Source organism: Kribbella sp. CA-294648 (assembly GCF_050943845.1).
Taxonomy (GTDB): Bacteria; Actinomycetota; Actinomycetes; order Propionibacteriales; family Kribbellaceae; genus Kribbella.
The window spans coordinates 2,767,509-2,879,416 of record NZ_CP191981.1 but is presented as its reverse complement, the minus strand read 5'-3'; the positions used below and the strand labels follow the sequence as shown (position 1 = coordinate 2,879,416).

Sequence of the window (111,908 nt, the reverse complement as noted above, 5' to 3'; positions counted from 1 at the left end):
AGCAGTGTTGCAGGGCACCACCAAGTACTCGGCATTGCTTTCGAAGAGGTCGCCGAGGACGAGCTCGACGCGGCGTCCCTGGACTTCTACGACCACCTGTTCCTGCGCTGCCATTCGGGCCTCCCGTGCGCAGGTTAGTGGTTCTTGGTCAGGTGAGGTGGGACATGAGGAGGTGGTTGACCAAGTCGGGGTGGGAGTAGGTCACGAGGTGGGCGGCGCCTTCGATGAACTCCAGGTGGGCGCCTGGGATCTGGGCGGAGAGTTCGACCACGGTTTCGGGTGGGACGGACTGGTCTGAGTCGGTGGTCACGAGGAGTACGGGCGCGGTGATGTCTCCCAGCGCCGGGCGGAGGTCCATGGCTCCGAGGGCTTCGCAGCAGGACGCGTAGCCCTCGTCCGAGGTGGCGAGCAGCTGCTGCCGGATGACGTCGACCTCCGCGGCATGCGCAGCGGCGTACTCGGGGAGGAACCAACGGCTCAGCGTCGGCTCGGTGATCGCCTTGGTGCCCTCGGCGCGGACCTGCGCGGCCCTGTCGGTCCACATCTGCGCACCAGCGGCCGGGTACGCCGGCGGGCACAGCAGCGCGAACCGGTGGAAGCGGTCCGGCGCGTTCTCGGCCAGCCACAGCCCGACCGAACCGCCGATCGAGATCCCGGCGTACGACGCCTTCTCCACCAGCAGTTCGTTGAGCAGCTCGACGACGTCCCCGCCGAGATCCTCGATCGCGTACGGGCCGTCCGGCGCCTCCGAGTCGCCGTGGCCGCGATGGTCGAACGCGATCACCCGGAACCGGGAAGCCAGCGTTTCCAGCTGCGGTGCCCACATCGCGTGCGTCGTACCGAGTGACGAGCCGAGCAGCAGCACGGGCGCGTCCTCGGGACCGGTCGCCTGGTAGTTGAGTCGCATGTCCCTACCTTACGAAGCATCGCCCTCCGGCGGGGCGACGTACTGCGCGAGTCCGTGACCGAGTGACCAGTCGATCGAGTGGTTCTCCGTCACGGTGATGAACACATTCCGCGGCTCGGTCCCGGCGTACTCCTGCGCAAGCTCCGCCGTACGCCGGTACAGGGCCTGTTTCTGCTCGGACGTGCGGCCGGCGCGCATCGTGATCGCGATGAGCACGATGCCGTCGTCGCGAGGGATGCCGAAGTAGTCGTCGTAGCGAAGCGTGCTGGTGGTGCCGTCGTGGCCGGTCAGGACCTGGAACCAGTCGTCCGGCGGGATGCCGATGGTTTCGACCATCGCGTCGCGGACGGCTCGGCCGAGGGCGTCGAGCTGGTCGGGCGTGGTGGCCGAGTTCATGACATCGATGCGGACGAACGGCATTCCAGGGTTCTCCTCTTCTGTCTCTTTGTACCTACTAGTATGCGCAGTCCGGCACTAGCGAGTTGAGGAGCTGCTTGATGATGGACGGCGTACCCGGGCTGACCTCGGTGGCCGAACTGGCGGAAGTGGTGCGGAGCGGGTTTGTCGAGAGCCGGCACTTCGGGCTGGCGGTGGCGCTGGATCCCGACGGCAAGCAGGTATTCGCGGCGGGCGAGGTGGAGGCCGTCGTACTGCCGCGGTCGACCGCCAAGCCGTTGCAGGCGGTGGGATGTCTCGAGGCCGGTGCCGACGTCGACGCCGAGGAGGCCGCGATCGCGGCCGGGAGTCATACCGGTGAGGATCGGCATGTCGCGGTGGTAGACCGGATCCTGGCGTCGGCCGGACTCGAGCGCGATGCTCTGCGCTGCCCGCCGGACCGGCCGGAGGACGAGCCGACCCGGTTCCGGTTGATTGCCGAGGGCATCGAACCGGACAGGGTCCGGATGAACTGCTCGGGCAAGCATGCCGCGATGCTCAAGGCAACTGTTGCCCAAGGCCAAGACCCGGCTCGCTATCTCGACGCGGGCTCCCCGGTCCAGCAGACGATCGCGGCCGCGGTCGAGCGGCTGACCGAATCCTCGACCGGCATCGTGACCGTCGACGGCTGCGGCGCTCCCCTGCTCGGCATGCCGCTGTCCGGCCTCGCGCGCGCCTTCAGCCACCTCGCCACAGCACCAGCCGGTACTGCGGCCGGCCGGGTGGCGCGTGCCATGCGCGAGCACCCGGAACTCGTTGGTGGCAAGGGGCATCAGAACAGCGAGGTCATGCGGCTACTCCCCGGTGTGGTCGCCAAGGGCGGCGCGGAAGGCGTGATCGCGATGGCGACTCCGGACGGTCACGCTGTCGCGGTGAAGGTCATCGACGGCAACCCACGAGCCACCACCGCGCTGGCCCTCACGCTGCTGCAGAAGTGCGGCCTCGACGTCAGCCCCGCCAGAGCCCTGATCGAGCTGCCGGTCCTCGGCGGCGGCCGTTCCGTGGGAGAGATCCGTCCAACGATCTAGCGCTTTGCCCGGTCCTAGAAACGTTTAAGGCCCTACACAGGCCACGGCGACCCTCTTATCATTAGTTGGGAGCGCTCCCAGACTTCCGGGCACCCACGAAGGCAGCCCGCCCCATGGCTTCGAGAGGACGGTCTCCGATGAGACGTAATTGCAGCTTCCCCGGCGGTGAGGAGGGATTACCGTGAGGCTCTTCCGCAACACTGCGCTGGCGTGCGCACTGGCCGGCGTCACCGGCGCGCTCCTGGTGGCGCTGCCGGCACCGGCGGCCCACGCCCACGGTGCCTTCACCTTTCCTGGCAGCCGGACCTACCTGTGCTACGTCGACGGCAAGGAAGGCGGTAACGGCGGCGACCTCAAGCCGACCAACCCAGCGTGTGCGGACGCCTGGAACACCGGCGACCGCTATCCGTTCTGGAACTGGTTCGGCAACCTGATCAGCAACGCCGGCGGCCGGCACCGCGAGATCATCCCGGACGGCAACCTGTGCGGGCCCGACGCGCGGTTCGCCAAGTTACGGGCCGCGCGGTCGGACTGGCCGACCACCACCATCCGGCCCGGTGCGACGATCACCATCCGCTACAACGCGTGGGCGCCACATCCGGGCACCTGGACGCAGTACATCACCAGGGACGGCTGGGACATCAACCAGCCGTTGCGCTGGTCGGACCTGGAACCGGCGCCGTGGAACCAGGTGACCAACCCGCCCCTGAACGGCAACGGCCCGTACGGTCCGGAATGGACCTGGCCGGCCACGCTGCCGGCGAACAAGACCGGACGCCACATCATCTATTCCATCTGGCAGCGCAGCGACAGTCCGGAGGCGTTCTACCAGTGCGCGGACGTCAACCTGACCACCGATGCGGGCGAGCCCACGCCGACTCCGACGCCGACGCCAACGCCTCCCCCGCCGCCGACCACCTGTTCGGTGACCTACTCCACGCCGAGCCAGTGGAACAACGGCTTCACGGCCAGCGTGCGGGTGACCAACACCGGCCAGAACCCGGTCAATGGCTGGACCGTGCGGTGGACCTGGCCCAGCGGCCAACGAGTGGTGGGCGAAGGATGGGACGCCACCGTGGTGAACAACGGCGCCACCGGGGCGATCGCCTCCAATGCCTCCTGGAACTCGGTCATCAAACCGGGCGAGTCGGTGACGTTCGGTTTCAACGGCTCGCACACCGGCACGAATCCGCCACCGACCGACCTGGTCGCCTGCAAGCCCGCAGCACCAGCCGAGGCGGCGAAAGCACCGGCCGGCCGCAGCGACGGGGTCCTGATGCAGATCCTGGCCAGCTTCCAGGCATTCGGGGATCTCCGGCACGACCACTCGAAGCACCATGACCACTCGAAGCACCACGGAAAGTAGCAGCCACTCACACGCACCACGGTGATCTCGCTGTCGCTCATGATCCGTCCGATCCGCTCCGGCGGACCGGACGGATTCAAACTCGCGGATAGCGGCGGGACTGACTCGCCTAGCGCCAGGGGCCGGCTCGCCTAGCGGTAGAGGGCCAACGCTCCGGTCAGGGAGTCGACTGCTCGGCGGGGGCCGTGGATGGCCAGGGCCGTGTAGACGAGGTCTTCGGCCTTGGTCCCGCTCATCGTCGCCAGGTACTCCGCGTAGGTCCTCGCTCGTTGTGCGACCTGGTTGATGTCGTGGACCACGACACCTTCACGGGCCGCCGCGGCTTCGCGAAGCTCGACCAGTCGCGCCGCGTCGGCCTTCAGTACCGGGATCGGGTGGACACAGATCCCGGGATGCGCGTGCCCCGAGCCGTCCCGCGAGTCCTCGCCGACCATGTCCGGGAGCTCCGCGCCGAGTCCGACGCCGACCAGGGCGGCCGCATTGAGCGCCACTCCGACGGGTGCGTCCGGATCAATGATGACAACTACCTTGTTCGCCTCCACAGCGAGAACGCTAGCCGCCTGGACGGATCCCAGACTCTCCTACCGAACGATGTTCGGCAGATCTGCCAAACTGACCCGCATGGACGAACTTGATACGGCGCTCCTGCGGATGCTGCAGAACGACGCCCGCCGCACCAACCGGGAGATGGCCGCCGAACTCGGCATCGCCCCGTCCACCTGCCTGGAACGCGTCCGTGGACTCCGCGAGCGCGGTGTGATCAGCGGCTTCCACGCCGAGGTGGATCTGGCGGCGATCGATCGCTCCACCCAGGCGATCATCTCGATCAAGCTCCGGCCGCAGGCGATGGCGGTGGCGACCACGTTCCAGTCGTACGTCCAGGGCCTGCCGGAGACGCTGGCGATGTTCATGGTCTCCGGCGGCTCGGACTTCCTGGCGCACGTCGCGGTTCGCGACACCCAGGCACTGCGCGACTTCGTCCTCGGCCTGGCCAAACGCCAGGAGATCGCCGACATCCGCAGCTCGGTCGTCTTCGAACACCACCGCCGCACCACAGTCCTGCCCCTCCCATCCCGCTGACCCCGCCCGCGACGCTCTCCGGCGGGCGTGGGTTCAGCCGCCGGGCTTCTCGAGGACGATGCGGGCCTTCTCGACGGCTGCTTCGGTGGCGCTGTCGAGTTCACCCGGCTGGCCGGCCAGGATGGCGACCGTGAGGGCGACGTCGCCGAGGCCGCTCACCGCGGTGGCGAACTCGAGGCCTTTCTTCGGCCCACTGACCCCGGTCAGCTTGAAGGCGAACGGGGTATCGCCGAACTCCGGCGCCTGGAGCTCAACCACTTCCATCGAGGTGGAGCCCTGACCGTTGAAGCGCAGATTGACCTTCTTGCACGAGGCAACGGCTTCCCGGTACGACGTCAGCAGCTTGCCGACCGCCTTCGAGGTGTTCATCGAGTCGAGCCCGAAGTCGAGGTACGGGCCTTCCTGGCCGCCCGCGAACGCACTGTTCGCATTGACCTTGGAGTCCGGAGCCTCGTCGGCGTTCAGGTACTTCACCAGCGTCTTGCACTTGCTCGTCGGCGCCGAGAACACCAGGGTGTGCTCGTCGTTGTCCGTGGTGAAGCCGCTCGGCAGGTCCTTCAGGTCGAGCAGTGCCTTGGTCAGTTCGGCCTTCGTGCGCTTGACCGGTCCGGTCTCGGTCGGCGTCTCGGTCGGCGTACTGTCCGTCGGGGTCGCGACCACCGAAGGTGTCGACGAGGGCCTGGCTGAACTGTCCGGATTGTCCCCACCGCAGGCGGTCAGCGACAGCGAGACGGCGGCAGCGAGGACGAGCGGGAACGACGACGCGAGCTTCATGACCCATCCAGAACCGTCGAGAGCGCAGGGAAGCTGAAGCGTACCCCGTAGGGCGTACCTGGCACTTCCCTGCGTGCTGCGCGGCACTCGGCACGGCACCTCCTCGCGACTGCAGGGAATTGCCAGGCACGCCCTGCCCTACACCTGGTGGGATCGCAGGTGGATGTTCTGCAGGAGGCCGACCGCGAGCAGGCCGGCGAACATCGACGAGCCGCCGTAGGAGACGAACGGCAGCGGCAGGCCGGTGACCGGCATGATGCCCAGTGTCATCCCGATGTTCTCGAAGGCCTGGAAGGCGAACCAGCAGACCACGCCGGTGGCGATCAGCCGGCCGAACGCGTCCCGGGCGTTCACCGCGATCCGCAGCCCGCGCCACAGGATCAGCACGAACAGGCAGATGATGGCGCCGGCCCCGATCAGGCCGAGCTCCTCCCCCGCGACGGTGAAGACGAAGTCGGTGTGCTGCTCGGGGACGAACGCGTTCTGAGTCTGCGAGCCGTGGAACAGGCCTTGCCCGAAGACGCCGCCGTTGCCGATCGCGATCCGGGCCTGGTTCACGTTGTAGCCGATGCCCTGCGGGTCCTGGGACGGGTCGGCGAAGGCCGTGAACCGGGCGAGCTGGTACTGCTTCAGCACGTTGAACTGGATCGCGAGCACCGCGATCACGGTCGCCGCGGTGACGATGCCGAGCATCCACCGCTTCGGTACGCCGGACACCGCGATGATGCCGAAGACGATCGAGCCGAGCACCATCACGGTGCCGAGGTCGGGTTGCAGCATCACCAGCATCACCGGGATCGCGGCCACCGCGATGGCCTGTGCGATGTCGATCGTGCGCGCCTCGCGATGGTTCGTCTCGCCCTTCTCCGCGATCAGCAGCGCCATCCCGACGATCACCGCGAGCTTGGCGAACTCACTCGGCTGGATCGACATCCACGGCAGCTGGATCCAGGACCGTGAACCGTTGATCGACGCGCCCACGCCGGGCACCAGGACGAGGATCAGCCCGACCACCGACGCGGCATACAGGACGGGGGTGAGGATGCGGACGCGGCGGTGATCGGTGACGGCGGCGAGCACCGCGAGGACCAGCCCGATCGCGAAGTTGAGCGCGTGCCGGACCAGGAACGCGTACTGGTTGCCGTCGGTCAGGGAAGTGCGCTGGTGCGTCGCTGACCAGATCAGTAGTGCGCCGATGGCCGAGAGGGCCAGCACCCCGATGACCAGCACCCAGTCGACCTGCCAGAGCGTTGAGCGCCGGTCAGCTCGGGGCCGGGACTGCCGGATCGGCGTGAGCAGACTCATCGCGCGGCCTGCTTGGCGGGCGGAACCACCGGCGGCTTGATGTTGTAGAGCGTCTCGTAGATGTGGCGGACCGCAGTACCGGAGGCGCCCGAGCCGGTCCCGGCTTGGCTGATCATCATCACGACGGAGTAGCGGTCCGTGTAGGTGGCCATCCAGGAGGTGGTCTGCTTGCCGTAGACCTCGGCCGTCCCGGTCTTGGCCCGGATCGGAACCTGGTCGAGCGGGAAGCCGGTGAACTTCCAGGCCGCCGTACCGGTCTTGGCAGTCTGTGCCAGTGACCTGTCGATGAGGCGCAGCGTCGAGGCCGGCACCGGAAGCCTGGACGCGAGCTTCGACGGGACCGGCCGGACCTTGCCGTTGGGACCGATCCACGCCTTCGCCACCCGCGGCTCCCAGAGCTTGCCGCCGTTCGCCAGCGCCGCGTAGACCGTGGCGATCTGCAGCGGCGTGACAGTGGTGTCGCCTTGGCCGATGGAGAAGTTGACCGCGTCACCGGCGCGGTAGCGGTAGCCGTCGACGCAGAACTCGCGGGAGAACTGCTTCAGGAACGGTGAGGTGCCGGCCGGCGGATTGTCGGCGAGCTTGCAGTAGTAGTCCTTCTGCGCGTCGTAGTACTCCTTCTTCCACTTCCGGTCGGCGATCCGGCCGGACACCTCGCCGGGCAGGTCGATCCCGGTCGGCTTGCCGAGGCCGAAGCTCTGCGCCATCTGGACCAGCGGGTCGGTCGCGTCGAGGTCGCCGGAGTTGCCCCCCGCCTTCAGCCACAGGGCGTAGGCGATCCGGTAGAAGAACGTGTCGCACGACAGCGCGAGGGCCTGGTCGAAGCCGATCATCCCGTAGGAAGCCGACTCGTAGTTCTTGAACCGGCGGTCGCCGACCTCGAAGAACGACGAACAGTCCAGCCGGCTCTTCGGCCCGTAGCCGTTGGCCAGCGCGGCCGCGGTGGTGATCACCTTGAAGGTCGAAGCGGGTGCCAACTGACCCTGCAACGCCCGCGAGACCAGCGGCGTCCCGGCCTTGGTCGAGTAGAGCGCGTCGAGCTCGCGTTGCGAGATGCCACCGACCCAGACGCCCGGGTCGTAGTTGGGGTAGCTCGCCATCGCGACGATCTGGCCGGTCTTGGTGTCCATCACGACGGCCGCGCCGGAGTCGGCGACGTACTTCTTCTTGGTGATCTTGTCGTACTGCTTGCGCGCCGTCATGATCGCGCCGCGCAACTCGGCCTCGACCTTGGCCTGGACGCGGGCGTCGATGCTGGTCATCAGGGTCGAGCCCGGCACCGGCGCGGTCTGCTTCTCGATCCCGGTGGTGTAGCCGACCGCGTCGACGATGACGTTCTTGACGCCCGGCGTCCCGCGCAGCAACTGGTCGTAGGTCCGCTCGACGCCGGCCCGGCCGACCAGGTCCGAGCGGTGCGGCACGGAGTCCTGCCCGGCCTTGTCGAGATCGTCCAGCTCGCCGGTGGTGATCGGCGAGAGGTAGCCGAGGATGTGCGCCGCGTTCATCTTGAACGGCGCCGGGTAGGCGCGCAGGGTCGCCGACTCGGCCGCGACACCGGGGAAGTCCTCGCGGCGTTCCATCACCTCGATCGCGACCTGCGCGCTGACGTCCTTCGCGACCGGGATCGGCTGGTACGGCGTACCGTTCCAGCAGGCCGGCGGTTTGGAGGCACCGGGCTCGCCGCAGAGCATGGTCCGCGCGGCCAGGTCCTTGGGTTTCTGGCCCAGCACCTTCGCCAGCCTGGCCAGCACTGCCTGCTGCTCACCGTCCGGCAGTTTCGCGAGCACCGAGCGGTCCACGGTGATGACCAGCGACACCCGGTTGCCGACCAGCGTCCGCCCGGCCGCATCCACGATCGTGCCGCGTGGTGCCGGGACGAGCACCTCGCGGGTGTGGTTCTCCGTGGCGGCCTGGGAGTAGTCGTCGGACGACATCACCTGCATGTACCAGAGTCGCGCGAGCAGGGTGAACATCAGCGAGAAGACGAGCACCTGGATCACGAACAGGCGCAACCGCGGTTTCAGCGGCGCCGGGTTGAAGCTGTCGAAACTCATGACAGCACCCGTCGCCGCTCGCGCGCCGGTACGACGCGTCCCAGCACCCACATCACCAGCGGGATCACCACGATCGCGGCGACCACGTCGTACCCGGCGGCGATGCCGAGCCGGACCCCGAACTCACCCCAGTCGACCGCGGGATCGTGCAGCAGCGACCCAGTCGCGGAGTACACAGTCAAAGACAGTGCAGCACCCAGTACTACGGTCAGCGCGACGGCGAGCGGGCCCACCGGGGCGGCCGACGTCTCGCGCCGGACCAGACCTGCGACGTACCCGGACAGAGCGAGCGCGAGCGCCCACCGGCCGGCCGTGTGATCGGCGGGCGGCACCACGTCGAGCATCAGGCCGCCCAGGAAGCCTGCGATCGCGCCCCACTCCGCGCCGCGGGAGAGCGCGAGCGCGACAACCACGATCATCACCAGATCACAACTCACCCCGGCGACCGCGATGTGCGGCAGCAACGAGGTCTGCACGGTGACCGCGACGATCAGGAACAGAGCCGCCAGCCCAATCCGAACAGCCGGCATCTCAGCGCCCCTCCGCCGATCGCGCCCCGGACGCTCGGCTCTTCTCCGTACTGGAGCCGGTCATCGCGCACCTGCCGGCGGGATCGTGGTGCGTGGTGCTCGGGCGGGTGGGCCGGTGACGATGCCGACCAGGTCGAGTCGCGTCGGATCGACGAACGGCTTCACCAGCGTGGTCGAGCCGAGCGCGCCCTGGACCGCGGTCACCGAGGTGACCTCGCCGATCGGCACACCAGGCACGTACGGCGCGTTGCCGCTGGAGCCCCAGGTGACGATCCGGTCCCCCACCCGCGGCCGCGCCTTCAGATCCACCAGCTTGTAGTCGAGCGCCGCCGACGAGCCGAGCTCGCCCCGCCCGGAGACGAAGCCGAGCGCCATCGTGGCGTTCAGCCGGCCACCGACGGTGGAGTTGCGGTCGCCGATCAGCAGCACCGTGGCGGTGGCCTCGGTGGTCCGCACGACGCGGCCCACCAGCCCGTCGCCGTTCAGTACTGTCATGTCCGGTCGCACCCCGTCCGCCGTGCCGGCATCGATGGTCACTGTGTGGTTGAAGCTCTGGGCGCTCCCCAGCCCGATCACCCGCGCCGGGGTCACCGTGTACTTCGGTGCCACCTTCAGCAACCGGTCCAGCTCGGTGGCCCGGTTGCGCGCGTAGTCCGTCGTCCTCAGATCGCTGACCAGTTTCTCGTTGTCAGCTTTGAGTTTTTCGTTCTCTGCTTTCAATCTATCCATTTCGGCGAACCGGTCGCGCAGGTTGTCCACAGGCTGCCGCGCGTTGGTCGCCGTCGACTCCAGCGGGCCGAAAACGACGGCCGCAGCGTGCCGCAGCGGCTCGACCGGTGAGCCGGCCGAGCGTCGCGCGTCCAGCACGATCAGCGTGAACGACGCCAGGATGACCAGCACCAGAACGGTCCGCCGACGGCGGATCTCCCGCGGCAACCCGGCCGAACGCACCAGCCCCCGCGCCGGCGTACCGAGATCTTTCAGCATGGGTTCAGCGGCGGTCGGTGACGAGGATGCGGTTCAGCGTCTCGATGTTGTCGACGCACTTGCCGGCGCCGAGGACGACGGCGTCCAGCGGGTTGTCGGCGACGTGGATCGGGATCCCGGTCTCGTGCCGCAGCCGCTCGTCCATGCCCTTCAGCAGCGCGCCGCCGCCGGTCAGCACGATGCCCCGGTCGACGATGTCGCCGGCCAGCTCGGGCGGGGTCTTGTCCAGGGTGGCCTTGACCGCGTCGACGATCGCGGTGATCGGCTCCTCGATCGCCTGCCGGATGCTGGCCGAGGAGACCTTCACCGTCCGCGGCAGCCCGGAGATCATGTCCCGGCCGCGGATCTCGGAGTCCGGGCCGTCGGAGCTCGGGAAGGCCGAGCCGATGGTCATCTTGATCTGCTCGGAGGTGGCCTCGCCGAGCATCAGCGAGTACTCCTTCTTGCAGTAGTTCACCACCGCCTTGTCGATCGCGTCACCGGCCACCCGGATCGACTGGCTGGTGACGATCCCGCCGAACGAGATCACCGCCACCTCGGTGGTGCCACCACCGATGTCGACCACCATGTTGCCGGTGGCGTCGCGGACCTCGAGGTTCGAGCCGAGCGCGGCGGCCATCGGCTCCTCGATGATGTAGACCTTGCGCGCGCCGGCCATGTACCCCGCGTCGCGGACGGCCCGCTGCTCCACCGCGGTGATGCCCGACGGCACGCAGACCACGATCCGCGGCTTGGCGAAGTACCGGCGGCGGTGCACCCGCTGGATGAAGTACCGCAGCATCTGCTCGGCGGCGTCGAAGTCGGCGATCACGCCGTCCTTGAGCGGCCGGATCGCGGTGATGTTGCCCGGCGTCCGGCCGATCATCTTCTTCGCCTCGGCCCCGAACGCCACCGCCTCGCGCGGTTCGTCGGTCCGGATCGCCACCACCGACGGCTCGTTGAGGACCACGCCGCGGCCGCGCACGTAGACCAGTGTGTTGGCCGTACCGAGGTCGACCGCCATGTCGCGGCCGAGCATGCTGTTCGCCATCTCGGACGCCCTCCCGCTGCTCGAGTCCCGGGAATCTCAGGCTAAGCGCGGACCCATCGCCACCCGGGGACCGACACGACCCGTCAGCCCACGACGCATCGTATCGGTCCTTTCACCGCCCGCGTCCAACCGGCCCCATCGCCGGTACTACGGCAGGCCGGCCGGTACTGCGGCCCGGTACTGCGGCCGGTACTACGGCAGGTCGGGGAACCAGATCTTGATCTCGCGATCGGCCGATTCCGGGGAGTCGGAGCCGTGCACGAGGTTCTCCCGGTTGGACAGCGAGAGGTCGCCGCGGATGGTGCCGGGGGCGGCCTTGCGGCCGTCGGTCGCGCCGTTCAGACCGCGGACCACCTCGACCGCCTCGTCGCCTTCGAGGACCAGGGCGACCAGCGGGCCGCTGGTGACGAAGTCGCGCAGGGGTGGGTAGAAGTCCCGCTCGACGTGCTCGGCGTAGTGCTGGTCGGCCAGGTCGCCGTCGATCGTGCGCAGGTCCATCGCGACGATGGTCAGGCCCTTGGCCTCGAACCGGCCGAGAACCTCCCCGACCAGGCCACGGCGTACCGTGTCGGGCTTGAGCAGGACGAGGGTGCGCTGCGACATGTCTGTTCTCTCTCCGATGCTGTTCAGGCGGTCTGCTGCCGCCGAGCCTAGTGCGTCAACCGGCCGCGGCCTGGGCGGCCTTGGCCTCGTCGATCCGGCGGCCGAGCACGATCGCGGCCACCCAGAACCCGGCGAAGGCGATGCCGAGCACGAACATGACCGGTACAACGAAGCCGAGTCCGATCGCGGCGACCTGGATGACCGAGCCGAGGATCAGGCCGATCCGGAAGCGGAGCAGCCCCGCCGCGACCAGCGCGAGGACCGCGAGCCCCAGGCACAGCGGGACCGCAGTACTGGGGTCGACATCGGAGACGGAGATCATCACCGGGGTGACCAGAGCCAGGATCACGAACTCGAAGCCGAGCACGATCCCGGCGAGCATCCTCACCGCTTCTCCCCGGCCGGCTTGCGGACCAGCAGCGTGCGGGCCTCGCCCGCGGTGATCACCGAGCCGGTGATCAGGACGCCGCCGGTACCCATCGCGAGCGCGTTCTCCTCGGCCAGCCGGATCGCGTCGTCGATCGCGTCCAGCAACTTCGGCCGGACCAGGACCCGGTCCTCGCCGAAGATCTCGGCCGCGAGCTCGCCCAGCTCCTCGGCCGGCATCGACCGCTCGGTGAACGAGTTCCGGGTGCAGACCACGGTCTCCATGATCGGCTCGTAGGCCTCCAGTACGCCGTACACGTCCTTGTCCTTCATGCAGCCCAGGACGCCGATCAGCGGGTTGAAGGCGAACGCCTCGGTGACGGTGGCCGCGGTCGCCTCGGCGCCGTGCGGGTTGTGCGCCGCGTCGACGATGACCGTCGGGCTGGTCCGGACGACCTCCATCCGGCCCGGGCTGGTGATTTCGGCGAAGCCGGCCTCGACCAGCTCGCGGGTCATCCGCTGGCCGATGTTCTGCGCGCTGGCGCCGAGCAGCGCCTCGACGGCCGCCAGCGCGGTCGCCGCGTTGTGGGCCTGGTACTCACCGTGCAGCGGCAGGAAGATGTCGTCGTACTCGCCGCCGAGTCCCTGGAACGAGATCAGCTGGCCGCCGACCGCGACCGAGCGGCTGACCACGCCGAAGTCGAGCCCTTCGCGGGCGACCTGGGCGCCGACCTCGGCGGCCCGGCGCAGGAGCACCTCGGCGACCTCGGGGCTCTGCTGTGCGAGCACCGCGGTACTGCCCGGCTTGATGATGCCCGACTTGTCACCGGCGATCGTGACCGGATCCGAGCCGAGGATGTGCGCGTGGTCGACGGCGACCGGGGTGATCACCGAGACGATGCCGTCGGCGACGTTGGTGGAGTCCCAGGTGCCGCCCAGGCCGACCTCGATCACCGCGACGTCGACCGGCGCGTCGGCGAAGGCGGCGAAGGCCATCGCGGTGATCACCTCGAAGAACGACAGCGGGTGCTCGTTCTCGGAGTCGACCACGTTCACGTACGGCTCGATCTCGGTGTAGACCTCGACGAAGCGCTGCTCGTCGATCGGCTCGCCGTTCAGCGTGATCCGCTCGCGGACCGTCTCCAGGTGCGGGCTGGTGAACCGCCCGGTCCGCAGCCCGGCCTCGCGCAGCAGCGCGTCCACCATCCGCGCGGTGGAGGTCTTGCCGTTGGTCCCGGTCAGATGCACCACCGGGTAGGTCTTCTGCGGGTCGCCGAGCAGCTCTACCAGCCGCCGGACCCGGTCCAGGGTGGGATCGATCTTGTTCTCCGGCCAGCGGGCCTGGAGCTTCGCCGACACTTCGGCGTACGAGAGGTCGCTCATCAGACCGTCAGTCTAGAAGGGGGTGTGGAAAACCGGTCGGAAGCACCCCTTGACAACCACTAGGATTGCCGTATGACCGAGACGTCCCGCGTTCCTGACAAGCCCACCCTCGAAGGCCTCGAGGAGAAGTGGGCTGCGGTATGGAAGGAACAGCAGACCTACGCGTTCGACCGGACCGCCGAGCGCGCGGACGTCTACTCGATCGACACCCCGCCGCCGACCGTGTCGGGCAAGCTGCACGTCGGGCACATCTTCAGCTACACCCACACCGACCTGATCGCGCGCTTCCAGCGGATGCGGGGCAAGAAGGTCTTCTACCCGATCGGCTGGGACGACAACGGCCTGCCGACCGAGCGCCGGGTGCAGAACTACTACGGCGTCCGGTGCGACCCGACGCTGCCGTACGACGAGTCGTTCGTGCCGCCCGAGAAGCCGGACCCGAAGAAGCAGATCCCGGTCAGCCGGCAGAACTTCGTCGAGCTGTGCGGTGAGCTGACCCACATCGACGAGCAGGCGTTCGAGCGGATGTGGCGCCAGGTCGGCCTCAGCGTCGACTGGAGCTACCTCTACACGACCATCTCGGACGACTCCCGGCGTACGTCCCAGCGTGCCTTCCTGCGCAACTACGCCCGCGGCGAGGCCTATCTGTCCGAGGCCCCGACGCTGTGGGACGTCACCTTCCAGACCGCGGTCGCGCAGGCCGAGCTGGAGGCCCGGGAGTATGCGGGCGCCTTCCACAAGATCGCCTTCCACAGCGCCGACGGCCCGATCTACATCGAGACCACCCGGCCCGAGCTGATCCCGGCCTGCGTCGCGCTGATCGCGCACCCGTCCGACGAGCGCTACAAGGATTTGTTCGGTACTACGGTCCGCTCGCCGCTGTTCGGCATCGAGGTGCCGGTCCTCGCGCACGAAGCCGCCGAGCCGGACAAGGGCGCGGGCATCGCGATGTGCTGCACCTTTGGTGACCTCACCGACGTCCAGTGGTGGCGGGAGCTTCAGCTGCCGGTCCGGACCGTCATCGGCCGCGACGGCCGGCTGCTGCGCGATATCCCGGAGTGGCTCGAGGGTTCTGAGCTCTACGCCGAGCTGGCCGGCAAGACCGTGTTCAGCGCGCGGGAGCTGATCGTTCAGAAGCTGCGCGAGAGCGGCGACCTGGACGGCGAGCCGAAGCCGACCCAGCGGATGGCGAACTTCTTCGAGAAGGGCGACAAGCCGCTGGAGATCGTCTCCACCCGGCAGTGGTACATCGCCAACGGCGGCCGCAGCGAGGACCTGCGGGCCGAGTTCGTCGAGCTCGGTCAGCGCGAGGAGTGGGTGCCGGAGCACATGCGGCACCGCTACCAGAACTGGGTCGAGGGCCTGAACGGTGACTGGCTGATCTCCCGCCAGCGCTTCTTCGGCGTCCCGTTCCCGGTCTGGTACCCGATCGGCCAGGACGGCGAGCCGGACTACGACCACCCGCTGATGCCACGCGAGGAGGACCTGCCGATCGACCCGACGTCGCAGGCTCCGGCCGGCTTCGACGAGTCGCAGCGCGGCAAGCCCGGTGGCTTCCAGGCCGACCCGGACGTGATGGACACCTGGGCCACGTCGTCGCTGACCCCGCACATCGTCTGCGGCTGGGAGCGCGACCCGGACCTGTTCGCCCGGACGTTCCCGATGGACCTGAACACGCACGCGCACGACATCATCCGGACCTGGCTGTTCTCCCGGGTGGTCCGCGCCCAGTTCGAGAACGGCACGCTGCCGTGGAAGCGCTCGATGATCTCCGGCTTCGTCGTCGACCCGGACCGGAAGAAGTTCAGCAAGTCCAAGGGCAACGCCGCGCTGCCCGACGACATCCTGAACAAGTTCGGCTCGGACGCCGTCCGCTGGCGCGCCGCGATGGCCCGGCCGGGACTCGACTCGCCCTTCGACGAGTCGCAGATGAAGGTCGGCCGCCGGCTGGCGATCAAGGTCCTGAACGCGTCGAAGTTCGTGCTCGGCTTCGGTGCCACCTCGGTGGACGCCGGTGCCGTCACCGAGCCGGTCGACCTGGCGATGCTGGCCCAGCTCCGCAAGGTGATCGCCGACGCCACCGCCGCCTTCGAGCGGTACGACTACACCGGCGCGCTCGAGGTCACCGAGCGGTTCTTCTGGACCTTCTGCGACGACTACGTCGAGCTGGTCAAGGAGCGCGCGTACGGCGGCCACGGCGAGGCGGGCGCGACCTCGGCCAAGGCGGCGCTGGCTGTCGCGTTGTCGGTCCAGCTTCGGCTGCTCGCGCCGTACCTGCCGTTCGCGACCGAAGAGGTCTGGTCGTGGTGGCAGGAAGGCTCGATCCACCAGACGTCCTGGCCGGTCGCGGAGGTCGACGTCGCTGCGGCTGAGCAGGACCCGGCTGTTCTCGACGCGGTCGCCGAGGTGCTCGCGGGTATCCGGGGCGCCAAGTCGACCGCGCAGGTGTCGATGAAGACCGAGGTCTCCAAGGCGGAGGTCAGCGGACCCGCGGCACGGCTGACCCTGGCCGAGCGCGCCGAGGTCGACCTCCGAGCCGCCGGCCGCATCACCGGCGAAATCCTCTGGAGCCCCGACGACTCCGACTCGGTCTCAGTCATCGCGACTCTCTGAGCTCCACGGTCCCGCTCACCGCAACGCTCCGAGCTCCTGCAGCTGGTGGCGCCCGCTTCTCCGGAGGCGGGCGCTACTGCTTTCACCGGACCGACTACGCTGCGGCATCACCCTTGTCCTGATATGAAACCATCGGTCTAGCCCCAGCCCGTCCCCCCGGCGACCCCGTCCGAGCGCCCGCGAGGAGCACCACACATGCCCACTCCCCCCACCCCCGCCCCGGACGACCGCCCCACCCAGCCGAACACTCCCGCCACCCCCGCATCACCCCAGCAGCCGGCCACCCCCACCGAGGCTCCCCCGGCAACCGCAGGCACCCCCAGCCAAAGCACCCCTCCCACGAACTCCGCACCCAAGCAGCCAGCTGACCCCACGCCTCCGGCAACACCGGCGACTCCTCCGGCAACCTCGGCGGCCCCTCCGGCAGCCGCGGGCACCCCCAGTCCGAGCACCCCTTCCGTGAAGGCCGCACCGCAGCAGAGGCAAGCTGCAACCACGTCGACGTCCGAGGGAGCCTCGGTGGCTCCTCCGGTCGGCTCGGGCTCAGCCGGCCAGGGCGACGGCCCCGTGAAGGCCTCCGCGACCGCTTCCGGCTCGAGCTCCGGCTCCGGCGCCGGCAAAGCGGACAGCTCTGCGGCCTCCACATCCTCCGGCTCGGGCTCCGGCTCCGGTAAAGCGGACGGCTCTGCGGGTGGAGAGTCGGCGACTGGTACGAAGGTGGAGGCCAAGGGGGTTTGGTGGAAGGCGCCTTGGCGGGTTTTGAAGAAGGTGCAGTGGCGGCGGAATCCGTGGGTTACTGTCGGCGGGATCGTGCTGGCTTTGCTGGTGGTGGCAGCGGTTGGGTACTTCGCCGGGCTCGGTCCGATGAGCCGGCTCAACACCGCGCGCGGGATCGAGCCGCCGGCGAAGCTGGCCGGGCTGGATCGGGTGACTGACCCGCAGATCCGTGAGCAGTTGAAGCTGGATCAGACCCGCGACGCACTGAGCCGGATCAACGACGGCAAGCAGGCGACCGTCGAGGCGTACGGGAATCTCGACGGCCAGCGGCTGTTCGTGATGATCGCCCTGCGCGGCAAGGTCGACATCGACAAGACGATCAAGGACTCCGGTGCGACCCCCGATCTGGTCAAGCAGGTCGGCGAGGCCACCTGCGTGGAGTCCAACGCCAAGCTGCCCACCCAGTGCTACCGCGGCTCCAACACCCTCACCGTGATCGCCCAGGCGGCCAACGACGGCGTGAGCTCCAGCGAGGTCGGCCCGCTCGCCGACGAAGCCTTCGCCGCGCTGAAGTAGTCAGCCGAGCAACCCGCTGATCAGGATCATCACCGGGATCGAGAGCAACGTGCTCAGCAGTACCGCACTGCGTGCCAGCCTCCGCGCCGTGCGGTACTGAACGGCGTACACGTAGACGTTCTGAGCGGTCGGCAGCGCGGCAAGCAGCACGGGCGCGAGCAACGCAGTACCTTCGAGCCCGAGCGCCCACCGACCGATGGCGAAGGCCACCACCGGCTGCACGAACGTCTTCAGCGCGACGGCCAGTACGGCGTCCCGGTCAAGGCTGATTGAGTCCTTCGCCCCGCTCAGGCTCAGCCCGTACGCCACCAGCGCGACCGGCACCGCAGCCGCGGCCACCAGATCGATCGGACGCATCAGCAACGCCGGCAGGTCGACCCCGACGGCCGCGACGAGCAACCCAAGCAGCGACGCGACGGTCAACGGATTCCGCAACGGCCGGGTCAGCAGCGTCCGCAACGGCACACGCCGCCCACTCCCCTGCTGATCCCCATCCAGTACTGCGAACGCAACGGGCGCCATCACCAGCAACTGGAACAGCACGATCGGTGCCACCAGCGCGCCATCGCCGAGCACGTACACGGCAACCGGCACACCTAGGTTTCCCGCGTTCACGTACGAAGCAGCCAGTACGCCGATCGTCGCCTCCGGGCGGCTCCGTCGCCAGATCAGCACCGCCACACCGAGGTACAAGAGCTGTACCACGAAGATGCCGGCCAGATTGGTGAGCAGAACCGGCGAGAAGATCGCGTGCAGATCCGCCCGGGCGACGGTGGTGAACAACAACGCCGGAGTCGCCACGAAGAACGCCAGCCGCGACAGGACCAGCTCGTCCTCGGAGCGCAGTACGCCGAACAACCCGACCAGATATCCCAGGACGGCGACCGAGACGAGGGCGACGAAAGCGGCGACAACACCAGACATCGGTACGGGTCAGACCTTCGGCGGCTTCGTCACTCCGGCGATCGTATACGAAACCATTCACCCGCAGGTTACTGACGGGCAAGCCATCCAAGTGGAAAGATTCCACCAAAACCCCACAGGATGGCCCTCATGACTCCTCCCGCCAGCCCCACCAGCTCCAGCCCAGCCGCCGCCGACTCGGCGACCCCGGTACGCCGTACTGGTGCCACCTTCGCTCGTCGCACTCGCACTGCCCTCGCCGGAACCACTGCCCTCGTCGCGATCACCGCGCTGACCGCCGCCCCGGCCATCCCAGCCGTGGCCGAAAGCACTCCCGTCCAGAGTCAGCCGTCAAACGCCACACTGCCGCTCGGCGATGCGGATCTGCTCGAGACTCGCACCACCACGACACTGGCCACCGGCGTCACGTTGACCCGCATCGTCCGCGGCACCGATCCTGCCCCGGCGGACCAGATCAACACCACTCCACGCGGCCCGTGGGTCGTCAACGTGCTCACCATCGACCCCCGCAAGGCGAAGGGCGAGCTCAAGGCGACCTACGGTCCTGACCTCGCCAAGGTCGAGAAGACGACCGACCTGGTCCGCGCCGCCGGCGCCGTGGCCGGCGTGAACGCGTCGTTCTTCACGTTCACCGCCAGCGCGCTCTACCCCGGCGACCCGGTCGGGCTCGGCATCTTCGACGGCAAGCTGCTCAGCGAGCCGCTCACCGACCCGAACGAGGCCAACCTGATCATCGATGCCAAGCGCAACAAAGCGGTGATGGGCCACCTCCGCTGGACCGGCGCCGTCCGGAACCCGAAGACCGGCGCCACCCTGCCGCTGGAGTTCGTCAACCACCCGCCAGTGATCCCGGCCGCCTGCGCCACCCTTCCTGCGCAGACGTCCTGCACCGTGCCTGGCGACATCACCCTCTTCACGCCAGAGTTCGCCGCGACCACCCCAGCCGGCGCAGGCATCGAGGTCGTGCTCGACAGGCGCGGCTGCATCGAGCGCGTCGCCGCCACCCGCGGTACCGCCCTCACCGCAGGCCAGACCTCACTGCAGGCAACCGGTAGCGACGCGACCGCACTGCTCGGCATGGTGTCCCACACCTGCTTGCGCACCGACCTCGCGGTCTCCGACGAGTCCGGCGCCAAGGTTGCCCTCCGCAAGGGCCTGTACGGCGTAACCGGCCGCTACCGCCTCACCGCCAACGGCGAGATCGTCGTACCGGCCGGCACCGGCAGCTTCTTCGCCCGCAACCCGCGCACGATCGCCGGCACCTCGCGCGACGGCAAGATCACGCTCGCCACCATCGACGGCCGCCAGACCACGAGCGTCGGTACGACGATGGACGAGACGGCCGCGGTCGCCAAGGCGCTCGGTCTGCACAACGCGATCAACCTGGACGGCGGCGGCTCGACCGCGATGGCGGTCAACGGCGCCCTGGTCAGTCACCCGAGCGGCGCAGGCGGCGCCGAACGAGCCGTCGGCGACGCCATCGTCTACGTCGACAGCAACCGCCGCTGACCCCATTTCGGCGGTCAGCCCCTGAGCTTGGGGGTTGCCACCCCGGAGTACGGGGTGGCAACCCCCAATTTGGGCGGTTGACCGCCGAAATGGTGAGGGGATAGCTCAGAAGTTGTTGTTGGTGATGTCCTGGCCCAGGGCTACCTGGTCGTAGATGTTTCCGTCGTTGTCATCCGTGTAGGCGACAGCGACCTCTGCCCATGGCGACACGGCGACCACCATCTGCTCCTGCCGCCCCGCGGTCAGCTGGCTCAATCGCTGAGCCGACAATTGCGGCGCCCCCGTAGTGCCGGTGGAGTTGAAGCCGCGGACCCACACGTCGAGGTCGGCGGCCTGCGCTGTCCACCCGACCACAGTGCGCGCCTGATCGTCGATGCCCACCGACGGACTCTTGCCCCCAGCAACCACTTCGGTGTCGGCGTGGCGCGCCGCGCCGGTTCCCGTGAAGCCGCGGGTCCACGCGCCCGCAGTACCGGTGTGGTTCGACTCCCACGCGACAGCGAAGTCACCGTTGAAGTTCGCGGCGACAGACGCGTTCGTCTGCGCGCCCGTGACGTTGGCGTTCGCCGTACGCCGGGACAGCGTGACCGTGCCGGTCGTCCTGGCGAGACCAACCAATCCGACGTTGTACGACGTATCGGTACTGCCGTCACCCCACACGATGATCGCGTCGCCCGAAGCCGACACGGCGACGTCCGGCTTGTGGTGCTGACCGATCGCCGTCGAGGCGGTGACCTCGTAGGCGCGAGTCGTCGGCCCGGTGAATCCGGCTGCCCTGATCGTCGGCTGCGTACCGGTCTGGATGTCTTCCCACACCACGGTGAAGGCGACAGCGCCACCGGCAGGAGCGCCGTCCGGGTCGACTGCCACCCGCGGAGTGATCTGCTGCCCATCAGCCTTGGTGTTGGCCCGCCCGGTGGCGGTGACGGTCCCCGCGGTGTTCACGACGCGGTACGGGATGTTGTAGTAGCCGTTGCCGTCGGGGTCGTCGGCCCACACCACAACGGCGTTGCCCTTGTCGTCCAGTCCGACGTCCGGATGAAGGTGGCGCCAGTTGGTGACGCCGCTGCTACCGGCGCCGGACAGCTTCTTCTCGTACACCGGGGTCCCGTTGCGGTAGAGCCGCAGGAAGATCTCGCTGCGCGCGTTGTCGGTCGGGGCGGTCGTGTCGCGATCGTCCTCCCACACCACGGCGACGTAGCCGTTGCGGTTGGTGGCGATGGCCGGAGCATCCTGGTCGCCGGTCGCGACACTGTTGGCCGTCGTCCAGACGGGTGTGGCGACAGCGGCATGGGCCGGCGTGGCGATGGTGGCGGTCGCGGCGGTGAGCAGCACCCCGAGCGCGGCGGTGAAGAGCTTCTTCATCATGGCTGGTCCCTTCACACGGCCTGAAGGCCGGGCCGGCCCTCTTCGATCACGAACGACTTGACGGTGGTCGCCGCGGCATCGTGCTCCGAGACCTTCGCCACCGCCCGGAAATCCGCGCGCATTTGGGTCGGACTCACCGTCGTCCGGACATAGCCGCGGCGGTTGTTGAAGAACTTGAGCCACGGATTGGTCCCGACATCGGGGATCGTGGTGGCGCCGTCGCCGTCGCCACCGGAGCTGACCGAACTCGTCACGAGCTCACTGCCGATGACGGCGGAGTTCGCGTTGTTGTAGTCAGCCATCAGGTTGCTCGCCCACGCGCGGTGGACATCTCCGGTGAGCACCACCGGGTTCCGCGTGCCGCGGCTGACCCAGCCCTGCTGGATCCGGGCTCGTGAGGCGCGGTACCCGTCCCATGAGTCCATGCTCGCCCCGGACGCGTTGAAGCGCCTGGCGAAGAACACCTGCTGCCCGATGATGTCCCAGGTGCCTGTGTGCTGGGCCAGACCGTTCAGCAGCCAAGTCTCCTGGGTGTTGCCGGGCAGGCTGCGGGTGGCGAGGTCTGCGTCCGAGCAGACCTTCCAGCCGTCACCACACGCCTGGTCGTTGCGGTACTGCCTGGTGTCGAGCATGTGGAAGGTAGCGAGCTTCCCCCACTGCAGACGCCGGTACAGCGGGATGGAGGCGCCGTTGCTGGCCTGCGCCGGCCGCAGCGGCATGTTCTCGTAGTACGCCTTGTAGGCGGCGGCACGCCGAGCAGTCCACTGTGCAGCGGTCAAGGTGGGGGTACTGTCCGCGCGGATGTTGCCTGCGTGGTTGTTCTCCACCTCGTGGTCGTCCGGCACCACGATCCACGGCGCGGCCGCGTGCGCTGCCTGCAGATCCGGGTCCGACTTGTACTGCGCATAGCGGCGGCGGTAGTCAGCCAGTGTGGTGATCTCCGTACCGCCGAGGTGCAGTCGCGTCCGGCCCGCAGTAGCCGGGTACTCGTAGATGTAGTCGCCCAGGAACAGGATGACGCCTGGGTTGTCCTCAGCCATCCGGCGGTACGCCGTGTAGTAGCCCTCCTCGTAGTGCGCGCAGGAGGCGAAGGCCATGACCAGGTCGCGGCCATTGGTACCCGCCGCGGGCGCAGTACGGGTTCGGCCTACAGGTGAGACGTGACCTTGGGCGCGGAAGCGGTAGAAGTAGTCCGAGTCGGGGTTGAGGCCGCTGGCCACCACGTGCACCGAGTGAGCCGCGGCGTACGTCGCCGTGACGCTGCCCGAGGCGACCAGAGTGCTGAAGAGCTCATCGGCCGACACCTGCCAGTCCACAGCGACATTGGTGTTGGCCATGCCGCCCTGGCCGTCCGCGTTCAGCGGGGACGGGGCCAGGCGGGTCCATAGCACGACGCTGCCGGCGTCAGGCTCGCCGGAGCCGACTCCCAGCTGGAACGGGTACGGGACGGCGGCAGTGGCGGTGATGATGCTCGAGCGGGCCGGCAGTGCGGTGGCACCGGCCGCCGCGAGTCCGCCGAGGACAAGAGTTCGACGACTGATGGGTTTCATGGGCCTCACCTTCCGAGGTGCGCATGGCGCGAGGCCCTCCGGACGGATGACGCAGGCGTTGCCGTCCGGAGAACCTCACGATTGGGGCGGTTCATGCCCATGGTCCCCACAATTTGGTAAATTTCCTACCACTTGTCCTACTGGACAACAGCCCCCTGGACCTGCTTCTTGGCCGCGGGTGCCGGATCGAAGGGCTTACGGTCCTGCTGACAGGTCGTGCCGTCGGCGGGCGCCTCGAGTTGCGTCAGGTACGCCGTGATCTTGGCGTCGGCGCAGGTGCTCTTGCCGAGCGTGGTGTGTCCCCAGCCCTCGACGGTGACCATCCGCGCGTCGGGGTACAGGTCGGAGTACGGACGGGTGGCCTGGTACGGCGTGGCCGGGTCGTAGCGGGTGCCGATGACGAGGACCGGCGACTTCACCCGGTTCTCCCACGGTCCGAGGAACGCGTCGGTGTCGCGGATCGGCAGGAACTCGCAGGTCTGGCCGACCCACGCCCGCATCCGGCCGAAGTGGGGAGCCTTCTGGTCCGCGGCGTCGGCGAAGGCCGGATAGGCGAACGGCCGGCCACTCTGCTTAGCCTCGATGCACGGCTGCAGCACTTCACCGATGGACGAGTACTCCTCCTTGCGCCGGTTCCACTCGACCAGGGCCTCAGGTGCCTTTGCAGCGGCAGCCTTGGCTCGCGCTTGCCCGCTGGTGGCGAGCTCGGAGTACAGGTCGGCGAGCGCGGGCCAGGCGGCCGGCTCGTAGAGGTACTGGAAGGTCACGGCGACAGCGACCTGGTAGGTCACGGTCATTGTGGTCCCGTCCGGCAGCGGTATGACGACCGGCTTTGTCTTGAGCTTCTGCAGCGTGCTCTCGGCAACCGTCGACGGATCACCGAGCTTCGCGAGCGAGCACTGCATGGGGCCGGCCTTCTTGCACTCAGCCTTGAACTGCGCGAACGTCTCCGCGGCGCCGTCACCCTGCCGGAGCCGTACGCCGATGGGGCGCCGGTCGCCGTCAGACCCGGAGTACCAGCTGGTCTCGAGGGTGCCGTCGAGGACCAGCGCGCGGACCTTGTTCGGGAACAGCTTCGCGTAGGTGGCGCCGAGGTAGGTGCCGTAGGAGTAGCCGACGTAGCTGAGTTTCTGGTCGCCGACGGCCTGGCGGAGCAGATCCATGTCACGGGCAACGTTCGCCGTCGAGTAGTGCGCGAGGCGGTCCGGTGACGTGGTCAGGCAGCTCAGCGCAAGCTTCACGTTGGAGCGGGTGAAGGACCGCTCCTCTGCCGGGGTGACCGGGAACGGCGGCTGGCCGGCCAGTAGTGCGGCCTCCTCGGCAGCGGTCGGGGCGCAGGTCACCGGGTCCGACTTGCCGACGCCACGCGGGTCGAAGCCGAGGATGTCGAACTGCGCCCGCACCTGCGGCGTGTAGGCGATCTGTGCGAACTGCTGGACAAACGGGACGCCCGGACCGCCTGGACCGCCCGGGTTGGTGAACAGCGTGCCGATCCGCCGAGCCGGGTCACTGGCGGGCAACCGGGTCAACGCGATCGTGGTGGTGGACCCGCGCGGGCGGTCGTAGTCGGTCGGGACCTCTACAGTCGCGCACTGGAAGGCTTTCAGGGCCGGGTCGTTGCCACAGCTTCCCCAATTGATCTTCGGCACAGGCTGGGCTGCGGCAGCCTGCGGAGCGGTTGCTGCGGCGGCGGTTGCCGGTACTACGAGAGCGACGGCGGCCAGCACGGTTGAGACCCGTCTGACGGTGCTTGTACTCACGGCTCTCCCTCACATCGACGAGTGGACGTCCTCGACGCTATGAGCTGGCGGGCTCGGCACACGTCCACCACGAGAAGGAGGCCGGCGGTCCGCCTCTCAGCGGATGCCGGCCCCTCTCAGGAGTTAGCTGGCGAGCTGGGCTCGCCGCAGTACGCAGTACGGGGTGTCAGGCGGTCTTCTCGCGGCGCTCGCGCTTGCGCTCGATCTGGTCGCGCGGGATCAGCGTCGGGTTGACGTTCTCCAGCACGACCTCGCCGGTGACGACGACCTTGGCGACGTCCTCGCGGCTCGGCACCTCGTACATCACGTTGAGCAGGACTTCTTCCATGATCGCGCGCAGCCCACGGGCACCGGTGCCGCGCAGCAGCGCCTGGTCCGCGATAGCCTCGACCGCGTCCTCGCTGAACTCCAGCTCGACGTTGTCGATCTCGAACAGCCGCCGGTACTGCTTGACCAGCGCGTTCTTCGGCTCGGACAGGATCTTGATCAGCGCGTCGCGGTCCAGCGGGGAGACCGTGGTGATGACCGGGAGCCGGCCGATGAACTCGGGGATCAGACCGAACTTGAGCAGGTCCTCCGGCATCACGTCGGAGTAGCCGCTGAGCTCCTTGGGCTTCTCCGGCTCGCGCTTGGCGTTGAAGCCGAGCGTCTTCTTGCCGACCCGCTGCTCCACCATGTGGTCCAGACCGGCGAACGCGCCGCCGACGATGAACAGCACGTTGGTGGTGTCGATCTGGATGAACTCCTGGTGCGGGTGCTTGCGGCCGCCCTGCGGCGGGACGCTGGCCGTGGTCCCTTCCAGGATCTTCAGCAGCGCCTGCTGGACGCCCTCACCGGACACGTCGCGGGTGATCGACGGGTTCTCGCTCTTGCGGGCGATCTTGTCGACCTCGTCGATGTAGATGATCCCGGTCTCGGCCTTCTTGACGTCGTAGTCGGCCGCCTGGATCAGCTTCAGCAGGATGTTCTCGACGTCCTCGCCGACATAGCCCGCCTCGGTCAGCGCGGTGGCGTCGGCGATCGCGAACGGGACGTTCAGCATCCGGGCGAGCGTCTGGGCCAGGTACGTCTTGCCGCAGCCCGTCGGGCCGATCAGCAGGATGTTCGACTTGGCCAGCTCAACCGCTTCGTCCTTCGCGTGCCGGCCGGCGCTCGAGGAGCCCTGCCCGTCACGGACCCGCTTGTAGTGGTTGTAGACCGCCACCGCGAGCGCCTTCTTCGCCACGTCCTGTCCGACGACGTAGGCATTGAGGAAGTCGTAGATCTCCCGGGGCTTCGGCAGCTCCGTCAGACCGACCTCGGAGCCCTCGTTCAGCTCCTCCTCGATGATCTCGTTACAGAGATCGATGCACTCGTCGCAGATGTAGACGCCGGGACCGGCGATGAGCTTCTTGACCTGCTTCTGGCTCTTGCCGCAGAACGAGCATTTGAGCAGGTCACCGCCGTCACCTATGCGTGCCACCGGGACAGATCCCTTCTCTGAGCAGTCGAACCGGGCGAGGACTGACCGACCCGGAACTCGCTTCGACGGTACCGCGCCGGGGGCCGAAACGCCGCGCGTACCGCCGCGTTGTGTCTACGCCGGTGGCGAACGCACGGTAGCCCGGCGTTTTCCGGCCCCACTGTCAGCACCGCCGAAGCGAAACGGTCCTTGTCAGACGCCGGCCGGGACCGGGGTCTTGAGCGTCTGCAGGATGTCGTCGATCAGGCCGTACTCGATCGCCTGGTCGGCGGTGAGGAACTTGTCCCGCTCGATGTCTCGGGAAACCTCCTCGTGCGACTTGCCGCTGGCCTCGGCGAGCATCTTCTCCAGCAGCGAACGCAGCCGCAGGATCTCGTTGGCCTGGATCTCGATGTCGCTGGACTGCCCGTAGGTGCCCTCGGTGGCCGGCTGGTGGATGATGATCCGGCTGTTCGGCAGCGCGAGCCGCTTGCCCGGCGTACCGGCGGCCAGCAGCACCGCGGCGGCCGAGGCGGCCTGGCCCAGGCAGACCGTCTGCACGTCCGGCTTGATGTAGCGGATCGTGTCGTAGATCGCGGTCAGCGCCGTGAACGAACCACCGGGCGAGTTGATGTAGATGCTGATGTCACGGTCGGAGTCCATCGCCTGCAGGCACAGCAGCTGCGCCATCACGGCGTTGGCGATCTCGTCGCTGATCGGCGTACCGAGGAAGATGATCCGGTCCTCGAACAGCTTCGTGTACGGGTCGATCCGGCGCATGCCGTACGACGTGCGCTCCTCCCACTGCGGGATGAAGTAGTTCATGCTCGTGTCCTTACTTGTCGCGGGGGAGGTCAGGAGTTCGGGCTGCCGCTGCTCAGCTGAGCGGCGCTGGCCACGACGTGGTCGATGAAGCCGTACTCCTTCGCCTGGTCCGCGGTGAACCAGCGGTCCCGGTCGGCGTCGGTCTCGACCTGGTCGAGCGGCTGGCCGGTGTGCTCGGCGATCAGCTTGAACAGCTGCGCCTTGATGTGCAGCGACTGCTGGGCCTGGATCTTGATGTCGGAGGCCGTACCACCCATGCCACCCGACGGCTGGTGCATCATGATCCGCGCGTGCGGCAGGGCGAACCGCTTGTCCTTCGCGCCGGCGCAGAGCAGGAACTGGCCCATCGAGGCGGCCAGGCCCATCCCGACCGTGGCGACATCGTTGGAGATCCACTGCATGGTGTCGTAGATCGCCATGCCGGAGTCCACCGAGCCACCCGGTGAGTTGATGTACAGCCAGATGTCCTTGTTGGGGTCCTCGGCGTTGAGGAGCAGCATCTGAGCGCAGATCGCGTTCGCGTTGTCGTCGCGAACCTCCGAGCCCAGGAAGATGATCCGGTTGCTCAGCAGGCGCTGGTAGATGTGGTCGTCGAGTCCGCCGGATCCGTTGCCGCCCGCGGCGGTGGGGCTGGCTGCAAATGTCTCGTTCACGAAGCCGACATTACTGGTCCCCGACGACAGACCTAAGGCTGGTAGGCACCTGTTCGCTCACGGCGCACGCCGTCTGCCCTCAGCTAACACAGGAATGGGCGTGTTGAGGTAGGGGTGCGGGGTGATGTAGGGGCGGTCGCGGGGTGACGTATTGGCGCCCACCCGTACTCGCTTGAGGGCTGGCGCGTTGTTCCCACCCGGGCCACTTGGCGGGGGCTGTGCGTCGGTGAAGTCGGGCGTGTGGGTCGCGGGGTGATGTGGGAGCGCCCACCCGTACTCGCTCGGCGGGCCGGTGCATTGTGCCCACCCGAACCACACGGCGGTGCAGCGCAGTTGGCTCAAGGGGGACCGTGTCGATGCGGAGGCCGGAGCGCTGGGTGGCGGGCGTGCGTGCTCCCACGCCAAGTGAACCCAGCGTGTTGAGTGGCGGCATCGATGGGAACGAGCCCGAAGAGAGGCCGCCCACCTCACCCGATAGCGGCTGGGTTGCAATCTGTCAGTCGATCACGCGCTACTGCCAGACAGCAAGGTGCGGATCCCACATGAGGCCTCCGACATCGGCCCGCAGTGGTTGCTCAGCGAATTGCAGGACATCGGCGAGGACGTCGGCGAACTGCTCGGGCAGTTGGTTCGAGGCGTTGCGTCGCCGCCATGCTGCCCATCGCGTCTGGGCGATCGCCGCGTAACCGTCCAGGACTTCCGCGAAGGAGGCCAGGGTTGCATGGCGCCCGCGGGCGACCTCTTGGATTGCTCGTTGCAGGTCAGACCCATTGATCGGATGGCGTCTGGACAGAGTGTAGATATCACCGAAATCACGCCAGCGGGTGTTGGCTGTGCCTCGTTGGACGGCAGTGACGATCTTCTCGGCATGAACCATATGGATCGGATAGCCGGCGATCCGGATCGGTTCGCCACCGCGCAATCGCGGCACTTCGACGGGTACTGGCTCGGGCCAGATCGGGTCGCCCACGTTGACGTCGACGTGGAATGGCAGGCGGGCGCTGGCGAGCCGGGCGTTGACGTGCACGCGGACGCCGGAGTACTGATCTTCGTCACGGATCACGTCGGCGGTGGCGGTGTCGGGGAAGAACTCGATGCCATCGTCGGTGTGCGCGACGCCGAGCACGGCCCGGACGAGCTCGAGAACGGCTTGCGTGGAGTTGGCCAGGTCCCGGCCGGCGAGATCGACGTCTTTGGTCGCTCGGCGGGTGTCGAAGGCGGCGAGCAGGACGCCGCCTTTGAGGACGAAATTGTCACGGACCGGGCTGGTTACCAGACGTGCGAGAAAGCCCTCGAGAACGTAGAGCTGGAGCAGTTCTTGAGTAGTGCGGCCGGTTCGCTGTGCCTGATTCTTGAGATCGAGGTAGGCATCGCCGGCCGGCGTGCCTCGCGTGATTCGGCTCAAAGGAGGATCTCCAGCGTTTGGCGTAACGGTGTCAGAGCGCGGGGGAATGCTTTGGCCAGCCGGAGAAGTTCCGATGGCTGTCCTCCCCCGCGCAACCAGCGTTTGAGGGCCTCGTTGGCCAGGTCAGGGCCATCGAGGTGGCGCAGCCGGAAGGCGTCGATGATGCTGCGTTCGGCGGAGTAGATGCCGATGGTTCGGCCGGCCCCGATGTCGAGGGCGGTTCGGCCGATGGTGAAGGTCGCGGGATGGAAGCTTCGCCATCTGACCGGCGCAGTCGTTTCTGGTGTCCAGGAGCCGCGCGGGATCGCAATGTCGATCTCGGCCGGGATGTCGTCGATCAGGTCATGGCGGGCCAGCGCAGACCGTAGGCACAGAGTCGCCTGCGGTGATTTGAACGCGATCTCGATGAGGTCGTCGTCCCCCAGCCAATCGTTCTTTCGGTAGAGCCCACGAGACAACACGGCGATCTGGCCGTTCGCGATGAGGTTGCGGAGCTGGCGCTCGCTGATCCGCTCGATGGCCTCGGAGTAACCGAAGGTTTCGGGCAGCTCGTTGAGTAATTCATCGTTCGTCGGCATCACCACACCTCCTCCGGAGGAAATCCTATACATCAGCATGTCTAGTGTAGAGGATTACCGTCGCGACAGGCCGCCCAAGCACCCTGGCAGCACACGACCGCTCTTGCCAACGCATTCGCTCGTCTCGCGGTTCGGGTGGGGCACGGAGGCGCCCCCGTCGAGTGAGTACGGGCGGCCCGCCACATCACTTCGGTAGCCCACACGACCCGCCTTAGCTAGCCCACCCGCCCGCCACGTGGTTCGGGTGGGCACGACGCGCCGGCGCGAGAGACGAGTACGGGCCGGCGCGAAGTACATCAACCCGCCTTCGCACCAACCAGAACGTCGACGGCCCCGGATCCGCTGGGGATCTGGGGCCGTCGGGTGGTGTTCGGGTGAGGTCAGGCCTTGGCGGGCTCTTCCTCGGCCGGGGTGTCGGTGGCGGCCTCGGCTTCGGCGGCCTCCGGGTCGGCGTACGTGCCGTCCGGCTGCAGGGTCTTCAGCTCGACCACGTTGCCGGAGGCGTCGGTGATCTTGGCGTTCTCGACCAGGTGGGCCAGTGCCTTGCCGCGGACGACCTCGGAGACCAGGCTCGGTACCAGGTTGTTCTCGACGGCGTGCTGGGCGAACTGGTCCGGGCTGACGCCGGAGCGCTGCGCGTGCCGGACGATGTGCTCGGTGAGCTCCTGGTCGTTGACGCTCAGTTCCTGCTGCTCGGCGACCAGGTCGAGCACGAACTGGGCCTTGATCGCGTCCTCGGAACGCTTCTTCAGGTCCTCGTCGAACTCTTCCTCGGTCTGCTCCTCGCCCTCGAGGAACTGCGCGAACGTCATGCCGGAGTACCCGAGCTGCTGCTCCAGGTTCTCCTTGCGGGCCGCCAGCTCGTCGGTCAGCAGGCCCTCGGGGACCGGCACGTCGACCAGGGTCAGGATCTTCTCGAGTACTGCGTCGCGCGCGTCGCCGGCCTGCTCGAGACGCTTGCCGCGCTCCAGGCGGGCGCGCACATCCGCCTTCAGCTCCTCGGCGGTGTCGAACTCCGACGCGGTCTGCGCGAAGTCGTCGTCGAACTCCGGCAGCTCCTGCTCCTTGACCGCGGTCACGGTGACCTCGACGTCGACGTCCTCGCCCTTGAGCTCACCGCCGACCAGCTGGGTCACGAAGGTCTTCGACTCGCCGGCGTTCAGGCCGATCACGGCCTCGTCCAGGCCGTCGAGCAGCTGACCGCTGCCGACCTGGTACGACAGACCGGTGGCCTGCGCCTCCTCGATCTTCTCGCCGTCCTTGGTGGCCGACAGGTCGATCGTGATGAAGTCCTTGTCGGCGACCGCGCGCTCGACCGGGTTCAGCGAACCGAACCGCTGGCGCAGCGCCTCGAGCTGCTCGTTCACCTCGTCGTCGCTGATCGCGATGTCCTCGACACCGGCCTCGAGACCCTCCAGGTCCGGCAAGGTGATCTCCGGGCGGACCTCGACCTCGGCGGAGAACTGCAGGCTCTCCTTGTCGTTGAACTCGGTCACGTCGACCTCGGGCCGGCCGATCGCCTTGACCTGGTTGTCCTGAACGGCCTGCGAGTACAGCTTCGGCAGCGCGTCGTTGATCGCCTCTTCGAGCACCGGCCCACGACCGACCCGCTGGTCGATGACCTGCGGCGGGATCTTGCCCTTGCGGAAGCCCGGTACGACGATCTGGCTGCCAATGCTCTTGTACGCCGCGTCGAGGCTCGGCTTGAGCTCCTCGAACGGCACCTCGACGATGAGCCGGACCTTAGTCGGGCTCACGGACTCGACGGTGCTCTTCACGGTGGCGGTTCTCCTTGGTCGGTGACGTTCACAGCCGTGGCCGGACAGGCCACGCTGCACGGTGCTGCAGGGGTTTGTCGGGGCGACAGGACTCGAACCTGCGGTCTCCTGCTCCCAAAGCAGGCGCGCTAGCCACTACGCTACGCCCCGCAGTGACCGCACGAGTCTAGTGGACGCGGACCAGTGCTCGCGCCCCCACCCCCTCCCGGCATCCAGTTTGAGACCTGGCCCGGCGGTGTGGAATCATGTCCCCGCCCACCCAAACAGGGCATCGCGGGTGTAGCTCAATGGTAGAGCCCCAGTCTTCCAAACTGGCTACGCGAGTTCGATTCTCGTCACCCGCTCCACCAGCAAAGGCCCAGGTCAGAGGCAACAACCTCCACCCTGGGCCTTCCGCATGGGTGGACCGGCCCGAGGATCGCCGGGATGGTCACGTGGCGCTCAAGGAAGTGCCGACCGCTGAGCGGGAGAACCTCTCGGCGATGCTCCGGCCCTATCTGACGCACTCCGGCGATTTACCGGCTTCCGGTGATCATGCTGACTTCGTCGTGGCCGAGTTCAAAGCCGATGACCGCCGTTCAATGCTCGTCGTCGAGGAGTTCTGTTAGACCTGGATCGCGGTCAGGAGGCTTGGGAGGCTGGTTGGGTGGGCCAGCTTTAGGTTTGCGAGGTCGGTGGGACGGAACCAGCGGAGGTCGTCGTGTTCGTCCGGTGCGGCGTTGACTGGTTCGCCGTCCCAGTGGGTCACGAGGAAGGCGTGCCAATCGAGGGTGGGGTCGCTGATCGTCATCGGCATGGGTACGGGGTCGTGGATGTGGACTCCGAGTTCTTCGAGGCACTCGCGGCGTACCGCTTGGTCAGGCAACTCGCCCGCTTCGACATGCCCGCCGACGAGGTCCCAGCAGTCGGGATACCACCGGCGCGACGGGTGGCGATGCACCAACAGCACGAGACCGTCGCGCACCAGCAAAGCTGCTGAGATGGGAATACGGGCAACCATGGCGGCACCCTAGACGCGAACGCATCCCCCGGCCGCGATGCCGTCGGCTGTTGCAGATCACCTGGCTGATGAGCGTCGGGCATCACCCGACGGAGGCATTAGACCCATAGGCGTCTGGCGCATGCCAACTCATGGCTGACGGTCGCCGTGGTCGGCCTGCTGTCATACGTTGGTCAACTGGTGCGTGGGATTGGGGTCTTGTGATGGGTGGTCGGCGGCCGAGTCCGTGGGTTCTTCTGAGGTGTTTCGCACCCTTGTGAATCAGGCGGGTCTGACGGTGGAGTCTTTGACTGCGGCGAGCGCGTGGTTGGTGTTCGGCTCGTTCAGCAGGATCGAGTTCGAGGTGTCGCAGGAGCCGGACTCCGATGGTCTCCTGTACCAGTTCGGGATCTACGAATTCTCCGGCGAGCCACGCTTTCACCTCGATCTGACCAGGCAGTTCGGCTTGCGTGATTCCGACGAGTATCTGCAGTTCCACTGCGATCTCCAGTACCTGCCGACGCCTCGGCTCGAATTACTGGGATCACACAATGAGTGGTGGTTCCGTGGCGACGCGACGCCGCTACCGGAGTGGATCGCCGCGGTGGCCCAGCGTCCGGAATGGTCTGTCCTGGAGTCGGCACTACCGACGGCGGTCGAGGTGTACTGCGCCGAGACGTGATGTGGTCGATAGATCCTGACCGTGCGGACCGGCAGAGGGGTGGTCCACGCGATGACGCGAGCTCGCTATCAGGTGGACCGGGCAGGGCGCCTCAAGGCGGGCGATGACCTCGGCCACCGTGAAGCCGTAGCACGCGGGAGCCGGTCCATTTCAGGCCAGCTCGGACAGGTCCAGTGGGAACGGCGAGCCAGGAGTGTCTGGGGTCCATCCGTGGTGGAGGGCGAGGCGGATGGTGCGGGCGACGTCGGAGGGCAGGACTGCGGTGTGGGGCGCGCACACCCAGTTGCTGGGATGTGCGTGGTTCGTTGTGACCACCAGTACGGAGCCTGCTTGATCGGCCCGCTCGACCGCATAAGTGCAAGGTGACCAGGCGAGGCCCTGGCTGTAGGTTGGCCGCCTTCGCAGCCGCCAGCGGTACGGCAGACCGTCGACCACGATCTCCCGGGAACCTTTCCTGCCCAACGCCATCTGGCCTCCGCACCACCTGATATCCACGCCCATCGTCTCAACTGCTCAATCCGACACACAGACGGGCCGGTGGACATCTGAGTCATGAGGCCTTGTCAGGTTGGGTGTTTTAGCCAGTTGAGGGTTAGGTGGGCTACCTCGGTGGGGGCGTCGTCGGTGATGAAGTGGGCTGCGTTGTCGATGTAGGCGAACTCGATGTGGTCGGCGTACCGGGTGGGGTTTCGGCAGATTTGGGTTATGCGTTGTTCGGTCAATGGGTGGTCCCGGCGGCCGAAGATGATGAGGGTGGGGACGGTTAGGCGTCGGTGGCGGTAGGCGTCGCGCATCATGCGCAGGGCTTCGGGGACGACCATGTTGCGGACCAGGGGGCGTACGGCGCTGTCGATGTCGGGGCGGCGCAATGGGGCTAGGTGGGCTTCGACGGTGGCCGCTGAAGAATCCCGGCGGTACGGCGAGTTGCGTGGCCGTGCGGACCCGCTCGGGGTGGTCGTAGGTCAGTTGCATCGCGGTGATGACGCCCATGTCGTGGGCGACGAGATGGGCGCGCTCGATGTCGAGTACGTCGACGAGGGCGAGCAGGTCGCGCAGGCGAGTCTCGCGTGACGGCACTGGTCGAGAGGGTGAAGCGGCGTCCGGCGGAGGGTGATGTCATCGCCCTCCGCTACGACCCAAAGAAGCCGACGCGGGCCGCGGACCCGGCAGCGTCCGGGTGGCATCCGTTCGACCTCGTATTCCTCCCGGTCGCTCCGGTGGTTGTCGTCGTGGCATGGGCTCGCTGGCACAGATGGAGACGCCACCGAGGCTCCGACTGACGAAAGCCCTGACGCCTGATCGAGCCGTGAAGTGAGTGGAAAGCGAGTAGAAAGCGGGGGTGGTTAGCGTCGGGGTTTCTGGATGGCGGCTGACCAACGGGAGGTTTGTGTGCGGCTTATCGGCGGCAGGTTCAAATCGGTTTTTGGGGTGTTGGTTCTGGCGGCGGCGCTGCTGGTGACTGTTGGGATCACTCAGTGCCAGTAGGTACTAAGGTGCTGCAGTGTGGGATGAGCGGCGGGGCTTAGGCAGGGCGGTTGCGGGGATTTGTCTTGCTGTGGCTGGGCTGTTTGTGTTCGTGGGGCTCTTTCTTCCTTCGCATGACTATGCGGGGCTTGGGGATCCTGTGCTCGACCGGGTCGTGTCTGATGATGCCCGGGATGCGACGGCGTTGCTGGCGGTGGTGTCGGTGGTTCTCGCTGGTACTGCGATGGTGGTGACCAGGTCTCGCAGGTCCGTCATCGCGTGCGCTGTGGTGCTTGCGCTTGGGGTGCTCAATCTCGTCCGGGTCGCGCAGTACTACTGACAAGTGTTCGGCGAGATAGCCTCCGCGGATGACGTTGCGGGCCAGTCGGTTGATGACATCGATGTTTCTGGTCCGCGACGGACAGGTTCTGCTGCTCTACCGGAAGGGGTCGCGCGCGATCGGCGACTCCTGGGTGGGAATCGGCGGTCACCTCGCCGGCGCCGAGAGCGAGGATCCGACCGCCGGAATCCTTCGGGAGGTGGAGGAGGAGATCGGTGTGATTCCTGACCAGCTCTCTGAGCTTGCCCTGCGGTACGTGGCTCTGCGGGACACCGGGACCGGGCTTCGGCACACCTACTACTTCACCGCCACCCTTCGGCCCGGCGTACTGGTTCCGGCGGACTGCGATGAGGGTGTACTTCGGTGGTTCGATCTGGCGATGGATCCCACTGGGCTGGAGATGCCGCCGACCGCTCAGCTCGCTTTCGCACACTGGTTGAGGGGAGGCCGCCGGGACGACGTACTTCGGTTCATCGTGCTCGGCGCGGACGGTCAGCAGATCGGCCCGTCCTGACCACCCGCTGGCCGCGGGCTTCTCGTGACCCTGGGTGGCTGGGAGCATTGTGGATATGAGTTTCAGGTCGCCGGTCCTGCGGGCTATCACCGAGGATGACGAGCGGTGGGATGATCCGTCCGAGGATTTGCTGTTCGATCTCTTGAGCGACATCGAGAACGGCTTGGGTGGGTTTCTCATCGTCGAGCGGACCTCTGATCCCGGCAAGCAGACCTATGCGCAGGCCGCGCGGCAGGACGACGGGTCGTACGTGGTCGAGCACTCCGAAGGCAGCGCCGACCGCCACTACGGCACCGTGGTCGCCGACATGCGCGCCGCCCACCAACTCCTTACCGGATGGGCCTTCGAACTCCCCGCCTGGAACCACACCGCGAAGTGGACCCAACTCCGCCTCTGATTGCGTCCTCGGCGGTGATTGGGGGCGTTGGCGGTGGCCGGGGGATTTGGTAAGCGCTTCCGCTACTGGGCGGTCGAGGTTAAAGTGCCGCGCTTAGGGGAAGGCGGCGCCTGGCCGTCTGAGGGGGTTTGGCGATGTTGTTGCGGTCAAAGCTGGTTGCTGTCGCGTGTGCGGTGGTGTTGGTGCCGGTGGTTGCGGTGCAGGTGATGGCGGCTGATCCGCCTCTGCACCTGGGTGAGGGGGTGGCGGTCGGCGCCAGGGCGGTGGCTGATCCCGCGGTGCAGATCCGGCAGGCGACGAGTTCGTACTACGTGACGTCGTACGGGCAGCCGGACGCGCTCGAGCCGTGGGAGATCCTCAACACCACCAACGGCGCGGTGGTCCGGACCGTCCCGCGTCTCGCCGACAAGCCGGACGAAGCGCCGACGCTCCTGGGCAAGTACGTCGTGACGCCAGCTGCCGCCCAGATCACCTTCCGCGACATCGCGACCGACGCGGTCAGCCAGGTCGCAGTACCGGCAGGCGCGACGTACCAAGGCGCCTATCCCGGCGGGGTCCTCCTGTCGCGTGCGGCCGACAGCTCGCTCGTACTGCGTGCGGTCGACAACACCGAGAAGCCGATCACCGGCCTGACCTTCGGCGACCCGGTCATCCTCGACACCACCAGCACCGCGATCCTGGTCGCGATAGCCGGCCGCCTCTCAGTCGTAGACACAGCAACCGGTACTGCGACCGCAGCGGCCACGCTGCCCGCCAACCCGGCCTGGGCTGCCCTCACCCCCAACCGGGTGCTCTGGCAGACGGACTCCAACACGGTCGGCTGGAAGCAGGGCGCAACGACCGGCACGGTAGAGGTGCCCTCTGGAGTCCCCCTGCTCACAGTTGGCGACGACCTCGCAGTACCCGTGCCTGAGTCCAAGCAGCTGACCAAGATCGCCGTCAACGGCGGCGCTGTCACCCCCAACTTCGTCACGGGCGTCCACGACGCGGCAGACCTCGGCAACGGCCGTCTGCTGGTCAGTGCGCAGAGCAAGGTCGCCAGTGTCGGCGCGGACGGCGTACTGACGACGGTCAAGGCCACTCCCGCCTTCGCCGCTCAGGTCAGCGGAGTTGCGATGTCAGGTGCCCGCGTGGTGACGGCGGACTACCAGCCGGACCACGGCGTCTACGAGACGACCACCAACGGCACAACCTGGTCGTCGCTGAGCCTCAGCAACTCCGGCAAGCCGCTGCAACTCGAGGGAACCACCCTGGTGACCTACCAGGCCGGCATCGCCCGAGTGCGCGGCTCTGGAGGCGACCTGACCTTCCCAGCGACCGATGAGGTCGTTCTGGGCAAGGGCGGCAAGCTGGTTTCGCACCGTACGCCGGATGCGGCCACCGCCGCGGTCTACGACGTCGCGACCAAGACCAAGCTGGCCGACTACCCAGTGCCCTTCGCCCTGGCCGACACCTCGGTCTGGAAGGTCACTGAGCTCGGCGTGCTCACCGGCAAGGACCTCACCACCCAGGCGACCAAGACGATCGCAGTAGCCAGCGGCTGCACGGTCGCCAGCGACCGGGTGAACGGCCGCTGGGCTCTACTCACCGGCTGCGCCGGCGGCAACCAAGTGGTCGACATCAAGGGTCCCGAGGCGCCCCGCCACCTGACAGTCGGTACAGACGCTCAGCTGGGCAACGGGTTCGTCGTACAGAGTGCAGTAGGCGAGAACGACGCCAAGGAGTTGCTGGTCACGGACCTCAACGACCGTGGCTTCGCTCAGCGCCGCTACGGACCGATCAACGGGCAGGCCGCCAGCTTCAGAGCAGACGGCGCTGGTGGCGCCAAGCTCATCTACGCCGACACGGACGCCCGCCCGCGCATCGCCAGCCTCAGCTGGCTGGCGGCCGACCCGCAGGTGGGGCCCGACACCACCGCGCCAGTGCTGACCAGTGCGAGTGCCGGCGAGCGGCTACGAGACAACACGAGCCTGTCCTTCGAGTGGGCGTTCACTGACCCGCAGGACCCCAACGCCCCGGCAACCGGCGTACGGTCCTACGACCTCCGCATCCAGCAGCGGCCGAACCGCACCTCGCCGTACGGCGCCTGGAACGAGGTGCCGGAGTGGCAGGGACTCCGGACCACAGGGGCCAGCTACTCCGCGGCCCCGGGCACCGACACCTGCTGGCAGGTTCGCGCTCGCGACTACGCCGGCAACCTGAGTGCCTGGAGTACGTCGTACTGCAGCGAGGTCGACGGCGTCGCGCCGGTGGCCGTCACGCTGAGGATCAGCGACCGGGTCTTCCTCGGTACGCCCGCCTCGGTCCGCTGGGCGTACAAGGACGAGACCTCGGTCGCGAGCTACGACGTCGTCTACAAGATCGCACCGGCCGGAGCCGCCTTCGGCAAGTGGATGTACCCGGCGACCTGGCAGAACGTCCAGTTCACCTCCATCTCGTGGACGCCGCGACTGGGCCTGGACGAGTGCTTCATGATCCGCGCCCGCGACGTCTTGGGGAACGTGTCCGCCTGGTCGACACAACTGTGCTCGATGGCGCCGCAGGACGATCGCGCCCTGACGTCCGCAGGCACGGTGACCCGGGCGACCAGCACGCTCGCCTTCCAGGGCACCACCTCGGTGCTCAAGGCGAACGGCGCCTACCTGACCAAGACCGGCGAGGCGGGTCTGCGGATCGCGCTCGTCACGATCAACGGCCCCGGCCAGGGCAAGGTCGACGTCTACCACGCCGGCATCAAGATCGGCACCGTCGCGCTGGCCGCGACCACCACCGCGCGCAAGGTCACCTACCTGCCGATCACCCCGTTCCGCTCCGGCGCGGTCAAGATCGTCTCGACCTCCACAGCCCCGGCCGTCATCGACGGTGTGGCGTTCCTGCGGATCTGATCTATAGCGGAACGTAATCAGCGTGAGCCCCGTCACCGCCCGGTGGCGGGGCTTGGCTATTGCAACAAGTGGTAATTCGTCACCGTGGGACGGAATTGCCAGGACAAGCGCTTACCGCCTAAGCGATACTGGAAAGTGCGCCGTTTTCCGGTAGCGAACCCACATCCATGCCGAGCATGTTGGGAAGTGCGCCCCTCCAGATGCCCTCCGAGCAACCTGTCCAAGCGCCGTCCATCGCAGACCCTTCCACCCGTCTCACTCCCCGGCGGAGCCAGAATCTCTGGCGACTCCGCCCCTACCTCCGCCCCCACAAGTGGCGCCTGCTGCTGATGTTCAGCACGGCGATCCTGGGCGTAGGCGTCAGCCTTTCCGTCCCGCTGGTCACCCGGGCCATCATCGACGGCCCGGTCACCCGCCGCGAGATCGACCTCCTCCTCCCCCTCGGCCTGCTGGCCCTCGGCCTGAGCATCGGCGAGGTGCTGCTGGTCTGGGCCCGCCGGTGGGCGCAGTCCCGCACCGTCAGCGATCTCGAGGCCGCCCTCCGCAACGACCTCTACATCCGGCTGCAGTCCCTCCCGGCGGAGTTCCACAGCCGCTGGCAGAGCGGTCAGCTCCTGTCCCGGGTCACCACCGACCTGTCCACCATCCGCCGGTTCATGGGCTTCGGCCTGTTGTTCCTGGTGATCAACACCCTGCAACTGGTGGTCGTCACCTTCCTGCTGCTGCGGCTGTACTGGCCGCTCGGCATCGTCGTCCTGGTCGCCGCCGCGCCGATCATCGTGGTGTCGCTGAAGTTCGAGAAGAAGTACCTGGCGATCTCCCGCCGGGTGCAGGACCAGCAGGGCGACCTGGCTACCCGGATCGAGGAGTCGGCCGTCGGCTTCCGGGTGATCAAGGCGTTCGGCCGCCGCGAGCACGTCAAGAAGCAGTTCGACGACGGCGCGGTGAAACTCTACGAGACGTCGGTCGACAAGGTCCGGCTGGCGTCGCGGTTCTGGACCTTCCTGGAGGTGATCCCGAACCTCACCCTGGTGATCGTGCTGCTGCTCGGCGCGCTCGCCGTCGGCCGGGAGGCCATCACGCTGGGCACCCTGGTCGCCTTCATCACCTTGATGCTGGCGCTGATCTGGCCGGTCGAGTCGCTCGGCACCATCCTCGCGATGGCGCAGGAGGCGATGACGTCGGCGGACCGGATCAGCGAGATCCTGGACACCGAGTCCACCATCACCGACGGCGCGAGCGAACTGGTGAACCCCCGCGGCCACCTGGTCTTCGAGAACGTCAGCTTCCGGTACGGCCCGGACTCCGCCGACGTCCTGCACGACATCAACCTCGACCTCGCCCCCGGTACGACGCTTGCCCTGGTCGGCGCGACCGGTTCGGGCAAGACCACCCTGACCGCCCTGGTCCCCCGCCTGTACGACGTCACCGGCGGCCGGATCCTGATCGACGGGCACGACGTCCGCGACCTCACCCTGCGGTCGCTGCGCAGCGCGGTCGCGTCGGCGTTCGACGACCCGACCCTGTTCTCGATGAGCGCCCGCGAGAACATCACCCTCGGCCGGCCGGACGCGACCGACGCCGACGTCCAGCAGGCCCTCGAGATCGCCCAGGCGACCTTCGCCAACGACCTGCCCTGGGGCTTGGAGACCCGGGTCGGCGAGCAGGGCATGTCACTCTCCGGTGGCCAACGGCAACGACTCGCGCTGGCCCGCGCAGTACTGGCCCGGCCCGCGGTGCTGGTGCTGGACGACACGTTGTCCGCACTCGACGTGCACACCGAGGCGCTGGTCGAGGAGGCGTTGCGCAACGTGCTCTCGGCAACGACCGGCATTGTCGTGGCGCACCGGGCTTCGACGGTGATGCTGGCCGACCAGGTCGCGCTGCTCGAGGGCGGCACGATCACGCACGTCGGTACGCATGCCGAGTTGCTGGCGAACGTACCGGCGTACCGGATGTTGCTGGCCGCGGAAGAGGAGGAGGTGCACGCATGACGACCACTCAGCAGACACCTCAACCGCAACCCGAGCAGCCGGGTGCCGAGGAGTCCTGGCGCGGGTACGCCGAGGACGACCCGGACAGGGAGTTGTCGAAGGCAACCACCCTGCGGCTCAAGACGCAGTCGCGCAAGCTGCTCGGCGAGCTGCTCCGGCCGTACAAGAAGATGATCTGGCTGCTGGTCGCGATCGTCGTGGTGGAGAACGCGGCCCGGCTGGCGGTGCCGTACCTGGTCCACCTCGGCATCGACAAGGGCATCCCGCCGATCCTGGCCGGGAAGGGCACCTCGACGCTGGTCGAGATCGTCCTGGTGGTGTTCGCGATGGCGATCCTGCAGGCCGTGATGCGGCAGATCTTCCTGATGCGGTCCGGCCGGCTCGGTCAGACCATCCTGCTCGGCCTGCGCCGTCGGGTCTTCGACCACTTCCAGCGGCTCAGCCCGTCGTTCCACGACAAGTACACCTCGGGCCGGGTGATCTCGCGGCTGACCTCCGACGTGGACGTCATCGACGAGATGCTGGAGACCGGGTTCGACGGTCTGGTCACCGCTCTCCTGACTCTCGTCGGTACTGCGATCCTGCTGCTCACCCTCGACGTCCAGCTCGGCCTGCTGGCGTTGCTGTCGTTCCCGGCGTTGTTCCTGCTGACGGCGTGGTTTCGGAAGCGGTCGTCGATCGTGTACCGGCGGACGCGTGAAGCCGTCGTCCTGGTGATCGTGCACTTCGTCGAGTCGATGACCGGTATTCGCGCCGTCCAGGCGTTCCGCCGGGAGCCGCGCAACGAGGAGATCTTCTACGGCGTCAACGACAAGTATCGCGAGGCGAACCTCGAGGCGTTCCGGATCAACGCGATCTTCATGCCGTCGATCAAGGGCGTCGGCAACATCACGATCGTGGCGATCCTCGCGTACGGCGGGTACCAGGCGTACCACGGGCACGTCACCGTCGGGGTGCTGACCGCGTTCCTGCTCTACCTGCGGCAGTTCTTCGAGCCGCTGCAGGACATCTCGCAGTTCTACAACACGTTCCTGTCCGCGAGTGCCGCGCTGGAGAAGCTGTCCGGCGTACTGAACGAGAAGCCTGATGTCCCCGAGCCGGTGAAGCCTGCCAAGCCGCCGGCTCACACCCGTGGGCATCTGGAGCTGCGCAATGTGCGGTTCCAGTACGTCGATGGGGTGCCGGTACTGCCTGGGCTCGACCTCGACGTACCGGCCGGGCAGACGCTCGCATTGGTCGGTACGACGGGTGCGGGCAAGACCACGATCGCCAAGCTGGTGGCGAGGTTCTACGACCCGACCGGCGGACATGTCTTGCTGGACGGGATGGACCTGCGCGACCTGACCGAGGACGACCTGCGTGAGCGGGTGGTGATGGTGACCCAGGAGAACTTCCTGTTCACGGGATCGGTCGCCGACAACATCCGGTTCGGCAAACCGGACGCGACGATGGACGAGATCGTCGAGGCGGCCAAGGTGATCGGCGCGCACGACTTCATCATGGCGCTGCCCGAGGGCTACGAGACACCGGTCGCCAAGCGCGGCAGCCGGCTGTCGGCGGGCCAGCGGCAGTTGGTCGCGTTCGCCCGGGCGTTCCTGGCGGACCCGGCGGTGTTGATCCTGGACGAGGCGACCTCCAGCCTCGACATCCCCAGCGAACGGCTGATCCAGCGCGCGCTGCGCACCATCCTCGACGACCGCACCGCGATCGTCATCGCCCACCGCCTCTCCACGGTGGAAACCGCCGACCGAGTCATCGTCCTCGAACACGGCCGCATCATCGAGGACGGCGCCCCCTCCACCCTCATCACCACCGGCGGCAACTACGCCAACCTCCACCAAGCCTGGGAAGACTCCCTGGCCTGACACCACCCCCCACGGCGCCCCGCACCCTCCAGGTGCGGGGCGCCGTGCTGTAGGTGGACCCAGCGCGCCGGGTGGCGCAAGCGCGGAGCGCTCGGCATAGCTTGCCGGCGAGCACGCCTTCTGCGTGGGTGCGGCGCAGAGCGCCCGGAGGCGCAGTCGCGCGGTGAGCGCGAAGCGCGCCCCCCGGGGTGATGCAGGCAAGGACGCGCCCGGCCACCGCGCCAGGGGCCATGGCCGGTTTGGGGAGGTTCTTCGCCAGGTCCGAGGAGGATCCTGCTACCGATCCGGGCGAGTATGCTCCCCGGTCACCACTCGAGCGTCAGGGGATGAGGAGGAGTTTGCCTGTGGTGGTTCGGGATTGGAGGGCGCGGTGGGCTTCGGCGGCTTCTGCCAAGGGGTAGGTGGCGCCTAGGTGAGGTTTTAGGGTGCCGGTGGTTAGGGACTTGAAGAGGGTGCTGGCTCGGGTGTGGAGGTCCTCGGGGGTGGAGACGAAGTGGCGGAGGGTGGGGCGGGTGATGGTCAGGGAGCCTGCTGGGCCTAGGCGGGATAGGTCGAAGGGTGGGACTGGGCCGCTGGACTGGCCGTAGAGGACCAGGGTGCCGCGAGGTTTCAATGAGCGTAGGGAGTTCTCGAAGGTGGTGCGGCCTACGCTGTCGTAGACCACCGCGGCTCGTCCGTTGGCCAGGTCGGCGAAGGCTTCGTAGCCGACTGCGTGGTCGGCGCCGGCGTCCAACGAGAGTGCGGCCTTCGCGGAGCTGGAGACCGTGGTGATGACCTCAGCGCCGGCGGACTTCGCCAACTGAGTTAGGAGCAGACCCACTCCACCCGCGCCCGCGTGGATGACGACCAAGTCGCCGGGCTGTACGGCGTACGAGTCGGTGATCAGGTACTGCGCGGTCAGCCCCTGCAACAGGATCGTGGCGGCCAGTTCATGGCTGACCGAATCCGGGATCGGGATCACCTTCCAGGCCGGCGCGACCACCTCATCGGCGTACGACGACGGCACGCCTTGCCAGCAGACGCGTTGACCGAGGCGCAGGTCGGTGACATCCGAGGCGACCTCCGTGATCCTGCCGCTCCCCTCGCCGCCGGGGACGTACGGGAACTCGCGTGGATAAACGCCAGTCCGCTCCTGGATGTCCAGATAGTTCACCCCGATCGCCGCCACCTCGATGCGTACTTCCCCTTCCTGCAAAGGGATCGAGGGCAGTTCGACCAGCCGCAGAATGTCCGGGTCGACCGCTTTGACGACCTTCACCGGTGGAACTCCTCGACCACTCGCCGGACCCGCTCGCCCGCCGCGAAGTCGGCGAGATCAGGTGAGTGCTCACCACGAACGGCCGCCGCGAAGAGCGTCAACCGCGTCACCTCGGAGCCAGGCTCACCAGTCTGCTCGACCGCCCGCCAGTCGTTGCCATCGGCCACAAAGAGGTCGCGCCAGGCCGACAACCGGTAGCTCTGCTTCGAGCCGCGCAGTACCCACTCATAGGTCTCCGGCCCCGCGGCGCCGGCGATTCCGGTCAGCTGCACCGGAACATCGCCCGCCTTCAGCAACCCGTACGCCGCTGCCTCGCTCCCCTCGCCGCGATGCCGCAACTCGACGTGCTCAGCCTCCAGCGGCCCAACCAGCCGATCGGTCAGATAGGCGAAGTGGGAGAAGACCTCGCGCACAAACCCACCCTGCTCACGCCCGGCCACCCACGTCGCGTCGGCCTGAAAAGCACGCGGCCACACCGGAAAGGCGAGCCGGATCTCGACCGCGAGCACGTCGCCGACCCGCTCATCCGCGATCGCCTCCTCGACGTACCGGGTGGACAGCCGGTCCGACAACGCGAAGTTCACTGCGGCGGCCTGACCCGACGAGGCGGCCGCTGCCAGCATCGCCGCCGCGTCAGCATCGGACACAGCCAGCGGCTTCTCACAGAACACCGCCTGCCCCGCCTCGAACGCCGGTACTGCGAACGCCGCGTGCGTGGCCGGCGGCGTCGCGATGTAGACCGCATCGACATCCTCGGCGCCGATCACGTCGCTCGCCGTTGTGCTGAACGCGACGCTGGGGTGCTGAGCCTGAAGCTCGTCCACCGGCGCGAGGTCGACCGCGTGCGTGACGGTGAAGTCGGGGTGCTCCAAGGCGGTGGTGAGCAGGTGCCGGCCCATGGCGCCGAGACCGATGATGCCCAGGCGGATCGGTGCTGTGGTCATGGCCACCAGTCTGGCGTGGCCAACATCATCCAGTCCATCTACTCTTTGCGCATGAAACCGTTAAGCCACGACTTCATGGATGACCTGCGCAGACTCCGCGTCCTGCGTGAGTTCCGCGAGCGGGGCACGGTGACTGCCACAGCGGCGGCGCTCCATCTGACGCCCTCCGCGGTGTCCCAGCAACTCGCGGGCCTGGCCCACGATCTCGGCTTCCCCATCACCCGCAAGGACGGCCGCCGGATCACGCTGACGCCACGTGGCGAGGCGCTGCTCAGCCATGCGGACGCAGTCTTCGCCCAGCTCGAGCACGCACGGCACGATCTGCAGACTTTCGACGAGACCCTTCGCGGAACAGTCCGCATCGGCGCCTTCTCGACGGCTCTGGCGGGTTTGTTGCCGACGGCCCTGGACAACCTGACCGCGGACTACCCCGACCTGATCGTCTCCATCCGCCAGAGCGAGCCACCGGAGCTCTTCGACCAGCTGGATGCGGGTCGGCTGGACATTGCGATCGCAGTGGCGTTCGGCGGCTCTCCGACGGTTGGCGATCCGCGCTATCACCGGGTCGAGCTGGGTGCCGACGTACTGGACGTCGCAGTACCGGCTGGTCATCCGCACGCTGCTGACGTCAGCATCGACCTCCGTGACCTAGCCACCGACGCCTGGATCACCGGCTCCCCCGGCGGCTGCTGCGCCTCCATCACCGCGACCGCCTGCGCCGCAGCCGGCTTCACCCCCGACATCCGGCACCACGTCGACGACTGGCTGGCCGTGACCCAACTAGTGGCTCACGGCCACGGAGTAGCGCTCCTCCCCCGGCTGGCCCAGCAGGACCTTCCACCCGGCCTCACCGTCCGCCCGGTAGCCAGCCAGCAGCCGCGCCGCCACCTGTTCGCCGCAGTACAGGAAGGCGCCCAAGGCTCGCCACTCCTCCATGCTGTGCTCGGTCATCTGAAAGTTGTCTGAAGCGGCGGCTACGTTGGCTGGCATGTTGACTGCGTTGGCCATTGAGAACTATCGGTCGTTGCTTCGGCTGGTGGTGCCGTTGCGGCGGTTGAATGTGGTGACCGGGGCCAACGGGACCGGGAAGTCGAGCCTGTACCGCGCGCTGCGGTTGCTGGCTGATGCCTCGCGCAACGGAGCGGTAGCGGCGTTGGCTCGCGAGGGTGGTCTGCAGTCGACGCTGTGGGCCGGTCCGGAGAATGTGTCGAAGGCGGTACGGCGAGGCGAGCAGCCGATCCAGGGCACGGTTCGCACGAAGGCGGTCAGCCTGCGGATGGGGTTCGCCTCCGACGACTACGGCTACGCGATGGACCTCGGGCTGCCGGTCCCCAGCATGTCCGCGTTCGCGCTGGACCCGGAGATCAAGCGCGAGGTGCTGTGGGCCGGACCGTTCTTTCGCCCGGCCGCATTGTTGATGGACCGCCGCGCCGGCGGGGTCCGGATCCGCGGCGACGACGGTGAATGGGAAGACGGTGGGTACGCGCTGCAGCCGTTCGACAGCATGCTCAGCGAGTTCGCCGACCCACGCCGTGCGCCGGAACTGCTGAGCGTGCGCGAGCGGATCCGGTCCTGGCGGTTCTACGACCATCTGCGCACGGATGCGGATGCTCCGGCGCGGCAGGTCCAGGTCGGCACCCGGACGACCGTGCTGGACCACGAAGGCGCCTCGGTGGCCGCTGCCCTGCAGACCATCCGCGAGATCGGTCCGGGCGGTGGGCTCGACGAAGCCATCGACGATGCGTTCCCTGGGAGCCGACTGCAGGTGCGGAGCGAGGGCGGGCGGTTCGAACTGGCCTTCCACCAGCACGGGCTGTTGCGGCCGCTGTCGGGCGCGGAGCTCTCCGACGGGACCCTCAGGTATCTGCTCTGGGTGGCCGCTCTGCTGACGCCGCGGCCGCCGACGCTGCTCGTCCTCAACGAGCCCGAGACCAGCCTTCACCCGGACCTGTTGCCTGCCCTGGCGAATCTCGTCGTCACCGCGGCCCGCAGTACTCAGGTCATCGTCGTCACGCACTCCCGCCCGTTCCTCGCCGCCCTGCAAGCCGGGTCGGACGAGACGAAGCTGGAGCTGCAGACCCTCGAGCTCGTGAAGGAGTTCGGGCAGACGGCTATCGCGGGTCAGGGCCTTCTGGACGAGCCGGCGTGGACGTGGCCGTCGCGCTGACCTCGTCCTTGACGCTTTCGAACCGGACCAGGATCAGCGCGCCGATCGCGGTCACCACGAAGCCACCCAGCGCACCGGCGTACCAGCCGGAGCGGACGGCGTCGTCGAGGACCAGTACGCCGACCGCGGCCGGGGTGATGGTCTGCAGGGCGATCATCGGAGTCGTTGCCAGCGTCACCGAACCGCGTTGCAGAGCGAGCGAGTAGAGGATGAAGGCGAGCCCGCCCGAGATCGGCAGCGTGTACGTCGTCGGGCTCGCGAGCAGGGCGCCGATCGAGCTGTCGTCGAGCAGTCGCGCCGAGATCGCGACACCGGCGTACCCGAGCCCGGAGAGCAACCCGAGCAGGGCCGTCGCCGTGCCGTGTTGTGAACGGCTCGCGAAAGCTCCCAGTACTGCGATGCAGACCAGCCCGACGATCAGGCCGACCGTGAGTCCGTGATGACGGGCGCTGTCACCCGCGTGGCCGGCCGACACCGCGAGCAGACCGAGCCCGACGCAGACGCCGACCACGGCCGACCACTCGATGGCACTCAGCTGATCGCTCATCAGCCGGGTCGCGAGCAACGCGGTGACGACCAGACTCGCCGCGATCCCGGCCTGGGCCAGGTAGAGCGGCAGCAGTCGCAGGGCGACGAAGTGCAGCCCGAAGCCGACCAGGTTGAGCACGAGTGCGCCCAGGAACGCCGGCTGCCGCAACAGGGCGACGACGAAACCGGCGAGCCGGCGCGGGTCGAGCTCCGAACTGGTCGGCACCTTGCGCGAGCCGACCGCCTGCAGGATCGCGGCGATACCGAACAGGACGGCTGCACCCAGGGCGGCGGCCAGACCAAGGACCACTGTCAGGCGGCCTTGCGTCTAGGAGCCCAGAACGTGAGGTAGAGGCTGAGCCCGCCGTAGTACACGAGATAGGCCAGCGAGATGCCGACCACGATCGGGCTCGGGTTCGGCATCTGGGTCAGCAGGACGGCGTACGCGCCGAGCCAGATCACCGTGGTGATCAGGTTCATCGACCGGAACACCTTGGTCCGCGACGGGTAGACGTACTTGACCGGGACGAAGACCAGGATCGAGCAGGTCAGCAGGATGATGCCGGTCACGGTCGGGCTGAGGCCGAGCACCACGACGTAGAACGCGACCACGTTCCAGTAGCTGGGGAAGCCGAGGAAGAAGTGGTCGTCGGTCTTCGCGTCGGTCCGGCAGAACTGGTAGCTGGAGGCAAGCAACGGCAGGGCGGCCAGGGCCGCGCCGATGAAGCCGTTCGGCAGGTAGCCACCGGTCCACAGCAGCACGATCGGCGCGAACGCGTAGGTCAGGTAGTCGACGATGTTGTCGAGCATCGCGCCGTCGAACCATGGGATGGTCTCCTTCACCCGGAGCCGGCGGGCGATCATCCCGTCGGTGCCGTCGATCCAGAGAGCGGCCAGGCCGAGCCACAGGGCCCGGACGGCGTCACCGTCGATCGCCGCGATCACGATCAGCAACGCGAGCACCGTTCCGCTCGCGGTATAGGCGTGCAGTGCAAGTCCGGCCAGACGCAACCGCGTCGACCCGACGAACGGTTCCCGCACCGCGTCGTGTGTGGTCAGCAGAACTCCCAGAACTCGGGCCAGGCCGGCGCCGCGCGCCGGGTTACCGCGGTCAGCGTCTCACAACGCGGGTGCTGCGTCGGCGACCGCATACCATTCCGCGGCGACCGGCCGGGTGACCGGCTGGTCTCAGCTAGCCGGCTCGAGCAGGAAGAGGGGGATCAGCCGCTCGGTCTTGCGCTGGTACTCGGCGTAGTTCGGGAAGACCTCGACGGCTCGTTCCCACCAGACGGCGTGCTCGTCGCCGCTGAGTTCGCGGGCCACCATCTCGCGTGTCTCGGTGCCGTCCTGGACGGTGAGCTTGGGGTCTGCCTTCAGGTTGTAGTACCAGACCGGGTGCTTCGCGGCGCCGCCGTCCGAGCCGACCGCGACGTACCGGCCGTCGTGCTCGACGCGCATCAGCGGCACCTTGCGGAGCTTGCCGGTCTTGGCGCCGCGCATGGTCAGCAGGATGACCTTCTGGTGGCGGTTGAACTGACCGGCGCTGGTGTCGCCGGCCGCCTCGATCTTGCTGACGGCGTCCCGGACCCAGCCGGTCGGGCTGGGCGCGTAGTCCTCAGAGGTTGACATATCACCATCCTGCCAGCCCGCGAGGCCAGGCGCGCACTCAGTGCTGGCGGGCGGCCTGCGCGCGGGCGACCCGGGTGGCGCGCTCGCGCTCCATCCGGCGGCGCGGGTCGAGGTGGTCCGGCAGGGTCGCGGGGCCCGCGACGTGGAGCAGCAGCCAGGTCAGCCGCCAGCGGGCGCGGTAGACCAGGCTCAGGCCGGCGTTCTTGTCGTTCATCGAACCCCTTTGCAATGGTTGGTGTGGCAATAATTTGTACACCAATTGATAGTGTAGCGGCATGGCTCAGGAATCCGAAGAGGTGGACCTGCTGAAGCTCGACCGTCAGGTCTGCTTCGCGCTCGCGGTCGCGTCCCGCAGCGTGATCGCGTTGTACCGCCCGCTGCTGGAGCCGATGGGGCTGACCCATCCGCAGTACCTGGTGATGCTCGCGCTGTGGGAGGAGTCGCCGCTGTCGGTCAAGCAGCTCAGCAACCTGCTCCAACTCGACCCGGGCACCCTCTCCCCACTGCTCAAGCGCCTGGAAGCCGCCGGCTACCTCACCCGCCAGCGCGACCCGCGCGACGAACGCTCGCTGGCCGTCCGCCTCACTGACTCCGGCCAGGCGCTTCGGACCGAGGCGCTGAAGATCCCGCCGGCGATCATCGACCGCCTCGACATGCCCCTCAAGGACCTCGAAGCCCTGCACAAGTCCCTCACCCGAGTCATCGCCGCCGCCACCTGATGCGGATCGCCGCCCACCAGGTCCCGGAGTACCGGCTCGACGTCGAATCAGCCCTTCGCCAACTGGAAGCCGCGAATCCCGACGTCGACCTGGCGTGCTTCCCCGAGGGGTATCTGCAGGGCTACCTGACGGATCGCGCGGTCGCCTCCGAGCACGCCATCGATCTGCGGTCGGAGGAGTTCGGCAAGCTGCTCACGCGCTTGGAGAGTGTTCGGCCGGCGCTCATCTTCGGGTTGATCGAGCGGGATGGGGATCGGCTCTACAACACGGCGGTTGTGGTGCGCGCCGGGAAGTTGCTGGGCAGCTACCGGAAGAGGCATCTGCTCGACGGCGAGGGGTGCTTCGCTGCGGGCGACAGCACGCCGGTCTTCGAGTTGGACGGCACCGTGTTCGGGATCAACATCTGCTTCGACCTGCAGTTCTCCGATGGGATCGCGGAGCTGGCGCGGCAGGGCGCGACAGTGGTGCTCTGCCCGTGCAACAACTTGATGCGGCGAGCTGTCGCGGCGGAGTACAGGGAACTTCATCACCCGATCCGGCAGCTTCGGGCCAGGGAGAGCGGCGTGTGGATCGTGAGTGCCGATGTCACCGGGCCCGCGGACGCCGAGCGGGTTTGCTACGGGCCGACCTCGGTCATCGATCCGTCCGGGAAGGTAGTCGCGCAGGTGCCGCTGCTGACGGAAGGACGGGTTGTCGTCGAGCTCTAGGCGGTGCACTCCTGGAGCTGGGTGGCGGTGGCTATTTTGCCTTCGATCCAGCGGCGGCGGAGGAAGTGGGCCTTGAGCAGGCGGTGGACGCCGTCGAGGACGACCAGGCGGCCGCGGTAGGCGACCAGGTGGATCGGGAAGTCGAGGTCGGCGTCCATCACGCGTTCGTAGTGCGGGCGGAAGTTCATCGGGGTGGCGGCGACCTGGTTCGGGGTGACCTTGAAGCGTTCGCCGTTCAGCTGCCACAGCGGCAGGTCGAACATCCACAGCAGGTCGGCGACCTCGACCGGTTCGACCCGCAGGTCGAGGGCCCACAGCTTGCCGAGTTGCCAGTGGGTCTGCGGGAAGACCTCCCGCAGCGGCTCCGGCGTCATCGCCAGCAGTTCGTCGAACGACACGTCCGGCGCGCTTCGGTCGGCGCCGCTGTCCACCCCATCGATCGTCACGACCGAGCAGGCTACGCCATCAAGCGGGCGACAACGACGACGTTGCTCAGGTAGGTCCGGCCGTTCCAGTCCTCGCAGGTGACCAGCACGAGCCGGCCCGGCCCGCTCTGGTCGAACAGCTCCGCGGCACGCCGGGCGAGCGGCTGCTTCCGGTACGTCGAAACGCCCGCGACGCGGTAGTTCAGCACCCCTCGCGAGGTACTCACCTCGATCCGGTCGCCGGCCCGAAGCCGCTCCAGCTCGTCGAACGCGCCACCCCCGGCATGCACGGTATGACCGGTGATCACCGCCGTCCCGCGGAGCGCTCCTGGCCGTACCCCTCCGGACCACCAGCCCACGTTCCGCGGATTCGACGGCGGCGTCAGCGCACCCGCGTCAAGCCCGACAGCCACCACAGGAGCAACCACCCCCAAGCGCCCAATCACCACCCGCTCCGGCACCCCCGGCAACCCCGCCTTCCGCCTCGCAACAGAAGCTGCAGCCGGTACTACGCCCGCGGTCGTGTTGGACAAGGCCACTGTTCGATCCGGGGCAGCACCGGCGTCGCCACCACGGGTGCTGCTGTCGGGACTGGAGAGCTGGAGCCAGGTGCCTCCGATTGCCAGAACGAGTCCGGTTGTCATCAGCAACCCGTTCCAGCGAATCGGTGCACCTCGCCCGCGATGCCGCCCGGTGGTCACCCGAGAACTCCCGACATCGTCACGGCAACCGGCTCAGAGGCTGTGCTTGCCGCGGCGCCTGAGGAGCAGGACCGCGCCGGCTGCGAGCAGCAGTCCGCCGGTTGTCAGCAGGGCTCCTCCGACAGCCTTCATCGGTCCGGACGAGTCGTCGGTCGACGCAGCGCCGGCGAGACCGGCATCCACCTCGGTCGGGACCGCCGTGGCGTAGGTCGGCGCGGTGGTTGTCCTCGGCGGAGCGCTCGTGTCCGGCACGCCGGTCGTCGGCGCCGTCGTCGGACGCGTCACCGGCGGCTTCGTGGTCGGCGGCTTGGTCGTCGGCGGCTTGGTCGTCGGCGGTTTCGTCGTCGGCGGCTTGGTCGTCGGAGGCTTAGTGGTCGGCGGCTTGGTCGTCGGAGGCTTCGTCGTCGGCGGCGTGGTCGTCGGTGGGGTGGTCGTGGTGCAGCCTTCCACCCAGAAGACCTTGAACTTCTTGTCGGCGCCGATCGAGCCGTCCGCCTCGATGCTGAGCTTCACGTGGTAGCCCTGCTGCGGATGCGGCGGACCGGTGAACTTCAGCGTGTAGGTCACCCGCGCGTCGAGATCGGTGCCGCCACCCGCGGCGTCCTCACCGATGAACGGCGTCAGGTCGCCCGACACGACCTGCAGGCCGCCGTCCTGCGTCGGCGCCTGGTCCTCGAAGCTGACCTGCGCCGTGTAGTCCGGATTCTCGTCGTAGTTGTAGAACTCGACCAGGAACGTGCAGCCCTGATGCGGGTTGTTGTTCGGCACGTCGTCGATGTCGACGCCCTCGATCTTGATCACGCCGTTGTTGCCCGGCGGATCGGCGACCCGAGCGTTGCCGGGGGCAACGTTGGCCGCCGCGCCCGGCGGCAGCACCAGCGCGGCGCTGCCCAGCATCAGCGTGAAGACTCCGGTGGCGGCGGCCACGCCTGCCAACCTATTGCGACTACCCGACAAAGCGATCATGACGATGCCTCGGATCAGCAGAAGGACAAGGAGTTCCTCTCAGCAGTATGCTCCGATTGTTGCCTGAGTCAACTACTGCCCGTAACGATTCGGTCCCCGAGCGGCAGCCGGTCTTACGCTGTGTACGCCTTCAACTGGCGCAGCACGGCGGAGCGGCGGCGGCGCGACGGCTTCTGCTGGCGGGTGCTTTCCGCCTGCATCTCGGTGATCACCAGGTCGGCCGGATTCATCTGCCGGTGGATCACCACGATCGCCGAATCGTCACCCGGACCGCCGATCTCGGTCACCAGCTCCGCGGCGGCGCCTTTGAAGCCGTGGGCAACGAGTCGTTCCGCGTGACCCGCCAACCGGTCCGTGCCCTGGCCGATGTCGCGGCGCGGAGTCTCCACCATGCCGTCGCTGTAGAGGAACAACGCGTCGCCCAGCTTCAGCTGACCGCGGTTGACGGTGAAGTCCGGATGCTCGACCAGTCCGAGCAACGGCCCGTCGGCGTCCCGCGTCAGCCATCGTCCCGACCACGCGTCGAACTGGATCGCCGGCGGATGACCAGCGGTCCGTACTTCGAACTCGCCGGTGCGCAGGTCGATCGCGACATGCACGACAGTCGCGAAGTCGTCGTTCCAGTCCTGCCTGCGCAGATAATGGTTCGCGGCCGGCAGGAAGTCCTCCACCGGTACGACGCCGAGCAGCCCGCCGAACGCACCGGACAGCAACAGCGCGCGGGTCCCGGCATCGATTCCTTTGCCCGAGACATCGACCAGTGCGACCTCGAGCACCTCGTCGCCGCGGGTCGTGGAGACCACGAAGTCGCCGGAGAAGGACGCGCCGCCGGCCGACCGGATCGCCTGCTCGGCCCGCCAGCCGGCCGGCAACGCGGGCAACTCGCCCTGAGCCGTCAGGGTGTCCCGCAGCTCCATCAGCATCGTCTCGCCGCGGGTGCCCTGGACGCCGAGCCGGCTGCGCACCTTCGCACCGGTCAGCACGATCCAGCCGATCAGTCCGAGGACGATCACGAAACCGGTCTTGGGCAGGTCGCCGGCGCGCTCGGACATGACGTACGAGCCGATGGCCAGGGTGCAGAAGGTCAGCAGGACCAGCGCCTTGAAGCGCAGCAGCAGTCCGCCGAGCAGCAGAGGTATGACCAGGATGGAAGTGGGTATGAAAGTGGGCATCGCCAGTGCGGCGGAACTGACCGTGGCCGTCAACGCCAGCAGACCGACGAAGGCCAGCTGGTGTGACTGGCGTGCGCGCCGAAGCAACGAACCGGCTCGCCGGCCGACCCGTCGCACAACAGCGCTGCCGCTACCGACGCCACTCATGGTGAGAAGAAGATAACGGCACTACTCGGTCCGCGCATCACATTGTTACAAGTTGATTGCAGCCGTCTCCCGATTGATATCGTCACGGCCGATTCCGTCATGCCCGGGGCCGCCGGGTCAGACCGGTCCGCTGGCACTTGGGACACCAGAAAAGGTTGCGTCCGGCCAACAGTTCGGTCCGGATCACCGAGTCGCAGACATGGCAGTGCCGGCCGTGGCGGCGGTACACGTAGACCTCACCGCCGTGGTCGTCGCGGCGTGGGTCGCGGCCCATCGCCTCGGGCGTGTGGTCGTCGGCAACGGTGTCGATCCGGCCGGTCTCGACGCCGTACTTCATCAGGTCGAGCAGGTCGGTCCACATCCCCAGCCACTCCTTCTTCCGGAGCAGGTGGCCGGGCGTCATCGGGTGCAGCTTGGCGCGGAACAGCACCTCGGCGCGGTAGACGTTGCCGACCCCGCTGAGCACCTCCTGGTCCATCAGCAACTGGCCGATCGGCAGCTTGCTGCGGTGGATCCGTTTCCAGGCCCGCTCGGGGTCGGCGTCGTCGCGCAACGGGTCGGGGCCGAGCCGCTTGATCAGCGCCTCGCGTTCGCCGTCGGTCAGCACCTCGCAGACGGTCGCGCCGCGCAGGTCGGCGTACGCGGTGGCGTTCTGCAGGCGGAGCCGGACCTGGCCGACCGGGAGCGGCGCCGGGTCGCCGGCCTCGATCCGGCCGAAGTCGACCTTGCCGATCAGCCCGAGGTGGATGTGCAGCCAGCCGGCCCCCTCGAAGTCGGCGAGGAAGTGCTTGCCGTGCGCCTCGGTCCCCCGCAGCACGTGCCCGTCGAGCCGCGCGGCGCCCTCGACGAAGCGGCCCTGAGGGCTGCTGGCCCGGACGACGCGGCCGCCGAAGTCGTCCCAGACATCATTTGCCAGCCGGTGCAGGGTGTGGCCTTCGGGCATGATTCCTCTTATGGGTCTGACGTCAGCAGGTAAGGGCCGTGGCGGGGGTACGCCGGCCACGGTCGGGACCGGGCGGTCGATGCGGGCCCGGGATGTTTCCAGGCCCCGCACCGAGCCGGCTGCCAAGCGGGTCGAGCAGGTTGCGAAGGGGCAGGACGAGAAGGGTCAGGAGGAGGGCAGCGGCGGGAGCTCGCCGGTCTCCTCGTAGGCGGACAGCATGTCGATCCGGCGGGTGTGCCGTTCCTCGCCGGAGTACTCGGTGGCCAGGAAGGTCTCCACGAACGCGGTCGCGTCCTGCTCGGAGTGCATCCGGGCGCCGACGCTGACGACGTTCGCGTTGTTGTGCAGCCTGCCGAGCTCAGCGGTTTCGGCGCTCCAGGCCAGCGCGGCCCGGACGCCCTTCACCTTGTTCGCGGCGATCTGCTCGCCGTTGCCGGAGCCGCCGATCACCACACCGAGGCTGCCCTCGTCGCCGACGACACCCTCGGCCGCACGCAGGCAGTACGGCGGGTAGTCGTCGACCGCGTCGTAGACGGCCGGGCCGTGGTCGACGACGTCGTGTCCGGCACTCTTGAGGTGCTGGACCAGGTGGTTCTTCAGGTCGAAGCCGGCGTGATCAGAGCCGATGTGCACTCGCATGGCCCGCAGTCTTCCAGGTCCTACTGGCAGTCCGGGACCCCGGGCAGCTTCGGGCCGCCGGTACCGACGTACACGTTGGTGACGTAGCCGTTGTACTTCGGCAGGTAGGCCCACCAGTCGCTACTGCGCGGTGGAGCGTCGATCAGTTGCCCCTGCTTCTGGCAGCTCACCAGTACGTCGACCCCGGACGGCAGGGTGCCCAGGATGCCCCCGGTGGTGGTCGGTGCGGTCCGGACGCGGAGACCGGCCCCAGTGGTCGTCACCCAGCTCCCTGGCGTCTTCACCCCGCCGGGGACGTTCAGCGTCCGGGTCAGCCGGGTCACGTCCGTGTAGGCCTTCCCGTACCCCGTGCCGTTCGGGTGCAACGTGTAGACCGCGACGATGGTCCGGTCCTCGGTCCCCACGGTCCCAGTGGTGTGCAGGGCCTCGCTGACGAGGTCCACGTCGGCGTCCACCGGCTTGTTGGTGTCTTCCCCGAAGCCGCTGGACGACGGGAACCCGGACCAGCCCTGCTTGATCGCGAAGGCGGGATCGAAGACCGACGAGATTCCGAAGTACTGGTCGAAGCCGTCGGTGCCGTAGCGGGTCGCCTGGTGCAGGTTGCCCATCACGAAGTGCCGCACGGGCGCGGGAGCCTGGTCCAGCAGGTAGCGGTAGATGCGAACGGTGTCGGCGGCGGTGAAGGCGGCGTACCCCCAGAAGCCCGGGTGGGTGGCAGGCGGCCCGGCCGTGTGGGTCAGGCCGAGCCGCGTCACCATCCGGTCGATGATCGCCGAGCCGCCGAGGGAGTCCCAGTAGTAGCTCGCCGCGTCGTCGTCACTGCTGCGCAGCATGACTTCGAGCCGGGCCCGGTCCGCGGCCGGGATGTCGTACTCCGGGCCCCGGTTCCACAGGTACTCCAGTGCCAGCAGCAGCTTGACCACGGACGCCGACCGGAACCGCAGATCCGGGTTGACCAGCTCGGTGAACTGGCCGGTCTGCCGGTCGAACACCGCGATACCCGCCGTCACGCCGGGTGGGACCACGGCCGAGGCCGACCTGCTGGCTGACGAGGTGGTCGCCCAGGACGGACTCACCGAAGCGGCCAGCCAGATCACGCTCGACCCGGCCAGCGCCATGGACAAACTCCGCAGAAGCAACACCGGGGAACCTACTCACCGTCGAACGATTGACTTGGTGAGTAACCTTCGCGCGGACCGGTCGAACGTTCAACCCTTGTCAGCCAGTTCGAAGTCTTATTCGAAGCTGGGACTCCGGTCCCGGGTCCGCTTCAGCTCGAAGAAGCCTTCGGTCGACGCCACCAGCCGGACACCGTCCCAGAGCTTGCCGGCCGCCTCACCCTTCGGGGCCGGGGTGACGACCGGCCCGAAGAAGGCGGTGCCCTCGACGGAGATGACCGGCGTACCGACCTCCATGCCGACCAGATCCATGCCCTCGAGGTGGGACTTGCGCAGCGCCTCGTCGTACCGGTCGGTGCCGGCGGCCTCGAGCAGGGAAGCCGGCAGACCGGCCTCGGTCAGCGACTCATCGAGGACTCCGTCGCCGTTGATGCCGCGGCCCTCGCGGTGGATCCGGTTGCCGAGTGCGGTGTAGAGCGGCAGCAGGACCTCGTTGCCGTGGGCCTGCTCGGCGGCGATCAGGATCCGGACGATGCCGAGCTTGCGCTGCCAGTTGGCGTCGTGCTCGTCGCGATCCTCGTTCAGGATCGCCAGGCTCATCACGTGCCACGAGGTCCGCACGTCCCGGACCTGCTCGACCTCGAGCATCCAGCGAGACGTCATCCAGGCCCAGGGGCAGGCGGGATCGAACCAGAAATCAGCGGTGGAGGTCATGATTTCGATCGTACAAAGTGCAACCATCCTGACCGGGGCGGTGGGGTGGGGAAAGAATCCAAACAGCACGCCGCTCCGCGTGGCGTCTCGCCCGCTGGACGGACCCGGACCGATCCGGTCACGGGCCGACACCGCCCGGTCACCCTGCGGCAGCACCTGATCAAGCTCCGGCAACGCTTTGACGGAGGTTGTGCAAGTCGGGGGGAAACCCTCGGCGCGGCCGGTGTCCAGGTGCATAGGATGCCGACATGCCTGGAACCAACCTGACGCGCAACGAAGCGCGCACCCGCGCCGGCCTGGTCAGTGACGTGAGCTACGCGATCGAGCTCGATCTGACCACCGCCACCAGCGGCGCCGCGACGTTCGCGTCGACGACCACTCTCACCTTCGCCGCCGTCGCCGGCGCGAGCACCTTCGCCGACCTGATCGCGGCGTCCGTGCGGGAGGTGACGCTGAACGGCCGCTCGCTCGACCCGGACAGCGTGTACGACGGCGCGCGGCTGCAGCTGGACGGGCTGGCCGAGCGCAACGAGCTCGTCGTGGTCGCGGACTGCACCTACTCGCGGACCGGTGAAGGGCTGCACCGCTCGGTCGACCCGGCCGACAAGGAGACCTACCTCTACACCCAGTTCGAGGTGCCGGACGCGCGCCGCGTGTTCGCCACCTTCGAGCAGCCCGACCTGAAGGCTCCCTTCACCTTCACGATCTCCGCCCCGGCCCGCTGGGTCGTCATCTCCAACGCGCCGACGCCCGAACCGACGCCGTACAAGGGTCCGAACGGCGAGGAGTTCGCCACCTGGCGGTTCGCGCCGACCGAGCGGATGTCCACCTACATCACCGCCGTCGTGGCCGGGCCGTACCACGTGGTCACCGACGCCTACGAGGGTGTGCACGGCACCTACCCGATGTCGCTGCTGTGCCGCCCGTCGCTGGCCGGCTCGCTCGACGTCGACGATTTGTTCGAGGTGACCAAGCAGGGCTTCGAGCTGTTCGAGCGCGCGTTCGGTACGCCGTACCCGTTCCACAAGTACGACCAGGCGTTCGTGCCGGAGTACAACATGGGCGCGATGGAGAACGCCGGCTGTGTGACGATCCGGGACGAGTACATCTACCGCAGCCGCACCACCCACGCCGAGCTGGAGAGCCGCGCGAACACCGTGCTGCACGAGCTCGCGCACATGTGGTTCGGCGACCTGGTGACGATGACGTGGTGGGACGACCTGTGGCTGAACGAGTCGTTCGCCGAGTGGGCCAGCCACTGGGCCCAGGCCACCGCGACGACGAAGTACGCCGGTGCCTGGACCACCTTCTGCAACGCCCGCAAGAACTGGGCCTACCGGCAGGACCAGCTGCCCTCGACGCACCCCATCGCCGCGGACATGGTCGACTTCCACGCGGTCGAGGTGAACTTCGACGGCATCACCTACGCCAAGGGCGCCTCGACGCTGCGCCAGCTGGTCGCGTTCGTCGGTGAGGACACCTTCATCACCGCGCTGAAGGAGTACTTCGCCGACCACGCCTTCGGCAACACCGAGCTGGCCGACCTGCTCAAGCCGCTGGAGAAGGCGTCCGGGCGCGACCTGGACGACTGGACCGAGCGGTGGCTGCGGACCGCGGGCGTGAACACCCTGCGCGCCGACTTCACCGTTGACGCCGAGGGAGCCTTCCAGACCTTCGCGATCGAGCAGACCGCGGCGGCCGACCACCCGACACTGCGGCCGCACCGGCTCGCGGTCGGCCTGTACCGGCTGACCGACGAGGGCCTGGTCCGGACCGAGCGGTTCGAGGTCGACATCGACGGCCCGCGGACCGAGCTGGCCGAGCTGGTCGGCGTGACCCAGCCCGACCTGGTGCTGCTCAACGACGACGACCTGACCTACGCCAAGATCCGGCTGGACGAGCGCTCCCGCGCCACGCTGGTCGAGTCGATCGACCGGCTGGACAGCTCGCTGGCCCGCGCCCTGGCCTGGGGTGCCGCGTGGGACATGACCCGCGACGCCGAGATGCCGGCCAGCCAGTACGTCGGGATCGTGCTCAAGGGCGTCCGCGCCGAGACGGACCTGACCGGCGTACGGTCGCTGCTCGCGCAGGCGACCTCGGCGATCAACAGCTACGCGGCACCGGAGAACCGTCCGGAGCTGCGGGCGCAGTTCGAGCAGACGCTGGCCGAGTTGCTGGCCGGCGCTGAGGCGGGCAGCGATCACCAACTCGCCTTCGCCCGCGCCTACGTCGGTGGAGTCTTCTCCGACGAGGGCGCCGACCGGCTGGCGCAGTGGCTGGACGGCACCGACCTGCCGGACGGCCTGGTGGTCGACAACGACCTGCGTTGGACGCTGATCGTGGCCCTGGCCAGGCTCGGCCGGGTCGACGCCGAGCAGATCGACGACGAGCTCAACCGCGACACCACCATGACCGGCCAGGAGCGAGCCGCCCAGGCCCGCGCCGCCCGGCCGACCGCCGAGGCCAAGGCGGAAGCCTGGCGGATCGCGGTCGAGTCCGAGGACACGCCGAACGAGACGCAGTTCCGGACCATCGTGGGCTTCCAGCAGCCGGGGCAGGAAGAGCTGCTGCGGCCGTACATCGACAAGTACCTGACCGCCGCCAAGGACGTCTACACGCGGCTCGGCTCGTCGATGGGCGAGAACGTCCTGGTCTACCTGTCACCGCGCGGCCTGGCGGAGCAAGCCACCCTCGACGCGCTGTCCGGCTGGCTCGACACCGAGGCCGAGTCGCTCGACGCACCCACTCTCCGGTACGTCGGAGAGGCTCGTGCCGACCTGGTTCGTGCGCTGGAGGCCCAGCGTCGCGACGCGCTCGGCTGATGGGGGCCGACCCTTCGTTAGCGGGTGCCTCGGCCGTGGCCCTCACGGGTCTGGCCGAGGCGTACCGGCCACGCCCGGTCACGCCGTTGATGCCGTGGCGGTTCACCGGGCGGCTGGTCAAGCCGTACGTGATCACCGCGCGCGGACGGTCGTGGGACGACCAGATGGTGGCCGTGGCGCGGACGACGGCCGTCAAGCAACTGGAGTTCGACGACGCGATGGGCGCCGTCGGACTCGCCGTGGTGATCCTGCATCTGAGCGATGACGGCAGCTATCTGGTGGTGCAGAGCTGGGCGAAGGACTTCCAGTCGCGGCTGAGCCTCTTCCGCGGCATGGACGTCGACGACCTCCGCCCCGCTCCGATCGGCGCCGGCACCTGCGTTTGGGAGCAGGAAGTCCTCAGCCACGAGCGGGCGTCGTACGTGAACCACATCCTGAACGCCGAGGTCGACGTCGAGAGCTGGCTGGACGACTGCCTGGACACCCGGCCCTCCCCCAAGGCCGGCGGGATTCCTTCCGGAACCTGATGTCCTAGCGGCCTTGGCGTCGGCAGAGGGCGTTGTCGATCAGCTTCGTCGCCGCGCCTTCCTGGGCGTAGATCACCTCGATCGAGTCGTACAGCTGGGAGGACATCGAGACCACCGCGCTGCGCCGGCCGTCGCTGGTGACGCCGAGCCTGGTCCGGTAACCGATCTGGTCGCCGCCCGGAATCCATACCGTGCCGCCACAGGCCAGCTCGCGGGAGAAGATGCCGAGGCCGTAACTCGCGTCCTTCCAGATCTCGCTGGCAGGTCCTTCCACGGGCATCGCCCGGGTCATCTCGGCCAGTTGCGCCTTGCGGAGCAGCCGTCCGCCGAAGAGCGCGCGCTGGAACTTGTCCAGGTCGGCCAATGTGGAGATGAACCCGCCGGATGCGTCGGCGTCGACCAGGTCGGTGGTGTCGACGAGCGGCTCCCCCGCCGCGAACCGGGTGTAGCCCTTGGCGTGTGGCGCCCGGATCCGGGGGTCGTCGCCCGGCCAGTACGTGTGGCTCAGGCCGAGTGGACGGATGATCCGGCGGTCCACCTCGGCGTACCAGGGCCGCCCGGTGACGGCTTTGATCACCAGGCCGACCAGGTTGTAGCCCGTGTTCGAGTATTTCCAGCCGCCACCCGGCTGGAAGTCCGGCGGGTGGCTCAGCCCGGCCTTGACCACATCTTCCTCGGAACGGGCGTCGTACCGCTGCGCGTAGTACTGGTCGGCGGTTTCGATGACCGGGAAGTTGCCGTCGTAGATTCCGGCGGTGTGCCGGAGCAGATGCCGGACGGTGATCCGGTTGCTGTCATAGCCGGTGCCGCGGACGAATCCCGGCAGCCATTTCTCCACCGGATCGTCGAGGCGCATCCGCCGCTCGCCGACCAGTTGCAGTACGACGGTCGCCACCAGCGTCTTGTTGGTGCTCCCGATCCGGAAATAGCCGTCCGGCCGGACCCGCTGACCGGTCGCGAGGTCAGCCACTCCGCTGACGACGGTCCGCTCCCCAGCCGGCGTGGTCGTCCGCGCCAGTACGCCGGTCACGCCGACCGCGCGGATCGCGTCGGCATCGTGCTGCAGCGTCCCGCCCCGGCCGGCCACGGCGGGGGCCGCCGGTAGCAGCGCCAAAGTCAAGGCTGCGATCAGCACCTTTGTTCGCATGGGTAGATTTCCTCCCGATCGGTAAACCATTCACTGCCATGCAAACGGCTGAAGGAAGTCGGCACCATCGCCCGCGCACCCGGACAGTGGTAGCTCATGCGCTACCTGTGACATTCAAACAGTTGATTGTCAGCAGACCGTTGTAAGGCGGTTGCTGCCCGCGATCACGGTGTCCACAACGAGATTCTCGCCACGTGAACGCACCTCACTTTTCCCCTCGACCGGTTTAAGCTGACCCGGAATCATTCACTCGAGGGACTTGGGGAGGGCCTTTGCCGTGACGCACGTGGATGACCGGACTGGACCGACCCGGGCCAGGCGCCCGGCCGGACGCGCGGCGGGCCGCGCCAACGCGCGGGCTCTGAACTACGGCGGTGACAGCCGGGTAGCAGCCCGGGCCGGCCGCGCCGTACCGACCAGAGACCTGTCCGGGGCTCAACTGGAGAGCGAAGCCGAACGCGCCGAGCGCCTGTCTGCCGGCCGCCGAGCCGCACCGCGCTCCGCCCGTTCCGGCCGGAAGAAGTCGAAGGGGTCCCGCACCGCGATGGGAGCCGCGGTCGTCGCGGGTGCCGCGGTGGTTGCGACCGTCGCCTTCGTTCTCACCAACGGCAACTCCGCGCCACCGCAGTCGGCCGGCGATCCGCCGCCTGTCGTGGCACCACAGACCACCTCGGCCCCGACGACATCGAAGAGCTCCGACGGCAACCCGGCGCCCGCAGCAGCCAAGACCACGAACGCTGACCGCAAGCCGCCGGCGCCGACCCAGACCACGGCGGCCACTAGCGCGACGCCGAACACCGGCCCTGCCTCGCCCGTCTTCAAGCGTGGCCAGTGGATCGCGGTGCTCGACAAGTACCCGACCGACGCCGGGATGGAAGCCGACCAGCTCGCCAAGCAGCTCGCCGGCAAGCTGATCGCGGCCGGCGTACCGGCCAAGGCGATGCTGCTGCAGGGTCAGTACCCGGGTGTGGCGGACAGTAGCCTGCAGCCGGAGTCGGACGCCTGGGTGGTTTACCTCGGTCCGGTGGCCACCTCGCAGGCCGCGCTGAACTTCTGCCAGGCACCCACGACGCAGGCTGTGTACTCGAGCCTGGCGTGCCCCACGTACGAACCGGCTGCCAAGCCCGGCTGAGCCCGCTTGCGCGCGGGCCCGCCCCCAGGCTGGCCCGACTGCTCTGGGCCCGGCTACTGCTTGTGCGGCTCGTTGACGTGGACCATCGGCGCCTGGTGCGCGTGGTCGCCGAGCTGCTGAACTCCGGCGACCAGACCGCCGGTCAGGTCGCCGGTGGCGAAGGACGTCTGCATCGTCAGCGCGGCCAGACCGGCTGAGGTATCCGACAGCTGGCGCCGGGCGTTCGGGCCGGTGACGATCTCCAGCCGGCGGCCGGCCGGGTCGACGTACACCAGGACGCTGTTGTCCGGGTCGTCCAGCTCGTTCAGCAGCTCCAGCGCGAACGGGCGCGTCTCGGAGTCGGCGCCACCGACGTACACGGAGAAGTGCAGGCCCGAGGCGGCTTCCGCGTTGCGGACGGCGCGCTCGATGTCGTAGAGCTGCTCCGGGGTGAATGCGTCACCAGCTGGCACTTGCGCCTCCGGTCGTACGGGCGACGCCGGTACCGGCGCTCGCGGGAGTGGAACCGGCAGCCGCGGAGGTTCCGGCGGGGAGCTCGGGCAGGCTGGCCGGGTCGGGCTTGGTGGCGGTCGGGCCACCGATCCAGACCGGCGGAGCCCACCACGACAGCCCCGGGCGGTAACGAGGGCCCTTGGCGATCGAGGGGGCGAAGACGAGCAACGCCAGCACCGCCACGACCAGCACCGGGATACCGACGAACACCAGCAAGGTGTGGCCGGAGAGCAGAGTGATCACGAACAGCAGCCTAGTACGCACACCACCGCGCCCGCCCCGGGGGATCAACCGGAACGAGCGCGGCAGATCAGGTACTACGCGATCAGAACCGTACGTCGGAGCATTGGTAGAACGCGTTGGCCGTGTCGGCGATCGTCCAGACCGCCAGGATCATGTGCCTGCCGGTACGGGCCGGCACCGTGCCGGTGTGGGCGGAGTCGGCGGGCGGTCGCGCGCCACCCAGCGACTTGGTGAGGAACGGCGTCAGGTCGAGCGCCGCCCGGGTCAGCGGCACGCTCTGATTCCAGCCCTGCTTGGTGATGTAGTACTTGAAGTCCGTGGTGGAGTGCGGCGCGGTCAGACGCCATTTGAAGGTGTAGCTCTGACCCGACGTGAGCTGTGTGGTCGGCCAGGCGCCACCGCGCTGGTCGTCCAACTGGCTGAACTGCGAGAGACCGGCCGAGCAGAGCTTGCCGTCGGCCGGGCCGCGCTGCGGGAACCCTTTCGGGCCCTCGACGCTCTGCGGCTCCCATTGGATCTGGCCGCAGTTCTGGACCGTGCCGTTCTGGCAGTGCTTGGCGCGGCTGATCGGCGCCGTGGTGAATCCGTGGCCGTAGGCCAGCGGAACGGACGTGGAGACCGTCAGAGCCAAGGCTCCGACGGCGACTCCAGCGACACTGAGTTTCCGTGCTCGCAACATGCGGACACTCCTTCTGATTCCCTTGGAAATGGGGGCGGTGGGGGAATGAAGGAAGGCGCCTTCGTTGACAATAGATAACAACCGTTCAAATCTATTGTCAACAGTTCGTAGCGGGCCGCGTACTTTCTGCTAGCTATGCAGTACGCCGATGAGTCGGCGCAGGCGCTGGTTGTTCGGCAGATCCTCGATCAGCACGGGCACCCCGTCGGGTCCGCCGAGCGGGACCCGCCAGTTCGGGTACTCATCGGTCGTGCCCGGCTGGTTCTGGGTACGCCGTTCGCCCACCGCGTCGGTCAGGGCAACCCCGACCAGCTTGGCCGGTGTGTGCGCGACGTACCGGTGCAGTGCCTCGACGATGCGCTCGACGTCGCCATCCGCGTTGCCCAGCAGGTGTCGCTCGCGCAGCGCGTTGAGCCAGGAGTCGCGTTCGGCCTCGTCCACGGCCAATTCCTCGGCGACCGGGCGCGTCAGCAGACCGAGACGGTCGCGGAGCTCCACGTGGTCCCCCGCGAGATAGCCGGCCGTCGGTGGCAGGTCGTGGGTCGTCACCGTGGCCAGGCAGAGTTCGCGCCAGCGCTCCGGCGGCAGCGGGTTGCCGTTCGCATCGCGCTCGAACCACAGGACCGACGTACCGAGGACTCCGCGTTCGGTGAGGTAGTCGCGTACCCAGGGCTCGACCGTGCCGAGGTCCTCCCCCACCACGACCACGCCGGCGCGCGACGCCTCGAGGACGAGGATGCCGATCAGCGCCTCGTGGTCGTAGCGAACATAGGTGCCTTCGGTCGGCCGGTCGGGCGAGGTGACCCACCACAGGCGGAACAGCCCGAGGATGTGGTCGATCCGCAGCCCACCACCGTGCCGGATCACCGCCCGGACGAGATCCCGCCACGGCGCGTACCCGGTCTGGGCGAGCGCGTCCGGACGCCACGGCGGTTGCGACCAGTCCTGGCCCTGCTGGTTGAACGCGTCCGGCGGCGCACCCACGTGGATGCCTTCCGCGAGCACGCGCTTGAGCGCCCACGCGTCGGCGCCGTCGGGATGAACACCGACCGCCAGGTCGTGCAGGACGCCGAGCGACATGCCGGCCGACTTCGCCCGCGCCTGGGTCCGGGCGAGCTGCTCGTCGAGCTGCCACTGCAGCCAGCAGTGGAACTCCACGGCGTCGGGATTTTCGTTGCGGAAGGCAACAACTTCGGAGCTGGCGGGATCCCGCAGTTCCATCGGCCACTTGCTCCACTCCGGCCCGTGCACATCCGCGAGCGCGGCCCAGGTGGCGAAGTCGATCAGCCCTTTGCCTTCGCGGTCGCAGTACGCGCCGTACTCCGCGATGCGGCCGATCGACGGCCGGACCCCGAAGAGCAGTTGCAGGGCCTCGCGCTTGGCGGCCCAGACGGTGTCCCGGTCCAGCGCGGTCGCGTCCTCGCTCAGTGCTCGCGTCTGCAGGGCCAGGGTGCGGACCCGATCGCGTTCAGCCGGCGCCAGGTCGCCGTACTCCTCGATGTCCTCGATGCGCAGGTAGAGCGGGTTCGCGAACCGCCGCGAGGCCGGCAGGTACGGCGAGGGCTCCATCCGGCCGGAGGTCTCGGCCGCGTGCAGCGGGTTGACCAGCACGAAGCCGGCGCCCAGGTCGTTGGCGGACCAGGCGGCCAGGTCGGCGAGGTCGTGCAGGTCGCCGATACCCCACGACCTGCGGGAGCGGACGGAGTACAGCTGAAGCACCCAGCCCCATGTCCGTTGCAGCTTCTGGGGTTCAAGCTTCTGCGGGGTGACGATCAGCGAGCCGACCGAGATCTCCGGGTTGCTGCCGATGCGCGCGCACAGCCGGTGGTAGCCGATCGGCAGATCGCCCGGCAGCTGGTACGTCGCCTCGCCGATCTGTACGCCGTCGACCCACTCGGGCTCGACCCACTTGTCCTGCTGCACGATGTCGCGGCGCTGACCGCCGTCCTCCAGGTCCACCCACACCTCGGCCGTCGAGCCGTGCGGCAGGTGTACTGCGAACCAGGGCGTCCAGCCTTCCCGCACCACCAGGCTGGCCGGCACCGTTCGGCGCCAGCGGGTCAGCTGGTGCTCGGCCAGCGCGTCCGCGGCACGGTCAGGAGTGGACGCGTCGACACCGAGGGCGGCCAGCACAGTGGAGACGACCTCGGTCGAGACCAGCACATGTTTGCCTTGCCAGTCCCAGTACTCGGTCGCCACTCCGTGCGCGACGGCTAGCTCGACAAGGGCTGGAGTGGGAGCAGTCACGCGTGCGAGTCTGCCGTATCCAGGGCTACGGGGGCGAACGCCGCGCGCGCCGGAACCGCCTGCGACGTCACTGCTCGCAGGCGCTCCGGCACTGGCCGTTCCGTTCCGTCACGACCGCGCATCGGGGACTGCCGCAGTACCGCGTCCTGCCTTAGTCTTCGGTGGAGCATCTGGCCGGGGGCAGTGAGGCGGTCAGGCCACAGCACGGCGGAGTGGGGACTTGCGCCGGAGTGAGGGGGCACGATGGACGAGTTGCTGCCGCGCGGCATCAGCCGCCGTGCTGCCCTTGGCTTGCTGGGAGTAGCGGCGGTCGGGTCAGTGACCACGGGCTGCCGCAGTACGCCGGCAGCGAGCGCACCCGTGACCGGCGACTACAGCGTCGCCGACTGGGTCGCGGACCGCGGCGACAACTACCTGATCGCCCACCGGGGTGTCGGTGACCTGTTCCCCGAGCACAGCATGGAGTCGTACGACGCCGCGGTCGGCTGGGGCGCGCAGGCGATGGAGATCAGCGTCGGCATCACCTCCGACGACGTACTGGTCTGCATGCACGACTCGACCCTCGACCGGACCACAAGCCTGACCGGCAACCTGCGCACCACGTCGTACGCCGACCTCGCGAAAGGCTGGCTCGACGTGCCCCGGCTGGGACCGCGCTGGGCGCAGACCAAGGTCAAGGTGCCGTTGTTCGAGGACGTCCTGCGCAAGTACGGCGGCCGGGTGATCCTCGCGGTGGAGGCGAAGGACGACCGCGCCTACGCGCCGATGATGGCGATGGTCGCGAAGTACCGGCTCGAGTCGGCGGTGATGCTGAAGACCTATTTCAGGAGCAAGCGCATCGCCGAGGCGAAGGCGCACGGGCTCGGCGTGTTCGCCTACTTCACCACGCCCGTGGAGCTGACGCCCGCGGCGGTCCAGGCCGTCGCCAGCCAACTGTCGCCGCGCACGGACGCGATCGTCGTACCGAACTCCGGCCCCGGCGGGTACCTGGACACGCGCCTCGTGGAGGCGGCTGTCGCGACCGGCATCCCGATCTGGCCGTATCCGCTGCACCGCCGCGCAGACGTCGCGCACTACGCGGCGCTCGGGATCGGCGGCGCGGTGACGTCCAACATCGGCTACCTGCTGGGCAAGACCGAGCAGGCCACCACGGACCAGTGGGCCTCAGGCGCGGTGGTGCCGGGTGAGCTGACCAGAGATCCCTATGACGACCGGTTCGCGATCGCCTGGGCACGCGGTGGCGGCATCGCGCTTGCCGCGAAGGGCACCCAGCACTTCCTCACCCTCGGCAACCTCGGGCCGATCACCGCACCGTCGTACTCGGTCGAGTTCCAGGCCTCGTACGCCGCGCTGCCCACCGACCCGCTCGCCAACCTCACCCTGGCCTTCGGTCACACCGACGACGCGTACTACGAACATCGGCTCGGCGCCTCGAACGGCTACCACGCGATCATGCAGGCGAACGGCGAAGTCGGCCTCTACGCGCACCGCCGTGGGAAGACCGCCGGCATCAAGCTGGCGGTGAAGAAGACGGCGCCCGCGTTCCGGGGCGAGTGGCTGAAGTTCCGCCTCGACGTCACGCCGACCACGCTGACCTGGAACCGTCTCGACCAGCCGGCGAAGGTGACCGTCGTGGACAAGGCGTACCGGGGCGGCTACCTGCACATCGGGCGTGCGTCCACCGACGGCAGCCTCGTACTGCGCGACCTGAAGGTCACCCACACGCCTTGACGGCATCCGCGGCACAACCCCAGCCCAGAGTGATGCCACTGCCACCATGCCCATAGTTGTGCACTACCGGTACTCCGGGCAGCAACTCCTCGTCTCGCTCCAGCCTCACCTCTGGCCTGCCGGGCCGTAGCCCCACCAGTGCCTCGATGATCTCTGCATCCGCCAGTGCTGGGACCAGGTCGCTGCAGCGGCTCACTATCGACCGGGTGGTCTCGTCGTCGACCGTGGTGTCCCACACGCCCGCGTCGAGCGTGCCGCCGAGGATGCAGTCGTTCTGCCGCGGGTGAATGTAGGCACGGCCGGCCGGGTGCGTCTCGTCTCGCACCGACAGGGTCAAGCCGGGGTTGGCCACTCTGACGATCTGGCCGCGGATCGGATAGGTGCTGGTGTCGCCGACGAGCTCGCCCGCCGCCAGACCCGCGCAGTTCACGATTACGTCGGGCTCGAGATCCAGGAGGTCTCCCAGGCCGTTGACCCGGCGTACCTGCTGCTGGCCGCCTCCGTCGACGTACTGGCGGTAGAGCCACGGCAGGTAGGTCGGCATCTCGACCAGCGGCACCACGAAGCGCAGGCCGTGGGTGTAGCCGGGTGGGAGCTCGTCAGGGCTAGCGGGGCGCACGTCGCCGACAGCACCCGCCCAGGGCTGCGGGCCAGGCTCCTGGCGGTACACGACCAGTGACTCGCGCATGACGACGCCTGGCACCCCACGGGCTGCCTCAGCCGCCAGTACGTCGTACGTGGTGCTGCCCCAGCTTGCGACCTTGTCTGCAGGGCCGGCAGAGGTCGGGAACCACACTGCTGCCGCCAGGTGGGAGGTGGTTGCTTCGGTGGCGTGTGCGCTGACCAGGATCACGTCGTCGCCGCGCTGTCTGAGCAGGGTGGCAGTAGACAGGCCGGAGATCCCTGCGCCGAGCACGACGACTCTCATCTGACCAGTCTTCTCTGGCGACGGGTCAGGAGCAGGACGGCCACCAGGAGCGCAGTACTGGCTATCACCAGGCCGATAGCCACACCGGCCACGTTGTTGGTCAGCTGGTAGAGGGAGATCGGCCAGATGACCAGCAGGATCGAGCAGCCGACCACGGCGTAGGCCGACGCATGGCGGCGACTGTAGGCGAACAGGAGCGCGGCCGGGCCCGCAGTACCGACCACGAGAGCCATCACCTCACCGCGTTCCTGGATGAGCCAGCAGACCGACGAGCTGAACATCGCGGCTCCGGCCAGTGACCACGCGGTCACCTGATCGCGGACCAGACCGGTCACGGCCATCACGAACGCCACCAGGATGAAGCCGGTACCGGCGATCCCGGCCGGATTGGCCGACGAGGTGTCCGGAGTCAGGACGTCCGCGGTGATCACCAGCACACCGACGGCCAGGATCGCGAATGTTGCCACTAGCAACGAAGACCCTGCCAGCCACCACACGCCGAGCACCGCCAGCACGAGGGCCACCGCGACCCCGGCGATCCGGCCGGTCTCGCCTTCGATCGCGACGTACGTGGCGAACCCGGCGACACAGCAACCGAGCGAGGCCAGCGCAGAACTCAGCTGTTCCCGTCGGCCTACTAGGGCTAGCAGGGCCGCAGTACCGAGGAGGACCACCGCTGCGGTCGTCCCTGTGCTGATCCGGGCGGCTCGGCCCATCTCGCCCCAGTTCGCGACCGTGAGCAGGGCTACTGCGCCCAGCAGGAGCGCGCCGCCGATGTATCCCAGGACCTCGGTCAGCGCTGACGAGTGAGCTGCGGTGGGTGGCACCCGGCGTTGTTCGCTCTTCGGCGGCTGAGGCTGTGGGCTCGGCTGGTGGTTGCTCGGGCGGCCAGCGGTGGCGGGTTGCGACGTACTGGCACCAGCTGCATCTGAGGCGGTGCCTGCTCCGGCGCCTGCTCCGGCGCCTGCTTTGGCGCCTGTTCCGGCGTCCGCCTCGGCGGCTGAGCGGAGTGCCTGGGCTTGGTAGGGGCGCAGGACACCCGCGGACACCAGCCTGGTCAGCTCGTCATCCAGCCGGCTCGGCATATCCGTGTGCTCCTCCTCGCAAATCTGAAGGTTCGGGGATTGCAGAGATCCGGGCGGCGATCACTACAGTAGGGCGGCGAGATGCCTATTCTGCTCAGTTACCCCGTGTCCCTGCTCAGTCACCCCCTGTTTTCCGTGCCGGACACCTTCCCGACCTTCTTCCGCCGAGGCAACGACGGCCAGTTGGAGGTGACGGACCAGATCATCATGGTCCCGGCCCGGATCGCCGGCCTGATCATCGGTTTCTTCGTGATCCGCTGGCTGCTGCACAAGGGAATCCGCCGGTTCGCCAAGCGCACCGGCAACGGCGCCGTGGCCGGCGTCCTGGCCAAGTCCAAGCGCGGCCAGGAGTTCGTCGAACAAACCCTGAACAGCGAACGCCGCGCCCAGCGCGCCCAGACGATCGCCTCCCTGCTCTGCAGCACGGTCACCATCATCCTGACCGCCATCCTGGTCGTGATGGTGCTGGCCGAACTCGGCTTCAACATTCTGCCCGTGGTCGCCTCCGCCAGCATCATCGGCGTAGCGCTCGGCTTCGGCGCCCAAACCCTGGTCAAGGACTTCCTGGCCGGCGTCTTCATGATCTTCGAAGACCAGTACGGCGTCGGCGACCTGGTCGACATGGAAAAAGCCACCGGCGTGGTCGAAGCCGTCGGCCTCCGAGTCACCCGTCTACGCGGCGAAGACGGCACCACCTGGTACGTCCGCAACGGCGAAGTCCTCCGGGTCGGCAACCTCACGACGCGCGACCCCGACGCCCCGGCCACGTCCACCACCGGCGTAGGCAGCGCCGCAGAAGCCGCCGACGGAGTCACCCACCTCGAAACCCCCTCCTCCGACGAAACCGTCACCCGCACCGAAACCCGCCCCCTCCCGGAACCTCCCGCCCGAGCCACCACAGGCGGCCACGAACCTCGCGACTAGCGCGCATTCCCCACCCCTGCCCGTGACGCGGGCTGGAGTGTCGCACCCACCCGAACCTCTTGGGGTGAAGCGCACAGGCGATCGGCACCCGCGTCGCACGGTGCGACCGTGTGGGCACCCACCCCTGCACGTGTCGCGGGCTGGAGCGTCGTGCCCACCCGAACCTCTTGGGGTGGAGCGCGCAGGCGATCGGCACCCGGATCGCGCCGTGCGGCTGCGTGGGGTCAGAGTCGCGTTAACGTGGGACACGAAGGCCTCCGGTTTGGTGAAGCGGTTCCTTAGACAGCTCCACTTCACAACCGGAGGCCTTCACCTGTCACACCGACTCACCGCCACAAGGCGGGCCAACCTCCCTGGACATCACAGCTAGCGCGTCGCCCCCACCCGAACCTCTGGGGTGGGGACCCGCAGGCGAACCGCACCCGGATCGCGTCGTGCGACGCGTGGTACCCACCCTGCTCGCATCGCGGGGTTGCGCGTCGCACCCACCCGAGCCTGCCGAGGGTGAACGTCGCTGGGGTTGGGTCGCGCCTCCGCGTCCTCCCGCGGGAGTGTGTGCCCACCGACAGGAGGTAGTGCCGGTTTTGCCACTGCTCAACCGGTCCCTGAGCGTGACGAGTCGGCTCGCCACCGACTACATCCTGTCGGTAGGCACATACTCTCGTGGGAAGACGGCTGGCCACGCGGATCCGGGTGCAGTATGCGTGCGCGCTTCCACCCCCGCAGGTCCGCGTCGGGCGGTGCAACTGACTGCACCCATCCCGGACCCGATGGGTCTGTGCGGCTTCGTCGGAGCCACAGCCCATCAGGGTGGTGGTCGGCGACGATCAACTGACCGGCCTCCACACGCCGGCTTCCGCTGAGAACGTCTTCACCCCGGTCGGGATGCCGGAGGTCTTGGCCTTCGGCAAGGTGTGCAAGGTTCTGGTGCCGCCCACGTCGAAGGCCAACTCGGCTGTCCAGTCGACCACGATGCCACCCTCGACATCCATCGACACGTGGACCTCGTACTGCCGGCCAGTCTCCAGCCGCAAACCCAGCCGGTCACCTGAACTGTCCGCGCCTTCGCCGCCGATCGAGCGCTTCACCGCCGCTGTCTCCGAGACGACGTAGCTGACGGTCGTGCCCTCGCTGGGTCCACCTTCGATGCAGCGGCTCACCGACTTCGCCGTCGACTTCGCCTTCGTGTACTTCAGGTTGACGTCGACCAGCGACACGTCGGAGCGCGGCGAACTGACCGCTACGACGATGTCGGTGAAGATCGGCACGCCGCCGTTCTTCCGCAGCCAGTCACCGGCCCGGCAGCCGTCCTGCGGCGACGGCGATCCAGCCACGATCGCGGTCGACACGGCCTGCGTGCTGGTTTCCACGGTGTACATCGGCTCGACCCGGACCGCGTCGACGCCGGCCGCCTCAGTACCCCGGTTCACCAGATCGCTGATCCCCGGACCGACGACCGCGACGAACGCCGTACGAACCGGCTCGGCCAGCGGCGTCAGCATGAACATGGTGATGGCACCCGCGCCGCCGACGATCCACTTCAACCAGCGGCGCGACTTCGCGGACCCGGAGTCCTCAGCGGACTCCGCACGGCTACCGCTGTCATCCCCCACGCACGCCCACCTCTTCACTCAACTGACCGGATCGAACTCCGAAGAGTAGTCGTCAGTAGGTCTTTTCGGTCCAGCCGAGGGCGCCGAGGGAGCCGCCTTTGATGTCGGTCCCCAGGCCGTCGGTTCTGTTGGCGTCGAAGTGGACCGAGGCTGAGCCGTCGGCCTTGATCCCGAGGAGGACCCGGGCTTTGGGGTGCGCGTCGCAGTAGCCCGTGCCGACGCTGGCGAAGGAGGCCCAGCCACTCGCCTTGAGCACCTTCGAGCTCAGCTTTGCCGGGGTGGCGTAGTCGATCCGCCATTCCTTGAGTTCTCCGTTGGCCTTGGTGCCGAGCAGTATGTCGGCGTTGCCCGTCGCCGCGCTGCGCTGGTACGACAAGGTGCGGACGTTGCCCCAAGCGGTGCCGGGGATCTGCACCGGCGCCGAGAGCGTGGGCTTGCCATCGGAGTACGCGAACTTGTAGCGGTACAGCGAGGTGCCCGCGGCACGATAGACATAGGGCCACGCCATCGTGATGAACCGGGTGCCCGCGAACCCGGACTTGACGCGCGTCACCTTGTGCTTGGTGATCTTCCAGACCCCGTCGACCAGGCTGGCGGTGCGGTCCACCGTGTAGATGTGCCCGTCGGTCGGGTGGGTGGCCAGACTGACGTTCGACCGGAAGGTGGCGTCACCGATCTCGGCGAACGTCACGAGTCCGGTCGGCACCCAGCCGAGCATGTCGCCGGGGAACGCCTTGGTGCTCGGCTTCTTCGCGGCGTAGCCGTAGCTGAGTCGATGGCCATCGGAGCGGTACGCCGACGCGGAGACGTGGCAGTCCGCCGGGACATCGCCAAGGGCGGCCGTTGCCGGGCGAGCGTTCACCGTCACGACTAGGCCGGCCGCAACAGCGGTCAACGCCGTCGCGGCGGCCACGATGGATTTACGCATGAGGGAAAGATCCTCCAAGGGATGCAGAGTTCGGACGCAGCGAATTCTGCGAGCCAACCCCCGCAAGCCACTGCCCGTACTCCGCCCGTACCGCGAGCAACGGTCGGAGCCCATTCGAACCTTGTACGGCGACGCGTCGGGCCCAGCGCACGCGTTGCACCGGTCGGCCCGCCTCGCGCCGGGGGGCTGGCATCGCACCGACCGGCTGGCCTCGAGCTAGTGCCTCGTCTAGCAACGTTGGGGAGGTAATCAGGTCGGCTGGTGTCTGCTGGAGGTCAGGTCCTGCGGCCGGGTGGAGGGCGGCAGTTCGCCCTGGACTGGTTCGGGGAGCATTTTCGCCGGACTTGGGGAGGATCGTGCTACCGGTGTGGGGAGAAGATCCTCCCCGGATCGGTGGGAGCGGGCAGTCGACGGTTCGGGGAGGGGTCGGGCCCGGCCGGGTCCGGCCCTATGCCGGCTTTGTGCACGGGCTGAGCGTCTGGAGCACGGTGGAATGCTCAGGTCACGCACAAGGTCACGCACAAGGTCGCCGGCAGGCCCGCCCCGGGGGCGTGGGCAGAACGGAGCTTCAGTCCATCAATCTGGATTGCTCGCGAGACTCGCCACGTTCAGCGGTGGGTCGTCCAGGGCGGCATTGATGCGGTGGGGATCCGTGGGTTTCGGGGGCCCGGCCGGTTCACGACGGCGTCGTCGCCGTTGACCGGCTCGCTGCTCGCGGGCCGGCAGCCTGGCCTGGTCGGGGCCCTGGCTGCGGATCCAGCTGCTGTCGTACCCACCCGCAAGACCTGTCGTCCAGACGCCCTCAGCACACGATTACCTTCCCAACGTTGCTAGACGCAGCACTAGCACCAACCCACTGCCGGTCCGATACGCCTGCGCGCTCCACCTCCGGAGGTTCAGGTGGCAGGATGCTCCAGCCCCGCGATATGAGCACGGGTAGGCGCCAATACACGTCCACCGTCAGCTCGTCTACGCTCAGGCACCGCCTGGTCTGACCCAGCCCCACCCGTACTCGTGTCAGCGCGTTGTGCCTACCCGACCAAAGAGGCGGACCGCGCAGGTGTGTCACCGACTCCCATCGCACCAACCGCGCCGGCGACCATCCGCCGTCGGTCGTCATGGCCTTTGGGGCAGCCCCGAGACATGAGCGAGGACGCGACGCACGTCCCGACCCGCGACACGAGCGAGGCCGGGCGCCAGCGCCCCCGCACCACCGGCGGGTCCGACAGGCCAGCGCACTTCACCTCCTGAGGTTCGGGTGGGCACGACGCTCCAGCCCGCGATGTGAGTACGGGTGGGTGCAAAGCACTCCACCCCCCAGGAAACCGAGATGAGGGGTGATCCCTCATGCGTGGGGGTGGTTCAACCGACAGAGTTCTTCTCAAGGGGCGCCGGGTGATCCGGAGCCGGGGACTTGGGGAGAGAGATCAATGTTCGTTCAGCGCACCATCGCCGCAGTGGCGGTCACCGCCGCACTGTTTGCCGCCGGCGCGGCCACCGCCGCGACCGCTTCCGCCAACATCATCGAGGATCCGGCCGTCGACACCGCCGCCATGGGTACGGCGATCGAGAAGGCACTCGCCGGCAAGACGACCGGGTTCGCCTACGCGATCGCCAAGAACGGCCAGTACGCCAAGTCCGGCAAAGCCGGTAAGGCCCGCACCGGGCCGGACGGCGACGTCAACTTCACCACCAGCACCCGGTTCGACATCGCGAGTGCCACCAAGACGTTCACCGCGGCCGCGGTACTCAAGCTGCTGGAAGCCAAGAAGTACAGCGTCGACAGCCCGGTGAAGCCCTACCTGCCAATCATCTTCCAGCAGGAGGCACACGCCAGCTGGAACGGCGTGACCTTCCGTCACCTGCTGGCGCACACCTCCGGCATGAACCAGACGAAACTCTCGCTGTCCGCAGCCGACGCCGCGAAGTACAACAAGTCGTACGCCGGCCTGCGCTTCGCGGTGAGCAAGGCCGTGAAGCCCGAGCTCACCACGGACCCCTTGAAGGGTCAGTACGACAACATGAACTACGCCATGCTGCGGCTGACGATCCCGGCTCTGTGGCGACAGGTCGACCCGAACCGCGGCGTACCGACGGTCAACGCCACCAACTCCGGTCCCTGGGCGCTCGAGTACATGAACGAACACCTGCTGGTGCCGGCCGGCATCGCCCCCACCACCTGTACTGCGGTGAGCCCGGCCACCGCCGCTCTCGGCTACAACCTGAACAACGTCGCAGCAGGCGGCCATCTCTTCCAGCTCGCCGGCGCAGGCTTCGAGCAGTGCGCCGGTCACCGTGGACTGCACCTGTCGGCCATGGACCTGGTCCGCTGGCAGGCACATCTCGCCCACGGCACGATCGTCTCGGCCAACGTGCGCCGGCAGATGGACTCCGGCAACCTCGGCTGGAAGAAGGAGTCGAACGGTACGAACCGGGAGGGCATGTACTGGCACGGCGGCCAACTGACGGCCGGCGGTGAAATCAACAGCTGCCACGCCAAGTTCCCCGGCGGCGTCGAGGCCAGCGTCCTCTACAACAGCCAGCACCTCAACGACACCTACTCCTGCTCCGTCCTGGTCCAGGCATACCTCGCCAGCAAGTAACCCACCCGTCAAGCGGCGGCCGCCCCACCAGCGGCCGCCGCTTCGGCATGTCCGGAGTACTGCGACTCCGTCCTCACCCCGCGCCGGGCTACCGGTCCTCCGCGTCGCGAGCCAGCACCAACTCGCCGACGTACGGTTCGTCAGTTTCCATCGAGCCTCCAGGTCAGGAATGTGCTTCGGTCAACAAGCACGAATCAGGCCGCGAATCTATGGACACGCAGTGCGGCTCGACGGCGAATTCAGCTGCAGCCAAAATCCCGGCAAATGGCCGGACCCATCAGGTATTGGCCCGGCTGCTGGCTAGCCTTGATGCCTCGCCCTGGGGAGGGAGGCAGAATGCAAATCAGCCTGGACATTGACGACCTCACCGATATCCGGTTGATGCTGCCGGGCGCGATGACGGAAACAGTGCTCGCGGCCTGGACCTTGCAGGCGCGGCCGCCCGAATCCGTCACGAAACACCACGTCCGCTGGCGCAAGCGGGTCGCGCCACTGGTCGCACGACTTGGCCAGGTACGGCGGGTCATGGAGGTGCAGGCGCCGCCGTACACCCTTGTCGACTTGTGCCTACCGACTGTGGGCGCCGGCAGCTGGGACGAAGGCATCGAGCGGGTCAGCGCCCTCGGACCGGCGTACTACAAGCTCGAGCTGTCGCTGATCGCCCATGCGATAGCCACCAGGCCCCATCTCCAAAGGCCCGTCCCGCGGTGGACTGAACAGCTCACGGAAGCCGACCCTCGACCACGGGCAGATCTCTTGACGGGCTTGGCCCTGCTGCACAAGGCCGGTATCGCTGATCGTGACGCGGCAGACCACGCCTCGGCGCAGGCCTACCTCGACGCCCGGACTCGCGACCTGGCTGGCGGCGGAGTCAAACAGCTTCTGAGCAATCTGCACCACACCATCCGCTGGCACCATCCGGTGATCACCGTCGACTCCCCCACCGCCCCGCCGATCGACACCCCGAGTCCGGCCGGCGGTCGGGGCATCATCATCGCGCCGTCCAGCTTCGCGACCAAGGTCCACTTCTTTCACGACAGCGAACACCGGCGGCCCGGCCTTCTGGTTGTCCCGAACAATCAGAGGGAGGTCGCAGGCGGGACGCCCCAGAGCCAGCACCTCGAACAACTGCTGGGTCGCAAACGTGCCGCAGTACTGATTCAGGTCGCGTTGCGAAGCGCCTCCACCTCCGACCTCGCCACCCGCTGCGGCATCACAGCCGGCGCGGTCAGCGAGCACACTCGCGTACTCCGGGAATGCGGCCTGATCACCACCGACCGCAGCCGCCGATCGGTCCACTCCATCACCCCGGCCGGCGCAGCACTCCTCCGCGCCCCGCGTCCCACCGACGCCTGACCCTCGACCTCAGGCCGATCCCCTGCGACTGCGCAGCCGGTCGAAGGCCTTCGGTGTGCGCACGGTGGGGAGCGCTTCGGCGATCATCCGCGCACAAGCCTCGGGACTGGTGAAGGTGGTATCGACGGCGATGTCGTGCTCTTCGTGCTCAAAAACCGTCTGCGACAAGGCCAATCCGGCCGGCCTGTCTCCACGGGCACGCTCACGCCGTTCCAGTTCCTCCGGCGCACAACGGACCTCGACGAGCGTGACGTCGTACCCGTCCAGTACGTCGAGCAGGTCATCCAGTCGCCATCGCTCGCTGAGCGGATAGTCCATGATGACGTCGTTCCCGACCGAGACAAGAGCCGCCACGGCCCGGTGATAACCCAGCCGTGTCCGCCGCAACATCTCACCAACCTCGGCCTCCGTCAGGACCCGAGAATGCACCGTCGACCGCATCGCCCCCAGCGCATCAACCGGCACGAAGAACCACGGATCCGCCAGCAACGGCAACAACGCCCGCCCGATGGAACTCTTGCCGGAACTAGATGCCCCGTTCAACAAAACAACCCGCCCCGGCTCCACACCACGACCCTAACAACGGCGGGACTCAGACCTGCGCCTTCTCCACCGTGACCCACGTCGGGCTCTCCGCAGCTGGGACGCGGTCTTCGTGCGACCAAGCGCGCCCGACCGCCAGCGACACAGAGTTCTCCGGGGTGGGCCGGACAACAGTCAGTCCGTTGCCGCGGGCCTCGAGTTCGGCGGCATAGGCGGGATCGACGCGGTCAAGCGTGATCATGATCAGCCCGGACTCCGAGTCCGGCCAGGTCGACGTGACGTGGGTCGGCAACCCGAGCTCCTCCTGCCGACGCATGAGGCCCAGCACCCATTGCAGCGTCCACTCGGTTTCCTGCTCCGACGGCTGCCATCGTCTGAAACGCAGCAACTCGGGAAACCGCACAAGCGGCAGGATCTCGCTCCGCGCCCGCACCATCTCCTCATGAGCCGGAATGCTGACCACCAAAACCACCCGGTCACCACCGTGCTCGACAGTCTCGGTGAGCCTGGCGTGCGCCTCCGGATTGCGCTCGACCCACTGCCGAACGACTGCCAGATCCGGTGAGGCGGTCGCTTGGGTCTCCCAGCGAGGGTGGGCCGGAGTGAAGGTCCGCAGCAGGATCCGGTCGTCGTCGAGCGCCCGGACCCGCTCGAGCAAAGTCTCCGTGTCATCGTTCCCGAGCGGAACCACAACCAGGACCCGATTCGCAGAGCAATCCCAGCCACCACCGACGCCGGCAAGGTCGGGGTTCTGGAAGAGCTCATCGACCAACTGCTCCAACTCAACCCGCGAATACCGCACCGACTCGAACTCCACCGTCACCCCCTCAGCCACGGCCAGAACAGCTGCCTTGACCCGCTCCACCTCAGCAGACGCCCCGTCGACCGCCCCCACCAACCGAACCACCACCGACCGCGCATCACCGTCCCACGTGAGCCCACCATCAAGCGCCGGCACACGCTCCAACACCCCAGCGATCCCCCGCAACTGCTCCTCCATCTCGCCACACTAAGTCGCCCACCAACCGAACCACCAGGGTCAGCGCACGCACGACGCAGCGTTGATCCCGGACCCACGAGTGACGACCTTTCGAGGTCGCACAGAGCTTCAGAAGTAACGTTCAGTTGGGACTATTGAAGCTCCGAGGAGGTGAGTGTGGATGCGTGCTGTGAATGTTTTGGAGTCGCTGGAACTTCTTGGTTCCAGCCAGTGGGGCCTGGTGACCGCGAAGCAAGCGACCAAAGCAGGCGTGTCCAAGATGCACCTGTCCCGTCTCACCGACCGTGGCACCGTCCAGTGGCTACGCCATGGCGTCTATGCGCTTCCTTCCGCCGACACCGGACCACTGCGAGGCCTACGCGCAGCCTGGCTTGCCACCGGCAGCCGCCCGGCGGGAAACCAGCCGCTGGCCGTTGCGTCCGGCGAATCCGCCGCAACCGTGCACAGACTCGGTGATCTGCTGCCCTCGAAGTACGAGTTCACCACCGCAGTACGCCGACAGACCACGCAACCAGACGGGTCTGCCCCCGGTTCGGTTGACTCCTGATCTGTGAGGACTTCGGTCCTTGCTGGAAGGATGTCTGTCATGCCGAAAGCGTTGCCTGAGGAGTTCCGTCGCGATGTGGTCGCTCTGGCCCGGAAAGGTGAGGCGCCGGTCAGCCAGATCGCGAAGGACTTCGGGATCTCACCGTCGTGCCTGCGGCGCTGGCTGAAGCTGGCCGATATCGAAGACGGGAACCGGTCCGGAGCGTCCCAGAACGAGTCCGACGAACTGCGGGAGGCCAGGAAGCGGGTCCGGCAGCTGGAACAGGAGAACGAGATCCTGCGCCGAGCCGCGGCCTACTTCGCCCGCGACATCAACCCAAAATGATGTACCCGCTGGTCCTCGATCTGGCCGTCGACGGTATCCCCGTCACGGTGACCTGCCGGGTGCTCGGCTTCTCCAAGCAAGCCTTCTATAAGTGGCGCAAGAATCCTGTCACACAAAGAGATTTCGACAACGCCTTTCTGATCAACGCGGCCCGCGACATCCACGCCGACGACCCTGCGTTCGGGTACCGGTTCATCGCCGACGAACTCACCGACCAAGGCCACAAGGTAAGCGAGAACCGGGTCGCGAGGTTATGCAGCCAGGAACGGATCTGGTCGATCCACGCCAAGAAACGCGGACTGAACCGCAAGGCCGGCCCGCCGGTCCACGACGACCACGTGAAGAAGGTATTCACCGCGCCCTCACCGAACCTGGTCTGGCTGACCGACATCACCGAACACGCCACCGCCGAGGGCAAGCTGTATCTGTGCGCGGTCAAGGACGTCTACTCCAACCGGATCGTCGGCTACTCCATCGGCTCGCGCATGAAAGCGTCCCTGGCCGTTACGGCCCTGCGCAACGCGATCGCTCTGCGCACACCTGCAGCCGGGCTCATCGTCCACAGCGACCGCGGCAGCCAGTTTCGGTCCACGAAATACGTCCGGGTCCTCAAAGCCCACTCACTGCGCGGGTCGATGGGCAGAGTCGGAGCCTGCGGCGACAACGCCGCGATGGAATCCTTCTTCGCCCTCCTCCAGAAGAACGTCCTCGACCGGCAACGCTGGACCAGCCGCCAAGAACTCAGACTCGCGATCGTGTCCTGGATCGAAACCAGCTACCACCGCAGGCGCCGGCAACGCCGCCTCAACAAGCTCACACCTATCGAGTTTGAGATGATTCAACCTGCCGCACACGCGGCCTGAACCACCCAACCCCGCGAGTCAACTAAACCCGGGGCAGTCCCGACACCCGGTACCGCAAGCGCGACCTGCCGGATGAAGACATCACCTGGGCCAACGGGCTCCCTGTGACCACCGTGGCCCGCACCATCGGCGACCTGGCCACCAACGGCACCGATTTCGACCACCTCGCCGAAGCAGTCCGCGGTGCGGTCACCACTCCACACGTCAAATCGACCGCCCTCGCCAAAGCACTCGAGCCAGCGGCCAACCGCTTCGGATCTCCAGACGGCACAGCGTTGCTCCTCGCCCTGCTGAAGACAGCCGGATACAACCCACCCAAAGGAGTAGAACCGTTGTCGAACGAACAAGGCCGCATCTTCCGCGAGGCCTGGATTGCCGGCGTCACGAAGCACTACCCCGGAGAGCCAAAGCCCGGCTACGTCGCGCCGTGGGAGGACACCCCGGATTGGGAGCGGGAGAGTGCCGCGGCCGTCTACGACCAGGTGCGGGCGTTTGTCGAGGTCTCAGAGGGAAGTACAAGCAAACTCAGCCGCGAACAGAAGGGACGGTTTGTTGCGCTGTGCTGGATTGCGCAGATTTACCGTCACATCCCGGATCCCAAGCCAAGTTATGTCGCTGACTGGAACGACCTGCCAGCTTGGCAGCGAGAGACCGACGCCGACATCTTCGAGCGGATCGAAGGGTTGAGCTAAGGCCGCACGCTCCCGGGCAGGTGCTCTAGCAGTAGCCCATTGGCCCTGAGCCCCTCGTAGGGACGGCTGGCCGGGGCTCTTTGCGTGAAATCAGAGCGGCGAAAGGAGGCCCATACGGTCGGCGAGGGTCCGCAGTTCGACGCCCCCGGAATCGCGACGAGCCCGGAGCACCAACTCGCTGACGATCTCCCTGGCCCACACGTTGTTGCGCGTCCTCGTCGGACCAAGCTTGTCTGCCTTGCGCAACAAGCTGACAACCTCGGCGTCTTTCCCCCGTAGGGCATGGAGCGCGCGGGCATGGTCGATGAAGAACGCGACTCGTCGCGACTTTGCCGGGATGTCGTTGGGGCGGATCTCTCGTGCGACCTCGGCGGCCTTGACCGGGTCGTCGGCCTCCAAGGCGATGGACATGCGCCACTGGTTCACGTTGGTGCGCGAGAAGTTCATCCAGAACGCGTTCGTGCCGCCAGTGCGCTCGGCTGCGGACATGGCTTCGCGGATCGCCTCTTCGGGGTCATCGCCTCGGATCTGGGCTGTGAAGGCGGTGGTGATCACCGACGTTCCGTAGATCTCGAAATCCGCTTCGGTCTTCGGCGTCAGCAGGCCGGCTGCGTGCTGAGCAAGCACATCGGCACGCTGGTATGCCCCAAGGCCGATCAACGCCTGCGAGCGGGCGAACTCCGACGCTGCGATAAAGAGCGGATCGTCTAGCAGGATGGCGGCTTGGTGTCCGCGATCGGCGGCCACCCACGCGAGGTCGACCGCTCCGAGGCTCTTGAGGAAGAGGGTCGTGGTGTGGGTCGCTTGCACGATGTTGCGGAGGGCTGCTACCCGGTCCTTGCCGCCATTGGCGGCAGACGAGTGCAGGTCTGTGATGAGTCGGGGGAGCGCTCGCCCGACTTCTAGGTCCTTGCAAAGCTGGCGCCACTCGGCAAGCTGCTGCGTCTCGGCATTGAGCTCCAGCATCTCGCGGCTCGGGGGCAGGCTGGGTCCGTCAAGCCCGGTGGACAGCAGCGCGATGCGGATGTCGGGCACCGAACCAAGCACTGCGCCATCCGAAGCCTCCATCAGAAAGTGATCTCCGACAAGATCGGAGAGACTGACGTGGAGGGCATCCGCGATGGACTTGATTGTGGTGCGCTTGTCGAGAGCTGCGTTACCGTTTTCGATCTTGGACAGGTAACCCTTCGAGAGACCCGCAAGACCGGCCAGCTGTTCAAGAGTCAGGTTGCGCCACTTGCGTAGACGGCGGATCTCCTGGCCAATGTTCGGGAGGTCGTTGTCCATGCAGATAACGGTACCTGACCGGGTTGCCTGCTAGGAAACTTTATCTCAAATCGGTGGCGTAGCGTCCCCGCTATGGCACAGACAGCAACCGCATCGGGGCGGATTAGGTCTCGGGCGCTGAGCACACAGGAAGCTCTGACCGAGGACGAGCTGGCGGACTACATCCGTCGCTGCCCACCTGAGCACTGGTGGGCCTTCGGGTCATACCTGCGGGCCGAACGGGACCTCGCTGGGGACCCGATCGGCGAGGGGGTCGATGCCGGTGGGTGACCTCAGGCTGATGTCTCCATGGACCGATGAGTGAACCTGATCGCTGGGAGATCCAACTCAGGCTCGGCGAAATGCTCATCGAGGAGTACGTAGCTCCAAACAGCTTGGCTGAGACCTACATCTACACGCTTCTGCTCAGGGTCCACATGATGCGACGCCTCGGGATTCGGGGTCGGGAAGTGCGCTGGAAGCAGCTCGGAGAGCACAACTGGATATACCCGCCGAAGCCGCCGGATGCTCTCCGTGGCTGGCACGGGCCCCAGAACTGACGGGACCGGCACGCTCCTCACTCGGGCGGAGTGATCCCTGCGCCGTACCGGTTCGGTCACCAATAGCGGGGGTCCTCGACCCCGAGGTCGAGGACTCCCCCCACCGACTGGGGTGCGCCTGCGGGCGAGCCAGGCGCACGCCAGGCGGTATCCAACTGATCGAGGAGAGGAGGTGGATGACATGACGAACGAGGCAGAGCAGTACATGACGCCCGAGCTGATCGAGCTGGGTGAAACGTCGGAGGTAACCCTCGGCAAGTACGCCGAGGACAGTCAGGACCAGGGTCGGTACTTCGAGTAGTTGTCCCGGTGCGGTGGCGGCCCTTCCCTGGGGCCGCCACCCTCCGTTAAGGGAGGGTGGCATGTGGATCGCTGGAAACGTCGTTGATGCTGCGCCGCGGGACGGTGCTGCCGCATGGGACGGGGAGCGTGCTGTCTGGGTGGTCGATGCCCCGACCGACAGATGGCGGGTGGTCGGCGACCAGACCGGCTGTCGTCTGCTGGTCGCTGGGAACTGCTACGCGAGCGACATTGAATTGGTCGCCGGCCTGGACGCCGTGCGCCAAGAGAGTTGGCGTGAGCTGACCGTGTGGCCGGGCTCGTACTGGGCTGTTGCCGACAACGGCGAGACGCACGCTGTGATCACCGACGTGGCTGGAGCCAGGCCGGTGTTCTTCACCCCTCATCAAGGCACGATGGCCTGGGCTACGGAGGCAGGGCCACTGGCCGAACTTACCGGCACACCCCTGGACCTGATGGCAGTCGTGGCACGGATGACGTGTCCGACTGTCCCAGACATCACGGGCAGTGAAACCACCTACGAGCGGGTTCAACGACTCCCAGGCGGTCATGTGTTGGTGATCACCGCAGGGCACCATGCCCGCGTAGCGCAGTACGAGCCTGAGTTGGCTGACGCATCCTTCGGTGAGGCTGCCCAGAATCTGCGCCACGCTCTAGTCACCGCGATCGACGCCCGAGTGCAATCTGTTGATCGGCTGTCGGCGGACTTCTCTGGCGGGCTTGATTCGACCAGTCTGGCGCTGCTGGCCGCGCGAGCGGGAAAGAGCGTGCTAGCGGTCACCCGCGATGATCCAGCGTGCCGCAACGACGACATCACCTACGCGACCAAGGCGGCTGAGCAAGAGAACGTAGAGCACCTGGTCGTCACCAAGGCAGAGCAAAGCCTGTTCTTCGATCGACTTGTCGAAACTCCGCGCAGTGACCAGCCGTTCAGCGACGCCGCCCGGTGGTCGATGCGCCAGGCATTCCATGCGCAGGTACTCGAGCGAGGCACAGATCTCCATCTGACCGGCTCGGGCGGAGATGCCGTCTTGACGGCGCCCTCGACCTATCTGGCCGACTTGGTACGCCCAGGCTCGGTGCCAGTCCTGATGCGTCACGCCTCAGCCCGCGCGAGGCTTCGCCAGTGGTCAACATCCAAGGTTGTCAAGGAAGCAGTACGGCTATCGCGGGTCGATCATCGTGGCGCACTCCTCAGGCTGGCCGAGATGATCGAACATCCGATCCCGGCAAATGACCGAAGGCGGGGCGTCGCGCTGAACTGGTACTCGCCGCTGGCGCTGGTGGCGTGGCTGTCAGACGAAGCCCGCCAGGAACTCGCAACACGGGCCCACCTTGGAGCGGAAAAGGCCGAGCCCAGCGAGAACGGAGTCAGCGTCCGGCGCTCATGGAACGAGCTAAGAGAATTCGGGGCCTACCAGGCGAGCCTGACGGCGCAGCTCGAAGCGTCTGGGCTTCCTGCGCATGCTCCTCTGGTTGACAACGGCGTGGTGCGGGCATGCATGTCAGTGCAACCGCGTCAGTTGCAGTCCACAGCAGTTCAAAAGCCACTGCTCGGGGCCGCCCTCCGAGGCTTGGTTCCTGAGTTCCTGTTGCGGCGTCCGACCAAGGGCTCGTACGACGGAAATGCTTATGCAGGCGTCCGGTGCAACGCGCCCACTCTGCGAACGCTGCTGGACAACTCAGTGCTCGCCAGCAGCGGACTGTTGAACCTCGGGCCAGCGCGCCGAGAGCTTGGCCGAATCGCTGCTGGCGCTCCTGGACGGTTCGCAAGCGTTGAAGCTCTGATCACTACCGAGCTGTGGTTGCAGAAGGACAGTTCGCGGCCCAGTCGCAGCACCTGGCTCCGGGCGCGGGTGACAAGCCGTGGATGAGCTTGAAGTCGCAGACGCCTACCGGCTGCCGCCCTACGTCTTCGCGACGATCACTCCTGACGGCGCAATGCTCCTCGACAGCCGTAGAAGAGGGAAATGGTTCGCAGTCAACCCGGCAGGCGCGCGACTGCTTCGAGCCCTGCTCGACGGCGCAAACCTGCATTTGGCCGCCCAGTCCGTGGCGAATCACTATCGCGCTCAGCACACCAGTGTCTGGATCGACATGGCCCGGCTGACGGCGGACCTGTGCGACCGCGGACTGCTGCTGAAGCCCAGCTCGGGGGTACGGAAATGGTGACCGTCAGGATGACAATGCAGGCGGGCCAGGACCAGGCGCACGCCCCACTAACCTACCGACTTGCAGCGGTTCCCGCCCTGCTGATCGCTTCCGTTCTGGCCAGGTGGCTTCCGCTCCGTGCGACGCTGGCCATCGTACGGACCACGAAGCGAGCCACCGGCCGGCACCCGCTGTCCCGGGATGGCGCACAGGTAGTGCTACGTGCAAGGGACTGGGCGGCGGCCCGCTTCCCCGGCCGATCGGCTTGCATGGAAGCGTCACTGGCTGCCGTGCTGCTCGCTGCCTGCACCGGCCATGGTGTCGACTGGTGCATCGGATGCCGCTTCAACCCTGCTCAATCGCACGCCTGGATCGAAGTCGACTATCAGCCCGTCGGCGAGCCGCAGACCCCAGACCGCCCGTTCCACGTCACCATCCGAATCTGAATTCTGTACCGAAGGGAAAGTCGTGTCCGACCTGATTTCTACCGCTGTCCAGGCTGTGCCCCGACAGCACTACACCAATCACCCCGAGCTGGGATCTGTTCCGCAGTCGACCGCTCAGGCCGCCATCGAGAGGGACCTAGCCAGGGCGGCGATCGAACCGGGCATGCGGGTGATGGAGATCGGTACAGGCACCGGCTACACCGGCGCCTTGCTGGCTGACATGGTTGGAGCGGACGGACACGTCGTCTCGATCGACATCGACCCCAGCCTGACTGATCGAGCAGGCAAGCTGCACGCCGAACGCGGAGTCTCAAACCTCACGCTGATCACCGCGGACGGGCACCAGGGGGCGTCTGAACACGGACCTTATGACGTGATCGTCGGATGGGCGACACCGACGCACATCCCCGCCGCCTGGGTTGCGCAATGTTCGCCCGGCGGCCGGATCGCAACACCTGTCTACATCGCACCAGTGGCGCGGACAGTCGGCCATGTCACCGTCACCGTCAACAACGAGGCCGCGCCGATCGACCCGAAGTTGGGGCCAGCGGTCTACATCGACATGGGAGATGAGATCAATACGACGCTCGGTATCCCGCTGTTCTACGTCGATGCGTGCACCGCGGGGGATTCGCCGGCCTGGGTGTCAGTCGCATGGCGCGACACCACCCCAGAGCACGATCCGTCAGACACCCTCGCCATGCTCAAGCACGCGGACTTCTCGCAAAAGGTCGTCTTCAGCAACCTTGAGCGGGACCAAGCCTCGCGCTGGCGAGATTTCCGCGCCTACTGTGTCGGCCGCGAGGGTGCGCAGCGGTCGAACCTCACTGCCTTCGGCACCGGCGAGCCGGACTGGGTGACCGCCATCGGCTTCAGCAGTGGGAACAACGCCGCCGTCCTCACAGCCGAAGGGCAGTTGCTCGGAAACCGTGAGGACTCACCGGCAGTCGCGAAGCTGAGGGACGTCATCAAGGAGTGGTACGACGCGGATAGGCCGGGCCTGGATGCTGTCCAAGCGGACCTCACTGCCCACATTGACGGGTGGCTTGTGACAGCGCGCATCTAGAGCCTTCTTCAGACGTCCAGGAGGTCTGTTGAGCCTGATCTCCACACACCCCGGCCGCGCGAAAAGGACAGGTTCGAGGGTTGCAACGGCGCCACTCCCGGAAACCAGTACGGGGCCACACGCCAGCGCGCCCCAACGGAACGCGAGGTCGGCAGCACTGAACGCTCCATCCCCAGCGGGTTCGGGTGGGCACAACGCGCCAACCCGCGACGGGAGCACGGGTGGGGCCAAACGCCAGCCCGTACGACGCAACGCGAGTCAGCCAGCACCGGCGGTCCACCACCCAAGAGGTCCGGGTGGGCACAACGCTCCAACCCGCGACATGAGTACGGGTGGGTGCAAAAACACTTCCGGCGCCAACCCCCCACAGGAGGCCAGCGCCGGAAAGTACGAAAACGTCAGGCCGTGAAGGTGACGTCCAGGGTGATCTCGGTGCCGGTGAGGGCCTGGGAGACCGGGCAGTTCTTCTTGGCGTCCTCGGCGAACTGGGCGAACTCGTCGGCGGTGAGCCCAGGAACCTTGCCGTTGACCGAAAGCTTGCTGCCGGTGATGCCCTTGCCCGGTACGAAGGTCACAGCGGCCGTCGTGTCCAGGGACTCGGGCGCGTTGCCGGCCTTGGCCAGGACGTTGGACAGCGCCATGTTGAAGCAGCTCGAGTGGGCGGCGGCGATCAGCTCTTCCGGGCTGGTCCGGCCGCTGGCGGCGTCCTCGGTGCGGGCGGCCCAGGTTACGTCGAAGGAGCCGAGGCCGGACGACTCGAGGTTGACCTGGCCGGCCCCCTCCAGCAGCGAGCCTTCCCAGTGGGCCTTGGCGGTGCGAATTGCAGCCATGCTCTTTGTTTCTCCTCAGCAGTCAGGTGCCGGACACGTCGATCGTGCCGGGGTAGGTCGGTTCGTCGGTGTTCACCATGCTGTGCGCGGCCATCACCATGTACGTCCAGATCTCCTGGTCGCGGTCCGGCTCCAGCCCGAGTTCGTCGAGCGCGGCGCGCATGTGACCGAGCCAGCGGTCCCGGGCGCTCGGGGTGACGGCGAACGGGTGGTGCCGCATCCGCAGCCGGGGATGCCCGCGCTGCTCGGAGTAGGTCCGTGGTCCACCCCAATACTGCTCGAGGAACATCCGGAAGCGCTCCTCGGCCGGGCCGAGGTCTTCCTCCGGGTACATCGGGCGCAGCTCCGGGTCGGCGGCGACTCCGCGGTAGAAGGCTGCCACCAACCGGTGGAACGTCTCGGCCCCGCCCACGGCGTCGTAGAAACTCTTCGGCTCGCTCATCGTCTCCAGTGTCTCAAGCCGCCGCAACGTGCCGGACAAGGGCTTCCCGTTCGGCCGCGAACAGCTTCCGCTTAGCGTGCGTCCGGCCGTCCACCGCGACGATCACGGAGACCGCTTTCGCGTACACGTCCTCGGTCTCGCCGGTGCGATCGACGATCCGCGAGCCCAGCGTGTACGACGTACTGCCGACTGCCTCGACCCAGACGTCCACGTCGTACGGCGGATGCCGGAGCAGGATCGGGCGCAGGTAGTCGACGGTCTGGCTGACCAGGACACACGGGTACTGCGCGAAGTAGTCGGCGCCGGTCCCGACGATCTGGGCCAGGAACGCGATCCGGGCCTCCTGGAGATAGTCGAAGTACCGGACGTTGTTGACGTGGTCGTAGGAGTCGATGTCGGACCAGCGGACCAGGACGGGATGACTGAAGGTCACGAGCCCACCAGTTTCTCCAGCGCCGCCCGCTCGACCGGGGTGATCCGGCGCAGCCGGTTGGCGGCGAAATCGAACGGGACCAGCCGGGTCCGCGCCTCCACGTAGGTCACCCGCGGTGAGGGGTCGAGGATCTCGTAGTCGACCACGAACGAGGCCGCCTTGATCTCGCTGATCCACAGCTCGATCTGGACCGGCTCGGGACGGAAGACCAGCGGCCGCCGGTACTGCACCTCGTGCCGGGCGACCAGCAGCCCGGTCTCCAGGTTGTCCGCGCCGAGGTCCTTGGCGGTCCGGAACAGGAAGTCGACGCGCGCGTCCTGCAGGTAGTCGACGTACCGGCCGTTGTTGACGTGGCCCAGCGCATCCATGTCGCCCCAGCGGAGCGGACACTGGTAAACGTGCCGGTTGTGATCATCCACACGGCGATCATCCCATCCTGACCACACCCGCCGTGACCGAACGTGGGTAATGTCATCCCGGATACGAACCGAGCAGTAGGGAGCAGGCGGTATGAGCGAGCAGCGAGTGGCGGTCGTGACCGGGTCGGCCCGGGGAATCGGCGCCGCCGTGGCGCAGCGGCTCGCCGCCGACGGCAACGCGGTCGCGGTCCTGGACCTGGACGAGGCGGCCTGCGCCGGGACCGTCGAGGCGATCACCGCGGCCGGCGGCAAGGCCGTCGCGATCGGGTGCGACGTGAGCAAGTCCGACCAGGTGGCGGCCGCGATCGAGCGGGTGGTGGCCGAGCTCGGCCCGCCGACGATCCTGGTGAACAACGCCGGCGTACTGCGCGACAACCTGCTCTTCAAGATGTCCGAGGACGACTGGGACACCGTGATGTCGGTGCACCTGCGCGGCAGCTTCCTGATGTCGAAGGCCTGCCAGGCGCACATGGTCGAGGCCGGCTACGGCCGGATGGTCTTCCTCTCCTCCACCTCCGCGCTGGGCAACCGCGGCCAGGCGAACTACGCGTCCGCGAAGGCCGGCCTGCAGGGCCTGGCCAAGACGCTCGCGATCGAGCTGGGCAAGTTCGGCATCACCGCGAACGCGATCGCCCCGGGCTTCATCGAGACCGACATGACGGCGGCCACCGCGGCCCGGGTCGGGGTCGACTTCGAGGAGTTCAAGAAGGCGACCGCCGCCACCATCCCGGTCAACCGGACCGGCAAGCCCGAGGACATCGCCGCCGCCGCGTCGTTCTTCTGCGGCGAGGAGGCCGGCTTCGTCTCCGGCCAGGTCCTGTACGTCGCCGGCGGACCCCGCAACTAGGAGCTCGGAATGCATACCTTCACCGGTGTCGACGAGGTCGTGCACGCGGTCGGCACCCAGCTGGGTGAGACCGAGTGGCTGGAGATCACCCAGGAGCAGGTGAACCAGTTCGCCGCGGCGACCGGGGACCACCAGTGGATCCACGTCGACGTGGACCGCGCGGCGAAGGGCCCGTACGGCGGAACGATCGCCCATGGCTACCTGACCCTGAGCCTGATCGCGCGCTTCGGCGAGGAACTCTTCTCGGTCGAGGGCGTCACGGCGAAGCTGAACTACGGCGTCAACAAGGTCCGCTTCCCCAGCCCGGTCCCGGTCGGCAGCCGGGTCCGCGCGGGCGCCTCGATCGCCGGCGCCCAGGAAACCGCCGCCGGGGTTCAGGTCTCACTGCAGTGGGTCATCGAGCTCGAGGGCTCCACCAAGCCGGCCTGCGTCGCCGAAACCGTAGTACTGCTCGTCCGTTAGAGCGGGCAGATCAGGACTGAGTGGGTTGCGACGCGGCGGTAGCCGAGCCAGTTGTTGACGGCAAGCATTGGTTCGTTGCCGTCGTAGTTGGCGGTGAAGGCGCCGATGACGCCTGCCTCGGCGGCCCGGTGGAGGGCCGCGCACTTCACCAGTTTGGCGAGGCCGCGCCCCCGGTGTTCGGGCATGGTCGCGGTCATCTGGGACCAGATCTTCTGATCGCCACCGTGGCCGAGCGTGAAGCCGACGACCTGGTCGCCTTGTTGGGCTGCCATGCTCAGGTCCAGCCTCATGCCAGGCGCCTGCCAAACGCTGGCATACCAGTCGTCGTACGGTCGGCTCTCGATCTTCGCGTCCCCAGGTTTGGTGCGCTGGGCAACTTCATCGGCCGCGTGCACGAGGCGCGGGTCCACCTCGATCAACGGCCTCAGCTCCACCCCAGCCGGTACTGCGGGCAGCGGCGGAGCCTCGCGTGGATCGATCCCCGCGTAGTGCACCTGCCTGGTCTGCCGGTAGCCCCACCGCGACGCCCACTCCAGCGAAGCCGGCTCGGCGAAGACCCTGACACTCACCGCGCCGGCCTGTTTCAGATGCTGGTGAGTCCACTCCACCAACTCCGTCCCGGCTCCCCGCTCGCGGTACTCCGGATGCACCATCACCCGCAGTTGGGCACTGACCGGATTGGAACCCGCGATCAGCATCGACGACCCCCAGCCGACCAGCCGGTCGTCCTCGACGGCGGCGAGCATCGCCCGGGCGTGTGAACCAGGGCCGCGCTCGATGGCGGCCCGCAGCATGTCCGCGGTACCGACGGCCCAGGGCTCGATGACGTCGTAGAGCGCGATCGCCGCTTCGGCGTCATCGGGTACGGCAGGCCTGATCTCCATCGCGAACCCCTTACGAAATCCGTAACTTCCGGCTGACCACAATGTGCTTGGCCACCTGGCGATATCCCAGCCACTCGTTCACCGCGAGCATCGGCCGGTTCCCATCGGCATTCGCCGTGAAGGCAGCCGTCAGGCCGTTGTCCGCGGCGGTTCGCAGTACCGACCACTTCACCGCTCGCGCCAGGCCCCGGCCACGGTGCGACCGGAGAGTGCCGGTCATATCGGTCCACAAGCCGCCCGCACCCACCATGCTGATCGTCAGGCACGCGACCTGGTCACCGTCGACGGCCGCGGCGCAGAACTCCCACGCCAGGTTCGGCGAGTTCCAGACGACCTGGCGGAACCACTCGTACGTCGCGTCCGCCGGTGTCGCCGGGATGTCCAGCCCTGCTTCCCGATAGACGCTGAACGCGGCGTCGGGGTCCACGTCCGCCAGGGGCACGATCGTGACGCCGTCCGGTAGCGCCGGTTCAGGCGGCAGGGTGCGCAGGTCGGCGCCGGCGTAGCGCATCTCGGCATCAGCCTGATAACCGTTGCGCAAGGCAAATGCCAGGCCACCCTCGGTCGGCAGTGCCTCGACCTGGGTCGCGCCGTGGTCCGCCAGGTGGGTGTCGAGCGCTTCCAGCAGTTGCGATCCGAGGCCCGCGCGGCGATGGTCGGGGTGCACGAAGAGGTTGAGGTAGAACGTGCCCGGGATGCCCCGCCAGGTCGCGGGAACGACCGTGGCCCAACCGACCAGGCGGCCGTCCGACTCGGCGGCGTACGCGGCTCGCCGAGGGTCGCCGGCGTTGCGGACGAGGTCGTGGCGGTACTGGTCCTCGGTCTTCGCCAGGTACGGGAACAGCTCCAGGTTCAGCGCGGTCACGGCGGGTACGTCGTCGAGCGTCGCCGGCCGGACCGATGCCATCAGAGGGCTCGCAGCAGGCTTGTCTGGGTTTCGATGCGTTGGTAGCCGAACCAGCTGTTGATGGCTAGCATCGGGCCGTTGGCGTCGTCGTTCGAGGTGAACGCGCTGACGATGCCGGCCTCCGCGCAGCGGCGCAGCGCCACCGACTTCACCAGCTTTGCCAGCCCGCGCCCCCGGTACTGCGGAATGGTGCCCGTCATGGCCGACCAGGCCCGGTCACCGGCGACCTCCATCGCGCTGAAGCTGACCACCTCGTCACCGGCCAGCGCCGCGACGCAGAGCGACTTGTCCAAGGCCGGCGAGTTCCAGAACTCCTCGAACCAGTCGTCGTAGTCCAAGGAGTCCAACGGTGAGTCGCCCGGCTCGTCGAGGGAGGCAGTCTGGTCGGCGACGAAGACCTGCTGCGGGTCGAGGTTGTCCATCGTCTCGAGCACGATGCCTTCGGGCGTCGGCGGTTCCTCGGGCAACACCCGCAGGTCGACGCCGGAGTAGTGCAGCTCGCGGGACCGCTCGTAGCCGAGCTGCTCACCGAAGACCAGTCCGTCAGGTGTCGCGAAGGTCCGCACCCGAAGGGCCCCGATGTCCTTCAAGTGGTTGTCCAACCGCTCGTGCAGCGCGGTCGCAATGCCCTGGCGCCGATAGCGCGGATGAACATGGAGCGACAGTTGTGCCTGGCCCGGCTCGCTCGTCCAGGTGTTCAGGCCGGCGCTCCCCCACGCGACCGGCACGCCATCCACCTCGGCGAGCAGGGCGAGCCTCTGCTCAGCCGGTGTGTGCACCGTGATCGCGTGCCGCATCGCGGCCGGCGACACCACGGAGTACGAGAAGGTGTCCCGCCGTAACTGTGACAGCGCCTCGGCGTCGGTCACCTCGACCGCCCTGATCAACATGCCGGGACACTAGTCAGGCAGAGGGCCAACCGCCACGCAATTTGCAGTTGGAACGGGATCGCAACAGCTGTGCGGCGACTGTGATTCTGTCCGGGGCGAGGTGGGCATTAGGGTTGGCCGGTGCCCGTGATCGCGACCGCATCGTTGAGCAAGCGATACCCGCGTGTGACGGCCCTGGACGAGCTGACTGTCGAAGTGGGGTCCGGCGTGACCGGACTGGTCGGAGCCAACGGTGCCGGCAAGTCGACCCTGCTGAAGATTCTGCTCGGACTGATCGCCCCGACCGCCGGAAGCGCCATCGTGCTGGGACACGACGTGGTCACCGGCGGCGAGGCGGTCCGTGCTCTCGTCGGCTACATGCCCGAGCACGACTGCCTGCCCCCTGACGTGTCCGCGACCGAGTTCGTCGTCCACCTCGTGCAGATGTCCGGCCTGCCCGCCACGGCCGCCCGGGAGCGAGCAGCCGACGTACTACGGCACGTCGGGCTCGACGAGGCACGCTACCGGCCGATGGGCGGCTACTCGACCGGCATGAAGCAACGGGTGAAGCTCGCCCAGGCACTGGTGCACGACCCCAAACTTGTCCTGCTGGACGAACCGACCAACGGCCTCGACCCGGCCGGGCGCGACGAGATGCTGACGCTCGTTCGCCGGATCGGCACCGAGTTCGGCATTCCCGTGCTCATCACCTCGCATCTGCTCGGCGAGCTGGAACACGTCTGCGACCACATCGTCGTACTGGACGGTGGCCGGCTGCTGCGGTCGGAGTCGAAGGCGGCGTTGACCGGCGAGACCGGAGTACTGGCGGTCGAAGTACGGGATCTGAGTGGGCGGGATCGGCTGGGTGCCGCATTGGAGCGGGCTGGTGCGCGGGCGCGCGCCGACGGACCGCTGGTCCTGGTCGAGATCGCCGGTGAGGAGACCTACGACCTGGTCCGCGACGCGGTCGCCGAGCTGGGGCTCGGCCTGGTCCGGGTCGAACCGCACCGGCACCGCCTGGAAGAGGTCTTCAGTGTTTGACCAGCAACCCATCCAGCAGTCCAGTCAGCAGCCCGACCAGCAGCCCGGCCGGCAGCGGGCCGGCGTGATCCACGACATCGGCTACCGGCACTACGACGGTCCTCGGCTGGGCCGGTTCGCGATCTGGCAGGCGCTGGTGGTGTCGAGTCTGCGGCACGCGTACGGGCTCGGCCGGTCCGGCAAGTCGAAGGTGATGCCGATCCTGCTGCTCGCCGTGATGGTGGTCCCGGTGGCGATCATCGTCGGTATCGAGACCGCGCTGAAGTTCGACAAACCGCCGCTGACCCAGGTCGAGTACATCTTCTTCCTGCAGGCGGTCATCGCGCTCTACCTGGCCTCGCAGGCGCCGCAACTGTTCTCACGGGACCTCCGCTACCGCTCGATCGTGCTGTACCTGGCCCGGCCGCCGCGCCGCACCGACTACGCGCTGGCGAAGCTGACATCGCTCGTGCTCGCCCTGATGATCCTGATGGGCCTGCCGATGGTGATCCTGTACGCCGGTGCGCTGCTGGCCAAGTTCGACTTCACCGACATGACCAAGCAGTTCCTCAGCGGAATGGTCGCGGCGCTGCTACTCGCGATTCTGCTGGCCGCGATCGGCGGACTCATCGCGGCGACGACGCCCCGCCGCGGGTTCGCGGTGGCGGCCATCATCGCCGTACTGATCGTCTCGTTCACGGCCGTCGTCACCACCACCGCGATCCTCGGCACCGAGCCTGGGGAGGTGACCACGGCTGCCCGCTACGCCAACCTGGGCTCGCCTTTCACGCTGGTCGAGGTGCTGCAGAGTTTCCTCCTGCGCGGCGGCGGGACCTTCGAGCCGACCACCTCCCAGGGCCTCGTCTTCGCGGCGGTCTACCTCGCGCTGGTGGCGGTCTGCGTCTGGGGCGTCAACGCCCGCTACGCGAAGGTGGCCCGCGGATGAGCGTGATCCAGATTCAGAAGGTCTCCCGCTGGTACGGCAACGTGGTCGCGGTCAACGACGTCACGATGACGATCGGCCCCGGCGTCACCGGCCTGCTCGGGCCGAACGGCGCGGGCAAGTCCACGCTGATCACGATGATGGCCGGCTTCCTGCCGCCGTCGACGGGTGCGGTCACGCTGGACGGCGTACCGGTCTGGCGGAACGAGGCTTCCTACCGGCAGATCGGGCTGGTGCCCGAGACCGAGGCCGTCTACGACACGTTGACCGGCTCGGCCTTCGTTCTGGCGAACGCGGAACTGCAGGGGTTGCCGAATCCTGGTGCTGCGACCGCCGAAGCGATTGCCACGGTGGCGATGGAGGAGGCCGCGGGACGGCGCATCTCGACGTACTCGAAGGGTATGAAGCAGCGGATCAAGATGGCGGCCGCGCTCGTGCACGAGCCGTCGGTGCTCTTGCTGGACGAGCCGTTCAACGGCATGGACCCACGGCAGCGGCTGCACCTGATGGACCTGCTCCGCAAGATGGGCGCCGACGGCCGGACCGTGCTGTTCAGTTCGCACATCCTGGAGGAGGTGCAGCAGGTCGCAACCCACATCGAGGTGGTCGTCTCCGGGCGGCACGCGGCCTCGGGTGACTACCGCGCTATCCGCACGCTGATGACGGATCGACCGGTGCTCTATCGGCTGCGCTCCAGCGACGACCGCCGGCTGGCTTCCGCGCTGATCGGCGACCCCTGTACGTCGGGCGCCGACCTGGAGGGCGGTTCGCTGCAGGTGCAGGTGGTCGACTTCGAACGGTTCAGCCGTCTGGTGCCGACGATGGCCCGTGACCTCGGCATCCGGCTGCTCGAGGTCGCGCCGACCGACGAATCCCTCGAAAGCGTCTTCTCCTACCTGGTCGGGAGGCGCTGACCGATGAACGTCACGATCGCGCGATTGACGATGGCGACCCTGTTCGGTCACCGCCGTGGTCTGCTGCTCTTCATCCTGCCCGGGGTGCTGCTGGCGCTCTGCGTCCTGCTGGCGCTGACGGTCGACGACAGCGCCGAGTTCAGTACTGCGCTGCTGCAGATGTTCGGGCTCGCGGTGATCGTGCCGCTGGTCTCGCTGGTGGCCGCGACCGGCGCGCTGGCCTCCGAGATCGACGACGGCTCGATCGTCTACCTGCTCAGCAAGCCGATCAAGCGCTCGACCATCATCCTGACCAAGGCCGGGGTCGCGATCGCGGTCATCTTCGTCCTGGCGGCGGTGCCGATGACGGTGGCCGGCCTGATCCTCGACCACTCCGATCCGCGCACGGCCGTTGCCTTCGGCATCGGTTCGCTGGTGGCCGGGATCGCCTACACCGGGATCTTCCTGGCGCTCTCGGTCATCTCGGGCAACGCGGTCACCATCGGCCTGATCTACGCCCTGCTGTGGGAGGGCGTGATGGGTCAGTACGTCGACGGCGCCAAGGCGCTCAGCATCCAGCAGTGGTCGCTGGCCGTCATCCAGAAGCTCACCGACTCACCCCACGTCGAGTCGGCCGTGAAGCTTCCGATCGCCTCTCTCCTGCTGATCACAGTCGTGGCCGTCGGCCTCGGCCTGGCGATCGCGCGTCTGCGCTCGCTGGTCCTCTCCACTGCCGAGTGACCCGTAGACCTGCACAACCTCGGAAGCCAGCCGCAGCAGGTCCTCCCGAAGCTCCAGCGGCTCCAGTACTTCGACGTGCTTGCCAAACCCGAGCAGTACTCCGCAGGCTGCCTCCCGCACGCGGAACCTCATCGCCACGTGCGGCCACGGGTCCTCCCCACCCGGTACGTCGCGTGCCTGCTCCCCCTTGGCCAGCATCGGCGTAGCAACCCGCCGTACCAGCTCGGCGCGGTCCGGTCGCACCCTGACGACCACGTCGATCCCAGCCGGCAGGGTCTGCTCCAACTGGGCCCGCAGCCGCTGCCACTCCCCTTGCAGATCAAGACCTTCCGGCCGGGTGGAAGGTTCGTCCAGTACGTCGACCTGCTCGACCCGCGACACCCGGTACATCCGGGGCACCCCGCGATGAGCTGCCACCAAGTACCAGCGTCCTGCCTGCTCGACGAGTCCCCAGGGGTCGACGGTACGGCGTACTGGTCGCCCTTCGGTTGCGGACGCATAGCGGAGCGCCACTCGGCGGCGGGTGACGACGGCTTGTCGTAGTACGGGCAGGGCGCCGGTGTCCTCGGCTTCTGCGAACCATCTGCGCCGGTCGACGACGATGGCGTCCTTCAGCGCTTCTGCGTCGTCCTGCAACTGCAGCGGCAGAGTGGAGGACAGCTTGCCCATTGCTGATTGCAGGGCATCGTGCAGGCCGAGCTCCTCCGACAGGGAGGCTCTGCCGCTCCAGGCGAACAGTGCTTGGGCCTCACGCGGTGTCAGACCGCTGACGTCTGCCCTGTAGCCGGGCAGGAGCACGCAGCCGCCGTTGCGCCCGCGCTCTGTGTAGACCGGCACCCCAGCGGCCGACAACGCCTCCATGTCGCGCATCACCGTGCGCCTCGAGACCTCCAGCCGCTCGGCCAGGTCACGCGCGCTCAACCGGGGATGCCTTTGCAGCAACAGGATGATCTGCAAGAGGCGGTCAGCTCTCATATAAGACACAAGATGTCACACATAGAGCGGGAGGGTGGAGTCTGTTGCCAATCACTGGAGGAAAATCGTGACCGACCCACGTCCGATGCTCGTGCGTGCCCTGGACCAGACCCAGGCGATGATCGACACCGTCACCACCACCGACCTGGACCTGCCGACCCCGTGCTCGGAGTACGACGTACGGACTCTGCTCGGCCACCTGATGACGGTGGTCAGCCGGATCAACCTCGCACTGACCGGCGAGAACCCGCTCTCCATCCCCACCGTGACGCCCGGCGTGACGGACTTCCCGGCCAGCTGGAAGGAGCGCCGCGTTCTGGTCGACGAGACGCTGTCCGACCCGGCCGTCCTCACGATGACCTGCACAGTCCCCTGGGGCACGATCCCGGGTGCCGCGGCCATCGCGTCGTATACGAGCGAGCTGACTACCCACTCCTGGGACCTCGCCACGACCACGGGACGCACCGATCTGCTAGACGACGAACTGGCCGTCTACTGCCTGCCGCTGGCGCAGCAGTTCCTCCCTGCCGAACCACGAGGCGGGCAGATCCCGTTCGGCCCCGTGGTCGAGGTCGCGGCAGACGCACCGGCGTACGACCGGCTTGTTGCGTGGGTGGGCCGCCAGCCGTGAGGGCTAGCCGACGATGCCGCCGTTGAGGGTCAGGCCGCCGTCGATGGTGATGGTCTGGCCGGTGATCCAGGAGGCTTCGTCGGAGAGCAGGAACCAGACGAGGGACGCGACGTCCTCGGGGCGGCCCAGCCGCTTCAGCGGGTACGACGCCGCGACCTTGTCCTCGCGGCCTTCGTAGAGGGCGCCGGCGAACTTGGTCTTCACCACCGCGGGTGCGACCGCGTTGACCCGGATCGCCGGTGCCAGCTCCACTGCCAGTTCGGCCGTGACGCGGGACAGCATCGCCTTGGTGGCGCCGTACCAGCCGATGCCGGGCGACGGCGACAGCCCTGCCACCGAGGACACGTTGACCACGGAACCGCCGTGCGCCCGCATCCAGGCATCGCTGCAGGCCTTGACCCACGCGATGGTCGCCAGCACGTTCGTGTCGACCATCTTGGCGGCTACCGCGCTGTCGACGTCCAGCAGCGAGCCGTAGATCGGGTTGATGCCAGTGTTGTTCACCAGCAGGTCCACCGACCCGTACGTCGCCACTGCCGCGGCCACAACGCTTGCACGGTGCTCGCCGTCGGCAGCGTTGCCTGCAACGGCCATGGCGTTGTCACGGCCGCCCAGGTCGGCTACTGCCTCGTCGAGCGCGTCCTGCTTGCGTCCGGTGATCACTACGTGAGCACCGTCGGCCACCAGCCGCTTGGCGATCGCCAGGCCGATGCCGCGGGAGGCACCGGTGACGATCGCCGTCTTGTCCTTGAGCGTCATCAGCTGAGGCGTTCCAGGATGACGGCCATACCCTGGCCGCCGCCGACGCACATCGTCTCGAGGCCGAACTGCTTGTCCTCGAACTGCAGACCGTTGACCAGGGTGGTCATGATCCGCGCGCCGGTCGAGCCGAACGGATGGCCGAGCGCGATCGCGCCGCCGTGCACGTTCAGCCGGTCCTCGTCGATGCCGAGCTCGCGGGCCGAGCCGATCACCTGGACCGCGAAGGCCTCGTTGATCTCGACCAGGTCGATGTCACCGATGCTCATCCCCGCCCGGGCGAGCGCCTGCTTGGTCGCGTCGACAGGGCCGAGCCCCATGATCTCGGGCGACAGGCCGCTGACGCCGGTGGAGACGATCCGCGCCAGCGGGGTCAGGCCGAGCTCACGGGCCTTGGTGTCGCTCATGATGACGACCGCGGCCGCGCCGTCGTTCAGCGGGCAGCAGTTGCCGGCCGTGACCGTCCCGTCGGGACGGAACACCGGCTGCAGCTGGCTGACCTTCTCCAGCGTCGTACCGGCACGGGGGCCGTCGTCCTTGCTCACGACGGTGCCGTCGGGCAGCGTCACCGGGGTGATCTCGCGCCCGAAGAAGCCGTTGTTGATGGCCTTCTCGGCAAGATTCTGCGAGCGGACGCCGAACGCGTCCTGGTCCGCGCGGGAGATGCCCTTCAGCGTCGCGACATTCTCGGCGGTCTGGCCCATCGAGATGTAGACGTCCGGGATCAGGCCGTCCTCGCGCGGGTCGTGCCAGGTCTCGTTGGTCTCGGCGTACTTCTCGGTCCGCTGCACCGCGTCGGCGAAGACCTCGTTGAACGAGCTCGGGTCACCGACCCCGGCCGACCCGAAGTTCTTGTACCGCGAGACGCACTCGACCCCCGCGCTGACGAAGATGTCGCCCTCACCGGCCTTGATCGCGTGGAACGCCATCCGCGCGGTCTGGGTGGACGACGCGCAGAACCGGTTGATCGTGGTGGCGGCCGTGCTGTCCCAGCCCAGCTGGACGGCGACCCGGCGGGCCATGTTGCCGCCGTGCTCGTCGTGCGGCTCGGCGCAGCCGAGCATCAGGTCCTCGATCTGGTCCCCGGTCAGGCCGGCCTTGCCGACCGCCGCCTGGATCATCTGCACGGCCAGGTCGTCCGGCCGGATGTCCTTCAGCGAACCCTTGTGGGCCCGGCCGATCGGCGACCGCGCGGTGGAGACGATGACTGCTTCAGGCATATCCGCCATTCCCTTTCAGAGCTTGGGCTGTCTACAGGCCCAGATCGCGGCCGATGAGTTCCTTCATGATCTCGTTCGAACCGGCCCAGATCTTCGTCACCCGGGCATCGCGCCAGGCGCGGGCGACCCGGTACTCGTTCATGTAGCCGTAGCCGCCGTGCAACTGGACACACGCGTCCAGGATCTCGTTCTGTACCTGTGCACTCCACCACTTCGCCTTCGCCGCGTCCACGGCGGAGAGCCGTTCCTCGCCGTGCGCGACGACCGCGTTGTCGATGTAGGCCTGGGTCACCTCGGCCTTGGTGACGAGTTCGGCCACCAGGAACTTGTTGTACTGGAAGGACCCGACCGGCTGGCCGAACGCCTTGCGCTGCTTCACGTAATCGATCGTCTCGTCCAGGATCTGGGTCGCGTGCGCGATGTTGCACACCGCGGCGCCGATCCGCTCCTGGGCCAGCCGCTCCATCATGTGGATGAAACCGCGGTCGACCTCGCCGAGCACGTTCTCGTCCGGTACGAAGACGTCCTCGAAGAACAGCTCCGACGTCCCGGACTCGGTCTGGCCGACCTTGTCCAGCTTGCGGCCGCGGGCAAAGCCCTCCATGCCCTCCTCGATCGCGAACAGCGTGATGCCCTTCGCTCCCTTGGCGGGATCGGTGCGGGCCGCGGTGATGACGAGGTCGGCCATGTCGCCGTTGGTGATGAAGGTCTTCGACCCGTTCACCACCCAGCCGCCGTCGGCCTTCTTCGCGGTCGTCTTCAGCGCGGCCAGGTCGGACCCGCCGGACGGCTCGGTCATCCCGATCGCGGCGATCAGCTCGCCGGAGCAGAACTTCGGCAGCCAGCGCTGCTTCTGCTCCTCGGTGCCCAGGTCCACCAGGTACGGCGCGGAACAGTCGTAGTGGATGCCGAAACAGCTCGACAGCGAGGCGGACACCTTGGAGACCTCTTCGGCGAACACGGCGTTGAACCGGTAGTCACCGACACTCGAACCGCCGTACTCCTCCGGTACGTCGAGGCCGAGGAAGCCCTGCTTGCCGGCCTCCAGCCAAGCGGCCCGGTCGATCGTCTTCTCCTCGAGGAACTGCTCCATCCGCGGCACCAGCGAGCGGTCGCAGTACTCCTTCGCACTGGCCCGGAAGGCATGGTGGTCCTCGTTGAAGATGATCCGTTCCATCGCTGTCCTCCCGTGGCACGACTGGTTGCTAAGCGCTTGCTTAGCTTGGCGAATCTAGGGCATTGTGTCAACGTGTCCGCAGTCACCAGCCCCCTCGCGTGGGCGCATGTCCAGCCCGCCGCCGCCCGCCGGCTGCTCACCGGCGCCATCGACGCCTTCGCCGAACGGGGCTTCCAGGCGACCACCACCCGGGACATCGCCTCCCGGGCCGGCATGTCCCCGGCCGCGCTCTACGTGCACTACCCCTCGAAGGAACGGCTCCTCTTCGAGATCAGCCTCTACGGCCACCGCGCCGCCCTGGAGATCCTGACCGAAGCCAACGAGGGCGGCTCCCCATCGGACCGGCTCCGCGCGATGGTCTCCGCCTTCACCGCCTGGCACGCCGAACACCACACGATCGCGCGCGTCGTCCAGTACGAACTGGCCGCCCTCAGCCCGGAACACTTCGCCGAGGTCGCCACGATCCGCCGCGCCATCTCAGCCGTGGTCGAGAAGACCCTGACCGACGGCGTAACGGACGGCACCTTCACCGTCGACGACCTGCCAGGCACGACAATCGCAGTACTGTCCCTGGCCGTCGACGTGGCTCGTTGGTACGACCCTCTTCGGCACGCAACTCCTCAAGCACTGGGTGCGCTGTACGCCGACCTGGCGCTTCGCATGGTCCAGTCCTGACAGGCCGAACGGCCGGCCCCTGACACGTCGAACGGCCCGGATCCTCTCGGAGGAGCCGGGCCGTCGCGCTTGCTGCGCTGTGGGGGTCAGGCCTGCAGGGCGGCCTGGACGTCGAGGTGGATCTCGACCTTGTCGCCGATCAGGAGCTTGCCACCCTCGAGCGGCACGTTGAAGTCGATGCCCCAGTCCTTGCGGCTGATCGAGGCCGACGCCTCGAAGCCGATGATGGTCTGGCCGTAGGCGTTCTGGTCGACACCGAGGAACTCGACGGCGAACTCGATCGGCTTCGTCACGTCCTTGATGGTCAGGTCGCCGGCCAGGATGTAGGCGTCACCCTCGGACTTGAGGGCGGTGCTGGCGAACGTCATCTTCGGGCTGTTCTCGGCGTCGAAGAAGTCGCCGGAGCGCAGGTGACCGTCGCGCTGCTCGTTCCGGGTGTGCACGGAGGCCAGCTCGACAGTGACGGCGGCGGTCGACTCCTCGAGGGAGTCCTTCACGACGATCTCGCCGGCGAACTCCTGGAAGGTGCCGCGGACCTTGGTCATCAGGTGGCGGACGGTGAAGCCGATCTCGGTGTGCGCCGTGTCGATGGCGTAGGTGCCGGAGACGAGGCCGGGGATCGTGGTGGTGGCGGTGCTCATGGGGGTCCTCTCGAACGGGAAACCAGTAGGGGGCGTCGCTGTCACTGGGGAGTGTTGTTAAAATTTCAACCGATGACCACGACACTAGGGAAGAACAGTTTAAAAGTCAACTACATTCCCGGTACACTGTTCCCGTGACGATGATGACTGGGACCCGGTGGCTTGACTCCGAGCAGCAGGTGGCGTGGCGCGCGTACCTGCTGGGCACTGCGCGCCTGATGGCCAAGCTCGACGACGACCTTCGGCAGTTCGGCCTGGGCATCAACGACTACGAGATCCTCGTCCGGCTCTCCGAGGCGCCGGAGCGCCGGCTCCGGATGGCGGAACTCGCCGACCGCCTGCACCAGAGCCGCTCCCGCCTGACCCACACGGTCGGCCGCCTCGAGGCCGCCGAGCTGGTCCGGCGTACCTCCTGCAAGAGCGACAAGCGCGGAGTCTGGGCCGAGCTCACCGACGCCGGTTTCGCCCTGCTGGAGCAGGCAGCGCCGTACCACGTGGAGGGCGTCCGGGAGAACCTGGTCGACCTGGCCTCCCCCGAGGACTTCGCCGCCATCGGGCGGGTCTTCGACGCCGTCTCCGAACACATCGGTCAGCGCTGAGAGTCGATCCCGGCTTCCCCGCGGGTGCTGTTGTCGTCTTCCAGGGCGACTCGATCACCCACGGGGGCCGCGGCCCCACCGAGGACCCGAACCACATCCTCGGCCACTCCTATCCGTTCCTGATCGCGTCATCAGCCGCCGCCGACTGGCCCGAACAGAACTGGCAGTTCCTCAACCGCGGCTCCAGCGGCGACACCATCACAAATGTCGCCGCCCGCTGGCAACAGGATGCCCTCGACCTACGCCCCGACGTCCTCAGCATCCTCGTCGGGATCAACGACGTCGCCAACGTCCTGGACGGCAAGTCGGCTGACACCAAAGGCACCGCCTTCGAAGCGGAGTACAGGTCACTGCTCGACCGCACCCGTAGTGCGCTCCCGGACGTCCGCCTGGTCCTCGGCGAGCCGTTCTATCTGCCGACCAGCCCAGATCCTGGGCTGCGCGAGGCTTGGACTGCTCAGGTCGCGGTTCATGCGCTGGTGGTGCGCCACCTCGCTGACACTTTCGGCGCGACCTTCGTGCCCTATCAGCGCGCTCTGGACGACGCCGTCACCCGGGCACCAGCCGCTCATTGGGTCTGGGACGGCATCCACCCGACCTACGCCGGCCAACGGATCCTCGCCGACGCCTGGATTCTTGCGGTCACCTCACGGGCGCACTGAGCTCCAGCAGCACCTCATCGCGACCGGGACCTCGGTCGGCAAGCATCGAGTCGCGCAGCTGCCGCCGACGCAACAGGCCCCGACAGGAAGTTCTGTCGAGGCCTGCTGGACTGCTGGTGTTCTGGGTCAGTCGCGGGTGAGCTTGCGGTAGGTGACCCGGTGCGGGCGGGCCGCTTCGGCGCCTAGACGCTCGATCTTGTTGGCTTCGTACGAGGCGAAGTTGCCCTCGAACCAGAACCACTTGGACGGGTCCTCGTCGGTACCCTCCCAGGCCAGGATGTGGGTCGCGACGCGGTCGAGGAACCACCGGTCGTGGGAGATCACCACGGCACAGCCGGGGAACTCCAGCAACGCGTCCTCGAGCGACTGCAGCGTCTCGACGTCCAGGTCGTTGGTCGGCTCGTCGAGGAGCAGCAGGTTGCCGCCCATCTTCAGCGTCAGGGCCAGGTTCAGCCGGTTCCGCTCACCGCCGGACAGTACGCCGGTCGGCTTCTGCTGGTCGGGCCCTTTGAACCCGAACGACGCGACGTACGCCCGGCTCGGCATCTCGAAGTTCGCGACCTTGATGTAGTCGAGCTCGTCGGAGACCATCTGCCAGACCGTTTTCTTCGGGTCCAGGCCGCCACGCGACTGGTCGACGTACGAGATCCGGACCGTCTCACCGAGCTTCAGGCTGCCTTGGTCCGGGACCTCTTCGCCGACGATCATCCGGAACAGCGTCGACTTGCCGACACCGTTCGGGCCGACGACGCCGACGATGCCGGCCCGGGGCAGCGAGAAGCTCAGCCCGTCGATCAGCTTGCGGTCGCCGAAGCCCTTCTCCAGCTTGCTGACCTCGAGCACGGTGCTGCCCAGCCGCGGACCCGGCGGGATGTTGATCTCGTCGATGTCGAGCTTCTTCGACCGCTCGGCCTCGGCCGCGAGCTCCTCGTACCGGGCCAGGCGGGACTTGCTCTTGGTCTGCCGGGCTTTCGGGTTCGACCGGACCCACTCGAGCTCGCGCTCCAGGATCTTCGCCCGCTTGGCGTCCTTCTGTCCTTCGACCACAAGCCGCTGCTGCTTGGTCTCCAGGTACTTCGAGTAGTTGCCCTCGTACCCGTAGGTCTTGCCGCGGTCCATTTCCAGGATCCACTCGGCGACGTTGTCCAGGAAGTACCGGTCGTGGGTGATCGCCAGGACGGCGCCCGGATACTTCTGCAGGTGCTGCTCCAGCCAGAGCACCGACTCGGCGTCCAGGTGGTTGGTGGGCTCGTCGAGCAGCAGCAGGTCGGGCTGCTGCAGCAGCAGCTTGCACAACGCGACCCGGCGACGCTCGCCACCGGACAGCTTGTCCACGATCGCGTCGGCCGGCGGGCAGCGCAGCGCGTCCATCGCCTGCTCGAGCTGAGCGTCGACATCCCACGCGTTGCGGTGGTCGAGCTCGGTCTGCAGGTCGCCCATCTCGGTGAGCAGCGTGTCGTAGTCCGCGTCCGGATCGGCCAGTTCGGCAGAGATCTCGTTGAAGCGGTCCAGCTTCTTCTTGGTGTCGCCGACCCCTTCCTCGACGTTCTCCAGGACAGTCTTGCCTTCGGTCAACGGCGGCTCCTGCAGCAGGATCCCCACCGTCGCGTCCTCGGCCAGCCGCCCCTCACCGTTGTTGGGGTGGTCCAGCCCCGCCATGATCTTGAACAACGAGGACTTGCCGGTACCGTTCGGCCCGACGACGCCGATCTTCGCGCCGGTCAGAAAGTTCAGGGTGACGTCGTCGAGAACGACCTTGTCACCATGCGCCTTCCGCACATTGCGCAGCGTGTAGATGAATTCCGCCATACCCCGAGCCTATGCGCTACCCCCCACCGCCACCCAACCGAGCCTTCACCACCGCGGCCTGCCAGCCACCAGCCACGCTCCAGAACACCTTCACCGGCGGGTGAACCAGACGTCGCGCTTCCTACAGGCGATGCCAGGCCCCTCCTCCACCGTTGCTACCAAACAGCTCGGTCGGCCAGCACGACCGAGCAGACGCGTGGCAGCACGGCGGGCCGACGAGGTCGACCCGCGCGGATGACTGGCACGGTTGACCGGCACGACTGAGCAGACGCGTGGCAGCACGGCCGACCGACGAGATCGACCCACGCGGCTGACCGACACAGTCGACCGGCACGACCGAGCAGACCCTTGCCAGCACGGCCCTCCGAAGAGCTCGACCCACGCCGCTGACCGGCACGGCTGAGCAGATGCTTGGCAGCACGGCTGGGCGACGAGGTTGACCCGCGCGGTTGACGGGCACGGTTTGGTCGGCTGGCTGAGAGCAGCGCAGCCGGCCGCACGCACGGTTGACCGGCACGACCGAGCAGCGCGTGGACCAGCGCGGGTAACGGTTCGGCGCCGGGTTGGGCGCCGCGTGTGAGCGACCTCGTGGGTCCGGGTGGTGTGGTGGAGGCGGGTGGGTTCGCCGGCGGTGCGACTAGGCGGCCTCGTGCGTTTCGGTGGAGTCGGCGGTCGGAGGATGGTGACCGCCTCGGAAGTTGAGTGGCTCCTGGTCGATGGGACCGTCGTGCTGAGCCGAGGAGGCGCTGCTCTGGTCCAGGAAGTCCCTGTCCTGGCTCGAAGTTGCGGCGCCGTCGGAGGCAGCGAGGCGGGCCGGCGCTTTGGTGAAGGTCGCGGTTCCCCGGGAGAGGTCGTGACCGACGGCGGCGGCTTCGATGAACAGGCGGGATCGCGGGTTGCCGGCCTCGTCCTGCCACTCCGTCGTACGGAAGCGGCCGGTGACCACGATCGGCTGGCCACGCTCCATCGAATCGCGCACGTTCGTGGCGAGGTTGCGCCAGCACTCGACGGTGAACCAGTTCGTCGGGCGATCGGTCCAGCCACCGCTGGCCCGATCGAACTGCCGGGGCGTGGTGGCCAGCCGGAACGAGCAGACCGTCACGCCGTCGGAGACCTCCTTGAACCTGATGTCGCTGCCGATCCAGCCCTGCACGGCCACCGTGGTTTCGCCGATGCTCATGTCAGCTTCCTTTCGTCGCATCGCAAAGTTGTCCTGTCACCAGAGAAGATGCCCGTCTCCCGGTCGTTTCCGGCGGCGACTTCGCAGCCTGTGGACAACCCCGCGCCAACCGCAAGGAAGCACAGCAAGAAGCACAGAAGGCCTGCCAGCAATCTGGCAGGCCTTCTACAAGTGGATCGGTCAGCCGCGGGCGACGGCCAGCTTGTCGCGGCAGGTCGTGTAGGCGTCGAGCTCCTCGCGAGCCGGAGCTATGACGTGGCTTTCCGCGACCTTCTCCAGCTCGGCGCGCAACGACTTCGCCACGAGACGCGCACGGCGGTTGGCACCGGTCGCGGCGAAGATACGACAAGCCACGGAGACCGCAAGGCCCAGCGCAGCACCGCCGACCAACATGATCGTCGCGTACGGAATGCCCTCCCACTTCGGCAACGTCAGGTCCTGGATCTGCAGGAAGCCGGCCACCACAAGCCAGACCGCTCCACCCAGCGCCATCAGGAACAGCAGCCACTGAAGGAACCGCGCAACACCCCACCATCCCGGGGTGGTGCTGGCGCCCAGATCAGTACGCGCGATCGCCTGGTCCAACTCGTCCCCGAGCGACTCCTCGCGCCGACGGATCGCAGTACGAACAGAATCTGCCCAAGGTCGGGACAAGCCAGCTGCTGCCTTGTTGGTGATGTTGCGAACGGCCGTGTCCATCCGCGCCCGCTGCACAGGTGTTGCCACAGGCAACGATGAGCGAGCGATCGACACCTCGGTGGAGGCGGACTTCCGCAACGCCTTGCTCTGCTGACGAGGCATCTGGTCAAGGTGCAGGCGCCGCAGCGGATCCGGCCGGAACCGCGACAGCCACTTCGTCACCGGCCAGCCCGTCGCAGCCGTCGCACGCTGCAGATACGACCGCCGAACAGCCTCCACCACCACCGGTACGCCGCTGGCCTCCGCCAGCGCGTCGACAAGTTCGGTGATATCCGACTTCGCGAGCTGCGGCGTCTTGGCATTGCCACACTGGCTCGCCATCCGGTCGGCGACGCGATCCACGTCCGCGGCGAGCCGCTCGCGAGCAGCACGCTTCGCGTTGACCCGCTTGACCAGCAACGCCCGCAGGTCGTCCAGGCCGGCACCGTCAACGGCAGACGTCGCGACGATCTGCGGAGTCTTCAGACCGTCCGACTTGAGCAGGCGGGTCAGGTCGGCCAGGCAGCTCTTGCGCTGCTCCTCGGTCAGCTTGTCGGCGTGGTTCAGCGCGAACACCATCACCGACGAGTGCGACGCGAACGGCTTGATGTAGCGGTTGTGCAGCGCCGCGTCGGCGTACTTCTGCGGATCGACCACCCACACCAGGACGTCGACCAGCTCGACCAGCCGGTCCACGATCAGCCGGTGCTCCACCTCGGTGGAGTCGTGGTCGGGCAGGTCCAGCAGGACCAGTCCGTCCAGGTCCTCCGACTGCGCCTCTTCCAGCGAGCTGCGGTGCTGCACCTGGTGCCGGCGCGGGATGCCGAGCCAGTTCAGGAGTTCACCGGCCGGCTCCTCTCCCCAGACGCAGGCCAGCGGCATCGAGCTGGTCGGCCGTCGCGTACCGATCGCGGCCAGGTCCAGCCCGGTCAGCGAGTTGAACAGCGACGACTTGCCGGAACCGGTCGCCCCGGCCAGCGCCACCACAGTCAGGTCGCCGGACATCCTGAGCCGTTGACTGGCCCGGTCCACGATCTGCGAGGCCTCACTCAGGACCACCTGGTCCAGCCGTCCCCGGCCGGCCTCGGCAGCGTCCTCGAGTGCCTCGATCTTGGTCAGGACATCGGTGGAGCCCCTCACCAGGCCCTTGACCGTATCCACAATTCCCGTCACGTGCAGTCCTCCACCGCGCGCGCGGCCTCCGTCAGTTGCCTGGGTGCGTCGGGATCGACCGGATGCTGGTCGAGCACAGCCAGATAGCGGGCGAATTCGGCATCCATCAAGGCATGAACTCTAGCGTCAAGATCGTCCCGGGCCTTGGCAGCCAGCGTGCGAACCGCCTGATCTCCGAAGACGGCCTCCAGCAACTTCTGCCCGACCACGGCCGTTCCGGCGCCGACACCGACCTCCGCGCCGGTCGGGATCCCCGCAGTACTGGCGAAGATGACCACCATCAGAGCCAGGCCGAGGCCGTTCACGCCGTACGCCAGGATGCGCGCCGTACTGCGCTTGTCGGCGCCCTCCTCGCGAACCAGGTCGAGCACATAGCCCTGCCACTCGCGTACTGCGCGCGCTGCCTCAGCAGGGAACTCCTTGGACATCCTGCCCATGTCGCGGTCTCCCGCAGCGAGCAGCTGGCGTCCAGGAGCCGTCGACTGCCACGCCTCCTCGGCACGCTCTGCCGCTGCCTCTGCATGCTCGCGCAGCAACGACTCCAGGCCGGACTCGACCGCGTCCTTGAGGTCCCGGGTCGGCGCCGGCTTGCCGACGACCGCAGTACGGACCTTGTCGCGCAGGCGACCCACGTTGGTCTGCAGGCCCTTGAGCAGCTCGCCGGTTCCGACGAACTCCTGCCAGCGAGCAAGCACCTCGCCCCGCAGCATCGTGCCGTCCTGGGTCGCCAGGGCGATGTCCTTGACGGCCCGGTCGTACGCCGTTTCGGCTGTCGACCGCAGCTCCACAATGGTGTCGGCCTGCGCCCTGACCGCCTTGGCGAAGGCCGGCGTCTTCTTCGTCATTGCGGTGACCGCGCCCTGCAGGGTTCGCCTCACGACGGCCGAGCGCGCCTCGGAGTCGGCCGCCAGGTCGATCAGCCAGTCCTTGATCGAGGCAACGACTTCGCTGGCGAGCATGCCGTTGCTGTCGACAACTGTCTCCTTGATGGAGAACAGCGGCGAGTCGCCCAGCCCACGTTCGAGCAGCATCTGGGCCAGGTGGCCGGTGATGTCGTCGATGGTGTCGGCGGGAGCGCGGTCGAGCACCACGGCTACCGCCGTACTGCGGTCGGACGCGCTCTGGAGGAACTCCCACGGCACCGCATCGGCGTACCGGGCGGCAGTGGTGACGAACAGCCAGAGGTCTGCCGCGGCGAGCAGTTGAGTTGCGAGCTCGCGGTTCGCCTCGACGACGGAGTCGATGTCGGGGGCGTCGAGAATCGCCAGCCCCGGCGGAATGGTGTCGGCGGCAACCAAACGGATCTGTCCGGGATCCTCCGTCCCACCCGGACGGTCACCACTGGACCGCGCCATCCCCGGCAGCACCCGGTCGCCGACGAACCACTCGGCGTCGGCCGGGTGGTGGATCAGAACAGGTGAGCGAGTGGTCGGCCGCAGTACGCCGGGCTCGCTGACGACCTGACCGATCAGACTGTTGACGAGAGTCGACTTGCCGGCACCCGTGCTGCCACCGACGACCGCAAGCACCGGCGCCTCGAGCTGCACGAGCCGCGGCAGGATGTAGTCGTCCAGCTGATCCAGCATCGCCTTCTGCTGCTGGCGGGCCTCGTCAGCCCCAACCACATCAAGCGGCAACTGACTAGCCGCCAACGCACCACGCAACTTCATCAACGCGGTGATCAACGCCATCGCAGCCTGCTCAGTAGCCGCGTCCGCGACGGACTTCTCCGCCCCAGCCCCTACCGCACCAGAGCCGGCACCCGCCTCGGCGTCCGCACCGGCGTCGGCCTCAGCGTCCGCGTCCGCGTCCGCAACGGTGTCGGCATCGGCGTCCGCAACTGCGTCGGAGTCCTCGGCGCTGCTGCCAGCCGCGCCACCATGGGCCTCAGCCGGCAAGTCATCCTGCCCAGAACCGGTGTCACTACCGCCACTGGCCGCAGCTGCAGACTCACCAGCACCCGGCGAGTCGTCGCCGTCACCACCGAGAGCCGCAATCCCAGCAATAGCCGGTACTGGCATAGCAGAAGCGTCCTCCGCGTCCTGCCCGCCTGCCGCATCCTGCGCTGCAGCGTCGGCCCGCTCGTCCTCGGAGCTGGCCTCCTCGGCCGTGGCGTCCTCGGAGCTGGCGTTATCGGAGCTGGCGTCCTCGGAGCTGGCGTCCTCGGAGCTGGCGTCCTCGGAGCTGGCGTCCTCGGAGCTGGCGTCCTCGGCGCCGTTATCCCCGACGTTGGTGTCCTCGACGTTGGCGCTGGCGTCGTCGGCGTTGGAGTCCTCCGCGCGCAGCTCCTCCGTGTTGGAGTCCTCCGCGTTGGAGTCCCCGGCGGTCGCATCATCCTCGGTGTGCTCGGCCTCGGGGCTCGAGTCGTCCGGGACGTCCGCG

The 111,908-nt window shown here is 67.7% G+C and carries 112 protein-coding genes, 2 tRNA genes and 1 pseudogene (2 of these 115 cut by a window edge); 46 read left to right on the top strand and 69 right to left on the bottom strand.

Going from position 1 to position 111,908, the window contains the following annotated elements; all coding sequences use genetic code 11:
• The 3 genes in view from ACQPYM_RS13945 to ACQPYM_RS13935 are tightly spaced (at most 34 nt apart) and all read right to left on the bottom strand, a layout consistent with a single transcriptional unit that may run on beyond the window.
• Positions 1–114, bottom strand: the 5' end (the start) of a protein-coding gene (locus ACQPYM_RS13945) for a P-loop NTPase fold protein (RefSeq protein ID WP_433020394.1). It extends 2,157 nt beyond the left edge of the window; the window shows 114 of its 2,271 coding nt (coding positions 1–114); it begins with the start codon at positions 112–114; its stop codon lies beyond the left edge, outside the window.
• A 34-nt stretch (positions 115–148) separates the two neighbouring features.
• Positions 149–907, bottom strand: a complete 759-nt coding sequence (pcaD, locus tag ACQPYM_RS13940) for a 3-oxoadipate enol-lactonase (protein ID WP_433020391.1) — start codon at positions 905–907, stop codon at positions 149–151.
• A gap of 9 nt (positions 908–916) precedes the next feature.
• Positions 917–1,327 carry a tautomerase family protein gene (locus ACQPYM_RS13935; protein ID WP_433020389.1) on the bottom strand — a complete coding sequence of 137 codons (411 nt, stop codon included), beginning with the start codon at positions 1,325–1,327 and terminating at the stop codon, positions 917–919.
• A gap of 77 nt (positions 1,328–1,404) precedes the next feature.
• Here ACQPYM_RS13935 and ACQPYM_RS13930 point away from each other — a divergent pair, with 77 nt between their 5' ends.
• Together ACQPYM_RS13930 and ACQPYM_RS13925 are read left to right on the top strand one after the other, a co-directional pair.
• The gene (locus ACQPYM_RS13930) at positions 1,405–2,370 is read left to right on the top strand and encodes an asparaginase (RefSeq protein ID WP_433020386.1); all 966 of its coding nucleotides are present in this window, start codon (positions 1,405–1,407) and stop codon (positions 2,368–2,370) included.
• A 181-nt stretch (positions 2,371–2,551) separates the two neighbouring features.
• The gene (locus ACQPYM_RS13925) at positions 2,552–3,736 is read left to right on the top strand and encodes a lytic polysaccharide monooxygenase (RefSeq protein WP_433020383.1); all 1,185 of its coding nucleotides are present in this window, start codon (positions 2,552–2,554) and stop codon (positions 3,734–3,736) included.
• Positions 3,737–3,867: 131 nt separating this feature from the next.
• Here the strand turns inward: ACQPYM_RS13925 and ACQPYM_RS13920 are convergent, their stop codons facing one another.
• Positions 3,868–4,278: a DUF2000 domain-containing protein gene (locus ACQPYM_RS13920; protein WP_433020380.1), complete on the bottom strand. Its 411-nt coding sequence runs from the start codon at positions 4,276–4,278 to the stop codon at positions 3,868–3,870.
• A 79-nt stretch (positions 4,279–4,357) separates the two neighbouring features.
• Between ACQPYM_RS13920 and ACQPYM_RS13915 the strand changes: the two genes are divergently transcribed.
• Entirely contained in the window at positions 4,358–4,816 is a 459-nt protein-coding gene (locus ACQPYM_RS13915; RefSeq protein WP_433020377.1) for an Lrp/AsnC family transcriptional regulator, read from the top strand.
• Positions 4,817–4,849: 33 nt separating this feature from the next.
• On the opposite strand, the gene ACQPYM_RS13910 is transcribed toward ACQPYM_RS13915, so the two are convergent.
• The 9 genes from ACQPYM_RS13910 to ACQPYM_RS13870 form a co-directional block, all read right to left on the bottom strand.
• Positions 4,850–5,590 (bottom strand): hypothetical protein, encoded by a 741-nt coding sequence (locus ACQPYM_RS13910; RefSeq protein ID WP_433020375.1) that lies wholly within the window; start codon positions 5,588–5,590, stop codon positions 4,850–4,852.
• 138 nt (positions 5,591–5,728) lie between these two features.
• On the bottom strand, positions 5,729–6,895 hold the full coding sequence (gene rodA / locus ACQPYM_RS13905; RefSeq protein ID WP_433020372.1) for a rod shape-determining protein RodA: 1,167 nt from the start codon (positions 6,893–6,895) through the stop codon (positions 5,729–5,731).
• Positions 6,892–8,949 carry a penicillin-binding protein 2 gene (mrdA, locus tag ACQPYM_RS13900; protein WP_433020369.1) on the bottom strand — a complete coding sequence of 686 codons (2,058 nt, stop codon included), beginning with the start codon at positions 8,947–8,949 and terminating at the stop codon, positions 6,892–6,894. The genes rodA and mrdA overlap by 4 nt, the downstream gene beginning before the upstream one ends.
• On the bottom strand, positions 8,946–9,479 hold the full coding sequence (gene mreD / locus ACQPYM_RS13895; protein WP_433020366.1) for a rod shape-determining protein MreD: 534 nt from the start codon (positions 9,477–9,479) through the stop codon (positions 8,946–8,948). Before mreD ends, mrdA begins: the two co-directional genes overlap by 4 nt.
• Positions 9,480–9,539: 60 nt before the next feature.
• Positions 9,540–10,466, bottom strand: coding sequence for a rod shape-determining protein MreC (mreC, locus tag ACQPYM_RS13890; protein WP_433020363.1), 927 nt, complete (start codon positions 10,464–10,466; stop codon positions 9,540–9,542).
• A 4-nt stretch (positions 10,467–10,470) separates the two neighbouring features.
• Positions 10,471–11,496 carry a rod shape-determining protein gene (locus tag ACQPYM_RS13885; protein WP_433020360.1) on the bottom strand — a complete coding sequence of 342 codons (1,026 nt, stop codon included), beginning with the start codon at positions 11,494–11,496 and terminating at the stop codon, positions 10,471–10,473.
• 192 nt (positions 11,497–11,688) lie between these two features.
• Entirely contained in the window at positions 11,689–12,099 is a 411-nt protein-coding gene (gene ndk / locus ACQPYM_RS13880; protein WP_433020357.1) for a nucleoside-diphosphate kinase, read from the bottom strand.
• A 55-nt stretch (positions 12,100–12,154) separates the two neighbouring features.
• Positions 12,155–12,481 carry a DUF4233 domain-containing protein gene (locus ACQPYM_RS13875; RefSeq protein WP_433023267.1) on the bottom strand — a complete coding sequence of 109 codons (327 nt, stop codon included), beginning with the start codon at positions 12,479–12,481 and terminating at the stop codon, positions 12,155–12,157.
• Positions 12,482–12,483: 2 nt separating this feature from the next.
• Positions 12,484–13,848, bottom strand: coding sequence for a bifunctional folylpolyglutamate synthase/dihydrofolate synthase (locus ACQPYM_RS13870; RefSeq protein ID WP_433020354.1), 1,365 nt, complete (start codon positions 13,846–13,848; stop codon positions 12,484–12,486).
• Positions 13,849–13,920: 72 nt separating this feature from the next.
• Between ACQPYM_RS13870 and valS the strand changes: the two genes are divergently transcribed.
• Positions 13,921–16,461 carry a valine--tRNA ligase gene (valS, locus tag ACQPYM_RS13865; protein WP_433020351.1) on the top strand — a complete coding sequence of 847 codons (2,541 nt, stop codon included), beginning with the start codon at positions 13,921–13,923 and terminating at the stop codon, positions 16,459–16,461.
• Positions 16,462–16,980: 519 nt separating this feature from the next.
• Entirely contained in the window at positions 16,981–17,754 is a 774-nt protein-coding gene (locus ACQPYM_RS13860; protein ID WP_433020348.1) for a hypothetical protein, read from the top strand.
• Here ACQPYM_RS13860 and ACQPYM_RS13855 read toward each other — a convergent pair whose 3' ends face one another.
• The gene (locus ACQPYM_RS13855) at positions 17,755–18,678 is read right to left on the bottom strand and encodes an AEC family transporter (protein ID WP_433020345.1); all 924 of its coding nucleotides are present in this window, start codon (positions 18,676–18,678) and stop codon (positions 17,755–17,757) included.
• 129 nt (positions 18,679–18,807) lie between these two features.
• On the opposite strand from ACQPYM_RS13855, the gene ACQPYM_RS13850 reads away from it, so the two are divergent.
• Positions 18,808–20,187, top strand: coding sequence for a phosphodiester glycosidase family protein (locus ACQPYM_RS13850; RefSeq protein WP_433020342.1), 1,380 nt, complete (start codon positions 18,808–18,810; stop codon positions 20,185–20,187).
• A 105-nt stretch (positions 20,188–20,292) separates the two neighbouring features.
• Here ACQPYM_RS13850 and ACQPYM_RS13845 read toward each other — a convergent pair whose 3' ends face one another.
• From ACQPYM_RS13845 to ACQPYM_RS13800, 10 genes are all read right to left on the bottom strand, one after another.
• Positions 20,293–21,555 carry a hypothetical protein gene (locus ACQPYM_RS13845; protein ID WP_433020339.1) on the bottom strand — a complete coding sequence of 421 codons (1,263 nt, stop codon included), beginning with the start codon at positions 21,553–21,555 and terminating at the stop codon, positions 20,293–20,295.
• An 11-nt stretch (positions 21,556–21,566) separates the two neighbouring features.
• Positions 21,567–23,105 carry an alkaline phosphatase D family protein gene (locus tag ACQPYM_RS13840; protein WP_433020336.1) on the bottom strand — a complete coding sequence of 513 codons (1,539 nt, stop codon included), beginning with the start codon at positions 23,103–23,105 and terminating at the stop codon, positions 21,567–21,569.
• Between the two features lie 137 nt (positions 23,106–23,242).
• Entirely contained in the window at positions 23,243–24,865 is a 1,623-nt protein-coding gene (locus ACQPYM_RS13835; protein ID WP_433020333.1) for an alpha/beta hydrolase, read from the bottom strand.
• Between the two features lie 166 nt (positions 24,866–25,031).
• Positions 25,032–26,327: an ATP-dependent Clp protease ATP-binding subunit ClpX gene (gene clpX / locus ACQPYM_RS13830; RefSeq protein ID WP_360281828.1), complete on the bottom strand. Its 1,296-nt coding sequence runs from the start codon at positions 26,325–26,327 to the stop codon at positions 25,032–25,034.
• A 192-nt stretch (positions 26,328–26,519) separates the two neighbouring features.
• A complete protein-coding gene (locus tag ACQPYM_RS13825) occupies positions 26,520–27,131 on the bottom strand; it encodes an ATP-dependent Clp protease proteolytic subunit (RefSeq protein WP_433020329.1) in 612 nt (203 codons plus the stop codon).
• 29 nt (positions 27,132–27,160) lie between these two features.
• Positions 27,161–27,784 carry a ClpP family protease gene (locus ACQPYM_RS13820; protein WP_433020326.1) on the bottom strand — a complete coding sequence of 208 codons (624 nt, stop codon included), beginning with the start codon at positions 27,782–27,784 and terminating at the stop codon, positions 27,161–27,163.
• Between the two features lie 511 nt (positions 27,785–28,295).
• Entirely contained in the window at positions 28,296–29,189 is an 894-nt protein-coding gene (locus ACQPYM_RS13815; protein ID WP_433020323.1) for a nucleotidyl transferase AbiEii/AbiGii toxin family protein, read from the bottom strand.
• Positions 29,186–29,767: a type IV toxin-antitoxin system AbiEi family antitoxin domain-containing protein gene (locus ACQPYM_RS13810; RefSeq protein WP_433020320.1), complete on the bottom strand. Its 582-nt coding sequence runs from the start codon at positions 29,765–29,767 to the stop codon at positions 29,186–29,188. The genes ACQPYM_RS13815 and ACQPYM_RS13810 overlap by 4 nt, the downstream gene beginning before the upstream one ends.
• A 380-nt stretch (positions 29,768–30,147) precedes the next feature.
• Positions 30,148–31,545 carry a trigger factor gene (gene tig / locus ACQPYM_RS13805; protein WP_433020317.1) on the bottom strand — a complete coding sequence of 466 codons (1,398 nt, stop codon included), beginning with the start codon at positions 31,543–31,545 and terminating at the stop codon, positions 30,148–30,150.
• 77 nt (positions 31,546–31,622) lie between these two features.
• Positions 31,623–31,695, bottom strand: a tRNA-Pro gene (locus ACQPYM_RS13800).
• A gap of 123 nt (positions 31,696–31,818) precedes the next feature.
• Between ACQPYM_RS13800 and ACQPYM_RS13795 the strand changes: the two genes are divergently transcribed.
• Positions 31,819–31,892, top strand: a tRNA-Gly gene (locus ACQPYM_RS13795).
• A gap of 87 nt (positions 31,893–31,979) precedes the next feature.
• Positions 31,980–32,153: a hypothetical protein gene (locus tag ACQPYM_RS13790; RefSeq protein ID WP_433020314.1), complete on the top strand. Its 174-nt coding sequence runs from the start codon at positions 31,980–31,982 to the stop codon at positions 32,151–32,153.
• On the opposite strand, the gene ACQPYM_RS13785 is transcribed toward ACQPYM_RS13790, so the two are convergent.
• Entirely contained in the window at positions 32,150–32,545 is a 396-nt protein-coding gene (locus ACQPYM_RS13785) for an NUDIX hydrolase (RefSeq protein WP_433020311.1), read from the bottom strand. The genes ACQPYM_RS13790 and ACQPYM_RS13785 overlap by 4 nt on opposite strands.
• 277 nt (positions 32,546–32,822) lie before the next feature.
• On the opposite strand from ACQPYM_RS13785, the gene ACQPYM_RS13780 reads away from it, so the two are divergent.
• Positions 32,823–33,206 carry a hypothetical protein gene (locus ACQPYM_RS13780; protein WP_433020308.1) on the top strand — a complete coding sequence of 128 codons (384 nt, stop codon included), beginning with the start codon at positions 32,823–32,825 and terminating at the stop codon, positions 33,204–33,206.
• Positions 33,207–33,356: 150 nt separating this feature from the next.
• Here the strand turns inward: ACQPYM_RS13780 and ACQPYM_RS13775 are convergent, their stop codons facing one another.
• Both ACQPYM_RS13775 and ACQPYM_RS13770 read right to left on the bottom strand, forming a co-directional pair.
• Positions 33,357–33,674, bottom strand: coding sequence for a hypothetical protein (locus tag ACQPYM_RS13775; RefSeq protein WP_433020305.1), 318 nt, complete (start codon positions 33,672–33,674; stop codon positions 33,357–33,359).
• A 95-nt stretch (positions 33,675–33,769) separates the two neighbouring features.
• Positions 33,770–34,075: an alpha/beta fold hydrolase gene (locus tag ACQPYM_RS13770; protein WP_433020302.1), complete on the bottom strand. Its 306-nt coding sequence runs from the start codon at positions 34,073–34,075 to the stop codon at positions 33,770–33,772.
• A gap of 22 nt (positions 34,076–34,097) precedes the next feature.
• On the opposite strand from ACQPYM_RS13770, the gene ACQPYM_RS13765 reads away from it, so the two are divergent.
• From ACQPYM_RS13765 to ACQPYM_RS13735, 7 genes are all read left to right on the top strand, one after another.
• Positions 34,098–34,277 carry a hypothetical protein gene (locus ACQPYM_RS13765; protein WP_433020299.1) on the top strand — a complete coding sequence of 60 codons (180 nt, stop codon included), beginning with the start codon at positions 34,098–34,100 and terminating at the stop codon, positions 34,275–34,277.
• Positions 34,278–34,845: 568 nt separating this feature from the next.
• The gene (locus ACQPYM_RS13760) at positions 34,846–35,010 is read left to right on the top strand and encodes a hypothetical protein (protein WP_433020296.1); all 165 of its coding nucleotides are present in this window, start codon (positions 34,846–34,848) and stop codon (positions 35,008–35,010) included.
• Positions 35,011–35,038: 28 nt separating this feature from the next.
• Entirely contained in the window at positions 35,039–35,524 is a 486-nt protein-coding gene (locus tag ACQPYM_RS13755; protein WP_433020293.1) for an NUDIX domain-containing protein, read from the top strand.
• A gap of 55 nt (positions 35,525–35,579) precedes the next feature.
• The gene (locus tag ACQPYM_RS13750; protein WP_433020290.1) at positions 35,580–35,921 is read left to right on the top strand and encodes a hypothetical protein; all 342 of its coding nucleotides are present in this window, start codon (positions 35,580–35,582) and stop codon (positions 35,919–35,921) included.
• A 134-nt stretch (positions 35,922–36,055) separates the two neighbouring features.
• Positions 36,056–38,806, top strand: a complete 2,751-nt coding sequence (locus tag ACQPYM_RS13745) for a hypothetical protein (RefSeq protein ID WP_433020287.1) — start codon at positions 36,056–36,058, stop codon at positions 38,804–38,806.
• Positions 38,807–39,135: 329 nt separating this feature from the next.
• The gene (locus tag ACQPYM_RS13740; RefSeq protein ID WP_433020284.1) at positions 39,136–40,800 is read left to right on the top strand and encodes an ABC transporter ATP-binding protein; all 1,665 of its coding nucleotides are present in this window, start codon (positions 39,136–39,138) and stop codon (positions 40,798–40,800) included.
• Positions 40,797–42,665 (top strand): ABC transporter ATP-binding protein, encoded by a 1,869-nt coding sequence (locus ACQPYM_RS13735; protein WP_433020281.1) that lies wholly within the window; start codon positions 40,797–40,799, stop codon positions 42,663–42,665. Before ACQPYM_RS13740 ends, ACQPYM_RS13735 begins: the two co-directional genes overlap by 4 nt.
• A gap of 319 nt (positions 42,666–42,984) precedes the next feature.
• On the opposite strand, the gene ACQPYM_RS13730 is transcribed toward ACQPYM_RS13735, so the two are convergent.
• Both ACQPYM_RS13730 and ACQPYM_RS13725 read right to left on the bottom strand, forming a co-directional pair.
• Positions 42,985–43,923, bottom strand: a complete 939-nt coding sequence (locus tag ACQPYM_RS13730; RefSeq protein WP_433020277.1) for a quinone oxidoreductase family protein — start codon at positions 43,921–43,923, stop codon at positions 42,985–42,987.
• Entirely contained in the window at positions 43,920–44,867 is a 948-nt protein-coding gene (locus ACQPYM_RS13725) for a Gfo/Idh/MocA family protein (RefSeq protein WP_433020274.1), read from the bottom strand. Before ACQPYM_RS13725 ends, ACQPYM_RS13730 begins: the two co-directional genes overlap by 4 nt.
• Positions 44,868–44,918: 51 nt before the next feature.
• On the opposite strand from ACQPYM_RS13725, the gene ACQPYM_RS13720 reads away from it, so the two are divergent.
• Positions 44,919–45,833, top strand: a complete 915-nt coding sequence (locus tag ACQPYM_RS13720; protein ID WP_433020271.1) for a LysR family transcriptional regulator — start codon at positions 44,919–44,921, stop codon at positions 45,831–45,833.
• Between the two features lie 22 nt (positions 45,834–45,855).
• Positions 45,856–47,034, top strand: coding sequence for an AAA family ATPase (locus tag ACQPYM_RS13715; RefSeq protein WP_433020268.1), 1,179 nt, complete (start codon positions 45,856–45,858; stop codon positions 47,032–47,034).
• Here ACQPYM_RS13715 and ACQPYM_RS13710 read toward each other — a convergent pair.
• The 4 genes from ACQPYM_RS13710 to ACQPYM_RS13695 all read right to left on the bottom strand — a co-directional run bounded on the left by ACQPYM_RS13710 (position 46,979) and on the right by ACQPYM_RS13695 (position 49,405).
• Complete coding sequence (locus ACQPYM_RS13710; RefSeq protein ID WP_433020265.1) at positions 46,979–47,872, bottom strand: hypothetical protein; 894 nt, start codon at positions 47,870–47,872, stop codon at positions 46,979–46,981. The genes ACQPYM_RS13715 and ACQPYM_RS13710 overlap by 56 nt on opposite strands.
• Positions 47,873–47,874: 2 nt before the next feature.
• Complete coding sequence (locus ACQPYM_RS13705) at positions 47,875–48,603, bottom strand: CDP-alcohol phosphatidyltransferase family protein (protein WP_433020262.1); 729 nt, start codon at positions 48,601–48,603, stop codon at positions 47,875–47,877.
• A 147-nt stretch (positions 48,604–48,750) separates the two neighbouring features.
• Positions 48,751–49,191, bottom strand: coding sequence for a nitroreductase family deazaflavin-dependent oxidoreductase (locus ACQPYM_RS13700; RefSeq protein ID WP_433020259.1), 441 nt, complete (start codon positions 49,189–49,191; stop codon positions 48,751–48,753).
• Between the two features lie 37 nt (positions 49,192–49,228).
• A complete protein-coding gene (locus ACQPYM_RS13695; RefSeq protein WP_433020256.1) occupies positions 49,229–49,405 on the bottom strand; it encodes a hypothetical protein in 177 nt (58 codons plus the stop codon).
• Positions 49,406–49,466: 61 nt separating this feature from the next.
• Here ACQPYM_RS13695 and ACQPYM_RS13690 point away from each other — a divergent pair, with 61 nt between their 5' ends.
• Positions 49,467–49,910 (top strand): MarR family winged helix-turn-helix transcriptional regulator, encoded by a 444-nt coding sequence (locus ACQPYM_RS13690; RefSeq protein ID WP_433020253.1) that lies wholly within the window; start codon positions 49,467–49,469, stop codon positions 49,908–49,910.
• Positions 49,910–50,617, top strand: coding sequence for a carbon-nitrogen hydrolase family protein (locus ACQPYM_RS13685; protein ID WP_433020250.1), 708 nt, complete (start codon positions 49,910–49,912; stop codon positions 50,615–50,617). The genes ACQPYM_RS13690 and ACQPYM_RS13685 overlap by 1 nt, the downstream gene beginning before the upstream one ends.
• On the opposite strand, the gene ACQPYM_RS13680 is transcribed toward ACQPYM_RS13685, so the two are convergent.
• The 8 genes from ACQPYM_RS13680 to ACQPYM_RS13645 form a co-directional block, all read right to left on the bottom strand.
• Positions 50,614–51,063, bottom strand: a complete 450-nt coding sequence (locus ACQPYM_RS13680; RefSeq protein WP_433020247.1) for a hypothetical protein — start codon at positions 51,061–51,063, stop codon at positions 50,614–50,616. The genes ACQPYM_RS13685 and ACQPYM_RS13680 overlap by 4 nt on opposite strands.
• Positions 51,064–51,074: 11 nt before the next feature.
• Positions 51,075–51,686 (bottom strand): class F sortase, encoded by a 612-nt coding sequence (locus tag ACQPYM_RS13675; protein WP_433020244.1) that lies wholly within the window; start codon positions 51,684–51,686, stop codon positions 51,075–51,077.
• A gap of 90 nt (positions 51,687–51,776) precedes the next feature.
• Positions 51,777–52,670, bottom strand: coding sequence for a hypothetical protein (locus ACQPYM_RS13670; protein WP_433020241.1), 894 nt, complete (start codon positions 52,668–52,670; stop codon positions 51,777–51,779).
• A 152-nt stretch (positions 52,671–52,822) separates the two neighbouring features.
• Entirely contained in the window at positions 52,823–54,028 is a 1,206-nt protein-coding gene (locus tag ACQPYM_RS13665; RefSeq protein ID WP_433020238.1) for a PP2C family protein-serine/threonine phosphatase, read from the bottom strand.
• A gap of 97 nt (positions 54,029–54,125) precedes the next feature.
• Positions 54,126–54,971, bottom strand: coding sequence for an Fpg/Nei family DNA glycosylase (locus tag ACQPYM_RS13660; protein WP_433020235.1), 846 nt, complete (start codon positions 54,969–54,971; stop codon positions 54,126–54,128).
• Positions 54,972–55,136: 165 nt separating this feature from the next.
• Complete coding sequence (locus ACQPYM_RS13655; RefSeq protein ID WP_433020232.1) at positions 55,137–55,610, bottom strand: ribose-5-phosphate isomerase; 474 nt, start codon at positions 55,608–55,610, stop codon at positions 55,137–55,139.
• A gap of 20 nt (positions 55,611–55,630) precedes the next feature.
• On the bottom strand, positions 55,631–56,752 hold the full coding sequence (locus ACQPYM_RS13650; protein WP_433020229.1) for a hypothetical protein: 1,122 nt from the start codon (positions 56,750–56,752) through the stop codon (positions 55,631–55,633).
• A 93-nt stretch (positions 56,753–56,845) separates the two neighbouring features.
• Positions 56,846–57,442 carry a mycothiol-dependent nitroreductase Rv2466c family protein gene (locus tag ACQPYM_RS13645; RefSeq protein WP_433020226.1) on the bottom strand — a complete coding sequence of 199 codons (597 nt, stop codon included), beginning with the start codon at positions 57,440–57,442 and terminating at the stop codon, positions 56,846–56,848.
• A gap of 248 nt (positions 57,443–57,690) precedes the next feature.
• Between ACQPYM_RS13645 and pepN the strand changes: the two genes are divergently transcribed.
• Positions 57,691–60,264: an aminopeptidase N gene (pepN, locus tag ACQPYM_RS13640; protein ID WP_433020223.1), complete on the top strand. Its 2,574-nt coding sequence runs from the start codon at positions 57,691–57,693 to the stop codon at positions 60,262–60,264.
• A gap of 35 nt (positions 60,265–60,299) precedes the next feature.
• Positions 60,300–60,791: a hypothetical protein gene (locus ACQPYM_RS13635; protein ID WP_433020220.1), complete on the top strand. Its 492-nt coding sequence runs from the start codon at positions 60,300–60,302 to the stop codon at positions 60,789–60,791.
• Positions 60,792–60,795: 4 nt separating this feature from the next.
• Here ACQPYM_RS13635 and ACQPYM_RS13630 read toward each other — a convergent pair whose 3' ends face one another.
• Positions 60,796–61,938, bottom strand: a complete 1,143-nt coding sequence (locus tag ACQPYM_RS13630; RefSeq protein WP_433020217.1) for a serine hydrolase domain-containing protein — start codon at positions 61,936–61,938, stop codon at positions 60,796–60,798.
• Between the two features lie 286 nt (positions 61,939–62,224).
• Between ACQPYM_RS13630 and ACQPYM_RS13625 the strand changes: the two genes are divergently transcribed.
• On the top strand, positions 62,225–63,070 hold the full coding sequence (locus ACQPYM_RS13625; RefSeq protein WP_433020214.1) for a hypothetical protein: 846 nt from the start codon (positions 62,225–62,227) through the stop codon (positions 63,068–63,070).
• A gap of 53 nt (positions 63,071–63,123) precedes the next feature.
• Here ACQPYM_RS13625 and ACQPYM_RS13620 read toward each other — a convergent pair whose 3' ends face one another.
• The 4 genes from ACQPYM_RS13620 to malQ form a co-directional block, all read right to left on the bottom strand.
• A complete protein-coding gene (locus ACQPYM_RS13620; protein ID WP_433020211.1) occupies positions 63,124–63,522 on the bottom strand; it encodes a DUF5130 family protein in 399 nt (132 codons plus the stop codon).
• A complete protein-coding gene (ctaJ, locus tag ACQPYM_RS13615) occupies positions 63,509–63,805 on the bottom strand; it encodes an aa3-type cytochrome oxidase subunit CtaJ (protein WP_433020208.1) in 297 nt (98 codons plus the stop codon). The genes ACQPYM_RS13620 and ctaJ overlap by 14 nt, the downstream gene beginning before the upstream one ends.
• An 82-nt stretch (positions 63,806–63,887) precedes the next feature.
• Positions 63,888–64,484 (bottom strand): lytic polysaccharide monooxygenase auxiliary activity family 9 protein, encoded by a 597-nt coding sequence (locus ACQPYM_RS13610; RefSeq protein ID WP_433020205.1) that lies wholly within the window; start codon positions 64,482–64,484, stop codon positions 63,888–63,890.
• Between the two features lie 129 nt (positions 64,485–64,613).
• Complete coding sequence (gene malQ / locus ACQPYM_RS13605; RefSeq protein WP_433020202.1) at positions 64,614–66,731, bottom strand: 4-alpha-glucanotransferase; 2,118 nt, start codon at positions 66,729–66,731, stop codon at positions 64,614–64,616.
• Positions 66,732–66,974: 243 nt separating this feature from the next.
• Here malQ and ACQPYM_RS13600 point away from each other — a divergent pair, with 243 nt between their 5' ends.
• The gene (locus tag ACQPYM_RS13600; protein WP_433020199.1) at positions 66,975–68,462 is read left to right on the top strand and encodes a glycerophosphodiester phosphodiesterase; all 1,488 of its coding nucleotides are present in this window, start codon (positions 66,975–66,977) and stop codon (positions 68,460–68,462) included.
• Here ACQPYM_RS13600 and ACQPYM_RS13595 read toward each other — a convergent pair.
• Together ACQPYM_RS13595 and ACQPYM_RS13590 are read right to left on the bottom strand one after the other, a co-directional pair.
• On the bottom strand, positions 68,446–69,390 hold the full coding sequence (locus tag ACQPYM_RS13595) for an FAD-dependent oxidoreductase (protein WP_433020196.1): 945 nt from the start codon (positions 69,388–69,390) through the stop codon (positions 68,446–68,448). The genes ACQPYM_RS13600 and ACQPYM_RS13595 overlap by 17 nt on opposite strands.
• Positions 69,387–70,475 (bottom strand): hypothetical protein, encoded by a 1,089-nt coding sequence (locus ACQPYM_RS13590; protein WP_433020193.1) that lies wholly within the window; start codon positions 70,473–70,475, stop codon positions 69,387–69,389. Before ACQPYM_RS13590 ends, ACQPYM_RS13595 begins: the two co-directional genes overlap by 4 nt.
• 135 nt (positions 70,476–70,610) lie before the next feature.
• On the opposite strand from ACQPYM_RS13590, the gene ACQPYM_RS13585 reads away from it, so the two are divergent.
• Positions 70,611–71,399 carry a mechanosensitive ion channel family protein gene (locus ACQPYM_RS13585; RefSeq protein WP_433020190.1) on the top strand — a complete coding sequence of 263 codons (789 nt, stop codon included), beginning with the start codon at positions 70,611–70,613 and terminating at the stop codon, positions 71,397–71,399.
• Between the two features lie 827 nt (positions 71,400–72,226).
• Here the strand turns inward: ACQPYM_RS13585 and ACQPYM_RS13580 are convergent.
• Positions 72,227–73,012: a hypothetical protein gene (locus ACQPYM_RS13580; protein ID WP_433020187.1), complete on the bottom strand. Its 786-nt coding sequence runs from the start codon at positions 73,010–73,012 to the stop codon at positions 72,227–72,229.
• 52 nt (positions 73,013–73,064) lie between these two features.
• Positions 73,065–73,940 carry a hypothetical protein gene (locus tag ACQPYM_RS13575; RefSeq protein WP_433020184.1) on the bottom strand — a complete coding sequence of 292 codons (876 nt, stop codon included), beginning with the start codon at positions 73,938–73,940 and terminating at the stop codon, positions 73,065–73,067.
• A 1,430-nt stretch (positions 73,941–75,370) separates the two neighbouring features.
• Between ACQPYM_RS13575 and ACQPYM_RS13570 the strand changes: the two genes are divergently transcribed.
• Positions 75,371–76,543, top strand: a complete 1,173-nt coding sequence (locus ACQPYM_RS13570; RefSeq protein ID WP_433020181.1) for a serine hydrolase domain-containing protein — start codon at positions 75,371–75,373, stop codon at positions 76,541–76,543.
• Between the two features lie 336 nt (positions 76,544–76,879).
• Entirely contained in the window at positions 76,880–77,899 is a 1,020-nt protein-coding gene (locus ACQPYM_RS13565; RefSeq protein WP_433020178.1) for an ArsR/SmtB family transcription factor, read from the top strand.
• 9 nt (positions 77,900–77,908) lie between these two features.
• On the opposite strand, the gene ACQPYM_RS13560 is transcribed toward ACQPYM_RS13565, so the two are convergent.
• Together ACQPYM_RS13560 and ACQPYM_RS13555 are read right to left on the bottom strand one after the other, a co-directional pair.
• Entirely contained in the window at positions 77,909–78,466 is a 558-nt protein-coding gene (locus tag ACQPYM_RS13560; RefSeq protein WP_433020175.1) for a chloramphenicol phosphotransferase CPT family protein, read from the bottom strand.
• A gap of 25 nt (positions 78,467–78,491) precedes the next feature.
• Positions 78,492–79,442 carry a hypothetical protein gene (locus tag ACQPYM_RS13555; RefSeq protein WP_433020172.1) on the bottom strand — a complete coding sequence of 317 codons (951 nt, stop codon included), beginning with the start codon at positions 79,440–79,442 and terminating at the stop codon, positions 78,492–78,494.
• A 160-nt stretch (positions 79,443–79,602) separates the two neighbouring features.
• Between ACQPYM_RS13555 and ACQPYM_RS13550 the strand changes: the two genes are divergently transcribed.
• The 3 genes from ACQPYM_RS13550 to ACQPYM_RS13540 all read left to right on the top strand — a co-directional run bounded on the left by ACQPYM_RS13550 (position 79,603) and on the right by ACQPYM_RS13540 (position 81,868).
• Complete coding sequence (locus ACQPYM_RS13550; RefSeq protein WP_433020169.1) at positions 79,603–79,989, top strand: type IV toxin-antitoxin system AbiEi family antitoxin domain-containing protein; 387 nt, start codon at positions 79,603–79,605, stop codon at positions 79,987–79,989.
• Positions 79,990–80,028: 39 nt separating this feature from the next.
• A protein-coding gene (locus ACQPYM_RS13545; RefSeq protein WP_433003220.1) for an IS3 family transposase occupies positions 80,029–81,176 on the top strand; the annotation gives its coding sequence in 2 pieces (ribosomal slippage) (positions 80,029–80,299 and positions 80,299–81,176; 1,149 coding nt in all).
• Between the two features lie 113 nt (positions 81,177–81,289).
• Positions 81,290–81,868, top strand: a complete 579-nt coding sequence (locus ACQPYM_RS13540; RefSeq protein WP_433020166.1) for a hypothetical protein — start codon at positions 81,290–81,292, stop codon at positions 81,866–81,868.
• 90 nt (positions 81,869–81,958) lie between these two features.
• On the opposite strand, the gene ACQPYM_RS13535 is transcribed toward ACQPYM_RS13540, so the two are convergent.
• Complete coding sequence (locus ACQPYM_RS13535) at positions 81,959–83,155, bottom strand: helix-turn-helix domain-containing protein (protein WP_433020163.1); 1,197 nt, start codon at positions 83,153–83,155, stop codon at positions 81,959–81,961.
• Positions 83,156–83,227: 72 nt separating this feature from the next.
• On the opposite strand from ACQPYM_RS13535, the gene ACQPYM_RS13530 reads away from it, so the two are divergent.
• From ACQPYM_RS13530 to ACQPYM_RS13505, 6 genes are all read left to right on the top strand, one after another.
• The gene (locus ACQPYM_RS13530) at positions 83,228–83,425 is read left to right on the top strand and encodes a hypothetical protein (protein WP_433020160.1); all 198 of its coding nucleotides are present in this window, start codon (positions 83,228–83,230) and stop codon (positions 83,423–83,425) included.
• A gap of 71 nt (positions 83,426–83,496) precedes the next feature.
• On the top strand, positions 83,497–83,694 hold the full coding sequence (locus tag ACQPYM_RS13525; RefSeq protein ID WP_433020158.1) for a hypothetical protein: 198 nt from the start codon (positions 83,497–83,499) through the stop codon (positions 83,692–83,694).
• A 362-nt stretch (positions 83,695–84,056) separates the two neighbouring features.
• A complete protein-coding gene (locus tag ACQPYM_RS13520) occupies positions 84,057–85,868 on the top strand; it encodes an albusnodin/ikarugamycin family macrolactam cyclase (protein ID WP_433020155.1) in 1,812 nt (603 codons plus the stop codon).
• Positions 85,861–86,166 (top strand): hypothetical protein, encoded by a 306-nt coding sequence (locus ACQPYM_RS13515; RefSeq protein ID WP_433020152.1) that lies wholly within the window; start codon positions 85,861–85,863, stop codon positions 86,164–86,166. Before ACQPYM_RS13520 ends, ACQPYM_RS13515 begins: the two co-directional genes overlap by 8 nt.
• Positions 86,160–86,591, top strand: coding sequence for a lasso peptide biosynthesis B2 protein (locus ACQPYM_RS13510; RefSeq protein WP_433020149.1), 432 nt, complete (start codon positions 86,160–86,162; stop codon positions 86,589–86,591). Before ACQPYM_RS13515 ends, ACQPYM_RS13510 begins: the two co-directional genes overlap by 7 nt.
• A gap of 22 nt (positions 86,592–86,613) precedes the next feature.
• Positions 86,614–87,657 carry a protein-L-isoaspartate O-methyltransferase family protein gene (locus ACQPYM_RS13505; protein ID WP_433020146.1) on the top strand — a complete coding sequence of 348 codons (1,044 nt, stop codon included), beginning with the start codon at positions 86,614–86,616 and terminating at the stop codon, positions 87,655–87,657.
• A 398-nt stretch (positions 87,658–88,055) separates the two neighbouring features.
• Here the strand turns inward: ACQPYM_RS13505 and ACQPYM_RS13500 are convergent, their stop codons facing one another.
• From ACQPYM_RS13500 to ACQPYM_RS13485, 4 genes are read right to left on the bottom strand one after another with little or no spacing between them, the layout of a single operon-like run.
• A complete protein-coding gene (locus ACQPYM_RS13500; protein WP_433020143.1) occupies positions 88,056–88,487 on the bottom strand; it encodes an OsmC family protein in 432 nt (143 codons plus the stop codon).
• Positions 88,488–88,509: 22 nt separating this feature from the next.
• On the bottom strand, positions 88,510–88,929 hold the full coding sequence (locus ACQPYM_RS13495) for a globin (protein WP_360281737.1): 420 nt from the start codon (positions 88,927–88,929) through the stop codon (positions 88,510–88,512).
• A 13-nt stretch (positions 88,930–88,942) separates the two neighbouring features.
• On the bottom strand, positions 88,943–89,362 hold the full coding sequence (locus ACQPYM_RS13490) for an acyl-CoA thioesterase (RefSeq protein WP_433020139.1): 420 nt from the start codon (positions 89,360–89,362) through the stop codon (positions 88,943–88,945).
• On the bottom strand, positions 89,359–89,781 hold the full coding sequence (locus tag ACQPYM_RS13485) for an acyl-CoA thioesterase (RefSeq protein ID WP_433020136.1): 423 nt from the start codon (positions 89,779–89,781) through the stop codon (positions 89,359–89,361). Before ACQPYM_RS13485 ends, ACQPYM_RS13490 begins: the two co-directional genes overlap by 4 nt.
• A 91-nt stretch (positions 89,782–89,872) precedes the next feature.
• Here ACQPYM_RS13485 and fabG point away from each other — a divergent pair, with 91 nt between their 5' ends.
• Together fabG and ACQPYM_RS13475 are read left to right on the top strand one after the other, a co-directional pair.
• Positions 89,873–90,628: a 3-oxoacyl-ACP reductase FabG gene (gene fabG, locus ACQPYM_RS13480; RefSeq protein ID WP_433020133.1), complete on the top strand. Its 756-nt coding sequence runs from the start codon at positions 89,873–89,875 to the stop codon at positions 90,626–90,628.
• Positions 90,629–90,637: 9 nt separating this feature from the next.
• Complete coding sequence (locus ACQPYM_RS13475; protein ID WP_360281729.1) at positions 90,638–91,090, top strand: MaoC family dehydratase; 453 nt, start codon at positions 90,638–90,640, stop codon at positions 91,088–91,090.
• On the opposite strand, the gene ACQPYM_RS13470 is transcribed toward ACQPYM_RS13475, so the two are convergent.
• From ACQPYM_RS13470 to ACQPYM_RS13460, 3 genes are read right to left on the bottom strand one after another with little or no spacing between them, the layout of a single operon-like run.
• A complete protein-coding gene (locus ACQPYM_RS13470; protein WP_433020129.1) occupies positions 91,087–91,974 on the bottom strand; it encodes a GNAT family N-acetyltransferase in 888 nt (295 codons plus the stop codon). The genes ACQPYM_RS13475 and ACQPYM_RS13470 overlap by 4 nt on opposite strands.
• Before the next feature lie 10 nt (positions 91,975–91,984).
• A complete protein-coding gene (locus ACQPYM_RS13465) occupies positions 91,985–92,881 on the bottom strand; it encodes a GNAT family N-acetyltransferase (RefSeq protein WP_433020126.1) in 897 nt (298 codons plus the stop codon).
• Positions 92,881–93,771 carry a GNAT family N-acetyltransferase gene (locus ACQPYM_RS13460; RefSeq protein ID WP_433020123.1) on the bottom strand — a complete coding sequence of 297 codons (891 nt, stop codon included), beginning with the start codon at positions 93,769–93,771 and terminating at the stop codon, positions 92,881–92,883. Before ACQPYM_RS13460 ends, ACQPYM_RS13465 begins: the two co-directional genes overlap by 1 nt.
• A 120-nt stretch (positions 93,772–93,891) precedes the next feature.
• Between ACQPYM_RS13460 and ACQPYM_RS13455 the strand changes: the two genes are divergently transcribed.
• The 4 genes and pseudogenes from ACQPYM_RS13455 to ACQPYM_RS13440 form a co-directional block, all read left to right on the top strand.
• A complete protein-coding gene (locus ACQPYM_RS13455; RefSeq protein ID WP_433020120.1) occupies positions 93,892–94,791 on the top strand; it encodes an ABC transporter ATP-binding protein in 900 nt (299 codons plus the stop codon).
• Complete coding sequence (locus tag ACQPYM_RS13450) at positions 94,784–95,716, top strand: ABC transporter permease (protein ID WP_433020117.1); 933 nt, start codon at positions 94,784–94,786, stop codon at positions 95,714–95,716. Before ACQPYM_RS13455 ends, ACQPYM_RS13450 begins: the two co-directional genes overlap by 8 nt.
• Positions 95,713–96,627, top strand: coding sequence for an ABC transporter ATP-binding protein (locus tag ACQPYM_RS13445; protein ID WP_433020114.1), 915 nt, complete (start codon positions 95,713–95,715; stop codon positions 96,625–96,627). The genes ACQPYM_RS13450 and ACQPYM_RS13445 overlap by 4 nt, the downstream gene beginning before the upstream one ends.
• 3 nt (positions 96,628–96,630) lie before the next feature.
• Positions 96,631–97,065: pseudogene (locus ACQPYM_RS13440) on the top strand (ABC transporter permease subunit); the annotation flags it as partial.
• 156 nt (positions 97,066–97,221) lie between these two features.
• On the opposite strand, the gene ACQPYM_RS13435 reads toward ACQPYM_RS13440, so the two are convergent.
• Positions 97,222–98,322, bottom strand: coding sequence for a helix-turn-helix transcriptional regulator (locus ACQPYM_RS13435; protein WP_433020111.1), 1,101 nt, complete (start codon positions 98,320–98,322; stop codon positions 97,222–97,224).
• Between the two features lie 67 nt (positions 98,323–98,389).
• Here ACQPYM_RS13435 and ACQPYM_RS13430 point away from each other — a divergent pair, with 67 nt between their 5' ends.
• Complete coding sequence (locus ACQPYM_RS13430; protein ID WP_433020108.1) at positions 98,390–98,953, top strand: TIGR03086 family metal-binding protein; 564 nt, start codon at positions 98,390–98,392, stop codon at positions 98,951–98,953.
• A 3-nt stretch (positions 98,954–98,956) separates the two neighbouring features.
• On the opposite strand, the gene ACQPYM_RS13425 is transcribed toward ACQPYM_RS13430, so the two are convergent.
• Genes ACQPYM_RS13425 through ACQPYM_RS13415 form a run of 3 tightly spaced genes read right to left on the bottom strand, consistent with a single transcriptional unit; the run spans position 98,957 to position 102,109 of the window.
• Positions 98,957–99,712: an SDR family oxidoreductase gene (locus ACQPYM_RS13425; RefSeq protein WP_433020105.1), complete on the bottom strand. Its 756-nt coding sequence runs from the start codon at positions 99,710–99,712 to the stop codon at positions 98,957–98,959.
• Positions 99,712–100,932, bottom strand: a complete 1,221-nt coding sequence (locus tag ACQPYM_RS13420; protein ID WP_433020102.1) for an acetyl-CoA C-acetyltransferase — start codon at positions 100,930–100,932, stop codon at positions 99,712–99,714. The genes ACQPYM_RS13425 and ACQPYM_RS13420 overlap by 1 nt, the downstream gene beginning before the upstream one ends.
• A 31-nt stretch (positions 100,933–100,963) precedes the next feature.
• Positions 100,964–102,109, bottom strand: coding sequence for an acyl-CoA dehydrogenase family protein (locus tag ACQPYM_RS13415; protein ID WP_433020099.1), 1,146 nt, complete (start codon positions 102,107–102,109; stop codon positions 100,964–100,966).
• A 72-nt stretch (positions 102,110–102,181) separates the two neighbouring features.
• Between ACQPYM_RS13415 and ACQPYM_RS13410 the strand changes: the two genes are divergently transcribed.
• Positions 102,182–102,784 carry a TetR/AcrR family transcriptional regulator gene (locus tag ACQPYM_RS13410; RefSeq protein ID WP_433020096.1) on the top strand — a complete coding sequence of 201 codons (603 nt, stop codon included), beginning with the start codon at positions 102,182–102,184 and terminating at the stop codon, positions 102,782–102,784.
• An 86-nt stretch (positions 102,785–102,870) separates the two neighbouring features.
• Here ACQPYM_RS13410 and ACQPYM_RS13405 read toward each other — a convergent pair whose 3' ends face one another.
• A complete protein-coding gene (locus ACQPYM_RS13405; RefSeq protein ID WP_433020093.1) occupies positions 102,871–103,425 on the bottom strand; it encodes a YceI family protein in 555 nt (184 codons plus the stop codon).
• A gap of 140 nt (positions 103,426–103,565) precedes the next feature.
• Here ACQPYM_RS13405 and ACQPYM_RS13400 point away from each other — a divergent pair, with 140 nt between their 5' ends.
• Together ACQPYM_RS13400 and ACQPYM_RS13395 are read left to right on the top strand one after the other, a co-directional pair.
• Entirely contained in the window at positions 103,566–104,024 is a 459-nt protein-coding gene (locus ACQPYM_RS13400; protein ID WP_360282542.1) for a MarR family winged helix-turn-helix transcriptional regulator, read from the top strand.
• Positions 104,021–104,686: an SGNH/GDSL hydrolase family protein gene (locus tag ACQPYM_RS13395; protein ID WP_433023265.1), complete on the top strand. Its 666-nt coding sequence runs from the start codon at positions 104,021–104,023 to the stop codon at positions 104,684–104,686. The genes ACQPYM_RS13400 and ACQPYM_RS13395 overlap by 4 nt, the downstream gene beginning before the upstream one ends.
• 126 nt (positions 104,687–104,812) lie before the next feature.
• Here the strand turns inward: ACQPYM_RS13395 and ettA are convergent, their stop codons facing one another.
• From ettA to ACQPYM_RS13375, 4 genes are all read right to left on the bottom strand, one after another.
• Complete coding sequence (gene ettA, locus ACQPYM_RS13390; protein WP_433020090.1) at positions 104,813–106,495, bottom strand: energy-dependent translational throttle protein EttA; 1,683 nt, start codon at positions 106,493–106,495, stop codon at positions 104,813–104,815.
• A gap of 637 nt (positions 106,496–107,132) precedes the next feature.
• On the bottom strand, positions 107,133–107,675 hold the full coding sequence (locus ACQPYM_RS13385; protein ID WP_433020087.1) for a single-stranded DNA-binding protein: 543 nt from the start codon (positions 107,673–107,675) through the stop codon (positions 107,133–107,135).
• A 180-nt stretch (positions 107,676–107,855) separates the two neighbouring features.
• A complete protein-coding gene (locus ACQPYM_RS13380; RefSeq protein WP_433020084.1) occupies positions 107,856–109,526 on the bottom strand; it encodes a GTPase in 1,671 nt (556 codons plus the stop codon).
• Positions 109,523–111,908, bottom strand: partial view of a dynamin family protein gene (locus ACQPYM_RS13375; protein WP_433020081.1) — the 3' portion only. 1,358 nt of this gene lie beyond the right edge of the window; only the last 2,386 of its 3,744 coding nucleotides appear in the window; the start codon falls outside the window, past its right edge — the gene reads right to left on this strand; its stop codon occupies positions 109,523–109,525. Before ACQPYM_RS13375 ends, ACQPYM_RS13380 begins: the two co-directional genes overlap by 4 nt.

Coding starts and splice junctions, on each gene's coding strand:
- ACQPYM_RS13470 (WP_433020129.1), bottom strand. CDS start 91,974: ATGGAGATCAGGCCTGCCGTACCCGATGACGCCGAAGCGGCGATCGCG.
- mrdA (WP_433020369.1), bottom strand. CDS start 8,949: ATGAGTTTCGACAGCTTCAACCCGGCGCCGCTGAAACCGCGGTTGCGC.
- ACQPYM_RS13520 (WP_433020155.1), top strand. CDS start 84,057: ATGTGGATCGCTGGAAACGTCGTTGATGCTGCGCCGCGGGACGGTGCT.
- ACQPYM_RS13415 (WP_433020099.1), bottom strand. CDS start 102,109: ATGGAACGGATCATCTTCAACGAGGACCACCATGCCTTCCGGGCCAGT.
- ndk (WP_433020357.1), bottom strand. CDS start 12,099: ATGTCGCAGCGCACCCTCGTCCTGCTCAAGCCCGACACGGTACGCCGT.
- ACQPYM_RS13590 (WP_433020193.1), bottom strand. CDS start 70,475: ATGCCGAGCCGGCTGGATGACGAGCTGACCAGGCTGGTGTCCGCGGGT.
- ACQPYM_RS13530 (WP_433020160.1), top strand. CDS start 83,228: ATGGCACAGACAGCAACCGCATCGGGGCGGATTAGGTCTCGGGCGCTG.
- ACQPYM_RS13720 (WP_433020271.1), top strand. CDS start 44,919: ATGAAACCGTTAAGCCACGACTTCATGGATGACCTGCGCAGACTCCGC.
- ACQPYM_RS13645 (WP_433020226.1), bottom strand. CDS start 57,442: ATGACCTCCACCGCTGATTTCTGGTTCGATCCCGCCTGCCCCTGGGCC.
- ACQPYM_RS13460 (WP_433020123.1), bottom strand. CDS start 93,771: ATGTTGATCAGGGCGGTCGAGGTGACCGACGCCGAGGCGCTGTCACAG.
- ACQPYM_RS13575 (WP_433020184.1), bottom strand. CDS start 73,940: ATGCGTAAATCCATCGTGGCCGCCGCGACGGCGTTGACCGCTGTTGCG.
- pepN (WP_433020223.1), top strand. CDS start 57,691: ATGCCTGGAACCAACCTGACGCGCAACGAAGCGCGCACCCGCGCCGGC.
- ACQPYM_RS13610 (WP_433020205.1), bottom strand. CDS start 64,484: ATGTTGCGAGCACGGAAACTCAGTGTCGCTGGAGTCGCCGTCGGAGCC.
- ACQPYM_RS13810 (WP_433020320.1), bottom strand. CDS start 29,767: ATGCCGACGAACGATGAATTACTCAACGAGCTGCCCGAAACCTTCGGT.
- ACQPYM_RS13595 (WP_433020196.1), bottom strand. CDS start 69,390: ATGAGAGTCGTCGTGCTCGGCGCAGGGATCTCCGGCCTGTCTACTGCC.
- ACQPYM_RS13630 (WP_433020217.1), bottom strand. CDS start 61,938: ATGCGAACAAAGGTGCTGATCGCAGCCTTGACTTTGGCGCTGCTACCG.
- ACQPYM_RS13870 (WP_433020354.1), bottom strand. CDS start 13,848: ATGAGCGACCTCTCGTACGCCGAAGTGTCGGCGAAGCTCCAGGCCCGC.
- ACQPYM_RS13850 (WP_433020342.1), top strand. CDS start 18,808: ATGACTCCTCCCGCCAGCCCCACCAGCTCCAGCCCAGCCGCCGCCGAC.
- ACQPYM_RS13910 (WP_433020375.1), bottom strand. CDS start 5,590: ATGAAGCTCGCGTCGTCGTTCCCGCTCGTCCTCGCTGCCGCCGTCTCG.
- ACQPYM_RS13885 (WP_433020360.1), bottom strand. CDS start 11,496: ATGGCGAACAGCATGCTCGGCCGCGACATGGCGGTCGACCTCGGTACG.
- ACQPYM_RS13400 (WP_360282542.1), top strand. CDS start 103,566: ATGATGACTGGGACCCGGTGGCTTGACTCCGAGCAGCAGGTGGCGTGG.
- ACQPYM_RS13825 (WP_433020329.1), bottom strand. CDS start 27,131: ATGAACTACTTCATCCCGCAGTGGGAGGAGCGCACGTCGTACGGCATG.
- ACQPYM_RS13405 (WP_433020093.1), bottom strand. CDS start 103,425: ATGAGCACCGCCACCACCACGATCCCCGGCCTCGTCTCCGGCACCTAC.
- ACQPYM_RS13915 (WP_433020377.1), top strand. CDS start 4,358: ATGGACGAACTTGATACGGCGCTCCTGCGGATGCTGCAGAACGACGCC.
- ACQPYM_RS13535 (WP_433020163.1), bottom strand. CDS start 83,155: ATGGACAACGACCTCCCGAACATTGGCCAGGAGATCCGCCGTCTACGC.
- ACQPYM_RS13475 (WP_360281729.1), top strand. CDS start 90,638: ATGCATACCTTCACCGGTGTCGACGAGGTCGTGCACGCGGTCGGCACC.
- ACQPYM_RS13465 (WP_433020126.1), bottom strand. CDS start 92,881: ATGGCATCGGTCCGGCCGGCGACGCTCGACGACGTACCCGCCGTGACC.
- ACQPYM_RS13755 (WP_433020293.1), top strand. CDS start 35,039: ATGACGTTGCGGGCCAGTCGGTTGATGACATCGATGTTTCTGGTCCGC.
- pcaD (WP_433020391.1), bottom strand. CDS start 907: ATGCGACTCAACTACCAGGCGACCGGTCCCGAGGACGCGCCCGTGCTG.
- ACQPYM_RS13935 (WP_433020389.1), bottom strand. CDS start 1,327: ATGCCGTTCGTCCGCATCGATGTCATGAACTCGGCCACCACGCCCGAC.
- ACQPYM_RS13445 (WP_433020114.1), top strand. CDS start 95,713: ATGAGCGTGATCCAGATTCAGAAGGTCTCCCGCTGGTACGGCAACGTG.
- ACQPYM_RS13600 (WP_433020199.1), top strand. CDS start 66,975: ATGGACGAGTTGCTGCCGCGCGGCATCAGCCGCCGTGCTGCCCTTGGC.
- ACQPYM_RS13570 (WP_433020181.1), top strand. CDS start 75,371: ATGTTCGTTCAGCGCACCATCGCCGCAGTGGCGGTCACCGCCGCACTG.
- mreC (WP_433020363.1), bottom strand. CDS start 10,466: ATGCTGAAAGATCTCGGTACGCCGGCGCGGGGGCTGGTGCGTTCGGCC.
- ACQPYM_RS13510 (WP_433020149.1), top strand. CDS start 86,160: ATGGTGACCGTCAGGATGACAATGCAGGCGGGCCAGGACCAGGCGCAC.
- ACQPYM_RS13930 (WP_433020386.1), top strand. CDS start 1,405: ATGATGGACGGCGTACCCGGGCTGACCTCGGTGGCCGAACTGGCGGAA.
- ACQPYM_RS13525 (WP_433020158.1), top strand. CDS start 83,497: ATGCTCATCGAGGAGTACGTAGCTCCAAACAGCTTGGCTGAGACCTAC.
- ACQPYM_RS13420 (WP_433020102.1), bottom strand. CDS start 100,932: ATGCCTGAAGCAGTCATCGTCTCCACCGCGCGGTCGCCGATCGGCCGG.
- valS (WP_433020351.1), top strand. CDS start 13,921: ATGACCGAGACGTCCCGCGTTCCTGACAAGCCCACCCTCGAAGGCCTC.
- ACQPYM_RS13845 (WP_433020339.1), bottom strand. CDS start 21,555: ATGATGAAGAAGCTCTTCACCGCCGCGCTCGGGGTGCTGCTCACCGCC.
- ACQPYM_RS13675 (WP_433020244.1), bottom strand. CDS start 51,686: ATGACAACCGGACTCGTTCTGGCAATCGGAGGCACCTGGCTCCAGCTC.
- mreD (WP_433020366.1), bottom strand. CDS start 9,479: ATGCCGGCTGTTCGGATTGGGCTGGCGGCTCTGTTCCTGATCGTCGCG.
- fabG (WP_433020133.1), top strand. CDS start 89,873: ATGAGCGAGCAGCGAGTGGCGGTCGTGACCGGGTCGGCCCGGGGAATC.
- ACQPYM_RS13425 (WP_433020105.1), bottom strand. CDS start 99,712: ATGACGCTCAAGGACAAGACGGCGATCGTCACCGGTGCCTCCCGCGGC.
- ACQPYM_RS13655 (WP_433020232.1), bottom strand. CDS start 55,610: ATGCGAGTGCACATCGGCTCTGATCACGCCGGCTTCGACCTGAAGAAC.
- ettA (WP_433020090.1), bottom strand. CDS start 106,495: ATGGCGGAATTCATCTACACGCTGCGCAATGTGCGGAAGGCGCATGGT.
- ACQPYM_RS13435 (WP_433020111.1), bottom strand. CDS start 98,322: ATGAGAGCTGACCGCCTCTTGCAGATCATCCTGTTGCTGCAAAGGCAT.
- ACQPYM_RS13700 (WP_433020259.1), bottom strand. CDS start 49,191: ATGTCAACCTCTGAGGACTACGCGCCCAGCCCGACCGGCTGGGTCCGG.
- rodA (WP_433020372.1), bottom strand. CDS start 6,895: ATGAGTCTGCTCACGCCGATCCGGCAGTCCCGGCCCCGAGCTGACCGG.
- ACQPYM_RS13555 (WP_433020172.1), bottom strand. CDS start 79,442: ATGGAGGAGCAGTTGCGGGGGATCGCTGGGGTGTTGGAGCGTGTGCCG.
- ACQPYM_RS13550 (WP_433020169.1), top strand. CDS start 79,603: ATGCGTGCTGTGAATGTTTTGGAGTCGCTGGAACTTCTTGGTTCCAGC.
- ACQPYM_RS13500 (WP_433020143.1), bottom strand. CDS start 88,487: ATGGCTGCAATTCGCACCGCCAAGGCCCACTGGGAAGGCTCGCTGCTG.
- ACQPYM_RS13875 (WP_433023267.1), bottom strand. CDS start 12,481: ATGCTCGCCGGGATCGTGCTCGGCTTCGAGTTCGTGATCCTGGCTCTG.
- ACQPYM_RS13740 (WP_433020284.1), top strand. CDS start 39,136: ATGTTCAGCACGGCGATCCTGGGCGTAGGCGTCAGCCTTTCCGTCCCG.
- ACQPYM_RS13785 (WP_433020311.1), bottom strand. CDS start 32,545: ATGGTTGCCCGTATTCCCATCTCAGCAGCTTTGCTGGTGCGCGACGGT.
- ACQPYM_RS13660 (WP_433020235.1), bottom strand. CDS start 54,971: ATGCCCGAAGGCCACACCCTGCACCGGCTGGCAAATGATGTCTGGGAC.
- ACQPYM_RS13385 (WP_433020087.1), bottom strand. CDS start 107,675: ATGAGCATCGGCGAAACCACGGTGGCCGTGCAGGGCTGGATCGGCAGC.
- ACQPYM_RS13495 (WP_360281737.1), bottom strand. CDS start 88,929: ATGAGCGAGCCGAAGAGTTTCTACGACGCCGTGGGCGGGGCCGAGACG.
- ACQPYM_RS13685 (WP_433020250.1), top strand. CDS start 49,910: ATGCGGATCGCCGCCCACCAGGTCCCGGAGTACCGGCTCGACGTCGAA.
- ACQPYM_RS13750 (WP_433020290.1), top strand. CDS start 35,580: ATGAGTTTCAGGTCGCCGGTCCTGCGGGCTATCACCGAGGATGACGAG.
- ACQPYM_RS13745 (WP_433020287.1), top strand. CDS start 36,056: ATGTTGTTGCGGTCAAAGCTGGTTGCTGTCGCGTGTGCGGTGGTGTTG.
- ACQPYM_RS13725 (WP_433020274.1), bottom strand. CDS start 44,867: ATGACCACAGCACCGATCCGCCTGGGCATCATCGGTCTCGGCGCCATG.
- ACQPYM_RS13665 (WP_433020238.1), bottom strand. CDS start 54,028: ATGAGTGGCGTCGGTAGCGGCAGCGCTGTTGTGCGACGGGTCGGCCGG.
- ACQPYM_RS13735 (WP_433020281.1), top strand. CDS start 40,797: ATGACGACCACTCAGCAGACACCTCAACCGCAACCCGAGCAGCCGGGT.
- ACQPYM_RS13565 (WP_433020178.1), top strand. CDS start 76,880: ATGCAAATCAGCCTGGACATTGACGACCTCACCGATATCCGGTTGATG.
- ACQPYM_RS13715 (WP_433020268.1), top strand. CDS start 45,856: ATGTTGACTGCGTTGGCCATTGAGAACTATCGGTCGTTGCTTCGGCTG.
- ACQPYM_RS13855 (WP_433020345.1), bottom strand. CDS start 18,678: ATGTCTGGTGTTGTCGCCGCTTTCGTCGCCCTCGTCTCGGTCGCCGTC.
- ACQPYM_RS13690 (WP_433020253.1), top strand. CDS start 49,467: ATGGCTCAGGAATCCGAAGAGGTGGACCTGCTGAAGCTCGACCGTCAG.
- ACQPYM_RS13775 (WP_433020305.1), bottom strand. CDS start 33,674: ATGGCGTTGGGCAGGAAAGGTTCCCGGGAGATCGTGGTCGACGGTCTG.
- ACQPYM_RS13695 (WP_433020256.1), bottom strand. CDS start 49,405: ATGAACGACAAGAACGCCGGCCTGAGCCTGGTCTACCGCGCCCGCTGG.
- ACQPYM_RS13840 (WP_433020336.1), bottom strand. CDS start 23,105: ATGAAACCCATCAGTCGTCGAACTCTTGTCCTCGGCGGACTCGCGGCG.